The sequence below is a fragment of the Nonomuraea sp. NPDC001699 genome, from assembly GCF_053596455.1.
Window position 1 is genome coordinate 1 of the sequence record NZ_JBSFGF010000008.1, and the last position, 109,379, is coordinate 109,379.

Annotated in this window: 106 protein-coding genes and 1 pseudogene (1 of these 107 running past the window's edge); 56 read left to right on the forward strand and 51 right to left on the reverse strand. The window is 73.3% G+C overall.

From position 1 onward, the window contains the following. On the reverse strand, positions 1-2,701 hold a 2,701-nt coding region (locus ACWCSU_RS24220), incomplete at its 3' end, for a BTAD domain-containing putative transcriptional regulator (RefSeq protein WP_449937659.1). A 116-nt stretch (positions 2,702-2,817) separates the two neighbouring features. Beyond that, positions 2,818-3,630 carry an SDR family NAD(P)-dependent oxidoreductase gene (locus ACWCSU_RS24225; RefSeq protein WP_357699615.1) on the reverse strand — a complete coding sequence of 271 codons (813 nt, stop codon included), beginning with the start codon at positions 3,628-3,630 and terminating at the stop codon, positions 2,818-2,820. 121 nt (positions 3,631-3,751) lie between these two features. Between ACWCSU_RS24225 and ACWCSU_RS24230 the strand changes: the two genes are divergently transcribed. Further along, positions 3,752-4,345: a TetR/AcrR family transcriptional regulator gene (locus ACWCSU_RS24230; protein ID WP_449938356.1), complete on the forward strand. Its 594-nt coding sequence runs from the start codon at positions 3,752-3,754 to the stop codon at positions 4,343-4,345. Between the two features lie 3 nt (positions 4,346-4,348). Here the strand turns inward: ACWCSU_RS24230 and ACWCSU_RS24235 are convergent, their stop codons facing one another. After that, positions 4,349-5,242, reverse strand: a complete 894-nt coding sequence (locus ACWCSU_RS24235) for an alpha/beta fold hydrolase (protein WP_449937662.1) — start codon at positions 5,240-5,242, stop codon at positions 4,349-4,351. Positions 5,243-5,296: 54 nt separating this feature from the next. On the opposite strand from ACWCSU_RS24235, the gene ACWCSU_RS24240 reads away from it, so the two are divergent. Both ACWCSU_RS24240 and ACWCSU_RS24245 read left to right on the forward strand, forming a co-directional pair. Beyond that, complete coding sequence (locus ACWCSU_RS24240; RefSeq protein WP_449937664.1) at positions 5,297-5,833, forward strand: helix-turn-helix domain-containing protein; 537 nt, start codon at positions 5,297-5,299, stop codon at positions 5,831-5,833. A gap of 100 nt (positions 5,834-5,933) precedes the next feature. Then, a complete protein-coding gene (locus ACWCSU_RS24245; RefSeq protein ID WP_357699609.1) occupies positions 5,934-6,221 on the forward strand; it encodes a DUF1905 domain-containing protein in 288 nt (95 codons plus the stop codon). Positions 6,222-6,236: 15 nt separating this feature from the next. Here the strand turns inward: ACWCSU_RS24245 and ACWCSU_RS24250 are convergent, their stop codons facing one another. From ACWCSU_RS24250 to ACWCSU_RS24280, 7 genes are read right to left on the reverse strand one after another with little or no spacing between them, the layout of a single operon-like run. After that, on the reverse strand, positions 6,237-7,280 hold the full coding sequence (locus ACWCSU_RS24250) for an N-acetylglucosamine kinase (RefSeq protein WP_449937665.1): 1,044 nt from the start codon (positions 7,278-7,280) through the stop codon (positions 6,237-6,239). Then, positions 7,280-8,305: a hypothetical protein gene (locus tag ACWCSU_RS24255; protein WP_449937667.1), complete on the reverse strand. Its 1,026-nt coding sequence runs from the start codon at positions 8,303-8,305 to the stop codon at positions 7,280-7,282. Before ACWCSU_RS24255 ends, ACWCSU_RS24250 begins: the two co-directional genes overlap by 1 nt. After that, on the reverse strand, positions 8,302-9,048 hold the full coding sequence (locus ACWCSU_RS24260; RefSeq protein WP_357699603.1) for an SIS domain-containing protein: 747 nt from the start codon (positions 9,046-9,048) through the stop codon (positions 8,302-8,304). Before ACWCSU_RS24260 ends, ACWCSU_RS24255 begins: the two co-directional genes overlap by 4 nt. Positions 9,049-9,059: 11 nt before the next feature. After that, complete coding sequence (locus ACWCSU_RS24265) at positions 9,060-9,863, reverse strand: carbohydrate ABC transporter permease (RefSeq protein WP_364091938.1); 804 nt, start codon at positions 9,861-9,863, stop codon at positions 9,060-9,062. A 34-nt stretch (positions 9,864-9,897) separates the two neighbouring features. Beyond that, entirely contained in the window at positions 9,898-10,782 is an 885-nt protein-coding gene (locus ACWCSU_RS24270) for a carbohydrate ABC transporter permease (RefSeq protein ID WP_449937671.1), read from the reverse strand. Then, a complete protein-coding gene (locus tag ACWCSU_RS24275) occupies positions 10,773-12,008 on the reverse strand; it encodes an ABC transporter substrate-binding protein (protein ID WP_449937674.1) in 1,236 nt (411 codons plus the stop codon). Before ACWCSU_RS24275 ends, ACWCSU_RS24270 begins: the two co-directional genes overlap by 10 nt. Positions 12,009-12,017: 9 nt before the next feature. Further along, a complete protein-coding gene (locus tag ACWCSU_RS24280; protein WP_364091935.1) occupies positions 12,018-12,881 on the reverse strand; it encodes a MurR/RpiR family transcriptional regulator in 864 nt (287 codons plus the stop codon). A gap of 112 nt (positions 12,882-12,993) precedes the next feature. Here ACWCSU_RS24280 and ACWCSU_RS24285 point away from each other — a divergent pair, with 112 nt between their 5' ends. Next, complete coding sequence (locus tag ACWCSU_RS24285; protein ID WP_449937676.1) at positions 12,994-14,634, forward strand: bifunctional metallophosphatase/5'-nucleotidase; 1,641 nt, start codon at positions 12,994-12,996, stop codon at positions 14,632-14,634. On the opposite strand, the gene ACWCSU_RS24290 is transcribed toward ACWCSU_RS24285, so the two are convergent. Beyond that, positions 14,631-14,768 carry a hypothetical protein gene (locus tag ACWCSU_RS24290; RefSeq protein ID WP_449937677.1) on the reverse strand — a complete coding sequence of 46 codons (138 nt, stop codon included), beginning with the start codon at positions 14,766-14,768 and terminating at the stop codon, positions 14,631-14,633. The two genes, ACWCSU_RS24285 and ACWCSU_RS24290, sit on opposite strands and share 4 nt — an antisense overlap. A 231-nt stretch (positions 14,769-14,999) precedes the next feature. Between ACWCSU_RS24290 and ACWCSU_RS24295 the strand changes: the two genes are divergently transcribed. Genes ACWCSU_RS24295 through ACWCSU_RS24305 form a run of 3 tightly spaced genes read left to right on the forward strand, consistent with a single transcriptional unit; the run spans position 15,000 to position 17,901 of the window. After that, positions 15,000-16,163, forward strand: a complete 1,164-nt coding sequence (locus tag ACWCSU_RS24295) for a hypothetical protein (RefSeq protein ID WP_449937679.1) — start codon at positions 15,000-15,002, stop codon at positions 16,161-16,163. Further along, positions 16,160-17,299 carry a sensor histidine kinase gene (locus ACWCSU_RS24300; RefSeq protein WP_449937681.1) on the forward strand — a complete coding sequence of 380 codons (1,140 nt, stop codon included), beginning with the start codon at positions 16,160-16,162 and terminating at the stop codon, positions 17,297-17,299. Before ACWCSU_RS24295 ends, ACWCSU_RS24300 begins: the two co-directional genes overlap by 4 nt. Continuing rightward, entirely contained in the window at positions 17,296-17,901 is a 606-nt protein-coding gene (locus ACWCSU_RS24305; protein WP_357699585.1) for a response regulator transcription factor, read from the forward strand. The genes ACWCSU_RS24300 and ACWCSU_RS24305 overlap by 4 nt, the downstream gene beginning before the upstream one ends. A gap of 23 nt (positions 17,902-17,924) precedes the next feature. Here ACWCSU_RS24305 and ACWCSU_RS24310 read toward each other — a convergent pair whose 3' ends face one another. Next, complete coding sequence (locus ACWCSU_RS24310) at positions 17,925-19,028, reverse strand: FAD-dependent monooxygenase (RefSeq protein ID WP_449937683.1); 1,104 nt, start codon at positions 19,026-19,028, stop codon at positions 17,925-17,927. A 99-nt stretch (positions 19,029-19,127) separates the two neighbouring features. Here ACWCSU_RS24310 and ACWCSU_RS24315 point away from each other — a divergent pair, with 99 nt between their 5' ends. The 12 genes from ACWCSU_RS24315 (at position 19,128) to ACWCSU_RS24370 (ending at position 30,676) form a co-directional block, all read left to right on the forward strand. Then, on the forward strand, positions 19,128-19,724 hold the full coding sequence (locus ACWCSU_RS24315; RefSeq protein WP_357699581.1) for a TetR/AcrR family transcriptional regulator: 597 nt from the start codon (positions 19,128-19,130) through the stop codon (positions 19,722-19,724). Positions 19,725-19,790: 66 nt separating this feature from the next. Next, positions 19,791-20,381 carry a TetR/AcrR family transcriptional regulator gene (locus tag ACWCSU_RS24320; protein ID WP_449937684.1) on the forward strand — a complete coding sequence of 197 codons (591 nt, stop codon included), beginning with the start codon at positions 19,791-19,793 and terminating at the stop codon, positions 20,379-20,381. Next, positions 20,378-21,133, forward strand: coding sequence for an ABC transporter ATP-binding protein (locus ACWCSU_RS24325; RefSeq protein ID WP_449937686.1), 756 nt, complete (start codon positions 20,378-20,380; stop codon positions 21,131-21,133). The genes ACWCSU_RS24320 and ACWCSU_RS24325 overlap by 4 nt, the downstream gene beginning before the upstream one ends. Continuing rightward, entirely contained in the window at positions 21,118-22,854 is a 1,737-nt protein-coding gene (locus ACWCSU_RS24330; protein WP_449937688.1) for a hypothetical protein, read from the forward strand. Before ACWCSU_RS24325 ends, ACWCSU_RS24330 begins: the two co-directional genes overlap by 16 nt. A gap of 59 nt (positions 22,855-22,913) precedes the next feature. After that, positions 22,914-23,447 carry a PadR family transcriptional regulator gene (locus ACWCSU_RS24335; RefSeq protein ID WP_357699573.1) on the forward strand — a complete coding sequence of 178 codons (534 nt, stop codon included), beginning with the start codon at positions 22,914-22,916 and terminating at the stop codon, positions 23,445-23,447. Further along, entirely contained in the window at positions 23,444-24,172 is a 729-nt protein-coding gene (locus ACWCSU_RS24340; RefSeq protein WP_449937692.1) for an ABC transporter ATP-binding protein, read from the forward strand. Before ACWCSU_RS24335 ends, ACWCSU_RS24340 begins: the two co-directional genes overlap by 4 nt. Positions 24,173-24,177: 5 nt before the next feature. After that, complete coding sequence (locus ACWCSU_RS24345) at positions 24,178-25,968, forward strand: FtsX-like permease family protein (protein WP_449937694.1); 1,791 nt, start codon at positions 24,178-24,180, stop codon at positions 25,966-25,968. 306 nt (positions 25,969-26,274) lie between these two features. Further along, complete coding sequence (locus tag ACWCSU_RS24350) at positions 26,275-27,432, forward strand: Cmx/CmrA family chloramphenicol efflux MFS transporter (RefSeq protein ID WP_449937696.1); 1,158 nt, start codon at positions 26,275-26,277, stop codon at positions 27,430-27,432. Between the two features lie 149 nt (positions 27,433-27,581). Next, positions 27,582-27,995, forward strand: coding sequence for a TOBE domain-containing protein (locus tag ACWCSU_RS24355; RefSeq protein WP_357699565.1), 414 nt, complete (start codon positions 27,582-27,584; stop codon positions 27,993-27,995). 10 nt (positions 27,996-28,005) lie between these two features. Beyond that, positions 28,006-28,806: a molybdate ABC transporter substrate-binding protein gene (modA, locus tag ACWCSU_RS24360; protein ID WP_449937699.1), complete on the forward strand. Its 801-nt coding sequence runs from the start codon at positions 28,006-28,008 to the stop codon at positions 28,804-28,806. A gap of 80 nt (positions 28,807-28,886) precedes the next feature. After that, positions 28,887-29,648: an ABC transporter permease gene (locus ACWCSU_RS24365; RefSeq protein ID WP_449938358.1), complete on the forward strand. Its 762-nt coding sequence runs from the start codon at positions 28,887-28,889 to the stop codon at positions 29,646-29,648. Continuing rightward, entirely contained in the window at positions 29,645-30,676 is a 1,032-nt protein-coding gene (locus tag ACWCSU_RS24370; protein WP_364091906.1) for an ABC transporter ATP-binding protein, read from the forward strand. The genes ACWCSU_RS24365 and ACWCSU_RS24370 overlap by 4 nt, the downstream gene beginning before the upstream one ends. Here the strand turns inward: ACWCSU_RS24370 and ACWCSU_RS24375 are convergent. The 3 genes from ACWCSU_RS24375 to ACWCSU_RS24385 all read right to left on the reverse strand — a co-directional run bounded on the left by ACWCSU_RS24375 (position 30,664) and on the right by ACWCSU_RS24385 (position 35,461). Continuing rightward, positions 30,664-30,894, reverse strand: coding sequence for a hypothetical protein (locus ACWCSU_RS24375; protein WP_449937702.1), 231 nt, complete (start codon positions 30,892-30,894; stop codon positions 30,664-30,666). The genes ACWCSU_RS24370 and ACWCSU_RS24375 overlap by 13 nt on opposite strands. A gap of 71 nt (positions 30,895-30,965) precedes the next feature. After that, a complete protein-coding gene (locus ACWCSU_RS24380) occupies positions 30,966-31,292 on the reverse strand; it encodes an STAS domain-containing protein (RefSeq protein WP_449937705.1) in 327 nt (108 codons plus the stop codon). Next, positions 31,289-35,461: a SpoIIE family protein phosphatase gene (locus ACWCSU_RS24385; protein ID WP_449937707.1), complete on the reverse strand. Its 4,173-nt coding sequence runs from the start codon at positions 35,459-35,461 to the stop codon at positions 31,289-31,291. Before ACWCSU_RS24385 ends, ACWCSU_RS24380 begins: the two co-directional genes overlap by 4 nt. Before the next feature lie 148 nt (positions 35,462-35,609). Between ACWCSU_RS24385 and ACWCSU_RS24390 the strand changes: the two genes are divergently transcribed. Both ACWCSU_RS24390 and ACWCSU_RS24395 read left to right on the forward strand, forming a co-directional pair. Further along, entirely contained in the window at positions 35,610-35,732 is a 123-nt protein-coding gene (locus tag ACWCSU_RS24390) for a hypothetical protein (RefSeq protein ID WP_449937710.1), read from the forward strand. Beyond that, positions 35,711-36,067: an STAS domain-containing protein gene (locus ACWCSU_RS24395; protein WP_449937713.1), complete on the forward strand. Its 357-nt coding sequence runs from the start codon at positions 35,711-35,713 to the stop codon at positions 36,065-36,067. Before ACWCSU_RS24390 ends, ACWCSU_RS24395 begins: the two co-directional genes overlap by 22 nt. 10 nt (positions 36,068-36,077) lie before the next feature. On the opposite strand, the gene ACWCSU_RS24400 is transcribed toward ACWCSU_RS24395, so the two are convergent. The 4 genes from ACWCSU_RS24400 to ACWCSU_RS24415 all read right to left on the reverse strand — a co-directional run bounded on the left by ACWCSU_RS24400 (position 36,078) and on the right by ACWCSU_RS24415 (position 39,900). Continuing rightward, positions 36,078-36,833: a GntR family transcriptional regulator gene (locus ACWCSU_RS24400; RefSeq protein ID WP_357699549.1), complete on the reverse strand. Its 756-nt coding sequence runs from the start codon at positions 36,831-36,833 to the stop codon at positions 36,078-36,080. 9 nt (positions 36,834-36,842) lie between these two features. Continuing rightward, a complete protein-coding gene (gene trpA, locus ACWCSU_RS24405; protein WP_449937716.1) occupies positions 36,843-37,640 on the reverse strand; it encodes a tryptophan synthase subunit alpha in 798 nt (265 codons plus the stop codon). After that, entirely contained in the window at positions 37,637-38,791 is a 1,155-nt protein-coding gene (trpB, locus tag ACWCSU_RS24410; protein WP_449938360.1) for a tryptophan synthase subunit beta, read from the reverse strand. Before trpB ends, trpA begins: the two co-directional genes overlap by 4 nt. Before the next feature lie 152 nt (positions 38,792-38,943). Next, the gene (locus ACWCSU_RS24415) at positions 38,944-39,900 is read right to left on the reverse strand and encodes a helix-turn-helix transcriptional regulator (protein WP_357699543.1); all 957 of its coding nucleotides are present in this window, start codon (positions 39,898-39,900) and stop codon (positions 38,944-38,946) included. A 52-nt stretch (positions 39,901-39,952) separates the two neighbouring features. Here ACWCSU_RS24415 and ACWCSU_RS24420 point away from each other — a divergent pair, with 52 nt between their 5' ends. Next, the gene (locus tag ACWCSU_RS24420; protein ID WP_449937719.1) at positions 39,953-41,098 is read left to right on the forward strand and encodes an epoxide hydrolase family protein; all 1,146 of its coding nucleotides are present in this window, start codon (positions 39,953-39,955) and stop codon (positions 41,096-41,098) included. A gap of 15 nt (positions 41,099-41,113) precedes the next feature. On the opposite strand, the gene ACWCSU_RS24425 is transcribed toward ACWCSU_RS24420, so the two are convergent. From ACWCSU_RS24425 to ACWCSU_RS24440, 4 genes are all read right to left on the reverse strand, one after another. Further along, the gene (locus tag ACWCSU_RS24425; RefSeq protein ID WP_357699539.1) at positions 41,114-41,404 is read right to left on the reverse strand and encodes a DUF7701 domain-containing protein; all 291 of its coding nucleotides are present in this window, start codon (positions 41,402-41,404) and stop codon (positions 41,114-41,116) included. After that, the gene (locus tag ACWCSU_RS24430; protein ID WP_357699537.1) at positions 41,401-41,892 is read right to left on the reverse strand and encodes a RipA family octameric membrane protein; all 492 of its coding nucleotides are present in this window, start codon (positions 41,890-41,892) and stop codon (positions 41,401-41,403) included. Before ACWCSU_RS24430 ends, ACWCSU_RS24425 begins: the two co-directional genes overlap by 4 nt. 3 nt (positions 41,893-41,895) lie before the next feature. Further along, positions 41,896-43,293: a hypothetical protein gene (locus ACWCSU_RS24435; protein WP_449937724.1), complete on the reverse strand. Its 1,398-nt coding sequence runs from the start codon at positions 43,291-43,293 to the stop codon at positions 41,896-41,898. Between the two features lie 192 nt (positions 43,294-43,485). Continuing rightward, positions 43,486-44,256 (reverse strand): alpha/beta fold hydrolase, encoded by a 771-nt coding sequence (locus tag ACWCSU_RS24440; RefSeq protein ID WP_449937727.1) that lies wholly within the window; start codon positions 44,254-44,256, stop codon positions 43,486-43,488. A 57-nt stretch (positions 44,257-44,313) separates the two neighbouring features. Between ACWCSU_RS24440 and ACWCSU_RS24445 the strand changes: the two genes are divergently transcribed. Beyond that, positions 44,314-45,000: a TetR/AcrR family transcriptional regulator C-terminal domain-containing protein gene (locus tag ACWCSU_RS24445; RefSeq protein WP_449937729.1), complete on the forward strand. Its 687-nt coding sequence runs from the start codon at positions 44,314-44,316 to the stop codon at positions 44,998-45,000. Position 45,001: 1 nt separating this feature from the next. Here ACWCSU_RS24445 and ACWCSU_RS24450 read toward each other — a convergent pair whose 3' ends face one another. Further along, entirely contained in the window at positions 45,002-45,100 is a 99-nt protein-coding gene (locus tag ACWCSU_RS24450) for a LuxR C-terminal-related transcriptional regulator (RefSeq protein ID WP_449937731.1), read from the reverse strand. A gap of 303 nt (positions 45,101-45,403) precedes the next feature. On the opposite strand from ACWCSU_RS24450, the gene ACWCSU_RS24455 reads away from it, so the two are divergent. The 3 genes from ACWCSU_RS24455 to ACWCSU_RS24465 all read left to right on the forward strand — a co-directional run bounded on the left by ACWCSU_RS24455 (position 45,404) and on the right by ACWCSU_RS24465 (position 47,145). Beyond that, the gene (locus tag ACWCSU_RS24455; RefSeq protein ID WP_364091879.1) at positions 45,404-45,799 is read left to right on the forward strand and encodes a DUF2267 domain-containing protein; all 396 of its coding nucleotides are present in this window, start codon (positions 45,404-45,406) and stop codon (positions 45,797-45,799) included. 436 nt (positions 45,800-46,235) lie between these two features. Further along, positions 46,236-46,679 (forward strand): Hsp20/alpha crystallin family protein, encoded by a 444-nt coding sequence (locus ACWCSU_RS24460; protein ID WP_449937734.1) that lies wholly within the window; start codon positions 46,236-46,238, stop codon positions 46,677-46,679. A gap of 142 nt (positions 46,680-46,821) precedes the next feature. Then, a complete protein-coding gene (locus tag ACWCSU_RS24465) occupies positions 46,822-47,145 on the forward strand; it encodes a MerR family transcriptional regulator (protein WP_357699522.1) in 324 nt (107 codons plus the stop codon). A gap of 204 nt (positions 47,146-47,349) precedes the next feature. Here ACWCSU_RS24465 and ACWCSU_RS24470 read toward each other — a convergent pair whose 3' ends face one another. Both ACWCSU_RS24470 and ACWCSU_RS24475 read right to left on the reverse strand, forming a co-directional pair. Further along, positions 47,350-48,591, reverse strand: a complete 1,242-nt coding sequence (locus ACWCSU_RS24470) for a hypothetical protein (protein ID WP_449937736.1) — start codon at positions 48,589-48,591, stop codon at positions 47,350-47,352. 315 nt (positions 48,592-48,906) lie between these two features. Beyond that, on the reverse strand, positions 48,907-50,379 hold the full coding sequence (locus ACWCSU_RS24475) for an MFS transporter (RefSeq protein WP_449937739.1): 1,473 nt from the start codon (positions 50,377-50,379) through the stop codon (positions 48,907-48,909). 65 nt (positions 50,380-50,444) lie between these two features. Here ACWCSU_RS24475 and ACWCSU_RS24480 point away from each other — a divergent pair, with 65 nt between their 5' ends. The 4 genes from ACWCSU_RS24480 to ACWCSU_RS24495 all read left to right on the forward strand — a co-directional run bounded on the left by ACWCSU_RS24480 (position 50,445) and on the right by ACWCSU_RS24495 (position 56,897). Continuing rightward, the gene (locus tag ACWCSU_RS24480; RefSeq protein WP_449937741.1) at positions 50,445-51,425 is read left to right on the forward strand and encodes a helix-turn-helix transcriptional regulator; all 981 of its coding nucleotides are present in this window, start codon (positions 50,445-50,447) and stop codon (positions 51,423-51,425) included. A 410-nt stretch (positions 51,426-51,835) separates the two neighbouring features. After that, positions 51,836-55,063, forward strand: coding sequence for a BTAD domain-containing putative transcriptional regulator (locus ACWCSU_RS24485; protein ID WP_449937743.1), 3,228 nt, complete (start codon positions 51,836-51,838; stop codon positions 55,061-55,063). A gap of 50 nt (positions 55,064-55,113) precedes the next feature. Next, positions 55,114-55,857, forward strand: coding sequence for an SDR family NAD(P)-dependent oxidoreductase (locus ACWCSU_RS24490; protein WP_449937745.1), 744 nt, complete (start codon positions 55,114-55,116; stop codon positions 55,855-55,857). A 5-nt stretch (positions 55,858-55,862) separates the two neighbouring features. Then, a complete protein-coding gene (locus ACWCSU_RS24495) occupies positions 55,863-56,897 on the forward strand; it encodes an RNA polymerase sigma-70 factor (RefSeq protein ID WP_449937747.1) in 1,035 nt (344 codons plus the stop codon). A gap of 6 nt (positions 56,898-56,903) precedes the next feature. On the opposite strand, the gene ACWCSU_RS24500 is transcribed toward ACWCSU_RS24495, so the two are convergent. After that, complete coding sequence (locus tag ACWCSU_RS24500) at positions 56,904-57,026, reverse strand: hypothetical protein (RefSeq protein WP_449938396.1); 123 nt, start codon at positions 57,024-57,026, stop codon at positions 56,904-56,906. A gap of 262 nt (positions 57,027-57,288) precedes the next feature. Between ACWCSU_RS24500 and ACWCSU_RS24505 the strand changes: the two genes are divergently transcribed. Both ACWCSU_RS24505 and ACWCSU_RS24510 read left to right on the forward strand, forming a co-directional pair. Next, on the forward strand, positions 57,289-58,383 hold the full coding sequence (locus ACWCSU_RS24505) for a winged helix DNA-binding domain-containing protein (RefSeq protein WP_449937749.1): 1,095 nt from the start codon (positions 57,289-57,291) through the stop codon (positions 58,381-58,383). Positions 58,384-58,477: 94 nt separating this feature from the next. Continuing rightward, a complete protein-coding gene (locus tag ACWCSU_RS24510) occupies positions 58,478-60,235 on the forward strand; it encodes a SpoIIE family protein phosphatase (protein ID WP_449937751.1) in 1,758 nt (585 codons plus the stop codon). On the opposite strand, the gene ACWCSU_RS24515 is transcribed toward ACWCSU_RS24510, so the two are convergent. Further along, on the reverse strand, positions 60,180-63,719 hold the full coding sequence (locus tag ACWCSU_RS24515) for a protein kinase domain-containing protein (RefSeq protein WP_449937754.1): 3,540 nt from the start codon (positions 63,717-63,719) through the stop codon (positions 60,180-60,182). The genes ACWCSU_RS24510 and ACWCSU_RS24515 overlap by 56 nt on opposite strands. Positions 63,720-63,725: 6 nt before the next feature. Next, positions 63,726-64,430, reverse strand: a complete 705-nt coding sequence (locus tag ACWCSU_RS24520; RefSeq protein ID WP_357699505.1) for a TioE family transcriptional regulator — start codon at positions 64,428-64,430, stop codon at positions 63,726-63,728. Between the two features lie 77 nt (positions 64,431-64,507). On the opposite strand from ACWCSU_RS24520, the gene ACWCSU_RS24525 reads away from it, so the two are divergent. Then, positions 64,508-65,692 (forward strand): erythromycin esterase family protein, encoded by a 1,185-nt coding sequence (locus tag ACWCSU_RS24525; protein WP_449937756.1) that lies wholly within the window; start codon positions 64,508-64,510, stop codon positions 65,690-65,692. Between the two features lie 2 nt (positions 65,693-65,694). Here ACWCSU_RS24525 and ACWCSU_RS24530 read toward each other — a convergent pair whose 3' ends face one another. After that, on the reverse strand, positions 65,695-66,774 hold the full coding sequence (locus tag ACWCSU_RS24530) for an ABC transporter substrate-binding protein (RefSeq protein ID WP_449937758.1): 1,080 nt from the start codon (positions 66,772-66,774) through the stop codon (positions 65,695-65,697). Continuing rightward, positions 66,771-67,304 carry a SigE family RNA polymerase sigma factor gene (locus ACWCSU_RS24535; protein ID WP_449937759.1) on the reverse strand — a complete coding sequence of 178 codons (534 nt, stop codon included), beginning with the start codon at positions 67,302-67,304 and terminating at the stop codon, positions 66,771-66,773. Before ACWCSU_RS24535 ends, ACWCSU_RS24530 begins: the two co-directional genes overlap by 4 nt. A gap of 484 nt (positions 67,305-67,788) precedes the next feature. Between ACWCSU_RS24535 and ACWCSU_RS24540 the strand changes: the two genes are divergently transcribed. Next, the gene (locus tag ACWCSU_RS24540; protein WP_449937761.1) at positions 67,789-69,036 is read left to right on the forward strand and encodes a hypothetical protein; all 1,248 of its coding nucleotides are present in this window, start codon (positions 67,789-67,791) and stop codon (positions 69,034-69,036) included. A 21-nt stretch (positions 69,037-69,057) separates the two neighbouring features. Here the strand turns inward: ACWCSU_RS24540 and ACWCSU_RS24545 are convergent, their stop codons facing one another. The 6 genes from ACWCSU_RS24545 to ACWCSU_RS24570 all read right to left on the reverse strand — a co-directional run bounded on the left by ACWCSU_RS24545 (position 69,058) and on the right by ACWCSU_RS24570 (position 75,261). Further along, on the reverse strand, positions 69,058-70,062 hold the full coding sequence (locus ACWCSU_RS24545; protein ID WP_449937764.1) for a HEAT repeat domain-containing protein: 1,005 nt from the start codon (positions 70,060-70,062) through the stop codon (positions 69,058-69,060). A 6-nt stretch (positions 70,063-70,068) separates the two neighbouring features. Then, positions 70,069-70,776, reverse strand: a complete 708-nt coding sequence (locus tag ACWCSU_RS24550) for a HEAT repeat domain-containing protein (protein WP_449937766.1) — start codon at positions 70,774-70,776, stop codon at positions 70,069-70,071. A 32-nt stretch (positions 70,777-70,808) separates the two neighbouring features. Then, positions 70,809-72,203 (reverse strand): cytochrome b, encoded by a 1,395-nt coding sequence (locus ACWCSU_RS24555; protein WP_357699493.1) that lies wholly within the window; start codon positions 72,201-72,203, stop codon positions 70,809-70,811. An 87-nt stretch (positions 72,204-72,290) separates the two neighbouring features. Further along, positions 72,291-73,100 carry a carbohydrate ABC transporter permease gene (locus ACWCSU_RS24560; protein WP_449937769.1) on the reverse strand — a complete coding sequence of 270 codons (810 nt, stop codon included), beginning with the start codon at positions 73,098-73,100 and terminating at the stop codon, positions 72,291-72,293. After that, on the reverse strand, positions 73,097-73,948 hold the full coding sequence (locus ACWCSU_RS24565) for a carbohydrate ABC transporter permease (RefSeq protein ID WP_357699489.1): 852 nt from the start codon (positions 73,946-73,948) through the stop codon (positions 73,097-73,099). Before ACWCSU_RS24565 ends, ACWCSU_RS24560 begins: the two co-directional genes overlap by 4 nt. Next, the gene (locus ACWCSU_RS24570; RefSeq protein WP_357699487.1) at positions 73,945-75,261 is read right to left on the reverse strand and encodes an ABC transporter substrate-binding protein; all 1,317 of its coding nucleotides are present in this window, start codon (positions 75,259-75,261) and stop codon (positions 73,945-73,947) included. The genes ACWCSU_RS24565 and ACWCSU_RS24570 overlap by 4 nt, the downstream gene beginning before the upstream one ends. A 180-nt stretch (positions 75,262-75,441) precedes the next feature. Here ACWCSU_RS24570 and ACWCSU_RS24575 point away from each other — a divergent pair. Together ACWCSU_RS24575 and ACWCSU_RS24580 are read left to right on the forward strand one after the other, a co-directional pair. Then, positions 75,442-75,510 (forward strand): annotated as a pseudogene (locus ACWCSU_RS24575) (hypothetical protein); the annotation flags it as partial. Positions 75,511-75,656: 146 nt separating this feature from the next. Beyond that, the gene (locus ACWCSU_RS24580; protein ID WP_449938398.1) at positions 75,657-75,854 is read left to right on the forward strand and encodes a hypothetical protein; all 198 of its coding nucleotides are present in this window, start codon (positions 75,657-75,659) and stop codon (positions 75,852-75,854) included. Between the two features lie 7 nt (positions 75,855-75,861). Here ACWCSU_RS24580 and ACWCSU_RS24585 read toward each other — a convergent pair whose 3' ends face one another. Beyond that, positions 75,862-76,932, reverse strand: coding sequence for a saccharopine dehydrogenase family protein (locus ACWCSU_RS24585; RefSeq protein WP_449937771.1), 1,071 nt, complete (start codon positions 76,930-76,932; stop codon positions 75,862-75,864). Positions 76,933-77,003: 71 nt separating this feature from the next. Between ACWCSU_RS24585 and ACWCSU_RS24590 the strand changes: the two genes are divergently transcribed. Beyond that, positions 77,004-77,984 (forward strand): helix-turn-helix domain-containing protein, encoded by a 981-nt coding sequence (locus ACWCSU_RS24590; protein ID WP_449937773.1) that lies wholly within the window; start codon positions 77,004-77,006, stop codon positions 77,982-77,984. On the opposite strand, the gene ACWCSU_RS24595 is transcribed toward ACWCSU_RS24590, so the two are convergent. Continuing rightward, entirely contained in the window at positions 77,957-78,394 is a 438-nt protein-coding gene (locus tag ACWCSU_RS24595; RefSeq protein ID WP_449937775.1) for a cupin domain-containing protein, read from the reverse strand. The genes ACWCSU_RS24590 and ACWCSU_RS24595 overlap by 28 nt on opposite strands. Before the next feature lie 104 nt (positions 78,395-78,498). Between ACWCSU_RS24595 and ACWCSU_RS24600 the strand changes: the two genes are divergently transcribed. Then, on the forward strand, positions 78,499-81,798 hold the full coding sequence (locus tag ACWCSU_RS24600; protein WP_449937776.1) for an AfsR/SARP family transcriptional regulator: 3,300 nt from the start codon (positions 78,499-78,501) through the stop codon (positions 81,796-81,798). Here the strand turns inward: ACWCSU_RS24600 and ACWCSU_RS24605 are convergent. Next, positions 81,791-83,053 (reverse strand): serine hydrolase domain-containing protein, encoded by a 1,263-nt coding sequence (locus ACWCSU_RS24605; protein WP_449937778.1) that lies wholly within the window; start codon positions 83,051-83,053, stop codon positions 81,791-81,793. The genes ACWCSU_RS24600 and ACWCSU_RS24605 overlap by 8 nt on opposite strands. Positions 83,054-83,209: 156 nt before the next feature. On the opposite strand from ACWCSU_RS24605, the gene ACWCSU_RS24610 reads away from it, so the two are divergent. The 4 genes from ACWCSU_RS24610 to ACWCSU_RS24625 all read left to right on the forward strand — a co-directional run bounded on the left by ACWCSU_RS24610 (position 83,210) and on the right by ACWCSU_RS24625 (position 85,427). Beyond that, positions 83,210-83,554 carry a VOC family protein gene (locus tag ACWCSU_RS24610; protein ID WP_357708883.1) on the forward strand — a complete coding sequence of 115 codons (345 nt, stop codon included), beginning with the start codon at positions 83,210-83,212 and terminating at the stop codon, positions 83,552-83,554. Positions 83,555-83,572: 18 nt separating this feature from the next. Then, entirely contained in the window at positions 83,573-84,451 is an 879-nt protein-coding gene (locus ACWCSU_RS24615; protein WP_449937780.1) for a helix-turn-helix domain-containing protein, read from the forward strand. A 107-nt stretch (positions 84,452-84,558) separates the two neighbouring features. Next, positions 84,559-84,996, forward strand: a complete 438-nt coding sequence (locus ACWCSU_RS24620) for an SRPBCC family protein (protein ID WP_449937782.1) — start codon at positions 84,559-84,561, stop codon at positions 84,994-84,996. Positions 84,997-85,070: 74 nt separating this feature from the next. Beyond that, positions 85,071-85,427 carry a PRC-barrel domain containing protein gene (locus ACWCSU_RS24625; RefSeq protein WP_364091825.1) on the forward strand — a complete coding sequence of 119 codons (357 nt, stop codon included), beginning with the start codon at positions 85,071-85,073 and terminating at the stop codon, positions 85,425-85,427. 120 nt (positions 85,428-85,547) lie between these two features. Here the strand turns inward: ACWCSU_RS24625 and ACWCSU_RS24630 are convergent, their stop codons facing one another. After that, positions 85,548-86,390 carry a helix-turn-helix transcriptional regulator gene (locus ACWCSU_RS24630; protein WP_364091821.1) on the reverse strand — a complete coding sequence of 281 codons (843 nt, stop codon included), beginning with the start codon at positions 86,388-86,390 and terminating at the stop codon, positions 85,548-85,550. A 104-nt stretch (positions 86,391-86,494) separates the two neighbouring features. Between ACWCSU_RS24630 and ACWCSU_RS24635 the strand changes: the two genes are divergently transcribed. Beyond that, on the forward strand, positions 86,495-87,982 hold the full coding sequence (locus tag ACWCSU_RS24635; protein WP_357708893.1) for an MFS transporter: 1,488 nt from the start codon (positions 86,495-86,497) through the stop codon (positions 87,980-87,982). Positions 87,983-87,992: 10 nt separating this feature from the next. On the opposite strand, the gene ACWCSU_RS24640 is transcribed toward ACWCSU_RS24635, so the two are convergent. Further along, positions 87,993-88,754 carry an alpha/beta fold hydrolase gene (locus ACWCSU_RS24640; protein WP_449937787.1) on the reverse strand — a complete coding sequence of 254 codons (762 nt, stop codon included), beginning with the start codon at positions 88,752-88,754 and terminating at the stop codon, positions 87,993-87,995. Between the two features lie 104 nt (positions 88,755-88,858). Here ACWCSU_RS24640 and ACWCSU_RS24645 point away from each other — a divergent pair, with 104 nt between their 5' ends. Continuing rightward, positions 88,859-89,500 (forward strand): class I SAM-dependent methyltransferase, encoded by a 642-nt coding sequence (locus ACWCSU_RS24645; RefSeq protein WP_449937788.1) that lies wholly within the window; start codon positions 88,859-88,861, stop codon positions 89,498-89,500. Positions 89,501-89,599: 99 nt separating this feature from the next. Here ACWCSU_RS24645 and ACWCSU_RS24650 read toward each other — a convergent pair whose 3' ends face one another. Continuing rightward, entirely contained in the window at positions 89,600-92,305 is a 2,706-nt protein-coding gene (locus tag ACWCSU_RS24650) for an outer membrane protein assembly factor BamB family protein (RefSeq protein ID WP_449937790.1), read from the reverse strand. Then, a complete protein-coding gene (locus ACWCSU_RS24655) occupies positions 92,263-93,111 on the reverse strand; it encodes a hypothetical protein (protein ID WP_449937793.1) in 849 nt (282 codons plus the stop codon). The genes ACWCSU_RS24650 and ACWCSU_RS24655 overlap by 43 nt, the downstream gene beginning before the upstream one ends. Positions 93,112-93,341: 230 nt before the next feature. On the opposite strand from ACWCSU_RS24655, the gene ACWCSU_RS24660 reads away from it, so the two are divergent. Genes ACWCSU_RS24660 through ACWCSU_RS24675 form a run of 4 tightly spaced genes read left to right on the forward strand, consistent with a single transcriptional unit; the run spans position 93,342 to position 96,352 of the window. Beyond that, entirely contained in the window at positions 93,342-94,529 is a 1,188-nt protein-coding gene (locus ACWCSU_RS24660) for an ROK family protein (protein WP_449938363.1), read from the forward strand. A gap of 34 nt (positions 94,530-94,563) precedes the next feature. Next, positions 94,564-95,148: an NADPH-dependent FMN reductase gene (locus tag ACWCSU_RS24665; protein WP_449937795.1), complete on the forward strand. Its 585-nt coding sequence runs from the start codon at positions 94,564-94,566 to the stop codon at positions 95,146-95,148. Next, complete coding sequence (locus ACWCSU_RS24670) at positions 95,145-95,543, forward strand: MerR family transcriptional regulator (RefSeq protein WP_449937797.1); 399 nt, start codon at positions 95,145-95,147, stop codon at positions 95,541-95,543. Before ACWCSU_RS24665 ends, ACWCSU_RS24670 begins: the two co-directional genes overlap by 4 nt. A gap of 59 nt (positions 95,544-95,602) precedes the next feature. Further along, complete coding sequence (locus ACWCSU_RS24675) at positions 95,603-96,352, forward strand: SDR family oxidoreductase (protein WP_357708909.1); 750 nt, start codon at positions 95,603-95,605, stop codon at positions 96,350-96,352. 7 nt (positions 96,353-96,359) lie between these two features. On the opposite strand, the gene ACWCSU_RS24680 is transcribed toward ACWCSU_RS24675, so the two are convergent. Continuing rightward, complete coding sequence (locus tag ACWCSU_RS24680; protein WP_449937799.1) at positions 96,360-97,175, reverse strand: phosphotransferase family protein; 816 nt, start codon at positions 97,173-97,175, stop codon at positions 96,360-96,362. A 93-nt stretch (positions 97,176-97,268) separates the two neighbouring features. On the opposite strand from ACWCSU_RS24680, the gene ACWCSU_RS24685 reads away from it, so the two are divergent. Next, complete coding sequence (locus ACWCSU_RS24685; RefSeq protein ID WP_449937801.1) at positions 97,269-98,297, forward strand: P1 family peptidase; 1,029 nt, start codon at positions 97,269-97,271, stop codon at positions 98,295-98,297. An 11-nt stretch (positions 98,298-98,308) separates the two neighbouring features. Here the strand turns inward: ACWCSU_RS24685 and ACWCSU_RS24690 are convergent, their stop codons facing one another. Beyond that, positions 98,309-99,418 (reverse strand): FAD-dependent oxidoreductase, encoded by a 1,110-nt coding sequence (locus tag ACWCSU_RS24690; RefSeq protein WP_449937803.1) that lies wholly within the window; start codon positions 99,416-99,418, stop codon positions 98,309-98,311. A 53-nt stretch (positions 99,419-99,471) separates the two neighbouring features. On the opposite strand from ACWCSU_RS24690, the gene ACWCSU_RS24695 reads away from it, so the two are divergent. The 4 genes from ACWCSU_RS24695 to ACWCSU_RS24710 all read left to right on the forward strand — a co-directional run bounded on the left by ACWCSU_RS24695 (position 99,472) and on the right by ACWCSU_RS24710 (position 103,631). Beyond that, positions 99,472-100,155: a TetR/AcrR family transcriptional regulator gene (locus ACWCSU_RS24695; protein WP_357708917.1), complete on the forward strand. Its 684-nt coding sequence runs from the start codon at positions 99,472-99,474 to the stop codon at positions 100,153-100,155. 138 nt (positions 100,156-100,293) lie between these two features. After that, positions 100,294-101,466, forward strand: coding sequence for an MFS transporter (locus tag ACWCSU_RS24700; protein WP_449937805.1), 1,173 nt, complete (start codon positions 100,294-100,296; stop codon positions 101,464-101,466). 96 nt (positions 101,467-101,562) lie between these two features. Further along, positions 101,563-103,074 (forward strand): hypothetical protein, encoded by a 1,512-nt coding sequence (locus ACWCSU_RS24705; protein ID WP_449937807.1) that lies wholly within the window; start codon positions 101,563-101,565, stop codon positions 103,072-103,074. Positions 103,075-103,079: 5 nt separating this feature from the next. After that, positions 103,080-103,631 (forward strand): GNAT family N-acetyltransferase, encoded by a 552-nt coding sequence (locus ACWCSU_RS24710; protein WP_357709005.1) that lies wholly within the window; start codon positions 103,080-103,082, stop codon positions 103,629-103,631. Here the strand turns inward: ACWCSU_RS24710 and ACWCSU_RS24715 are convergent. Both ACWCSU_RS24715 and ACWCSU_RS24720 read right to left on the reverse strand, forming a co-directional pair. Beyond that, positions 103,579-104,403, reverse strand: a complete 825-nt coding sequence (locus ACWCSU_RS24715; protein WP_449937808.1) for an ABC transporter permease — start codon at positions 104,401-104,403, stop codon at positions 103,579-103,581. The two genes, ACWCSU_RS24710 and ACWCSU_RS24715, sit on opposite strands and share 53 nt — an antisense overlap. Next, positions 104,400-105,413, reverse strand: coding sequence for an ATP-binding cassette domain-containing protein (locus tag ACWCSU_RS24720; RefSeq protein WP_449937810.1), 1,014 nt, complete (start codon positions 105,411-105,413; stop codon positions 104,400-104,402). Before ACWCSU_RS24720 ends, ACWCSU_RS24715 begins: the two co-directional genes overlap by 4 nt. A 64-nt stretch (positions 105,414-105,477) precedes the next feature. On the opposite strand from ACWCSU_RS24720, the gene ACWCSU_RS24725 reads away from it, so the two are divergent. After that, positions 105,478-106,083, forward strand: a complete 606-nt coding sequence (locus ACWCSU_RS24725) for a TetR/AcrR family transcriptional regulator (protein WP_357708930.1) — start codon at positions 105,478-105,480, stop codon at positions 106,081-106,083. Between the two features lie 4 nt (positions 106,084-106,087). On the opposite strand, the gene ACWCSU_RS24730 is transcribed toward ACWCSU_RS24725, so the two are convergent. Next, positions 106,088-106,930 carry a helix-turn-helix domain-containing protein gene (locus tag ACWCSU_RS24730; RefSeq protein ID WP_449937811.1) on the reverse strand — a complete coding sequence of 281 codons (843 nt, stop codon included), beginning with the start codon at positions 106,928-106,930 and terminating at the stop codon, positions 106,088-106,090. 88 nt (positions 106,931-107,018) lie between these two features. On the opposite strand from ACWCSU_RS24730, the gene ACWCSU_RS24735 reads away from it, so the two are divergent. Further along, positions 107,019-107,927: an LLM class flavin-dependent oxidoreductase gene (locus ACWCSU_RS24735; RefSeq protein WP_449937814.1), complete on the forward strand. Its 909-nt coding sequence runs from the start codon at positions 107,019-107,021 to the stop codon at positions 107,925-107,927. Here the strand turns inward: ACWCSU_RS24735 and ACWCSU_RS24740 are convergent. Continuing rightward, on the reverse strand, positions 107,822-108,202 hold the full coding sequence (locus ACWCSU_RS24740) for a helix-turn-helix domain-containing protein (protein WP_449937816.1): 381 nt from the start codon (positions 108,200-108,202) through the stop codon (positions 107,822-107,824). The genes ACWCSU_RS24735 and ACWCSU_RS24740 overlap by 106 nt on opposite strands. A gap of 20 nt (positions 108,203-108,222) precedes the next feature. Further along, positions 108,223-109,029, reverse strand: a complete 807-nt coding sequence (locus ACWCSU_RS24745) for a GNAT family N-acetyltransferase (RefSeq protein ID WP_449937819.1) — start codon at positions 109,027-109,029, stop codon at positions 108,223-108,225. A 108-nt stretch (positions 109,030-109,137) separates the two neighbouring features. On the opposite strand from ACWCSU_RS24745, the gene ACWCSU_RS24750 reads away from it, so the two are divergent. Further along, positions 109,138-109,379, forward strand: the beginning of a protein-coding gene (locus ACWCSU_RS24750) for a hypothetical protein (protein WP_449937820.1). It continues 463 nt past the right edge of the window; only the first 242 of its 705 coding nucleotides appear in the window; its start codon is at positions 109,138-109,140; its stop codon lies beyond the right edge, outside the window.

A 109,379-nucleotide genomic window follows, 5' to 3' on the forward strand; every position in this document is an offset into this window, starting at 1 on the left:
TCCTATGTGCAGGGTGGCGCCCCCGCGGGCCCTGGTTGGCCGCCCAGCCCACCCCGGGGGGGCCCCGCGCCCCCCCGGCATGGGCGCGGGCGCAGCTCCGCTCGTCGCCGAGCAGCCAGTGGAGCTGGGCCTGCCGCGCCCGCACGCCCACGACGTCCTCGGTCGCGCCCACCTCGGTCAGCGCCACGGCGCCCTCCGCGTAGCACTCGCAGGCACGGGCGAAGTCCCCGCGCATGGCCAGCCGGTCGGCCAGGAACGTCAGCGCGAGGGAGGTGCCCATGCGGTCGCCCAGCGCGCGGAACTCGGCGAGCGCGGTCTCGGTGTCGGCGTCTACGTCGGTCTCGTCGGCGCCGAGCGTGAGCCGGAACCGCCCGCGGGCGAGCCTGGCCTGCGCCCGCACCCACGGGTCGGCGTCGGCGATCAGCGGCTCGAACGCGGGCAGGAACGCCGCCGGGCCCTGCAGCGTACGCTCCAGCACCGCGGCGAACCCGAGCAGCGGCTGACGCGACCCGCTGCTCAAGGTCAGCCGGTGGGCCTCCTGGATCCACTCCCGCGCCTGGAACTGGTCGCCGCCGACACCTGAGGTCAGGAACATGGTCACCATGAGGGACGCCATCGCCCGCACCTCGTCGGGCACCTCGCCCTCCAGCGAGGCCGCGGCGACGCTCAGCTCGGCGCCCTCGGCCCGGTGGCCGCCGAGGAACCAGTAGTAGCCGGCGGCTCCGACCAGGCGCATCGCCTCGTGCGCCCAGCCCTCGGCGATCGCCCCGCGCAGGGCCGTGATGATGTTGTCGTGCTCGGCGTCGAGCACGAGCAGCCACTCCAGCTGCTCGGCCCGGCGCAGGTGCGGGTCGGCGGTGGCGGCCAGCTCGGTGAAGTAGGCCAGGTGCGCCCGCCGGGCCCGTTCGGTCTCCCCCGCCTCGGCGAGCCGGTGGGCGGCGTACTCCCTGATGGTGTTGAGCAGCCGGTAGCGCGGGGCGCCCTCGTCGTCGGTGATCAGCAGCGACTTCTCGGTCAGCGCGGTGAGCACGTCGAAGACCTGCTCACCGGCGAAGGACTCGTCGCCGCAGACGCGTTCGGCCGCCTCCAGGCTCGCCCCGCCGGAGAACACCGACATCCGGCGCAGCACGCCGCGCTCGGCCTCGCTCAGCAGGTCCCAGCTCCAGTCGACGACCGCGCGCAGCGTCTTGTGCCGGGCGAGCGCCGTACGGCTGCCGCTGGTCAGCAGGCGGAAGCGGTCGTCGAGGCGGCGGGCGAGCTGGTCGACGGACATCGTGCGCAGCCGGGCCGCGGCCAGTTCGATGGCCAGCGGGTTGCCGTCGAGCGCCCGGCAGATGCGCGCCATGGCCGCCAGGGTGGGAGCGTCGGAGCCGATGTCCTTGCGCACCAGGTCGGCGCGGTCGCGCAGCAGCCGCACCGCGGGCGAGGCCCCGGTCTCGGCGGGCGCGGCCCCCTCGGTGGGCAGCGGGAGCGGCTCGACCTGCCACAACACCTCGCCGGTGATGCCGAGCGGCTCGCGGCTCGTGGCCAGGACGCGCAGGCCGCGGCACTCGCCCAGGAGCCGGTCGGCGAAGGCGGCGGCGGCCTCGACGACGTGCTCGCAGTTGTCCAGGATCAGCAGGATCGCGCGGTCGCGGATCGCGGTGATGAGCCGGTCCATCGGGTCGCCGCCCCGCGCGCCGCCGAGCAACCCCTGGTCACGCAGGCCGATCGTGGTGAGGGCGGCCTGCGCCAGCTCGCCGCCGGCCCGGACGGGGGCCAGCTCGACCAGCCAGGCGCCGTCGGGCAGCTCGGCGAGCATCGTACGGGCGGTCTCGGTGGCCAGCCGGGTCTTGCCGGAGCCGCCCGCCCCCGTCAGGGTGACCAGCCGGTATCTGGCGGCCAGACCGGCGACCGCGGCGACGTCGTCGTGCCGGCCGACGAAGCTCGTCAGCTCGGCGCGCAGGTTGGTCCTGCGGTTGTCGGTCCGCTCCCCGAGCTCGCCGCGGAGCAGCGCGGTGTGCAGCGCCGACAGCTCGGCCGACGGGTCGGCGCCCAGCTCCTCGGCCAGCCGCTCGCGGGTGCGCTGGTAGACGGTCAGCGCCTCGTTGCCGCGGCCCGCCTCGGCCAGCGCCCGCATCAGCGCCGCCACGAACCCCTCACGCAGCGGGTACGCGGCCACCAGCCCCGTCAGCTCGGAGACCAGCTCCGCGCCCCGGCCGAGCCGGAGGTCGGCCTCGACCCGGTCGCCGATCGCGTCGACGTGGAGGTCGTCGAGCCGCGTGACCACGGCGTCGAAGGTGTCGCTGTCCTGCATCACGATGTCGGACATGGGGGCGCCACGCCACAGCTCAAGGGCCGAGCGCAGCAGGTCGGCCCGGTCGGCGGGCTCGGCGGAGCGGGCCTGGACGATCAGCTGCTCGAACCGGCACACGTCGACCGCCTCGCGCGGCACGGCCAGCCGGTAGCCGCCGGAGTCGGCCTCGATCACGCCCTCGGGCAGCAACCTGCGCAACCTGGACACCAGCGCCTGAAGGGCGTTGACCTCGTCGGCGGGCGGCCGCGCCCCCCAGATCCAGTCGACCAGCCGCGCACGCGTCACGATCCGGCCGGGCTCCAGGGCGAGGGCGGCGAGCAACGCGCGCAGCCGGACGCCCGGAACCTCGACCGTGGTTCCTTCAGGGTTCCGGACCTCGAACGGCCCAAGCAATCCGACTCGCACACCCGCAATTGTGCCGGAACCGCGACAAGCCCCGGCCCACTTCCGCCCCGCCCCGGCCTCTCGGTCGCCATCACCGCAGGTCAGAGACGTGTCGCGGGCCGCTTCCCGGAGGCGGGTCAGCCGTCGGCCTTGCGGCTGAGGTGCTCCCAGGCGCGGTACTCCGCGCCGCGGGCCTCGTCCATCTGCTGGACGAGGTCGTAGGAGCGGCTGCCGACGATCAGCCGGCGCGGCGGCTCGGGCAGGTCCACCAGCTCCATGACGACGGGCGCGGCGTTGGCCGCCGGCGGGCCGGCGTCCTCGCCCCACATGGCGGCCAGCTCGGCCCGCAGCCCGTCGTAGACCGGGTCGGGCTCGGTGGCCGTGGTGCCCAGCGTGAACAGGCCGGTGTCGTAGCCGCCCATCTGCAGGTTGGTGACCTTGACGCCGAACGGCTCGGCCTCCATGGCCAGCGCCTGCGTGATCGAGTCGAGCGCCGACTTGCCCCCCGCGTACAGGCCGACCGCGGCGACGCCGCCGCCCGCGGCCATCGACGTCACCTGGAGGATGTGCCCGGACCCCTGGGCGCGCAGGTACGGCAGCACCGCCTGGGTGACCCAGATCGCGCCGAACAGGTTGACGTCGAAGTGGGCCCTGATCTGCTCCTCCGTGGCCTCCTCCAGCATGCCGAACAGCAGGCCGCCGGCGTTGTTGACCACGATGTCGAGCCGGCCGTACGCGGCCGCCGCCTTCTCCACGCCCGCCCGCACCGCCGCGCGGTCGGAGACGTCGAGCGGCAGGCGCACCAGAGCGCCCGGGTACCGGGTCTCCAGCTCGGCCAGCGGCCCGACGTCGCGGGCGGCGGCCACGACCCGGTCGCCCCTGTCCAGGGCGGCCTCCGTGAACGCCCGGCCCAGCCCCCGGGACGCGCCCGTGATGAACCAAACGCGCATGCGCTCTCGCCTCCTCATTCGTTCAAGACGAGACGGTTCGTCTCGCCATAGGTCCGTCAGTGTGCCATCAAGGACCACCGTCTTGTCAAGACGAACCGTATCGTCTCGTTGAGGGTGTATGATGACCGGCGTGAAGAAGCCCGATCCCGCGCGCCGCAGCGAGCGCTCCCGGCAGGCGATCCTCCAGGCCGCCAGGGAGCTGGTGTCCGAGGTGGGATACGCCAAGGTCTCCGTCGAGGCGATCGCCGCGCGGGCCGGCGTCGGCAAGCAGACGATCTACCGGTGGTGGCGTTCCAAGGGGGCCGTGGTCTTCGACTCCTTCCTCGCGCTGAGCGAGGGCGACCAGGGCGTGGTGCTGCCCGACACGGGCGACATAGAGGCCGACCTGAAGGCCGTCATGCGGGCCACCGTGGCGGAGTTCGCCGACCCAGGCTTCGAGGCGCCGATCAGGGCGCTCAACCTGGAGATCGTGGGCGACCCCGAGCTGGCCGCCCAATACCGGGAGAAACTGGCCGGCCCGGTCGACGAGGCCAAGAAGGCCCGCCTGCGCAGCGCCCAGCGGGCGGGCCAGATCGCCGCCGACGCCGACCTCGACCTGGCGCTCGAACTGCTCTACGCCCCCCTCTACCAGCGCTGGCTGCTGCGCTCCGGCCCGCTCACCCCGCAGTACGCCGACGCGCTGGTCGACCTGGCGCTCAAGGCGCTGCAGCCCTGAGCCTCACAGGGCCCGCAGCAGGTCGGCCAGGGCTTGGAGCACGGCGTCCCGCCGTTCCTCGTGCAGCCAGCCGTGCCCGGCGTCGTCCAGCACGCGGTGCTCGCCGCGCGGGAAGGAGGCCGCCAGTTCGGCGTGCAGGGCGAGCTTGCCGGCGTTGATCTCGCGCAGCACGTCCTCGGGCCAGAGCTGGGACTGGGTGGCGTCCGCCCCCATGGCCGACAGCACGATCACCGGCACGTCGGGGTCCGGCGGCGCGGTCCTGAACTCCTCGGAGACCTGGTCGTAGAGGTTGCGGCCCTCCAGCCAGCCGGTACGCCAGGTGGAGATGTGATGGTCGACGAGGGCCTCGCGCACGCCGTCCGGCCAGGCGGCCAGCAGCCGGGTGACGGCCGGTCGCGCGGCGTCGAGCTGCTCCGGCGTCGGCTCCGGGAGCGCCTGGTCCTTCATCTGGTCGAGCATCTCGCGCGCCTGCCGCGGCGCGCGGGCGGCCATGTCCTCGTGGAAGGGGTCGAGCAGCAGCAGCGCCGCGACGTCGCCGGGGAAGCGGCGGGCGTGGTGGCGCGCGTAGGCGCCGCCCATGGAGTGACCGGCCAGCACGTACGGGCCGGGCACGCCCGCCGCCGTCAGCGTCTCGCGCAGCTCGTCGGTGACCTCGGCCGCGGTGCGGGGCAGCTCGACCGGCTCGCTCCAGCCGGTGCCCGCCCGGTCGTAGAGCACGCTGGTCGTCAGCTCGGCGACGCGGTCGTGCACGTTGAGGTAGTCCAGGCCGACGGCTCCGGCACCGGGCAGGAACACCACGGGCGGCCCGCCGGCGCCCGAGCGGTGCACCATGATCCGGCGGCCGGCGACGTCGTACAGGCGGCCCAGTGGCGGGGTGTCCAGGGCGTGGTTGGTCATGGTCTCTTCCTTTCTCAGGTTTGAGAAAGGTAGCAGGTGTGAGATCGTACGTCCATGGACACGGTGGACCTGCTTCTGCACCCCGTACGGCTGCGCATCGTGCACGCCATGTCGGGCGGCCGCACGCTGACCACCTCCGACCTGTGCGACCTGCTGCCCGACGTGTCCAAGGCCACCGTCTACCGGCACGTCGGCCTGCTGGCCGAGAGCGGGCTGCTCGACGTGGAGGGCGAGCAGCGCGTACGCGGGGCCGTCGAGCGCCGGTACCGGCTGCGCCCGGCGCGGGCGGCCGTCGACGCCGAGACCGCCGCCGCGGCCTCCCCGGACGACCACCGCCGCGCCTTCGCCGTGGCCATGGCGACGCTGCTGGCCGAGTTCAACGCCTACCTCGACCGCGACCAGGCCGATCCGGCCGCCGACCTGGTCGGCTACCGCCAGCACGCGATCTGGCTCAGCCCCGACGAGCGCGCGGCCCTGATCGCCGACCTGCGCGCGGCGCTCGTGCCCAGGATCGGCAACCCGCCCGCGCCCGAGCGCACCCGCCACCTGGTCAGCCCGATCCTGTTCCCGGCCGAGGAACCGCCCGACTGAGACGGGCCCGACCAAGGGTCCGGCCGTGGAGCCGCCCGGCTGAGGCCGGTCCGGCCGCGCGGGGCTGCCGGGGCCGGAGGGGCGCTTCTATCCTGGGCCGATGCAGATGGAATTCAGCGGCGAGGTGTGGTTCTGGAGAGGGCCCGCGCCCTGGCACTTCGTCACCGTCCCCGACGAGGAATGCCAGGACCTGGCGATGACGGCCGGCTCGGTGAGCTACGGCTGGGGCATGATCCCCGTCACCGCCCAGATCCGCGCGACGCGGTGGCGCACGTCGCTGTTCCCCAAGGACGGCCGCTACCTCGTGCCGGTCAAGGCGGGCGTGCGCACGGCCGAAGGGCTCGCCGTGGGGGACGTGGTGAGCGTCCGCCTGACCGTCGAGCCCTGAGAGCGTCCTGTCAGGTCATCGTCCGCCGGAGGCGATGAACCGTTCGTGGACGGCCCGCTCGCCCAGCCGGTCGAGGGCGGCCAGCCAGCACGCCCCGGCCGTGCCGTCGCGGGCGGTCGTCACCTGCCGCCCGGCCAGCCGGGCCAGGACGGCGGCGCGGACCGGGCCGTCCGTGGTCAGGACGCCGCCCGCCAGCACCAGCGGCCCGTCGCCGGGCAGCCGGGCAGCCGTGGCGGTCAGCCGCCGGGCGGCCTCGGCGACGATGCCGGCCGCGTCCTCGTCCCCGGCGGAGGCCGCCCGCGACACCAGCGGCGCGGCGGCGGCCACGAGCATCCGGTCGGCCTGCGCCAGCCGGACGATGCGGTCGGCCCGCCGCCGCGGCTCACCCGTCACGCCGAAGTGGACGCTCACCAGCTCCACCAGCGGCCCGAACGCCGGGCTCGAGTCCAGACCGCGATCCTGAGGGCTGTCACGGAGCCTGGCCTGGACGCTGTCCCGGGCGCTGTCGCGGGTGCAGTCACGGGCGCTGTCCCGGGCGCTGTCGCGGGCGCGTTCCTGAGAGCGGTCCAGGGTGTGGACGGCCGCGCGCACCCCCGCCCGGCCGATCCAGAAGCCGCCGCCCTCGTCGCCGAGCAGCCAGCCGAGCCCGTCGGCCACCGCCGTCACCGCCCGGCCGGAGAAGCGGGCCGCCGCGGCCCCCGTCCCGGCCAGCAGCAGCGTGCCGGACGGCGCTGCGGTCCCGGCCGCGTAGGCGACCTCGACGTCGCCCACCATGCGCGGCGGCGTGCCGAGGCCGCACTCGGCCCAGGTCCGGGCCAGCGTCGCGGCGAAGGCGTCGTCCCCGCCCGCGACGCCGGCCACCGAGGCGGCCACCGACCGCGGGTCCAGGCCGTCGAGCGCGCGCCGCAGGGCCTGGCCGATCGCCACGCGGGCCGCCGTGGGCCCGTGCGCGGCGGGGTTGCCGGGGCCGGCGGTGCCGTGCCCCAGCCTGGTGCCGTCCGCCGCGTGGACGGCGGCGCGGGTCGTGGTGCCGCCCGCGTCCACGCCGGCGAAGAGCATCACCGGACCAGCCGCGCCGCGCCGGGCGCAAGCGTGAAGGTGGCGCCGCACGCCTGGTAGGAGCCGCTCGCCGGGTCGAACGCCTGCGTGATCCCGTCGAGTGTGACCTCCGTCGGCCCGTCGAAGCGGGCGTTGCAGACGAACCGCCGCCCCTCGCCGTAGTGGCCCACCAGGACGTCGCCGGCGTGCTCGACCGACGTCCACCCGGTCAGCTCGGCCGCCACCGGGCGCAACCAGCGGGTGTTGAGGTCGCGCACGATGCCGTAGCGCTCGGTCGGCACGCCGTCCCCGCCGATGAGCCCCGGCCGGAAGCCCTCGCCGCGCGCCGGGTCGGGCGTCCAGTAGGTGAAGTACTGGATGCCGGTGTACCCGTAGGCCAGGGCGGTGTTGACCTGCCAGGCCAGCTCGGCGGCCGACGGCTCGCGGTGGCCGTCGTAGGCCAGCGTCTGCACGTGCATCCAGGCGGGCAGCCCCGCCCTGCGGGCGTGCTCCCGTACGGTGGCCAGGTCGGCGAGGTAGCCCTCGTCGAACCCGTCGGCCAGGAACGGGTAACGGTCGAAGGAGAGCACGTCCGGGCGGACCAGCCGGGCGAAGTCCCCCACGTACGCGTCGTAGGGGCCGGTGGCGTGCCCCGGCAGCAGGTTGACGTAGGCGAACGCGCCGGCCGCCCGCACGGCGGCGACCCCGGCCGCCACCCGCGGGAACTGCTCGGCCACCGGCTCGTCCATGAGCCCGACGCCGCGGAAGGAGCGGAACGGACGGTACTCCTCGACGACCCGGGCGATCAGCGGCCCCGGGTCCACGTCCAGGTCGCGCATGAGGACGTCCACGCGCGGGTCCGAGGCGACCAGCACGCCCAGCCCGGCCTCCTCGGCAAGGGCCAGGGCGTGCCGCAGGATGACCCGGTCGCCGAGGTAATTGCCGGTGATGACCAGGTCGAACCCGGCCTCGGCGATCTCCCGGTAGCGGGCGGCCGTCGTCTCGTGCGGCGGAGGCGGCCAGAAGGCGGCGATCGTCAGGCTCACAGCGCGCCCGTCCTGATCCGGCCGGCGTAGCGGGCCACGAGGGCGTCGTTGTGCGCGTCCGAGCCGGGGATGTTGGCCGACAGGTAGACCGGCGGGACCAGGCCGTCCGCCTGGAGCTCGCCGATCGCCTCGGCCACCATGAGCTGCACGATCAGCGCCGAGGTGATCGAGGAGATGCCGCAGACCGGGCCGTGTTCGGTCGGCAGGACGGCGTCGCCGTACGGGGCCAGGTTGTCGATCACGATGTCGGCCAGCTCGAACAGCCGCTCCCCCGACGGATGGCGCGAGGTGATCGCGGTCGAATGGGCCAGCGAGGTGATCGCGATCAGCGGCAGCCCGCGTTCCTTGACCAGCCGGGCCATCTCCACGGTCGAGCCGTTGCCGCCGGAGTTGGACGCGATCACGAACGCGTCGGCGTCCTCCACCGTGTGCAGGGCCAGGACCTGGCGCGCGGTCAGCGGGTCGCGCTCGGCCAGCGGGTCGAACTCGCCGGGATCGGCCGAGCCCAGCACCACCGGGTCGCGCAGGGTGAGCCGGTTGGTCGGGATCAGCCCGCCCGCGCGTCCGGCCACCTCCAGCGCCACCGCCTCCGAGTGCCCGGTGCCGTAGGCGTGCAGGACGCCCCCGGCGCGCACGGTCGCGGCGATCAGCGTGCCCGCGCGCCTGATGGCGGGCAACTGCTCGGCCGTCAGGCGGTCCAATCGGGAGCGTGCCTCGTCGGCGAAGGCCATCACAAGATCCATCAAAACTGTCCTCAACGGTTCATGCCGGCGGTCAGCCCGGCGACGATCTGGCGCGTGGCCAGGATGAAGAGCACGACCAGGGGGATCGTCGTCATCACCAGGCCGGCGAAGAGCGTGCCCCAGTCGTTCTGGAACTGGCCGAAGAAGTGGGTGAGGCCGACCGGCAGGGTCAGCTTGCTCTCGTCCCGCATCAGGACCAGGGGGTAGAAGAAGTCATTCCAGATCGGCACGAACTGGAAGACCACCACGGTCGCCAGCGCGGGCCGTACCAGCGGCAGCATCACGTGCCAGAAGGTGGCGAACGGCCCCGCGCCGTCCAGGGCGGCGGCCTCGTCCAGCTCGTGCGGGAGCTGGCGGAAGAACGCGGTCAGCACGAAGACGTTGAACGGCACCGACCCGGCCGCGTAGACCAGCACCAGCCCGGCCAGCGAGTCCACCAGGCCCATGCTCTCCAGCAGGTAGAACAGCGGGAGCACGCCCAGGTGGGCGGGCAGCGTCATGCCGGAGACGAAGTAGGCGGCGAACAGCCCGCGCCCCCGGAACTCCCGGCGCCCCAGTGGGTAGGCCGCCAGCAACGAGACCACGGCCCCCAGCAGCACCGAGCAGACCACGACGATCGCCGAGTTCACCACGTACGTGGAGAAGGAGGCGTCCGTCCACGCCTTGGCGTAGTTGCCGAGCCCGCTGGGCCAGCCGAGCGGCTGGTCGAAGATCTCGCTGGTCGGCCGGAGCGAGCTGAGCAGCATGACGAGCAGCGGCGACATGGAGAAGACGGCGTAGCCCCACAGCAGGACCCGGATCGCCAGAGCCCTCATGATGTCCTCCTCGGGACCCGTCCGGGCGGGGTCCTCATCGATTCCTCCTCAGGACCCGTTCGAGCAGGAGCGTCGAGCCGAAGATGAAGGTGAACATGAAGACCGCCAGTGCCGAGGAGGTCCCCAGCGCGTTGACGTCGCCCGAGGCGAAGGCGGTCCGGTAGAACAGCAGGCCGAGCACGTCGGTCGCGCCCGCCGGGGCGCCGTTGGAGCCGCCGAGGGCGTAGACCAGGGCGAAGGTGCCCATGCTGCCGATGAAGCTCAGGATGGTGACGGTGGCCATGGCGGGCCTGAGCAGCGGCAGCGTCACGCGCCAGAACACCTGCCAGGAGCCGGCGCCGTCGGTTCTGGCGGCCTCGGCGTACTCCTGCGGGATGCCGCCGAGCGCGGCGCTGAACAGCAGCATCGGGAAGCCCACCCACTGCCAGGTGGTGATCAGGATGACGGTCGGCAGCGCGGTGCCGGGGTCGCCCAGCCACGGCATCGCCAGGCCCATCGGCTTGAGCAGCGCGTTGACCGGGCCGAAGGCGGGGCTGAGCAGCAGGGTCCACAGGTAGCCGATGACCAGCGGGTTGACCAGATACGGCAGCGCGAACATGGTCTGCAGGGCCCGCTTGCCGCGCCGTACGCGGAACAGCGCCAGCGCGAAGGCCAGGCCCAGCGTGTTCTGCACCAGCATGCTGCCGGCGAAGAGCAGGACGTTGTGCCCCAGCGCCGGCAGGAGCTGGTCCAGGAAGGCGCCTGACAGCAGGTTCGCGTAGTTGCCCAGCCCGACCGGCTGGTCGCGCAGTGTGCCCTTCCAGGAGAAGAAGCTGTAGGTCAGCCCGGTGAACAGCGGATAGACCACGAAGGCCGAGTAGAGGAGGAAGGCGGGGATCAGGAAGACGTACGACGATCCCCGCCGCGTGGCTAGAGCCATGTGGACACGCTCTTGTCGAGTTGCTCGGCGGCCTCCTTGGCGCTGATGCGGCCCAGCAGCATCTCCTGCAGCGCCTTGGAGAACACGGTGGCCGAGGTCGGGTTGCCGTAGGCGAACTCGTTCATGAAGTAGGTGCCGCCGTGCTGGGCGAAGGTGGTGGAGACCTCGCCGAGCAGGGGGTCCTTGGGGGTGACGCCGGGCACTGCGGAGAAGATGCGCAGGGTGTCGGTGAAGAGCTGCCCGTAGTCCTTGGAGGCCAGCCAGGCGGCGAACTTCAGTGCCTCGGCCTTGTGCCTGGTCTTGACGTTGATGCCGTACGAGCCGTCGGTGAAGCCGGGCATGACGCCCGCGCCGTCGGGCACGGGTGGCGTGAAGACGCCCAGGTCGACGCCCTTGGCGTTCTCGCCGAAGAAGTTCAGCTCCCACAGGCCGCCGGGGAACATGGCGGCCTTGCCGGAGGAGAACAGGATCTGCGCGTCGGTGTAGGAGACGCCGGCCATGTCGTCGGGGAAGTACGGCTTGAGCTTGTTGAGCTGGTCGATGCCCTCGACGAAGCGCGGGTCGGCGAACTTCTTGCGCTTGGCCTTGACGTCGGCGAGGAAGGTGTCGCCGCCCCAGTGGGCGGTGCCGAAGATGGCGGCCACGACCGGCAGCATCCAGTCGTCCTTGCCGCCGAAGGCGAACGGCACGATGCCCTTGGCCTTGAGCTTGTCGGCGGCCGAGATCATCTCGGCGTACGTCTTCGGCGGGGTGAGGCCGTTGTCCGCGAAGATCTTCTTGTTGTAGATCACCTGGAGGGTCTGGACGGCGAACGGCACGCCGTACACCTTGCCGTCCTTGTCGCCCTTGGCGTAGCGCAGGACCTTCTCGTCGTAGGCGGCCAGGCCGGGCACGTCCTTGGTGTCGAGTGGCAGCAGCCGGCCGGCCTCGACCAGCGGTTGCAGGTTGGCGCCCGCGCGCAGCCAGGCCAGGTCGGGGCCGCTGTCGCCGGCCAGGCCGGTGGACAGGATGGTGTCGTACTCGGTGGCCGTGGTGAAGGAGCGGGCGTCGACGTCGATGCCGGGGTTCAGCTTCTCGTACTCGGCGAACATCTTGTCGTAGTTGGCCTCGGGGCCCCAGCCCCAGACCGAGAGGGTGATCTTGCCGGGGTCGGCACTCGTCGTGGCCGAAGGGGCACAGGCGGTGACCGCCATCGCCAAGGCGACAGCGGCGGCGGCAAGGCGCATGGGTGGCTCCTAGCGTGGGGGCAGGCGGTGCTTGCTGACCGCGTGGGTGGCGGCGGTGAGCAACTGGTTGCTGGTCTCGTGGGTGCGCTGGACGACGCCGATGTAGAGGCAGTCCAGGACGAGCATCTGGGTGTGACGGGCGGCCACCCCGCCGGCCCGGAAGGGGGTGTCCTGCGCGGCGGTGGTCAGCACGATGTCGGCCGCCTCGGCCAGCGGGCTGCGGGGGAAGTTGGTGAGCGCGATGGTGGTGGCGCCGCGTTCCCTGGCGATGGCCAGCGGTTCGACGACTTCGGCCGTGGTGCCCGAGTGCGAGATGCCGAGCGCCACGTCCTCGCGGTCGCGGGCGTTGGCGCTGCAGACGGCGCTGTGCACGTCGGTCCACAGCGCGCCGGGCCGGCCGATGGCGTGCAGTCGCAGGTGCAGGTCCATGGCCACGCCCGCGCTGCCGGCGACCGCGAAGAAGTCGATGAACCGGGCCCGCACCAGGGCGTCCACCGCCCGGTCCACGGCCGCCAGGTCGAGCTGGGCCGCCGTCTCCTCCATCGCGCGCATGTCGCTGGACAGGAGGCTGCGCAGCACCAGGCTCGCCGGGTCGTCCGGGGAGAAGGCGATCAGGCCCTGCTCGCGCGGGGTGGCGTCGTTGCGGCCCAGTTCGGCGGCGAGGGCCAGCCGGAGCTCGGGGTAGCCGGCCAGGCCGAGCTGCCGGCAGAAGCGGGTGACGGTGGTGAGCGAGGTCCCGCACCGCTCCGCCAGCTCACCGATGGTCGAGGCGGCCACGGTGGCGGGCTCGGCGAGGATCGTCTCGGCGATGCGCCGGTGGGTGGCCGTGAGGGTGGGCTCGATCCCTCGGATTCTGGCCAGGATCGGTGACATGGGAGGAACCCTCCCGCTTCCCGCAAGTTATGTCAATAGTTCACATTCGACATCCAATGTTAGAAAATTTCCCTCTTGTGTGACTCGTTGGGACTATGTCACTTTCATGGCCATGCGCAACCTCCTCCTGGCGCTGGTGCTCGGGAGCACCAGCCTGCTGCCCGCCCGCGCCGACGCCGTGGACATCCAGTTACTGGCCTTCAACGACTTCCACTCCGGCTTCCCGACCAGCTTCGCCATGACGCCGTCCGGGCCAGTCGAGGCGGGCGGGGCCGAGTACCTGGCCGCCCACATGGACCGCCTCCAGCGCGACAACCCCGACGGCACGCTGCGGCTCTCGGCCGGCGACAACTACTCCTCCAGCACCATGAACGCCACCGCCCTGCACGACGAACCGGGCATGCAGGCGCTCAACCTGATGCGCCTGGACGCCTCCGCCGTCGGCAACCACGAGTTCGACGAGGGCATCGACGAGTTCCGCCGGATGGAGAACGGCGGCTGCCACCCGATCGACGGGTGCGCGCTGCCGAACTTCAAGGGCGCCGAGTTCCCCTACCTGGGCGCCAACATCGTCGACACCACCACCGGCAAGCCCGCCCTGACGCCGTACATCGTCAAGGAGGTCAAGGGCGTCAAGGTCGGCATCATCGGCGTCGACTTCAAGAACGCGCTCAACGAGGCCCCCGGCCCCACCAAGCCGCTGGAGGGCCGCGACGAGGCCGAGGCGGTCAACACCTACACGGCCGAGCTCAAGGCCAAGGGCGTGCGGACGATCGTGGTCCTGATCCACCAGGGCGGCGGGCAGACCGGCGGCGGCCTGCCCAACGAGTGCAACAACCTGGCCGGGCCGATCAAGGACATCGTGCAGAAGTTCGATCCCGAGGTCGACGCCGTGATCTCCGGGCACACGCACAACCCGTACAACTGCCTGGTCAACGGCATTCCGGTGACGCAGACGTCCGCTCACACGCGCGAGCTCACCAAGATCGTCCTGACCGTCGACCGGGCCACCGGCAACCCGACCTCCAGCAAGGCCGAGAACGTCACCGTCACCCACGACGTCAAGCCCGACGCCCGGATCGCCGCCCTGCGCCGCAAGACCGACGAGCAGGCGCAGAAGCTGCTGGACCGGCCGGTCGGCCTGCTCGCCCGCGACCTCACCGCCCAGCGCAACGCCGCCGGCGAGTCCACCGTCGGCCACGCCCTGGCCGACGCCCGCCTGTTCGCCACCTCCGCGGCCGAGAACGGCGGCGCCCAGATCGCCGTCCAGCCGCCCTACGGCGGCGGCATCGGTGGCGACCTGATCGTCAACCCCACCGGCAACGAGATGTCGAACCTGGTGACGCACGGCAAGGCCCTGCGCGTGCAGCCGTTCGGCAACATGCTCGTCACCATGACGCTCACCGGCGCCCAGCTCGAACGGCTGCTGGAGCAGCAGTGGTGCGGTCAGGGCACCGCCCGCGTGCTCGGCGTCTCACAGGGCCTCACCTACACCTACGACAACGCCAGGCCCGCCTGCGACAAGATCGACCCGGCCACCGTCAAGCTCAACGGGGCCGTCGTCGACCCGGCCGCGAAGTACCGCCTGACCGCCAACTCCTTCATCGCCTCCGGCGGCGACGGTTTCTCGGTGCTGACCGAGGGCACCGAGCGGGTGGAGAAGGTGCGCGACATCGAGGCGTTCGAGTCCTACATCCGGGCCAAGAGCCCGCTGCCCGCTCCCGCCCTGAACCGGGTCACCCGCGTGAACTAGCCGCCCACAGGCTGGGGGCAGTACAACTCCGGCCAGACGGGCACCGGCGTCCCGGTGCCGATGCCGCCGAGGCCGAACGCCTGGGGGCCGGGGGTGACGTTCATCGCCGCCGGCGGCGACCACGGCCTGGCCATCCGCAGGACGGGCTGATCCGGCGGGATTCACGGGCCAGGCGATGACATTTGCATCTGTTCGCCGCCGGCCTCCGGGTGAAGGCTGATGCCTTCGACACCCCCCGGAGGAAGGCGGCGGCCTCGCCCGGCGAGCCGGCCGACCTCGACGAGCCGATCGGAGCCCGACCATGGCCAGCCCCGTCGTGTCCGCGACCACGCGCGTCGACGGCTGAGCCGGGACGGGCTCCCCTCATGGCCCTCCCGCTCACCCCGGTCAGGCCCCGGCTGTCCGGCCGCGCCGCCGTCCGGCCCGGCCGCCTACGCTGGTCAGCCGGGGAACGTCGACGGGCGGTGGGCGAAGTGGCGGGGTTCTGGCGGTCCGACCGGGTCGTCCGGCTGGCGCCGGTCGCCGCGGTCGTGTGCAGTTCCCTGCTGCCGCTGCTGCAGGTGACGTTGTCGTTCGGCTACGAGGGCAACGGCAGCCGCACCGGGCTGTGGAGCCTGGCCGCGACCGCCGCCTACCTCCCCCCGCACCTGCGCCACGTCTGGTACGCCGCCCACGCGCGCCGTCCGCCGGCCGGCCTGTGGACGTTCGCGGCCATGGCCGTCATCGTGCTCGGCGTGACGCCGCTTGCCGGGAACATGTGGCCGCGGGCGTACGCGGGGCTCGCGGCGTCGGCGGTGCTGGTGCTGCCGGGGCCGTGGTCGTACCTGTTCTTCGTGGGCCTGGTGGCGGTGGCCGCGCCGGTGGCGTCGCTGCTGGACCTGCCGTGGCGGGCGGCGGCGTGGCCGGCGTTCTCGGTGTTGTGCGGCGGCGGGGCGCTGCTGCTGCTCGTCTGGCTCGCCGCGGCGCTGACCCGGCTCCAGGCGGCCAGGGAGGAGCTGGCCCAGCAGGCGGTCGCGCAGGAGCGGCGGCGCATCGACGACGACCTGCGCCGTACGCTCGGCGGCGCGCTGGAGTCGATCGCCGCCCGCGGCGAACGCGCGGCGGCGGCCCTGGCCCCCGACCCTCTGAGACCACCTCCGGACACCCCCAGCCCGCATGACATCGGGCCGGCTCGTGACGCAGGGCTGGCAGAGGAGTTGGGGCGGCTCGCCGACGACTCGCGGCGCACGCTGGCCGAGGCCAGGCGGCGGGTGCGCGGCTACCGGCAGCCGTCGCTGCGCGCCGAGCTGGAGACGGCCGCCACGCTGCTGTCGGCCGCGGGCGTGCCGACCCGCCTTGAGCTGCCCAGACAGGGTGTTCCCGAGACGATCCCGCCGCGCCCACGCGCCGCCCTGCGCGCCACGGTGACCCGCCTCCTGCGCGCCGACGGCGTGCGCGCCTGCACGATCGCCGCCACCGTCGAGGGCGGCCGGGTGTTGCTGGAGGTCCGCGCCGACGACGTGACCGAGACGATCGAGGTGCCGGCATGACCCCGCAGATCCCGCCGTCCTGGGTGCTGCGGCATCCGCACCGGCCGTTCATCGCGCTGCACCTCCCGCTGGCCGCCCAGGTTCCGGTCTACATCGGCATGGGGCTGGAGGGCCCGCCCGGCGACCCCGTGCTGGCGGGGGTGGGCGTCCTGGCGGCCCTGGCGCTCCAGCTCCGGCACAGCCTGGCGGCCTCCCGCGGCGCGCGCCCGGCGGGCTGGCCCTGGACACTGGCGGCGCTCCTGCTGCTGGCGAACCTGCCTCTGTGGTGGCTGGCCACGCAGTGGGAGGCCGTGGCCGTCTTCGCCCTGGCCTCGATCGTCATGCTGCTGCGCGGCCCGGCGCGGGCGGTGGCCGCCGTCGCGCAGGTCCTGCACCCCGCGGCGCTGGAGGTGACGCAGATGGTGCGGGACGGCTCCACCACCGTGCCGCACGCCCTCCTCCTGGCCGTCTACCCCGTGCTCGCCCTCACCGTGTTCGGCGGGGCGCTGGTCGCCGGCGCCCGCCTGGTCCTGCTGCTGGACGAGCTGGAGGCCACCCGGGCCGAGCTGGCCGCCGCCGCGGTCGGCGAGGAACGCGTCCGGGTCTCGCGCGACCTGCACGACCTGCTCGGCCAGAGCCTGTCGGCGATCTCCCTCAAGGGCGACCTGGCGCTGCGGCTGCTCGTCAAGGACGCCGGCGCGGCCCGTGCCGAGATCGAGAGCCTGACGGGCGTGGCCCGCGACGCCCTCAGGGACGTACGCGCGATCACCCGCGACGAGCTGGCCGTGTCGCTGCGCACCGAGATCGACGGCGCGGCGGCCCTGCTCGGCGCGGCCGGCGTCGACACCCGGCTGGACGTGGCCGCGCTGCCGCCCCTGTCCGGCCCCGCCCACGACGCGCTGGCCTGGGCCATCCGCGAGGGCACCACCAACCTGCTGCGCCACAGCGAGGCCGGCACCTGCGCCATCACCGTGTCCCGCGACGGCGGCGCGGTACGGTTGGAGATCGTCAATGACGGAGTGCGCGGCGTCGCGGGCCCGGGTTCGGGGCTCGCCGGGGTCGCCGAACGCGCCCGCGCGGCGTCCGGCTCGTCGTCCACCGCCGTCCACGACGGCCGTTTCCGGTTGTCGGTCGAGGTTCCCGAGGAAGGCCCGTGATCCGCGTACTGATCGCCGAGGACATGCACATGATCCGATCGGCCCTGGTCGCCCTGCTCTCGCTGGAGGACGACATGGAGGTCGTCGCCGAGATCGAGCGCGGCGACGAGGTGCTGGCCGCCGCCCTCCGGGTGCGCCCGGACGTTGCGGTGCTCGACATCGACATGCCGGGACTGGACGGCCTGTCGGCCGCCGAGCAGCTGTCGGAGCGGCTGCCGGGCTGCCGCACGCTCGTGCTCACCGGCCTCAGCCAGCCGGGCAACCTCTTGCGCGCGCTGAAGGTGCACGTGAAGGGGTTCATCGTCAAGGACGCCCCCGCCCAGACCCTGACCGACGGCATCCGGCGCATCGCCCGCGGCGAACGGGTGATCGACCCCGAGCTGGTCGCCGCCGCGCTGGAGACCGGCAGCAGCCCGCTCACCGCCCGGGAGACCGAGGTGCTGCGCGCCGCCGCGTCCGGCATCCGCACCGCGCAGATCGCCACCCAGCTCTCGTTGTCGCAGGCCACCGTGCGCAACTACCTGTCGAACGCGATCAGCAAGGTCGGCGGGCGCAACCGCATCGACGCCATCCGCATCTCCCGCGACGCCGGCTGGCTCTGAGCCGCCAGGGGTGCGTGCGGGGTTCAGACCGCGTAATCCTTGAGCGGGACCGCGTCGTCGGTCTCGTCCGGCATGGGCTCCTCCGACGAGCCGAAGAACCAGCGGGCCGCGGCCCGGCCGTGCCGCTGGTTGCGCTCGACGTACTCGCGCATCCGGTTCTCGTAGGCGGCCAGGCCGGTGACGTGGTCGGGGGCCTCGGCCAGCTCGCCGGCCAGCACGTACGCGCCGATCAGGGCCTGCGAGGTGCCGCGGCCGGAGGTCGGCGCCGCGCAGTAGGCCGCGTCGCCCAGCAGCGTGACCCGGCCGTTCGTCCAGGTGTCCATCACGACCTGGCCCGAGGAGTCGAAGAAGAACTCCTCCGCCTCCCGCATGGCCGCCAGCAGCCGGGGCACCTCCCAGCCCGCTCCGGCGTAGTGCTCGGCCACGAGCCGTTCCTGCTGGGCGCGGTCGCGCCGGTCGTAGGCGAGGTCCTCGGCGGTGAACGACAGGCCGACGCGCAGCTCGCTGTTGCCGTGGGCGGTGAAGGCGAGGGCGCTGCGGCCGGGCGTGTTGTGCATCAGGCCCGCGTCCCGCAGGCCCAGGAGGTTGCCGGTGGTGAACAGCGCGCCGTAGATGCCGAGGTTGCGCACGTAGCGCGACTCGGGGCCGAAGGCGAGCGCGCGCACCTTGGAGTGCAGCCCGTCGGCGCCGACGACCAGGTCGAACGTGCGCGGCGCGGCCTTCTCGAACCGCACCCGGACCTCCGTCGCGTCCTGGTCGAGCGCGGTGATCGTGTCGTCGAACAGGTACTCGGCGAGGTCCCGGGTGGCCTCGTACAGCACGCTCGTGACGTCGGACTTGAGCACCTCCAGTTCGCCGGAGATCGCGGCGGCGGGCAGTACGGCGAGCACGTCGCCGGCCTCGTCGACCATCGTCATGGCGGTCATCGTGGTCGCGTGCCGGCGCATCTCGGCCAGCAGGCCCATGCGCTCCAGCACGTCCAGGGCCGAGCCGCGGAAGTCGATCGCCGCGCCGCCGCCGCGCGGGGCCGGGGCGCGCTCGACGAGGGTGACCTCGTGGCCGTGACGGTGCAGCCAGTAGGCCAGCGCGGGCCCGGCGACGCTGCCGCCGGAGATCAGGATACGCATCGGAATGTCCTCTTTCGTCGGTGAACGCTCCACACCGTACGCAGATTTGGGCGAACGCGCAAGACGGCTGTCTAAGGCGCCCGTGCTAGGCTGCCGGCCATGGGAAATCGGGAAGACCTGCTGGCCGGGGCGCGGCGTTGCCTGGAGGAGAAGGGCTGGGGGCGCACGACCGTCCGCGACATCGCCACGGCGTCCGGCGTGAGCATGGCGGCCATCGGCTACCACTTCGGCTCCCGCGAGGCGCTGCTCAACGCGGCCCTGGTCGAGGCCATGGACGAGTGGGGCCACCAGGTCGGCGCCGCACTGTCGGCCCTGGACGGCGCGGGTGACGCCGACGAGCCGTCCGCCGAGCGCTTCGAGACGATGTGGGCGCAACTGATCGGCTCGATCAACGAGCACCGCACGCTGTGGCTGGCCAACCTGGAGGCGCTGGTCCAGGCGGAGTACTCGCCGGAGCTGCGCGAGCAGCTCGTGGCCGGTCAGCGCGAGGGGCGGCGCGGCATGGCCGCGCAGCTCACCGGCCGGCCGGAGGAGGAGCTCGCCGAGGGCGAGGTGCGCGCCGTCGGCTCGGTGCAGCTCGCGCTGCTGCTGGGCGTGATGGCTCAGTGGCTCAACGACCCGCGGGCCGCCCCCTCGGCCGCCGACGTGCTCGAAGGGCTGCGTGCCATCACCACCCGGTTCGGACTGGCCGGGTAGGGCTGCCGTACGGCGTTCCAGGGTTGGACTTTGCCAAGCATTGAATGACCGTTTAATATTTTGAACATGCCATCAGGAGGACGGACCTTCGTCGAGGAGAACCGGCGGGCGCAGATCATCGACTGCGCCGTCGAGGCTCTGGCGACGCTGGGCTACCAGCAGGCGTCGATGGCGAAGATCGCCAAGCTCGCCGGCATCACGCCGGGCCTGATCGCGTACTACTTCGGCAGCAAGGACGAGCTGATCGAGGCGGTCGTCGCGCACGCCGCCAAGCTCGCGACCGACCTGATGCTGCCGCGCATCCTGGCGCAGACCTCCGCCACCGACGCACTGCGCGTGTACTTCGAGACGAACCTCGAATTCATGCGCCTGCACCGCAAACCCCTGCTGGCGCTCGTGGAGATCGTCGTCCACGACCGTGACGGGCCCTACGCGGGCCAGCAGGGCAGCGCCATCACCGACATCGAGAAGCTGCTGGCCTGGGGTCAGCAGACCGGTGAGTTCCGGCGGTTCGAGCTGCGCCCGATGGCGATCGCGATCCGCGGCGCCATCGACGCCGTACCGAGCTACCTGCTGAAGGACCCCGACTACGACGTCAGCGCCCTCGCCGCCGAACTGGCCACCATCTTCACCCTCGCCACCAGGAGAACACCATGACACCGGCGCTGGAGATCAGTGGGCTGACCAAGAGATTCGGTGACAAGGTCGCCGTCGACGCGATCGACCTCACCGTCCCCCAGGGTTCCTTCTTCGGACTCGTCGGCCAGAACGGCGCCGGCAAGACCACCACCCTGTCCATGGCCGTCGGCCTGCTGCGTCCCGACGCGGGCGGCGCCCGGATCTTCGGCGAGGACGTCTGGTCGGCTCCGGAGCAGGCCAAGGCCCTGGTCGGCGTGCTGCCCGACGGCATGGCCATGCCCGAACGGCTGACCGGGCGCGAAGTGCTCACCTACCTCGGCCTGCTGCGCGGCCTGCCCAAGGACGAGGTGGCCCGGCGCGCCGACGAGCTGCTGACCGTCCTGGAGCTGGACGGCGCCGAGACGACACTGGTCATCGAGTACTCCACCGGCATGCGCAAGAAGATCGGCCTGGCCACCGCGCTGCTGCACGCCCCCCGGCTGCTCGTGCTGGACGAGCCGTTCGAGGCGGTCGACCCGGTCTCGGCCGCCACGATCAAGCGCATCCTGCGCGGGTTCGTCGCGGGCGGCGGCTCGATCGTGCTGTCCAGCCACGTCATGGCGCTGGTGGAGCAGCTCTGCGACCGGGTCGCGGTGATCGACAAGGGCACGGTGGCGGCGTCCGGCCCCCTGGACGAGGTCCGCGGCGGCCGCTCGCTGGAGGACACCTTCGTCGCCCTCGTCGGCAACCACGACAACGGCGTGAAGGAGCTGTCGTGGCTGTCGCGCTGACCACTCTCACCATGGCCCGGATGAAGGTCGCCATCCTGCGGCACGCCTTCCGGGGCACCCGGGCCCAGACCGCGAGCACGGGCGCCACCCTGGGCTCGCTGCTCGCGGCCGGGACGATCTACCTGGCCTTCACCGACCCCGACCTGCTGGCCGCCGCCTACGCCATCTGGCTGCTGGGCTGGATACTCGGCCCGGTCTTCATGGGCGGCGGCGACGAGACGTTGCGGCCCGAGTACTTCACCATGCTCGGCCTGCCGCCGCGCCGCCTGGCGACCGGGCTGCTGGTGGCGGCCTTCGTCGGCGTCGCGCCGCTGGTCAGCCTGGTCGCGCTGGCCGGCCTGCCGGTCGCGGGCGCGCTGATCGGGCTGCCGAACGCCCTGATGGCCGTGCCCGCGATGGTGTTGCAACTGGCCGTGTTCGTCCTGCTGTCGAAGCTCGCCGTGGCGGTGGTCGGGCAGGCGCTGCGCACCCGGTCGGGCGCGATCGCCTCGGGCATGCTCAACGGCGCGATCCTGGCGGCGCTCGGGCAGATCTGGATCTTCTTCGTCGCCTTCGGCGAGACCGGCGTGCCCTCCGTCGTCCGGTATCTGCCCTCCGGGTGGGGGCTGCTGGCCGTCCAGGGCGAGTGGTGGGCGCTGGGCGCGCTGGCGCTCCTGACTCTCCTGCTTCTGGGCGCGTGGGCCGTGCTGCTGGGCCGGCGCGCGGGGGCGCGGCAACCCTCCGGGCGGAGCCGGCGCCCGATGACGGCCGCCACCGCCAACGGCGCGATCATCGCCAAGGAGCTGCGCACCTGGTCGCGTGACCTGGTGCGCACCCACCAGCTCACCTTCGCGCTGTCGTACGCCGTCTGCTTCGCCGCCGTCCCGCTGATCGTCGGCTGGAACGGCATGCTGCCGTACGCCGGCCCGATCTTCGTCGTGATGGCCGCCGCCATGGCCGCCAACCAGTACGGCGCCGACGGCACCGCGCTGTGGCTGACCGTGATGACCCCCGGCGCGAGCGACGTGCGCGGCCGGCAGCTCGCCTGGCTCGCGGCGCAGGCGCCGGTGGGGGTCGTGCTGACCGTCGCGTTCACCTCGATCACCGGCGGTCCCTGGCCGCTGGTCCTGGCGCTGCTGGCGGCCCTGCTGGGCGGCGCGGCCGGGCTGGTGCCGCTGATCTCGGTCTACGGGCTCGTCCCCGGCACCGACCCCCACCGTCGCGCGGGCAACCCGCTGCGCACCAGCGAGGACGACAGCGGCCTGACCGGGCTGGCCTACCTGACGCTCGCCCTGGTGCTCGTCACCGGACTGCCCGCGGCGCTGGTCGCGCTGCGGTACGGGTGGGCGGGCGTGGCCGTCGGCGTCCTGACCGGGGCGCTGTGCGCCTGGGGCTTCGGCCTGCTCGCCGAACGCCGCCTGCGCGCCCAGGGCCCCGAGCTGCTGGACCTGATGCGCACCGGCCGCAGGCAGCGGGCCTCCGTGGCGTCCCGCTTCGACCAGCTGTCCACGACGCAGCGCACGCTCGTCTGGTGGTGCTTCGGCTTCGGCGCCATCCCGCTGGTTCCGCAGGGCATCCTCGCGGCCTTCTTCGTGTCCAGTGACATGCTGCGTCACTCCTGGTTCCTGGCCACCTACATGCCGTCCGGGCTGCGCTACCCGGTCGCCGCCGGGTTCGTCCTGCTCGGCCTGGCGATGTACGGCCTGGGCCTGTGGATCATCAAGCCGCGACCGGCCACCTAGGCTTTGACACCTCCTACGGCTAACCGCTATCTATTGGCTAACCGTTAGGGGGTGAGGCCGTGCAGGACGCGGTGCTGGCGATGCTCGCCAAGGAGCCGTCGCACGGCTACGCCCTGCGCGACCGCCTGCGGCGCAGCCTCGGCCCGCTGGGCGGGTCGATGAACCCCGGCCAGATCTACGTGACCCTGGCCAGGCTGGAGAAGGCCGGGCTCGTCGTCTGTGAACGGGCCGACGGCCTGCCCGAGCGGCCCGACCGCAAGGTCTACGCGCTGACCCCCGACGGCCAGCGGCGGGTGGCCGCCTGGCTGGCCGAGGTGGGCTGGCCGAAACCCGACCTGGCGGAGTTCCATCTCAAGCTCGCCGCCGCCGCGGCGGCCCGGCTCGCCGACCCGGTCGAGCTGGTGGCGGCCCAGCGCCGTGAGCTGCTGCGCCGCCTGCGCGAGGTCCAGCGGGCGGCGCTGGCCGAGCCGCCCGGATCGCCCGCCGGCCTGCTGCTGGAAGGGGTCGTGCTGCGGTTGCAGGCCGACCTGCGCTGGCTCGACGCCTGCGAACGGTCCTGGTCCGGGCGCGACGACGAATTCGAGGGCGCATGAACGCGATACGGGCCCGCGGCCTGGTGAGAACCCACGGTCAAGGGCAGAGCCGGGTCCGCGCGGTGGACGAGGTCGACCTTGAGGTGCCCCAAGGGCAGACGCTGGCGGTGATGGGCCCCAGCGGCTGCGGGAAGTCGACCCTGCTGCACCTGCTGGGCGGCCTGGAACGGCCCACCGGCGGCGAGGTGTGGCTGGCCGGGCGGCGCATCGACACGCTGAGCGAGCGGGCCCTGGCCCGCCTGCGGCGCCGGTCCGTCGGGTTCGTCTTCCAGGCGTTCCACCTGGTGGAGGAGCTGTCGGCGGCCGAGAACGTCGAGCTGCCCGCGTTGCTGGCCGGCCGCTCGCGCCGCCAGGCCAGGCGGCGCGCGGCCCTGCTGCTGGAACGGGTCGGGCTGGCCGCGCGCGCCCGGCACCTGCCCTCGCAGCTGTCCGGCGGCCAGCGGCAGCGGATCGCCGTCGCCCGCGCGCTGGTCAACGAGCCGCTGGTCGTGCTGGCCGACGAGCCCACCGGCAACCTCGACACCGCCGCCACCCTCGACGTGCTGAGGATCTTCGAGGAGCTGCGTGCCGGTGGCCAGACCCTCGTGATCGTCACGCACGACGAGCGGGTGGCGGCCACCGCCGACCGGCTGGTCTCGATGCGCGACGGCATGTTCGTCGACGACACCCACCTGGCCGCCGCCCACCCGCACGGGCTCGGCGGGCTGATCGGGCTGGAGGGCTGAACGTCATGGGCGCCGTCGTCCTGGTCGCCCGTCTGGTGCTGACCGACCTGCGCCGGCACCGGGCCCAGGCCCTGATGCTGCTGCTCGCGGTGACCGTGGCCACCGCCACGATGGCCCTGGGCCTGTCCCTGGGCGACGCGAGCCGGTCGATGTACGAGCAGACCCGCGCGGCCACCGCCGGACCGGACGTGGTCGCGCTGTCCGGCGACACGGGCCGCGCGGCGACCTCGGCCCTGGCCGCGCTGGCCGACGACCCCGCCGTGGTCGCCGCCCACGGCCCCTACCGCATCGTCTACGCCAATCTCACCACGCGCGGTGCGACGTCGTCCGGGGTGGTGGTGCACGGCTTCGCCGAGCGGCCCGGCGCGGTCGACCGGCCGCTGGTGACCTCGGGCCGCTGGGTGAGCCCCGGCGGCGCCGTCCTGGAACGCGGCTTCGCCACCGCCCTGGGCGCCGGCGTCGGCGACCGCGTCACCATCGCCGGCCGGTCGTACCCGGTCGTCGGGATCGCCGTCACCGCGGCCACCTCGATCTACCCGTGGGCGGCGCAGATCGGCCCCGGCGGCGGCCCCAGCGACTCCGGCGGCCTGGCCTGGATGACCCGGTCGGACGCCCGCACGCTGGCCTCCTCCCGGCGGCTCCCGGTGACCACGGCCATCGACCTCAAGCTGCGCGACCCCGCCGCGACCGAGGCGTTCCGCGAGGCCCACCGCGACCCCGACGTCCGGGTCGACTTCCACTCCTGGCAGTTCACGGCCACGCAGGACACCGTCATCCTCAAGGACAGCCGGCCGATCCTGGTGGTCGGAAGCTGGCTGCTCAGCTTCCTGGCCGTCACCGGCGTGGCGGCGCTGGCCGCGGGACGCGCCGCCGAGCGGACGCGCCGGGCCGGGCTGCTCAAGGCCGTCGGCGCCGGGCCGGGGCTGATCGCCACCGTCCTGCTCACCGAATACCTGGCGCTGGCGCTGGCCGGCGACGCGCTGGGGCTGATGATCGCCCGCCTGGCCGCGCCCGGCCTGGCCAGCCCCACGGCCAGCCGGATCGGCGACGCGGCCGAGCTCGGCGGCGCTCCCGTCGTCACCGCGACCGTCCTCGCCGTGGCGGTGGCGGTGCTGTCCACGCTGCGTCCCACGTTGCGAGCCATGCGGACGGCGACCGTCACGGCGCTGTCCGCGACCGCGCGCCCGCCGCGTCACCGGCCCTGGCTCACCGCGCTGTCGGCGCTGCTGCCCACGCCGCTCCTGCTCGGCCTGCGGCTGACCGCCCGCAGGCCCGGCCGGGCCGTGCTCCAGGCGTGCTCCACCGCCACCACGGTGATCGCGGTCGTCGCCCTGCTGACCCTGCACGTCCAGCCCGAGCGGGGCTACGGCCTGGACGGCTCCTCCGTCCTGCCCAACCTGCGCGGCGAGCAGGACCGCCGGCTGATGCTCGCCGTCACCGTCCTGCTGATCGCCCTCGCCGTCGTCAACACCATCACGCTCACCTGGACCACGGCCATGGAGGCCCGCGCCAACCTGGCCGTCGCGCGCACGCTCGGCGCCACCCCCGGGCAGGTCGCCGCGGGGCTGTCCGCGGCCCAGCTCCTGCCCAGCCTGCCCGGCGCCGTCGCCGGCATCCCCCTGGGGCTGGGCCTGCTCTCGCTCTTCGCCGCCGGGAACTCGGTGCCGGCCCCCTCCTCCTGGCTGGTCGGCGCCGCGCTCGCCACCCTCCTGGCGACCATGGCGTGCACCGCCCTGCCCGCGCGGCTGGCCGCCCGCCGGCCCGTGGCCCAGGCACTCAGCGCCGAGACGGCGTGAGGCCGCGGGAATCCCGGTGGACGGGTTCCGTGATCTTGGATTAGGGTAGGGCGCATGTCCGGTCCCGAGGCGTCAAGACTCTAGCCACCGATCGTCGGTGGCTTCTCGTGATGTCAAACGGCAGCGCCGTCGCTGAGACCGCGCGCCCTCCCGTCACCGGATCACCTTCGCACGGACCGATTCCTCCCGGGCGTTCCGCCACCGTCGTGGCGTCGAACCCGGGCCTCTCCCCTTCGCGGTAGCGCCCGCGCCCTGCTGTGCCGCCGGCGCGCCGCGTTCCTTCGTGCAGCTCTTGGAGTTCCGCTCGTGCCTTTCGCCATCTACGTTCTCGGGCTGGCCGTGTTCGCCCAGGGAACGTCGGAGTTCATGCTGTCCGGGCTGGTCCCGGCCATCGCCGCAGACCTGGGCGTGTCCGTCCCGGCCGCCGGCGCGCTGACGTCCGCGTTCGCCGCGGGCATGGTCGTCGGGGCGCCGCTCATGGCGCTGCTCAGCCTGCGCCGGCCGCGCCGGCAGTCCCTGCTCGTCTTCCTCGTCGCGTTCGTGCTCGTGCACGTCGTGGGCGCGCTCACCGATGACTTCGCCGTGCTGCTGGTCACCCGGATCCTCGGGGCGCTGGCCAACGCCGGTTTCCTCGCCGTGGGCCTGGCCACGGCGGCCGGCATGGTCGCGCCGGACGCCAAGGGGCGGGCCACGTCCGTCCTGGTCGGCGGGATCACGCTGGCGTGCGTCGCCGGGGTGCCCGCCGGGGCCGTGCTCGGCCAGGCGTTCGGCTGGCGGTCGGCGTTCTGGGCGGTGGCCCTGATCTCGCTGCCGGCCGTCCTCGCCGTCGTGCGGTCGGTGCCGGGCGGCGGGCAGGAGACGGCCCGCCCCCGCGCCCGGCAGGAGCTGCGCGCGCTGCGCGAGCCGCGCCTGGCGGTCGCGCTGACGCTCGGCGCGCTGGTCAACGCCGCCACCTTCTGCACCTTCACCTTCCTGTCGCCGCTGGTCACCGAGGTGAGCGGGTTCTCGGAGGGGTGGGTTCCGGTGCTGCTGGCGCTGTTCGGGCTGGGGTCGTTCGCCGGGGTGACCGCCGCCGGCCGCTTGTCCGACACTCGCCCGGCGCTGGTCCTCGTCGCGGGCGGGCTCGCCCTTCCGGTCGGTTGGGCGCTCTTCGCGTACGCGGCGGGTCATCCGGTCGCGGTGTTCGTACTCGTCTTCGTCCAGGGGGCGCTGTCCTTCGCGGTCGGCTCGACCCTGATCGCCCGCGTCCTGTACGCGGCGGCCGCAGCGCCCTCGCTCGGCGGTTCCTTCGCCACCGCCGCGCTCAACGTCGGGGCCACCGCCGGCCCGGCCCTCGGCGGCGCGGCCATCGCCGCCGGGCTCGGCTACCGGTCCGCGCTGTGGGTCAGCGCGCTGCTGGTGGTCGCGGCCCTGCCCGTGGCGGCCCTGGCCCACAGGTCGTCCGCGAGCGTCACGCCCCGCTGAGCGAGAGGGGAAGATGGTCCGGCGGCAGTGACGGACGCGGTCGCCGGGTGTGCTCTCGTGGATGCCAGGGCACACCCGGCGATCAGGTCGCTGTTGCATGGCCTGACCGGTCTTCAGGGTGGAATATGCGGAAGGTAGGGTGTGGGCTTGTGACGACGTTTCGGATCAGCGAGGCCGCGGCGCTGCTCGGGGTCAGCTCCGACACCGTCCGCCGGTGGGTCGACGCGGGCCGGCTGGCGGCCGGGCGCGACGAGCACGGCCACCGGCGGGTCGACGGCGCCGATCTGGCGGCCTTCGCCCGTTCGCAGATCGAGGCCGACGGCGAGGGCGGGCGCTCCTCGGCGCGCAACCGCTTCCGCGGGATCGTGACCGAGGTGATCCGCGACGCGGTGATGGCCCAGGTGGAGATCGCCGCCGGGCCGTTCCGGGTGGTGTCGCTGATGAGCCGCCAGGCGGCCGACGAGCTGGGCCTGGAGGTGGGGGTGGTGGCGGTCGCCGTGATCAAGTCCACCAACGTCGTCGTGGAGATCCCCGGCCACGAACGCGTGGCCACTCAGGTGTGAGGAGCCCCCCTTGAAGTTCAGGCGTCTTTCCCGATGGGCGATCGTCCTGCCCGTCGCGGTCACGCTGGCGGGCCTGGCCGGCTGCGGCTCCGGCACGCCGGCCACGTCCGCCTCCTCGGCCCCCGCGTCGTCGGCGGGCGGCGGAGAGCTGACGGTGTTCGCGGCGGCGTCGCTGACCGGCACGTTCACCGAGCTCGGCAAGAGCTTCGAGAGCGCCCACCCGGGCACGACGGTGAAGTTCAACTTCGGCTCCAGCGCCACCCTGGCCCAGCAGATCGTCCAGGGCGCCCCGGCCGACGTGTTCGCCGCGGCCAGCCCCGCCACCATGAAGACGGTCACCGACGCCTCCCTGGCGGGCGCGCCGACCACCTTCGTCCGCAACAAGTTGCAGATCGCGGTGCCGGCCGACAACCCGGCCAAGGTCGACGAGCTGAAGGACCTGGCCGACCCGAAGGTGAAGGTGGCGCTCTGCGCCGAGCAGGTGCCGTGCGGCGCCGCCGCCGTCAAGGCGCTCGGCGCGGCCGGCCTCACGGTCAAGCCGGTGACCCTGGAGCAGGACGTCAAGGCCACGCTCACCAAGGTGCAGCTGGGCGAGGTGGACGCCGCCCTGGTCTACCGGACCGACGTGATCGCCTCCGGCGGCAAGGTGACCGGCATCGACTTCCCCGAGGCCGGCCAGGCGATCAACGACTACCCGATCGCCGTCCTGACCAAGGCGCCGGCCGCCGGCCTGGCCAAGCAGTTCGTCGACCTGGTGCTGTCCCCGCAGGGCAAGGACGTGCTGACCAAGGCCGGTTTCGAGGCCCCGTGACCTCTTCGTCCGGACGGCCCGTGGCGGAACCGCATGGCAAGCCCGCCACCGGCCGCGAGATCGCCGGGCGGGCGCCGTGGATGCTGGTCCTGCCAGCGCTGGCGGGGCTGGCGTTCCTGGTGCTGCCGCTGGCCGGGCTGCTGATCCGGGCCCCCTGGTCCACGCTGCTCCAGCGGCTGGCCGAGCCGCAGGTGCTGGAGGCGCTGCGGCTCTCGCTGGGCTGCGCCACCGTCGCCACGGCCTTCTGCCTGCTGCTCGGCGTGCCGCTGGCCTGGTTGCTGGCCCGGGTGACGTTCCCGGGGCGGCGGCTGGTGCGCGCGCTGGTCACCGTGCCGCTGGTGCTGCCGCCGGTGGTCGGCGGGGTGGCGCTGCTGCTGGTGCTGGGCCGGCGCGGCCTGGCCGGGCAGTGGCTGGAGTCCGCCTTCGGCATCTCGCTGCCGTTCACGACGGCGGGGGTGATCGTCGCCGAGGCGTTCGTCGCGATGCCCTTCCTGGTGATCAGCGTGGAGGGCGCCCTGCGCGGCGCCGACCAGCGTTTCGAGGAGGCCGCCGCGACGCTCGGCGCCTCCCGCTGGACGGTGTTCCGGCGGGTGACGCTGCCCATGGTCATGCCGGGCGTGGTGGCCGGGGCCGTGTTGTGCTGGGCGCGGGCGCTGGGCGAGTTCGGGGCGACGATCACGTTCGCCGGGAACTTCCCCGGCACGACCCGGACGATGCCGCTGGCCGTCTACCTGGCGCTGGAGACCGAGCCGGAGGCGGCGATCGTGCTCAGCCTGGTGCTGCTGGCCGTCTCGGTGGTCATCCTGGCGAGCCTGCGCGACCGGTGGGTGAGCACGCCATGACCCTCGACGCCCACCTGGTCGTCACCCGGCCCGCCTTCACCCTCGACGTCGCGTTGCGGGTCGCCGCCGGGGAGGTGGTGGCGCTGCTCGGCCCTAATGGCGCGGGCAAGACCACCGCCCTGCGCGCCCTGGCCGGGCTCACCCCGATGACCGCCGGGCACATCGGCCTGCGCGGCGCGCCGCTGCACACGCTGCCCGCCGAGGACCGTCCGATCGGCATGGTCTTCCAGGACTACCTGCTCTTCCCGCACCTGTCGGCGCTCGACAACGTCGCCTTCGGGCCGCGCTGCCAGGGCGTGCCCAAGGCCGAGGCCCGCCGGATCGCCGCCGCCTTGCTGGAGCGCGTCGGCCTGGCCGCCCACGCCGCCGCCAGGCCCCGGCGGCTGTCGGGCGGCCAGGCGCAGCGGGTCGCGCTCGCCCGCGCGCTGGCCGTGCGGCCCGAGCTGTTGCTGCTGGACGAGCCCCTGGCCGCGCTCGACGCCCACACCCGGCTGGAGATCCGCTCCCAGCTCCGTCGCCACCTGGCCGACTTCGACGGCGCGACCGTGCTGGTCACCCACGACCCCCTCGACGCGATGGTGCTGGCCGACCGGCTGATCGTCATCGAGGGCGGCGCGGTCGTCCAGGAGGGCTCGCCGGCCGAGGTCGCCCGCCATCCGCGCACCGACTACGTGGCCCGCCTGGTCGGGCTCAACCTCTATCGCGGCGTGGCCGACGGCGCCGGGGTCAAGGTCGGCGAGGTGCTGCTGCACGCGTCCGAGGAGCTGGACGGGCCCGCGTTCGTGGCGTTCCCGCCCGCCGCCGTGGCGCTGTACCGCAGCCGTCCCGACGGCAGCCCGCGCAACCTCTGGCAGGCCCGGATCGAGGGCCTCGAACGGCACGGCGACAACGTGCGCGTGCACCTCGACGGCCCCCTCACCGCCTTCGCCGACATCACCCCCGCCGCCGTCGCCGACCTCGACCTGACCCCCGGCCAGCGGATCTGGGCCTCGGTCAAGGCCACCGAGACGCACGCCTACCCCGCATGAGCGAGCTCCCGCCGTACGTCGGGCCACGCACGGTGCTCCCATAGTCGGTCGTCCACGCAGACCCTGATGCCGGTGACGCCGCTGACGTGCCGGCCGCCGCACCGGTCGCCCGGCATCACCAGGTGCGGCCCTTGGTCGTCGAGGGGCCGGCAGTCCATGCCGACGGCCGGCATCGCCGGCGTGTTGCCGAACTCGGGGTCGAGTTCACTCCATGACACACTTACCTGCGAGGCCAAAACAGTGCAGCCCTCGCAGATGCCATGCCAGATGACCGAAAGCCCTTGGTTTCTCAGGCGTCGTGCCCGTCCGGTGACGGCTCGGCGTAGGTGATCTCCTCGACGGCGGCCACGTCGGCGAAGCCCGCGATCGTCAGGACGGGTTCGAGCAACGGGTTGGCGACCAGCCGGATCCGCGGGGCGTGCGTGAACAGGACGCTCAGGCCCGCGCTGTCCAGATACTCCACCCCGCGCAGGTCGACGAGCACCATGCTCTCGCCGGTCCTGATCAGCGCCTCCTCCAGGGCCCCGGCGTTGCTCATGTCGATCTCACCGGTGGCGGCGACGACCAGCGTGCCGTCGGGACGCGTCGAGGCCGTCAGGGTCAGAGGGGTGGTCATGAGCTGATCCTCGCATGCATGTCGACGGTGGTGCCGGCCGCGCCGGAGTTGATGGTGACCTCGTTCATCAGGGCGCGCATGAGCGCCACCCCACGGCCCCGATGCAGGCTCGCCTCGGGCTCCGGAGGCTTCCAGCGGCCGGAGTCGGCGACGATGAGGCGCAGGTCGCCCGGGGTCGCGACGGCCCGCAGGCGGATCGTCGCGCCGGGGGCGTCGCGGTGGCCGTGCTCGATCGCGTTGGCGCACGCCTCCCCCGCCGCCACCAGCACGTTCTGCACCTGCGAAGGGGCGAGCTGGCAGCGGGCCAGCCACTCCCGCAGGGCCGAGCGGACGGGGGCGAGCTGACTGGACTCGGCGGGGAAGTCCACCTCCAGCGGGCCGGGCTGGCGGTAGAGCAGCAGCGCGACGTCGTCGTTGAACCCGCCGTCGGGGGCGAGGGAGGACATGACGGCGCCGGCCAGCTCCTCCAGCGGGGTGGACCGCCCGACCTGGACGGCGGTGCTGGCCTCGCCGATGCCGTCGGTCAGCGGACGCCGCCGCCGCTCGACCAGCCCGTCGGTGTAGAGCAGGAGCGTGGACCGGGGCGGCATGGTGCAGCCGGCCTCCGTGCGCCCGCGCGTGGACCGTACGGCCAGCGGGGTCGAACGGCCGCCCTCCAGCAGCGCGGTCGTGCCGTCGGCGTGGGCCAGGATACCGGGGGGATGCCCGGCGCTGGCGTAGACGAGGTCGCCGGCGACGGTGTCCAGGACGCCGCAGAAGACGGTGGTGCACCTGGCGCCCGGGATGAGGGCGGCGAACCGGTCGAGCGCGGTGAGCACCTGGGCGGGCCCGGCGTCCTGGAGCAGCAGGGCCCGGCAGGCGCTGCGCAGCTGTCCCATGACGGCCGCGGCCCCCAGCCCGCGCCCCACGCAGTCGCCGACGACGATCCCGATGCGCTCCCCGGACAGCGGCACGATGTCGTACCAGTCGCCGCCGACCTCCAGCGGGCGGGTGGCCGGCTCGTAGCGCACGGCGAAGCCGCTGGGCAGCCGGGACGGCCCGAGGATGGCGCGCTGGAGCGCCACGGCCGCCTCCCGCTGCTGGTCGAGGTGGTGCACCCGGTGCAGGCCCTGGCCCAGGTGTCCGGCCAGCAGCGCCAGCAGGGTCTGGTCCTCGTGGGTGAACGGCCGGTTCTGGCCCAGGTCGATCCAGACGGCCAGCAGGCCCTCGGGATGTTCCAGGGTGATGCCGGCGCCGTCGGCCTCGGAGGCGACCGCCCGCAGGGGCGGCTGCCCGCGCAGGCCCGCGAGCCGGGCGCGCACCTGCTCCGGCAGGTCCCGCCAGCCGGGCCCGGACGGCGCGCCGACCGGGTCGCGGGCGCCGTCCTCGTCCCAGACGACGGCCGCGACCTGGCGGGCGTGCCAGACCTCCTGGAGCGCGTCCAGCCCGCCGGCCAGGGCGTCGTTCAGGTTGTCGGCCTGCGAGACCCGCAGGCTGAGCGCGGCCAGCGCGCTCTCGCGCTGCACGAGGTAGTGCTCGGCGGTCACGTCGCGCATGGTGCCCACGACGCGGCGGCGGCGGGTGTCGGGGTCGGTGACCGCGTTGAACGTGACCGCGACCCACACCTGGTGCCCGTCACGGTGGGTGAGGGGGATGATCGCGCTGCCCCTGCCGTCGCCGACGAGCCGGTCGAACACCGCGGCGACCTGGGCGTGGGCCTGCGGGGTGCTCTCCTCCTCCGGCCACCACGGGTGCCGGGGGGTGTAGGGCAGACCCTCGGGGCCGTAGCCGAGGATGTCGGTGAACGCGGAGTTGATCTCGATCACCGCGCCGTCCGCGTCGGTGACGAAGAACGCCTCCTGCAAGGAGTCGATCATGGCGTTGCGCCAGCGGGTGTGGTGGTTGCGCAACCGCGCCAGCTCCACGTTGGCCCGCGCCCGCGCCAGCAGCTCGGCGGCCGAGAACGGCTTGACCAGGTAGTCGTCCGCGCCCGCCTCCAGGCCCTCGATCGAGGCCTCCTGCCCGGCACGGGCCGACAGCAGCAGCACGGGCACCCCCGCGGTACGCGGATCGGCCCGCAGCGCCGCGACCAGGGCCAGGCCGTCCAGGCGCGGCATCATCACGTCGCTGACCACGAGGTCGGGCTCGTCGGCGTGCACGGCGTCCAGCGCCTGGAGTCCGTCGCCGACGGCGGTGACCTGGTAACCGGCGCCCTTGAGCAGCCGGACGAGGTACTCGCGCATGTCCCTGTTGTCGTCGGCGATCAGCACCCGGGCCGGCGTGCCGTCGCTCAGCCCCGGCGGGCCGTCGCCGTCCGCCGAGACGTCGGAGGAGGACGTCCCGGCGGCGCTGTCGTCCTCGGGCAGCCAGCGCAGCGCCTCCTGCACGAACGGCTCGGCGCCGGCCGAGACCGCGTCCGCCGGGCGGGCCGGGATCAGGCTGCCGGGCGGAAGATGGCCGGCGCCGAACGGCAGCCGGATGGTGAAGGTCGTGCCCTCGTTCTCGGCGCTCTCGGCGGTGATGGTGCCGCCGTGCAGGCCGACCAGCTCCTGGACGAGGGCCAGCCCGATGCCGCTGCCCTCGTTGGAGCGCGAGCGGGCGCTCTCGATCCGGTGGAACCGTTCGAACAGGCGCGGCAGCTCCTCGGCCGGGACGCCGATGCCCGTGTCGGAGACGGTCACCACGGCCCCGCCGTCCCGTACGCCCACCCGGACGGCGATCGAGCCCTCGAAGGTGAACTTCAGCGCGTTGCTGAGCAGGTTGAGCACGACCTTCTCCCACATGGTCCGGTCGACGTAGACCGGCTCGTCCAGCGGCGGGCAGTCCACCTCGAACGACAGGCCGGCCTTGTCGACCGCCGAGCGGAAGACGCTGGCCAGGTCGGCGGTCACCACCGCCAGGTCGACCGGCTCGTAGCGGGCCTGCATGCGGCCGGCCTCGATGCGGGAGAAGTCGAGCAGCGTGTTGACCAGCCGGCCCAGCCGCAGGGCGTTGCGGTGGACGACCTCCAGGTCCTGGCGCACCTCGGGGGCCGCGCCGGTCAGGGTGTTCCGCAACTCCTGCACCGGGCCCATGATCAGGGTGAGCGGCGTGCGGAACTCGTGGCTGATGTTGGAGAAGAAGACGGTCTTGGCCCGGTCGAGCGCGGCCAGCTCCTCGGCCCGCCGCTGCTGGGCCTGGTAGCTGCGGGCCGAGGAGATGCCGGTGGCGACGTGCCCGGCGGCCAGCTCGATGAACCCGCGGTAGGCGTCGTCCAGGGAGCGGTAGCGGTTGAGCGCGGCCACCAGGAACCCGTACGGCATGCCGCCCTGTTGCAGCAGCGGCACCACCAGCGCCCGCGTGGGCGGCTCCGGCCAGTTCCCCGGCGGCAGCGCGGTGTACGGGGCCGCGTCGAGCGCCACGAGCGCCGCCTCGCCGCGGGCCGGGGCCTGCGCCGGCCACACCGCTTCAGGGTCGCCGGGCGTGACGGTGTCCGGGGCGGCCGGATGCCCGGCGGGCAGCCCCGTCGCCCCGGCCAGCCGCGCCCGGCCGTCGCCGTCGAACAGGTAGGTCAGGGTGAAGGGGAGGTCCTGGAGGTTGCGGCCGAGCTGGCGGCAGGCGAAGGTGAGCATCTCCTGCTCGGTGCGCACCACGCTGGGGTCGGAGCCGAGGTCGCGCAGGGTGGCCATGCGGCGTTCGCCGATGACCCGCTCGGTCTCCTCGCTGACCACGCAGAGCATGCCGACCACCGAGCCGTTGTCGTCGCGCAGCGGGCTGTAGGAGAAGGTGTGGTACGTCTCCTCCGGGTAGCCGGCCCGCTCCAGGAACAGCAGCAGCGCCTCGTCCCAGGTGGCCTTCCCGGTGGACAGGACGGCGTCGATCCGCGGGCCGATGTCCTCCCAGATCTCCGCCCACACCTCGCCGGCCGGCCGGCCCAGCGCCCACGGGTACTTCTGGCCCAGCGTGTCGCGGCGGTAGGCGGCGTTGCAGAAGAACGTCAGCTCCGGCCCCCACGCCATCCACATGGAGAACCGGGACGACAGCAGGATGCTCACCGCGGTCTTGAGGCTCTGCGGCCACTGCTCCGGGCGGCCCAGCGGGGTCGCCTCCCAGTCGACCTCGGCCAGGTCGCGGCCGACCTCGTCGTCCACGGTGAAGATCCCGGCCCCGGCCGCCGCCGGTCCCGGCTCACCGTGGTGGTCGCCTGTCATCCGGGTCCCCCTTCGGTTCGAGTGCGCCACGTGCTCTGCCCGCGATGGCGCCTTCAATGCGGTGGACCGGCAGGTCAGGCGTCACCTCGACCGTAGGTAGAATAGGCCAGACCACTCCGGGGGTCGGGCCTCCGCCCCTGCTCGGCGCATGCGCCGGCGGAGCGAGCGGAAGGAGCCGGACGTCAGCGCCGCCGTGCTCGCCCTGTCCGTCCCCGCCCGCTCGACGGGCGTCTCTCCCGAGGAGCCCCAGTGCAGCACGACCACGGCCTGAACATCGCCACCCGGCCGCCCTCCGGCCGCATCCGCATCCTGGAGGTGGCCGGCGACCTCGACCACCACACCTCCCCCCGCCTGCGCGAGGCCCTCGACGAGCTCGGCCTCGCGCCGGGCGACGGCCTGGTGATCGAGATGTCGGGGCTGCGGTTCTGCGACTCCACCGGCATCTCCGTGCTGGTCGGCGCGCACCAGCGGGCCCAGGAGGCGGACGCCGGCCTGGCGCTGGCCGGGCTCAGCTCCGACATCGAGCACGCGTTCAAGATCATGGGGTTGACCCGCCTGCTCTCCTTCCACGAGAACACCGACCAGGCCATCGCCGCCCTGCGGTGAGGCGAAGGCGTCAGCTGGTCGCCCGCCAGGTGAGCGAGAGCCCGGTGGCGGCGCGTTCGGTCCGGATCTCCATCATGGTGCCCAGGATGGTGGCATGGTCGGACACGACGGGAACGCCGTCCGGCAGGTAGGTGATCCGGGTGCTGACCAGCACGGCACTGCCTTCGGGCTCGTGCAGGCGGCGCGCGGCGGCCGGGTCGAGCAGTCCGGGCCGGACCACCTCCGACGCCCGCGCGACCGCCACCCCGGCGTCGGCGAGCGCGGTGTAGAGGGAGACGGCGGTGAAGTCGCGGTCGCGGATCTGGTCGGCCATCGGCCTGCGCACCCAGGACACCTGGTGGACGGCGGGACGCCCGGCGAACTCCCGGACCCGCTCCAGCCGCAGGGCCGTCTCGCCGGGTGGCAGCCGCAGCTCGGCGGCGATCCGGTCGGGAGCCCGGCGCATCGCCCGCCCGGCCACCACGGTACGCACGTCATGACCCTGTTCCCGCAGGTCGTCGGCCAGGCTGCGGAGCGAGCCGAGCTGGTAGGCCAGGTGCGGCGGAGCCACGTACGTGCCCTTGCCGGGCCGCTGCACGATCAGCCGCTCGTCGCTGAGCTCGCGCAACGCCTGGCGCAGCGTCATGAGAGTGACCCCGTAGGAGGCGCTCAGCTCCCGTTGCGGAGGAAGCGCCTGGCCGGGGGCGTAATGGCCCGACCGGATCTTCGCGGCGAGGTCGGCGGCGATGGCGCGGTATCTCGCCTCATGCCCGGCATCGGGGGTCATCGTGGTGCGTCACTCCTGGTCGAGGGCCCTCCGCAGGGTCGCAAGGAAGGCCCGCAGGTCGTCCGGCCCCGCTCCGTCGAGCACCCGCCGCATGACCGCGGCGCCGACCACCACTCCGTCGGCGTGCCGGCCGGCCTCCCGCGCCTGGTCAGGCGTGGAAATGCCAAATCCTAGCAAGATCGGCCGGTCGGTGTGGCGTCTGAGCCGCGCGGTGAGCTCGGCCGCCGAGCCGGCCAGGGTGGCCCGCTCGCCGGTGGTGCCCATCACCGACACCGCGTAGACGAATCCGCGGCTGCGGCGCGCGATCTCGGCCAGCCTCGGCTCCGGCGTCGCCGGGGAGGCCAGCAGGACCAGGTCGACCCCGGCGGCGGCGGCCACGCCGGCCAGCTCGTCGGCCTCGTGCACCGGCAGGTCGGGCACGATCAGGCCGTCGACGCCGGCCCGGCGCAGCGCCGCGCAGAACGCCTCGGGACCGTCGTGCAGCACCAGGTTGTAGTAGGTGCTGGCGACCAGCGGCACGCCCAGGTCCCGGACCTCGGCCAGGTCGGCGAGGATCCGGCGGGTGCTCGCCCCCCGGGCCAGCGCCGTCTCGCTCGCCTGCTGGACGGTGACGCCGTCGAGCGTGGGGTCGGAGAAGGGCAGGCCGACCTCGACGGCGTCCGCGCCGGCTGCGGCGAACGCCCGCAGGTACTGCGTCCAGCCGGGCGTGACGCCTCCGGTGACGTACGGCATGAGCAGGGCGCGGCCGGTGTCGCGGCGGGCACGCAGGTGGCGTTCGACCGTGCCGGGGGTCAGGGTGTGCGTCACAGCAGCTCCTTCAGGGTGGAGATGTCCTTGTCGCCCCGGCCGGACAGCGTCATCAGCACGGTCGACCCCGCGGGCAGTTCGCCGCCGGCCTCGCGGATCACCCAGGCCAGGGCGTGCGCCGATTCCAGCGCCGGGACGATCCCCTCGGTGCGCGCCAGCCGCAGCGCCGCGGCGACGGCCTCCTCGTCGGTCACCGTCACGTACCGGGCCCGGCCCAGCTCGCGCAGGTGGGCGTGCTCCGGGCCGACGCCCGGGTAGTCGAGCCCGGCGGCGATGGAGTGCGCCTCGACGATCTGCCCGTCGTCGTCCTGGAGGAACAGCGAGCGGCAGCCGTGCAGGACGCCGAGCCTGCCGAGGGTGGCCCCGGCGCCGCCCTCCGCCTCGACGCCGACGAAGCGGGCCGGGGTGTCGGCGAATCCGGCGAACGTGCCGGCCGCGTTGGAGCCGCCGCCGACGCACGCGACGACGTGGTCCGGCACGCCGGTCCGCAGCTCGGCGGCGAACTGCGCGCGGGCCTCGTCGCCGATGACCCGCTGGAACTCCCTGACCATCCACGGGTAGGGGTCGGGCCCGATGACCGAGCCGACGCAGTAGTGGGAGTCGCCGGTGGCGCCGACCCAGTGGCGCATGGCCTCGCTGGTGGCGTCCTTGAGCGTGCGGCTGCCGGTGCTGACGGGGACCACCTCGGCGCCCAGCATGCGCATGCGGAAGACGTTCAGGCTCTGCCGTTCGATGTCGCGTTCGCCCATGAAGACGGTGGCCTCCAGGCCGAGCAGCGCGGCGGCGGTCGCGGTGGCCACCCCGTGCTGGCCCGCCCCCGTCTCGGCGATGAGCCTGCGCCGTCCCATCCGCTGGGCGAGCAGCGCCTGGCCCAGCACGTTGTTGATCTTGTGGGAGCCGGTGTGGGTGAGGTCCTCGCGCTTGAGGAGGAGTCGCACGCCCAGCTCCTGCGACAGCCGGCGGGCCGGGGTCAGAGGGGTCGGCCGTCCGGCGTGCAGGGCGAGCAGTTCGGTCAGGGCGCCTCGGAAGCCGGGATCGGCCCACGCCTCCCGGAACGCCTCGTCCACCTCGCGGCACGCCTCCACCAGGGACTCCGGGGCGTACCGGCCGCCGTACTCGCCGAACCGGCCACGGGCGCCGGGCTCGCCCATGAGGCCGTCCGCCGGGACGGGCGCACGCCATGGCGACAGATTGGGCAGCACATTCACCTCGTTCTATAACTCTTGGAAGAGTTCTATAACAGTGAGTGTGACATGGGTGGGGTGCGCCGCGCCACCCCGGCCCCGCCCGCCAAGGCGTCGGGTCACGCCGGGCGGGCGGCGTCGAGGAGGCGGGCGCCGAGGTCGCGGACGTGCGCGACGAGCTCCGGCGGTTCGTGCACCTCGAACGGGACGCCGAGCTGCCCCACCCACATCACCAGCTCGTCCAGGGAGTTCGAGCCGGCGGACAGCACGCAGGAGCCGTCGTCGGCCGGCTCGATCACCGCCATGGTCGGCGGCATCCGGGCGGCGACGACGTCGGCCGGAGCCCGCACCGTGAACCGCCCCCGGTAACGGTAGGGATCGACGGAGATCCGCTCGGAGACGTAACGGGCGAGGTCGGGGCCGGGCGGCTCGCGGGGCGTGAAGCGCGGCCCGTTCGGGGTGCGCAGCCGCATCCGGTCGACGCGGAAGGTGCGCCAGTCGCCCCGGCCGGTGTCCCAGGCCACCAGGTACCAGCGGCGACCGGAGTTGACCAGCCGGTACGGCTCCGCGCCACGGCGATCCCGCGCGCCGTCGTGGGAGCGGTAGTCGAACCGCAGGCTCTCCCGGTGGCGGACCGCCGCGGCGATCGCCGTGAGCACGCCCGGGTCCACGGCCTCCGCCGCCCCCGTCAGCGGGACCGTGACCGAGCGCAGGTCGCCGACGCGGCTCCGGAGCCGGGACGGAAGCACCTGTTCGAGCTTGGCCAGAGCGCGCACCGACGTCTCCTGGATCCCCGTCACGCCGGAGACCGCCGCCGTGCCGAGCCCGATGGCGACCGCCACCGCCTCGTCGTCGTCGAGCAGCAGCGGCGGGAGCCCCGCCCCGGCGCCGAGCCGGTAGCCGGCCGTGCCCGGGGTGGCCTCCACGACGTAGCCGAGCTCGCGCAGCCGGTCGACGTCGCGGCGGATCGTACGGTGCGAGACGCCGAGCCGTTCGGCCAGCTCACCGCCCGACCACTCCCTGGGGGTCTGCAACAGCGACAACAAGCGCAACAGTCGTGCCGACGTCTCCAGCATGCCGTCCATGCTAGGACCGGAACTGTCCTAACCGGCCCCTAACGTGCTGGACATGAACGACGACCCGCGCATTCACCCGTTCCGCATCGACGTCCCGCAGGCCGAGCTCGACGACCTGCGCGCCCGCCTGGCGGCGACCCGCTGGCCGGACGAGCTGCCCGGCGTGGGCTGGTCCTACGGCGTCCCGGTCGGGCATGCCAGGAAGCTGGCCGAGCACTGGCGCACCACGTACGACTGGCGGGCCGCCGAGGAGCGGCTGAACGCCTTCGACCAGTTCACCACCCACATCGACGGCCAGAACGTGCACTTCCTGCACGTCCGCTCGCCCGAGCCCGGCGCGCTGCCGTTGATCGTCACGCACGGCTGGCCGGGCTCGGTCGCCGAGTTCATGGACGTCATCGGCCCGCTCGCCGACCCGGCGGTGCATGGCGGCGACCCGTCCGACGCCTTCCACGTCGTCGTCCCGTCGATCCCCGGGTTCGGCTTCTCCGGCCCCACCACCGAGACCGGCTGGGACCTGGAACGGGTCGCGCGGGCCTGGGCGGTGCTGATGGACCGGCTCGGCTACCACCGCTACGGCGCGCAGGGCGGCGACAGCGGCTCGGTGATCTCGCCGATGCTCGGCCGCGCCGCGCCCGCGAACGTCGTCGGCGTGCACGTCAACGGCGCGCTCGGATTCCCTTCCGGCGACCCGGCCGAGTTCCAGGGGCTCACCCCTGACGAGCTCGCCCGTCTGGGCCAGTACCAGGACCAGGACCGGGCCGGTTACGCCATCCTCCAGGCGACCCGGCCGCAGACCCTCGCGTTCGGCCTGCACGACTCCCCCGCCGCCCAGCTGGCGTGGATCGTGGAGAAGTTCAAGGAATGGACCGACCCCGCCCGCGAGCTGCCCGAGGACGCGGTCGACCTCGACCAGATGCTCACCGACGTGAGCATCTACTGGTTCACCCGAACCGCCGCCTCCGCCGCCCGCCTGTACAAGGAGGGGCAGAAGGGCTGGGGCGCGGTGGCCGAGTACTCCGGGCTGCCGCACGGCGTCGCCGTCTTCCCCGGGGACGCCGGAGTGCGGCGGATCGCCGAGCGCGAGCACAACGTGGTGCACTGGTCGCAGTTCGACCGGGGCGGCCACTTCGCCGCGATGGAGGCCCCCGACCTGCTCGTCGAGGACGTCAGGACCTTCTTCCGCCCCCTCCGCTGACCTCGGCGGACGGCGTCACCGCAGGCGCTGGGCGGCGGCCGCGCGGATGGCCACGGCGTACGGCTCGTCGGCCGCCCGGGTCGAGAGCGGCAGGTCCGAGAAGGGGACGAGCGCCGGATGGCCGGGATCGCGGGTGCTCATCCACGCCGACCAGGCATCGTGGACGTCCTCGGCGCTCACCTGCTCGCCCTTGGCCCGCAGCAGCACCGCGTACAGGACGAACAGCTCGGCGGCGTCGTCCGGCGGCGCGGCCTCGGCGGGCAGCAGGCTGCGGATCAGGCGCGCGTCGGCGTCCAGATAGTTCATGCCAAGAGTCTGCCTGCCAGCAGGAGCAGATGCAGCATCACGAACAGGCCGGGCACGATCCGCTCGGTGCTGCCCAGGTCGGCGTAGCGTCCGCGCCACGGCCCCGTACGGCTGGCCAGCAGCGCCTGCCACTCCTTCCCGAACGGCTGCACGGGAAGCTGCAGCTCGATCTCGTTGATGACGGCGAACTTGGCCCGGTTGAGATCGCGGTAGCTGCGCAACTGCACCCACCACGTGCCCGACAGCACCACCCCGACCAGCGCGAACACCATCGAGACCGGCAACGATCGCGCGCCGGTGAACAGCGACAACGCCGAGACCGACAGCAACGCGCTCTGGATGGACAGGAAGAAGGCGTTGGCCAGGGTGCGCCGGGCCGAGACCCGGTCGGCCATCTCCACCGCGAGCTTGTAGAGCTCGATCACCGGAGCCAGGTCGTCGCCGGGAGCGGACGGCGTGGACAGCTCGGCACGCGGGGCGGTCACCATCGATCACCTCAGTCGTTTCTGCGCATGGGACAGGATGTGGTACGTGGCTCTGTGGCCGCCGACCGGGACCTGGCCGACCAGCAGGGTCCTGGTGCCGTGGCCGGCGTTGGGCGAGCCGGGCGCCATCCTCGACCACGCGTGCCTGACGTGCGTGGTCAGGTAGCCGGTGTCGCTGCCGGTGTCGGCCAGGACGACGACGCGGTGGACGGGGTAACGGTCGATGACGCGCTGCAGCTCGTAGCCGGTGCCGATGTTCTCCTTCTGGAAGCCCGACAGGTCGATGACGACGAGGTCGGCCAGATCCAGGAGGGTGTCGACGGCGCGTTTCCAGTAGGCGCCGTGGCACAGGAAGGCGGACATGGGATAGCCGCCCTTGAAGTCCCAGACGGGCAGGGCTCTGCCGCCGACGTCCCTGATGAGGTGGAACCCGCGCGGCAGCGGCTCGAAGGAGCGCGCGTCGAGTTCGCGCCGCATGCGCTGGTCGGAGGCGACGAACAGGTTCCCGAGCGTCCCGGCGCGGCGCATCCGCACCAGGTCGGACCGGCGCACGGAGGCGGCGCTGCGCAGCAGGTGCACATACCCCCAGCGGCGGAAGGCCCCCTTGACGAAGTCGCGCATCCGCAGCTCGTTCTCGAACAGCCGGAAGTAGGCGATGTTCAGCGGCGGCAGGCCGAAGACGTTGCGGGTGGCGCTGACCTTGGGCAGGCCGAAGATGACGTCGCCGGGCGGCGCGTAGTTGGTGATCCTCAGCTCGGGGACGACCGGCGCGCGGTAGCGGGACAGGGCGGCGGTGGCGGGCGGCATCAGCTCGGCGAACGCCGGGTCCTGCGAGAGCTGGCGCACCTGCCAGGCCAGCAGCCGCCGCCGCGTGACGTCGACGCCCACCACGATCAGCACGACCAGCCCCACCCCGGTGGCCACGGAGGCGAACAGGATCGCGTCCTCCTCGCGCTGTCCCATCCGCTCGGGCGTGAGCAGGATGCCCAGTCCCACCATCGCCAGCGGGATGGCCACCCACGCCAGGACCAGCCCCAGGACGTTGCCCAGCGTGGCCCGGCCCGGTCTCGACCTCCGCAGGGCGGCGCCGTGCTCGGCCGAGGGCGGCAGCAGCAGCGCCTTGACCGGATCGCGCGCCTGCCGTCGCTGCGACAGCGCGATCCGCAGGCGGGCCACCCGCACGACCAGCGTGACGGTGAACAGCGCGCAGGCCAGGCCGGCGCCGGTGGACAGCAGGGGGAACAGGGCGGAGTCGCGGGGAATCTCCACGTAGACGTTCAGCTCGGGGCCCCAGCCGCTCCTGTAGGCGTGGGCCAGCGAGGCCACGCCTCCGGTGCAGAGGCCGCCGAGCAGGTTGCCGCGCGCTGCTTCGGCCTCGGCCGCGGGGTCGAGCCGGTACCGCATGATCCACCTCCGTTCCCACAGAGTGTGACCACCCAGGAGCCCCTGCGCCTGAGTAGCCCCTACTCAGGCGCCGCGGTGAATCGGAGTCCCTGCGGTACGGCCGCCTTGGTCTCCGGCCGCATGGCCCAAGTGTCGTGCGGCTGAGATCCGTCGGCAACATCGAATTCGGCGCCCCGCCCCTCGGGGGCGGGCTCAGTCGACGATCACCTTCTCGGCCAGCTCCCGGATGACGCGGGCCACCTCGGCCGGCTTCTTCAGGTCGGCTCCGTGATCACATCCGGACAGCACCACCCGCTCGGCGCGCGGCATCACGCGCTGGATGGCGTCCAGCCGCTCGGCCAGGTGCGCCGGGCTGAGCTCGCCGCCGAGCAGGACCGTGGGGACCTCGATCGCGGCGTAGGCGTCGAGGCGCACGCCCAGCCGGTCCATCGCCTCCAGGTCGTCGAGCTGCCTGGGGATCAGACGGCGGTAGTACGGGATGAGGGCCGTGATCGCGCCGCCGAGCCACGCCTGCCAGCCCGGCAGGCCGATGGTGCCCCGCAGGAAGACCGTCAACGCCTTGCCCGGCCTGCCCGACGCCATCGCCGCGCGAGCCCGCCGGAGCACCACGCCGCCCTCCCCCGACAGCGGCGGCCCGATCACCGCGGGCGGCTCGAAGATCACAGCGCCGGCGAACGAGGACGGCGAGGCCACCAGGGCCTCCAGCGCGACCACCGCGCCGGAGGAGTGGCCGTAGAGAACCACCGGCCCCCCGGCGGACCGTACGAGCGCCAGCAGGTCCTCGACCTCCTGCTCCACCTGGACGGGCGCGCCGCGCTCCGGCCGGTACTGCAGGCGGTCCGGTCGCAGCACCCGGTAGCGGCCGGACAGGAGCGCGGCCACCTTCCCGCATCGCCTCCCGTCGGACAGCCCCGGATGGACCATCACGATCGGCGGCCCCTGCCCCTCGTCGTGAACACCCACCGCGCCTCCTCACTTAGCATTGCTAAGGACGTCACTTAGCAACGCTAAGCTACGCGTATGCCCGACGACAAGAGGCCCGGCCTTACCAAGCAGACACTGATCGACACCGCACTTCGTCTGCTGGACGAGGTGGGGCTGGAAGGGCTCACGGTTCGGCGGCTCGCCGCGGAGCTCGGCGTCCGGTCCCCCGCGCTGTACTGGCACATCCGCACCAAGCAGGAACTGCTCGACGGGATGGCCGACGCGATCTGCCGGGCTCCGGGCATGGGGCCGCCCCGTGACGACGAGTCCTGGCAGGACTGGCTCCTGCGCCGCGCGCGGGCGTACCGTGCCACGCTGCTGGCCCGGCGTGACGGCGCACGCGTGGTCGCCCACGCCCGCTCACTGGGCCCCGAGACCGTGGCCCTGTTCGATCAGGAGCTGACGGCCATGGTCGAACGCGGCTTCACACCGGCCCTGGCGCTGCACACGATCGCCTCCCTGACCTACTACGTGAACGGATTCGTCCTCCAGGAGCAGGCTGCGGCGCCGACGCCGGGGTCCCTGGAGCAGGCGCCGGCCATGCTGCTGGCCGCCCTGCGCGAGGGCGGTGGGCCGGTCGGCGAGAAGGCGTTCGAACACGGCCTGCGCGTGTTCATCGACGGGACGTCCGCCGCGCTGTCCCCCGCCCCCGGCACCGGCCGGCAAGGCAACCGCACGCCCGGAAGCGCTGGCGGGGCGTCGCCACCTCCCCGCACTCCGTAGCTCAGAGGCTCTGACGGACGTGGTTCGCCGCCTCGGTTCGGTGGCGGACGCCGATCTTGGCGAAGGCGTTGTCGAGGTGCGTCCTCACCGTCGTCTCCACGATGACGGGGGTGGCCCTCGCATATGAGCTGCCCGTCGACCACCACCACCCTCATCCGGGCACCTCCGCTCTCACCAGCGCGGGCCCGGCGGAGGACGTCGCCGGCCGCGGTGGGCAGGGTGATGTGGTCGGTAGCGGTTAGCGGTCACCGGTGACGGGGACGTATCGGACTTGGGTGATGGCTTGGCGGTTACTGTGCGGGCTTGTGCCGGTCAGCCGTGACGGGCCGGAACCGGGGATTGGGGCTCCCATCCCGTGTGACAGGCCCGCCGCTGCGGCGGCTGTCGGACAGGAAGGGGCATCATGCGGATGCGGTGGGACGCGTTCTTGGCCGCGACCCAGGAGCGCGGCGAATACCCCTCGCGGGAGGAGGCCGAGCAGGCATCCCGCGTCGTCCTGGCCCTGCTGGGCGCGCACCTGGTGGGCGAGGTGCGCAATGAGCTGGCCGCCTGGCTCCCCGAGACGCTGGCGCAGGTCCTGCTCAACCCTCTGCCGGCCTACGAACCGCTGACGCCCGAGCGGTTCGTCCGGGCGACCGCGGCCTGGATCGAGGGTTCCACGGAGAAGACCGCGACGTGGGACGTCAGCGCCGTGCTCAGCGTCGTGGCCGACACCGCGGGCGAGGACCTGATGAAGCGGATCCTGCTGCAGCTCCCGCCCGGCTACGACCTGCTGTTCGGCCGCCCACAGCCAATCTGACGACCAGCCCCTCCGCGGAGGGGGGCCGGCGCAGCAGGCGGCGCCGGGCGGAGCTTGGGCCCCGCTGCCAGGTGCCCGCGCCTCGAGGCTGATCTTCCGCACCCCGTGTAGACGCACCGGTGATGCGCCCTTTCTGCGGGCACGCCCAGGGAGCGAGCCCGCAGCATCCAGCCTGATCAACAAACGGAGCGGCTCCCATGCTGCCCGCTTCCTCCGCCTTCCTGCCGGACGGACCCGCCGTCGGACGGACTGCCTTCATCCCTGACTCCACGAGACCGTTGGTGATGCTGCCGTTTGCCTGCTTCGAGCTGGGGTTATCTGCATTCTTGACAACCCGGGCCTGCAGATTCTTATAATCCGAACGAGAGGTTCCCTCATAGGGAAGGGACAGGAAGCCCGGGCCGGGAAGGCGGCTCGGGGGTCTTCGGAGGTGACGATGATGCTGCTGACGTCGATCGACCCGTTCGTGCAGGAGTTCGAGCGTCAGTTCGACCGGCTGGCCCGCGAGACCGCCGCACAGAGCGGCGGCGCGGTCATGCCGATGGACGGGATCCGCCGCGCCGACGATGTGGTGCTGCGCTTCGATCTGCCCGGCATCGACCCCGATTCCATCGAAGTGACCGTCGACCGCGGGGTGCTGTCGGTGTCGGCGCGCCGCGAGGAGGAATACGGCGAGGACGAGCGAGTGTTCGTCCGCGAACGGGTGATGGGTACGTTCACCCGCCGCGTCTACCTGTCCGAGCACCTGGACGCCGACGCGATCGACGCCGCCTACTCCAACGGCGTGCTGGTCGTGCGCATCCCGGTGCTCGAGCGCGCCAAGCCGCGCAAGGTGGCCATCCACCATGGCGGCGACATTCACAAGGCGATCAAGCGCTGACCACCCAGGGGGACCACACTCCGCAGGAGCGTCCGAACGCTACGGCGGGCGCGCACCCGCCCCCGGCGGCGCAGAGCACAAGCGCCGGGGCGGGTGTGCGCCCGCCGGCATCACCACTCCCGGGAGAAGGGAGCCCCCCTGGATGAGCTTTTCCCTCGATGACGAGTACGCGCCCCTGTTCACCGTCGGCCAGGTCGCGGCGATGCTTCAGGTGCAGCAGGCCTTCCTGCGCCGTATCGACGACCAGCAGCTGGTGTCCCCGCAGCGCTCCACCGGCGGGCAACGCCGCTACAGCCGCCGCGAGATCAACCGCATCCAGCAAGTGGTCGTCATGAAGGACCAGGGCATGACCCTGCCCGCCATCCGCCTCATCCTGGAGTTGCAGCATGAGCTCGCCCAGGTCACCCGCGAGCGGGACGAGCTGGCCCGCCGCCTGGCCAACCTGCAGCCGGACCCGAACACCTGACGCGCCCCACGCCACCTGCCGCACCCGCCGGCAAGCCCGTCGCGATCCCCACGGTCGAGGCTGACCCGGCCGAACCTCTCTCCGCGGCCCGTCTCTGCCGTGTTCCGGTGGCACCCGCACGCAGTCTCCACCGGCACCGACGAGGAGCCCTGGATCTGCCCCGAGCGAGGGCATCCGGGTGCCGTGTCACCTGGGCTCCCCGGTTCACGGCGCATGGTCGGACACGGGCTCGGGGGGCCGGGCCGGTCCCTGCGCCCGCAGTTCGGCGGCGACCGCTCGTTCCCGGAGGCGGGCGGCCTCCGCGCGTGCCGCCTCCAGCTCGGCCCGCACGTCCGCCAGCCGTACACGTTCCAGCCGCAACTCCGCCAGCAGCTGATCGCGTTCCTTGACCGCCGCCGTGGCCCGCGCCTTCTCCCGCGCGTGCTGCTTGCGCTCCTTGGCCAGCGCCGTGGCGGCGTCCTGCTCGGCCGCCGCCAGCTTCAGGGCCAGCTCGCCCGCCTCGGTCGCGGCCTGGGCGGCCTCCCGCAGCGCGACCGCCCCGTCCCGCTCGGCCTCGGCGGCGGCGCGTTCGGCGCGCTCGGCCCGCGCCACGGCCCGCTCCCGCTCCTGCGCGGCCGCCTCCTCCCGGGCCCGGGCCGCGATCACCGCACGCTCGGCCAGCTCGCGCGCCCGCCCGGCGGCCGCCGTCTCCTCGCGGGCGTGATCTCTCTCCTCCCGCGCCCGGTCGGCCTCCGCCCCCGCCTGTACGGCCTGCGCCCGCGCCTCCCCGGCCCGCTCCTCGGCCGCCTCTACCTGCTCGGCCAGCTCCTGAACGACCTGATCCCTGGTCTGCTCGGTCAGCTCCGCCTGGCGCGAGGTCTCCTTCACCCGCCGTTCGGCCTGCTCGGCCCGCCGGATCGCCTTCTCGGCGGTCTGCAACGCCTGGCGTTCGGTGCTGGCCGCCTCGCGCAACGCGGCCAGGGCCTGCTCGCGGGCACGTTCGGCGTCCTGGAGGGCCGTCTCACGCTCGTTCTCGGCCTCCTCCAGCCGCTCTCGCATCTCGGCGGTCTGGCGGCGGGCGTGCTCGGTGGCCTCGCGGGCGAGGCGTACCTGCTCGAAGGCCTGTTCGCGTTCGGTGCGGGCGATCGCCACACGTGTGTGGGCCTCGGCCTGGACGGCGCTGAGCTTGGCCTCGACCCCGGCCGGGCTCAGCTCGTCGGCCAGGGCCTTGGCCAGCGGCTCGATGGCCGCGACGAGGCCGCTCTCCATCCTGTCGTACAACTGCTCGGCCCTGGCCAGCGCGCCTTCCAGCCCCGGGGTCGCCCGCCGCAGCTCGCGCTCCCGCTTGGCCGCCGCCTGGCATCCCTTCTCCGGACAGTACGACTTGGGCCGCCCTCTGCCCGGCCGCTGCTCGACGGGAGCTCCACAATGCTTGCAAGGCGTCACCACGCCGACCTCCGCAGTCACGGCGACACCCTAACAGTTTCTAATTTCTGGAAATTCAAATACGGAAATTGACCGTGAGCGTGCACTGGCAAGGTGAAGGGGTGTCCGTACGGCGTCCCGCGACGTCCAGAACCTCGGCGCCGCAGGTCAACGCCGTGGCTCTGGACGCCTGCCGGGCATGCGCCCCACATCCGGCCGACCAGTCAGACGTACGGTGCCTCCGGCGTGTCGTCGTCGCCGCGCCAGGAGTTGATGACCAGCGGACAGGAACAGCGGACCCTGCGTGCCGCCGTCCGGCAGTCGGAGCAGACGAGGCAGCAGGTGGACGGTGCCGCCCTACTCGGCGTGCTCGATCGCGGCTTTCGGGAGGGCGAGCATCACGAGCGCCGTGATCAGGTACAGCGCGGCGGAGACGACCAGGACGATGCCCAACGCGTGACTGTAGTCGGGCAGCGCCGGTGCTCCGGTGGCCGAACCGGTGACGGAGGCGAAGAAGATCGTGCCGAGCACGGCGATGCCGACGGCGCCGCCTACCTGGTTGACGGTGGAGAGCACCCCGCCCGCGGCGCCCGCGTCGCGTCCGGGGACGCCGGCGAGGACGACGTTGACGAGAATGGGTGCGGCGAGCCCGAGCCCGAGGCCGCCGACGAAGAGTGCGAGGGCGAGGAGCCAGTATCCGGGATCGTCGCCGTCCTTGACGATGAACCACAGGACGAGCTGAGACGCCGCGATGGTGAGCGAGCCGACGATCAGGAGCGTTCTGCCCGCCCTGGCGGCGAGAGCGACGCCGAGCCCGGACGTGATGATGGAGCCGAGCGCGTACGGGAGGATCACCAGGCCGGTCTCCCATGCGGTTCGGCCGGTTCCCTCCTGGAGGTAGACCGAGAGGGTGAGAAAGTACGAGCCGATGCCGCCGAAGAAGAGCACCGAAGCGCCCAGGCCCACTGCGAAGGCGCGGATTCTCAGCAGAGCCGGGTCAAAGACAGGTGTCTTTCCGACGAGTCGGCGCTCGTGGACGAGGAAGATCGCTAGCAGGCTGGTTCCAGCCGCGAGGAGCACGTAGCCGGCCCAGGTCCGTCCCCATGTCTCGGTCTGGATGATCGGCAGCAGCAGGAGAAGGATGCCCGCGGCCGCGAGCAGCGCGCCCAGGAGATCCAGGCGCGCGGTCGAGGCGGAGCGGGACTCCGGCAGGACCTTCGCGCCGATGACGAGCGCCAGGACCGAGACGGGCACGTTGATCCAGAAGATCGTGCGCCAGCCCAGGCCGAACAGGTTGATGTCGACGAGCAGCCCGCCCAGGAGCGGGCCGGCCACCGAGGCGAGACCCTGGACCGCTCCGTAGGCGCCGAACGCCTTGGCACGCTCGGCCGGCGCGAACGATGCCCGGATGATCCCGAACACCTGCGGGACGAGGATCCCGGCGGTCAGTCCCTGCCCGGCCCGCATGCCGATGAGCATGCCCGGATCGACGGCCAGCGCGCACAGCGCCGAGGTGACCATGAACCCGGCCAGCCCGATCATGAACAGCCGTTTGCGTCCGTACTGATCGCCGAGCCGTCCGCCGGTGATCAGGCCCGCGCCCAGGGTGAGGGTGTAGGCGGCGATCGTCCACTGGATCTGAGCGTCGCCGGCGCCCAGATCTTGCGCTAACGCCGGTGCAGCGACGGTGACGATCGTGGCGTCGAGAAGGTCCACGAAGGAGCCGAAGAGCACCACCAGCAGCGCCGCGGTCGCGCCGGCGCCGACGATGGGGGTCGGAGAAGCCTCCGTGACGGGGGTGCCCTTTCGAGGGCTCGGTGAAGCGGTCATGGCGGCCACCATCGTCGGCATAGTTGCCATCGAGTGACCGCTACCGGTGAGAGAATCGGCGAATCATGGCTGCTACCTCCGCGCGGGCGCTCAAGCTGCTGTCGATCTTCGGGATCGGCGCGACCCTGACCGCCGAGGAGCTCGCCACCCGGCTCGGAGCGTCGGTACGAACCGTACGTCGCGACATCGATACGCTCCGGGAACTCGGGTACGAGATCGAGGCCGTCCGCGGCGCGGGGGGAGGGTATCGGCTCGGTCGCGCCACCCGCTTGCCGCCGGTCGTCTTCGATGAGGATCAGGCCGTCGCCGCGGCCGTCGCGCTCCAGACCGTGCCGGCGGTCCTGTCCGGCATCCGCGAGAACGCGGCGCGTGCTCTGGCCACGCTGCGCCAGGCGATGCCCGCGCGTAGCCGCCTGCACGCCGAGGCCTTCACCATCTCCTCGGCCCGCAACTACTGGGAGTTCCCCGCGCCGCCGATCGACGCCGAGATCGTCCGTGCCGTCGGCGGCGCGATCAACCGGCGGCACCTTGTTCGCGTGGACTACACCGGTGACGGCGAACCCGTCACGCTGAGGCTGGAGCCGCACGATCTCGTGGTGTGGGCCGGACGCTGGTATCTGGTCGCCTTCGACCCCGATGCGGGCCGATGGCGCGCGATGCGCGTCGATCGCATCACGGCACACATGCCCACGCACACGCCCTTCGGCCGACGTGACATCCCGCACGGCGATCCCGTCACCTTCGTCATGACCGCACACGACCGCGGAGACGCCGCCGCCGAATGGCCGTGCCGCGGCTCAGCCGTCCTCGCCCTGCCCGCCTCCACCGTCGCCCGGTTCGCCCCCGGCGGATCAACCGTCGAGTACGCCACCGAAGCCACATGCCGGCTCACACTCGGCGCATGGTCATGGCCAGGACTGGCAGGACTGCTCCTCACCTTCGACGCCGACCTCACCGACATCGAACCTGCCGAACTCAGGCAGGCCCTGCACTCCCTGCGCACCCGGATCAGCAAGGGACTCCGGCCCGGCCGACCTCACCGGTGACCTGACGCCGACCCTCTCTCTGACAGGGCCGGCGGAGGGACCGGCGGGCGTACGGGTGACGACAGGTGGGCGTAGATGGTGTAGTCCGCGCCGGAGCAGGTGCCGCGGAAGGTCAGCTCCTGGTAGGGGCCGGCATCGACCGCATCGTCGCTTCGTCGGCTTCTACGAACTGCATGTTTTCCTCCTCATGTGGTTGCACTCATCCGTATGAGCCGGGACGACGAGCCGACGTGACAGGGGTGCAACGCCATTCGGAAAGTCGACCTCCCATGCCCACGACGTCGCAGCTCACCTGCCCCCTTGAGGACGGGTGAGCCGGTCTATCGGTTCGACGGGTCAAGCCTGCTCCCGGCGTTGGGCGGGGACTTGGAACCGCTTGGGAACGCCCCGCGCGTAGGATGTTGCACGTCATGGTCTTGATCCGGGTTTTGGGCTCTTTCGGCGCCGAGGTCAACGGCGAGCCCGTCCCCCTGGGAGGCCCGCGGCAGCGCGGCGTCCTGGCCCTCCTGGTCGCGGCGCGCGGACAGGTCGTGTCGGTCGACCGGATGATCGAGGACCTCTGGCGCGGTGAGCCGCCGTCCCGTGCGCTGCTCTCCCTCCAGGCGTACGTCTCCAACCTGCGCCGGCTGCTGGAACCCGGCCGCCCGCCCCGAACCCCGGCCCGCCTCCTGGTGAGCGCCGCCCCCGGCTACGCGCTGCGGCTGCCGCCGGAGTCGGTGGACGCCTGGCGTTTCGAGGACCTGCTCGACGAGGCCCGCACGCTCACCGAGCCTCGGGCCGCCCGCGCCCGGCTGGCCGAGGCGTTGGGCCTGTGGCAGGGGCCCGCGTTCGCCGAGGTCGCCGACGAGCCGTGGGCCGCCGCCGAGACCGCCCGCCTGCACGAGCTGCTCCTGGTCGCCCGCGAGCTCCACGTCGCGGCGGGCCTGCGGGCGGGCGACCCCGTCTCGGTGGTCCCCGAGGCCGAGCGGCTCACCCGCGACGAACCCCTGCGTGAAGAGGGCTGGCGGCTGCACGCCCTGGCGCTGTGGAGCAGTGGCCGCCAGGCCGACGCCCTGGCGACGCTCCGCCGGGCGCGCGCCACCTTCGCCGACGAACTCGGTCTCGACCCCGGCCCCGACCTGGTCGCCCTGGAAGAGGCGATCCTCGCCCAGCGCATCGACATCCTCCGCACGGCCGTCCCCCCACTCCCGGCCCCCAAGCCTCCGCACGCCGAGCCCCCGCACCGCGCCGCCTCTTTCGTGGGGCGGGAGGGCGAGCTCGCCGCGCTGGTCTCGGCCGCCGGGGAGGCCGCCGCCGACGGGGCGCGCGTCGCTCTTGTCACCGGGGAGGCGGGGCTGGGCAAGTCGACGCTCCTGGAGCACCTCGGCGCGCGGTTGGAGCGCGACGGCTGGCTCGTCGCCGCCGGGCGCTGTCCGGAGGTCGACGGCGCGCCGCCCGCGTGGGCGTGGGTCGAGGCGCTGCGGGCCGTCGCCGCGACCGTTCCTCCGGGAGAGTTCACGGAAGACCTGGCGCCGCTGCTGTCCGACTCCATGCCGGTGGGCGGCGACGCCGCCGCCGGGCGCTTCCGGCTGCGGCGGGCCGTGTGGGGCTGGCTCGCGGCGGCCGCCGCGCAACGGCCGGTCGCCGTCGTGCTGGACGACCTGCATTGGGCGGACACGACCACGCTGGGGCTGCTCGGCGGTGGCGTCGGCGTGCGGGCCCCGATCCTGGTCGTCGCCGCGTACCGCCAGGACGAGAGCGAGCACCTCACCGAGACGCTGGGTGCGCTCGCCCGCACCGCGCCGCTGCGCCTCGCGCTGCCCGGGCTCGACGGCGCAGCGGTGGCCGAGCTCGTACGGGCCGAGAGCGAGGCCGACGACGCGACGGTGGCGGGGATCGCCGAGCGCACCGGCGGCAACCCGTTCTACGTGCGGGAGAGTGCGCGGCTGCTGAACGGCGAGGGTGCGCTGGTCGCGCTCTCCGAGGTCCCCGAGGGCGTACGGGACGTGCTGCGGCGCCGGCTGGCCAGGCTCCCCGAGAGCGGCGTGTCCGTCCTGCGGCTGGCGGCGGTCGCCGGCCGGGAAAGCTCGGTGGACGTGCTCGTGCGGGCCGCCGACACCGACGCGGACGGCGTGCTGGACGCGCTGGACGCGGGCGTCATCGCCGGGTTGCTCGACGAGCCGGGGCCGGGGCGCGTCCGGTTCGTTCACGCGCTGGTCAGGGACACACTGGTCGCCGACGTCAGCCGGTTGCGGGCCGCCAGGATGCACGCCAGGATCGCCGCCGCGCTGGAGGGCACCGGCGACGTCGCGGCGCTCGCCCATCACTATGCGCGAGCGGGATCACCGAAGGCCGTCGGCTACTGCGTGCGGGCCGCCGAGCTGGCCGAGGCGCGCTACGCCCACGACGTGGCCGCCGCCCTCCTCACCGACGCGGTCGCCAACTCCAGCGATCCGGACGAGCGCGTCGGCCTGCTCGGCAGGCTGCTGCGCGCGCAGATCAGGGCCGGGGCCGTCGCCGCGGCCAGGGACACGCGCGAGCAGGCCGTGGAGTACGCCGAGTCGATCGGCCGCGACGACCTCATGATCGCCGCGTTCACCGCCTGGACCGAGCCCACCCCCTGGCAGGCCCGCACGTACGGCACGGTCGACCGTCCCGTCGTCGGCCGCCTCAGCCGCCTGCTCAAGCGGACCGACCTCGCCCCCGACGTGCGGTCCCGGCTGCTCGTCGCGTACGCCAACGAGCTGGTGGGCGAGGACGGTCCGACCGTCATGGCGGCGGCACGGGAGGTACTCGACCTCACCGCCGATCCCCGCCTCCGGGCCGCAGCGCTTCTCGTCCTGTCCGGTGAGACCAGGCGGGAGGAGTACGCCCGCGAGCTGGTGGAGATCGGCGTCGAGCACGACCTGCCCGTCTACCGGGTGACCGGGCTGTTCGACCAGGCCGCGAACGCCGCCGCGGCCAACGACCCCGCGACCATGCGCCGCGTGACCGGGGAGGCGCTCGACCTCGCCCGCGCCTACCGGATGCCGGAGGCGATCAGCGCCGCCGAGATCGCGCTGGCGACCCTGGACCTCGTCGAGGGCCGGTTCACCGACGCCGAGCGCCTCTACACCGAGGCCACCGCACACATGGAACGCGCCGGATCGGTGCACGCCGGTTTCCGCGGCCTCGCACTGGCGGTGATCTGGCTGAACGACGGCACGCTCGGCGACCACCTGGACGACGTGCGCGCTCTGCACGAGGCGCTCGGCCCGATGGTCACCGACCTGCTCGCGCTCGCCCTCCTCGCCGCCGGCCGCGGCGACGAGGCACGCACGTCACCGGGCCCGATCCGGCCCGACTTCTTCTTCACGTTCCTGACGAGCCTGCGCGCGATGGCGACCGTCGCACTGGACGACCGCGACGCCGCCGCGGAGATCTACGCGGACCTGCTCCCCCACCGCGACGGCCCCCCGGCCGGTGTGGAGAGCCTGTCGCTGGCCCTGCGCCCGGTCGCCCACACCCTCGGCGAGCTCGCCCTCCTCCTCGGCCGGGCCGATGAGGCCGCCGCCCACTTCGCCCGGGCCGCCGCCATCGCGGATCAGTGGAACGCCCCCCACTGGTCCGCCGACGCCCGTAAGCGCGCCGATCTTGCCCTCGGCCTCCATGTCATGTGAGGTCGATCACAAAGTGTCACAGGCATAGGGGGTGTTCCGTCTTAGAGCGCATGACGAACACGGAACGCACCACCGCCCTGATCACCGGCGCCAACAAGGGCCTCGGCCTGGAAGCCGCTCGCCGCCTCGGCGCGCTCGGCTGGACGATCTTCCTCGGCTCCCGCGACGAAGGCCGCGGAAAGGCCGCCGCCGCCCGGCTGGCCGACGCCGGCATCGACGTGATCATGGTCCCCCTGGACGTGACCTCCGACGCGTCGGTGACCGAGGCCGCCCGGCTCGTCGGCGAGCACACCGGCCACCTGGACGTGCTGATCAACAACGCCGGCGCGCCGGGCAACGCCGTCCCGCCCGCGGACGCCACGGCCGACGAGATCCACGCCGTCTACGACACCAACGTCTACGGCCCGATCAGGGTCACCCACGCCTTCCTGCCCCTGCTCCAGGCCGCCGAGCACCCGCGGGTGGTGATGGTGTCCAGCGCCGCCGGCTCCTTCGCCGTCGTCACGGACCCGGACCAGCCCGTCTCGAAGATGCACGAGCTCGCCTACAGCTCCTCGAAGGCGGCCCTGAACATGATCACCGTCCGGTACGCCCAGGCGCTCCCCCGCATCCGGTTCAACGCCGTCACCCCCGGCGAGACCGCCAACCACACGTTCGCCGCCACCGACATGAACCACCACACCGGCCGGCTCACGGTCACCGAGGGCACCGACTCGATCGTCGGGCTCGCGACCGCCGGCTCCGACGGCCCGACCGGCGTCTTCGTCGATCGTCTCGGCCCGATCGCGTGGTGACCGGCGTGCGCCGGCGCACCCGCCCTCCGCACGAGGAGGTTCCGGCGTGCGACTACCGTATGGAGGCGTCCCCGAACGAGAAGGCCGAGAAGATGAGCCGCGGCACACCGGCAGGCGAGGCGCGGGAACCGGACGTGACCGGCTACCGTCCGCTGCTGTTCTCCATCGCCTACGGGATGACCGGGTCCGTGGGCGACGCCGAGGACATCGTGCAGGACGCGTTCCTCGGCCTGACCAGGGCGCGCAACGTGGGCACCGAGGTCACCGAACCGAAGGCGTACCTGACGACCGCGGTGACGCGGCTGGGCATCGACCATCTGCGCTCGGCGCGGGTGCGACGGGAGACGTACGTAGGCGAATGGTTGCCCGAGCCGGTCGTCGCGCACACCGGCGAGCCCGGCCCGGCCGAGCACGCCGAGCTGGCCGACTCGTTGTCGATGGCGTTCCTCGTGCTGCTGGAGTCCCTCTCGCCGGTGGAGCGGGCGGTGCTCATGCTGCGCGAGGTGTTCGGGTACGGCTACCAGGACGTCGCCAGGATCACCGGCAAGACCGAGGTGAACTGCCGGCAGATCCTCACCCGCGCCAGGCAGCGCATCGCCACCGGCAGGCAGGCGCGCGACGGCGCCCGCCCCCTGGCGCGCCGGGCGGAGGGCGAGGAACTCGCCCGCAGGTTCTTCGCCGCGGCCGACGGCGGCGACCTGGACGCGCTGCTCGGCCTGCTCGCGCCCGACGTGGTCCTGCACGGGGACGGCGGCGGCAAGGCGCAGGCGATGGCCAGACCGGCGGCCGGGGCGTCGCGCGTCGTGAAGATGCTGGTCGCGGGGCTGCGCCGGGTCCGCGCGCTCGGCGTCTCGGCGCGGATCGCCTGGATCAACGGCCGCCCGGGCGCGGTCATGTACGACGCCGAGGGACGGGTGGCGGGCGTGGTCGAGCTGGACGTCGCCGACGGAGTCGTCCAGGCGATCCACTCGGTGGTCAACCCCGACAAGCTCGCCCACCTCGGCCCGGTCTCCGACGTCGCCCGCCTGCCGAAGAAGTGAACCGAGTCAGGAGACGGCGGCGGTGTAGCGCAGCCGCTCGGCGAGCAGCGCCCCCGGCCAGTCGCGGCGCATCTGCAGCAGCGAGAGCAGGGCCGGCAGGCGTGCCGAGGTCTTCCGCAGTTTCTCCATGGTGCCGCAAATAGAGGCCACAACCTGACCGCTTCCTTGGCCAGCATGGGCGGCGCAACCGGGAGCCGGACGGCCCCCGGCGACCACGAGCCGAACCGGCCAGGAGCCTGCCATGTCCGTCACTGTTGTGATCCACGGGCGCGAGCGTCGTGCGGCCGCTCGGGCCCGCGCAGTGGGTGCCGCTGCACGGCATGGTGAAGGACCGGTTCGGGGTGACCCGGATCGTCGAGCACGGCGCGTCCTGAACCAGAGGGAAGAAGAGATGACCGTTCTGAGCACCAGGGCGCTCAACCGCGCCACGCTCGCCCGGCAGCTGCTGCTCGACCGCGCCGCCCTGCCGGTCGCCGACGCCGTCGCGCACCTGTGCGGCCTGCAGGCGCAGGAGCCGCAGGAGCCCTTCACCGGGCTCTGGTCGCGGCTGCGCGCCTTCGATCCGGCGGCGTTGGCGGACCTGCTGACCGGCCGGGGCGTGGTGCGCACCCACCTGATGCGCCGCACGGTCCACCTGGTCACCACCGCCGACGTCCTGGCCTGGCGGGGCCGCCACGACGCGATGTTGCGCCAGCGGGTGCTCGGCGTCTACCGCCGCGAGCTCGCCGGGGTCGACCTCGACGAGCTCGCGGCGGCGGGACGGGCGGTGCTGGCCGACGGCGAGCCGCGCTCGATGTCGCAGCTGGCGCGGGCGGTGGCCGGCCGCTGGCCAGCGCCGGGGCCGCGGGCGCTGGGCGAGATGCTGGTCGCCGCGCTGGTCCCGATGGCACAGCTCCCGCCGCGCGGGCTGTGGCGGACGAGGGCGGCCGTGCGCAACCTCCCGCTGTCGTCCTGGCTGGGCCGCGAGGTCGACCCGCCGTCCGCCGACGGCTCCGACCCCGTGGGCCAGGCGCTCGTACGGCGTTACCTGGCGGCGTACGGCCCCGCGGCCACGGCCGACCTGCGCGCCTGGTCCGGCCTGGCGGGCCTGCCGGCGGCCGTGGCCGCGGTACGCGAGGAACTGGTCGCCTTCCGGGACGAGCGCGGCCGGGAACTGCTGGACCTGCCCGGCGCGCCGCGCCCCGACCCCGGCGCGCCCGCCCCGGTGCGGTTCCTGCCGGCCTTCGACAACGCGATCCTCGGCTACGACGACCGCGGCCGGATCATCGACGACGTCCACCGCGGCCTGTCGGTCGCCGGCGCCCGGGTGGTGCTGGTCGACGGCCGGGTCTCGGCTACCTGGACCGTCGAGGACGACACCGTGCTCGTCACCCCGCTGCGCGGCCTCTCCACCGCCGAGCGGGCCGCAGTGGCCGAGGAGGGAGGGGCGCTGGCGTCGTTCCTGTCCGACGGCGGCAGCGACCGCATGCGGCTCGTCCCGTCCTGAGGCGGCCGGGTGGATTACGCGCCTGCCGACAAGGCTGATTAGATCCTCATAGGGTCAGCCATATCGACACCGCGTAATGGGAGGAGCCGACACCGTGAACGTGCCCGAACCCGATGCCGGGCCGCGCCCGCCGCAGGACGAGCGTCCCCGCCGGCTGGGCGACCTGACCCACGCGGGCGCGTACGTCGTGGACGACGGAGGCCGGATCGTCGAGGTCTCCCCGCGCACGGAGGAGCTGCTGCGCCGGCCCGCCGCCGAACTGCTCGGCGGCGACGCCCACGACCTGCTCCACCGCGGCCCGCGCGGCGAGACGCTGCCGCGCAGCCGGTGCGCGATGCGGCGTCCCCTCATCGCCGGCGGCACCTCCCAGGGCGAGCGGGAATGGCTGGAACGCGGCGACGGCTCCCTGCTGCCGGCGTCCTGGCTGGTCACCCCGTGCGAGCTCGGCGGTGGCAGGATCGGGGCGCTGGTGCTCTTCCACGACGCCGAGGAGCCCGGCGCGAACGCGCGGGAGCCGGGCCACGAGACGTCGATGTCCGAGCTCGACCGGCTGGCGCTGCTGGCGGAGACCACCACGACGCTCGCCGCCAGCCTCGACGTGGACGAGACGCTGCGCCAGCTCGTCCGCCTGGTGGTGCCGCTGCTCGCGGACTGGGTGGTGGTGGACCTGCTCACCGAGCACGGCGGCGTGACGCGCGCCGCCGTCGTCCACCATGAGGACGGCGCCCTGGTGCACCACGAGGATCTGGAGGGGCCGATGCCCGCCGTGCCCGAGGAGTCGCCGATGCCGCTGTCGCGGGCGTTGCGCGGGGTCACGGCGACGCTGGCCGGGCCGGAGACGTACCAGGGCGCGCCCGACTCCGGCATCGCCGTCTTCCAGCAGGAGCTGTTCCGCAGGACCGGCATGCACTCGGCGGGCATCGCGCCCATCCGCGGCGTGCGCGACGTGGTCGGGGCGCTGACCCTGGGCCGTGCCGAGCGGGCCGGCGCGTACACCACCGCCGACCTGCTGCTGGTCGAGGACATCGCCCGCCGCGCCGGCCTCGCCCTGGACAACGCCCGCCTGTACGAGCGGCAGCGCCGGGTCGCCGAGACCATGCAGCGCCACCTGCTGCCCCGGCTGCCGTCGGTGCCCGGCCTGGAGATGAGCGCCCTGTACGTGCCCGCCCCCCGCGCCTCGCAGGTCGGCGGCGACTGGTACGACGCCTTCACCATGCCCGACGGCGCCACCGCCCTGGTGATCGGCGACGTGGTGGGCCACGACCTGGAGGCCGCCGCCGGGATGGCCCAGGTCTGCAACATGCTGCGCGCCTACGCCGGCGCCGAGCGCGACCTGCCCAGCGCGATCCTCGACCGCCTCGACCGCGCGGTGGTGCGCATGGCGCAGGCCACCATGGCCACCGTCGTCCTGGCCCGGCTGGAGCACGCCGAGGACGGCCGCTGGCTGCTGAGCTGGAGCAACGCGGGCCATCCGCCGCCGCTGCTGGTCGAGCGCGACGGCCGGACCCGCTTCCTGGAGGACGCCCAGGGCCTGCTGCTGGGCACCGGCCTCCGCGGCGATCGCACCGACGCGGTCGTCGAGCTGCCGCCGGAGTCCACCCTCGTGCTCTACACCGACGGGCTGATCGAGTCGCCCAGGCATTCCCTGGACGAGGGGCTGGCCCGCCTGAGCCGGTACGCCGCCGCCCACACCCACCGGCCGCTGAACGCGCTCGGCGACCTGCTGCTGAAGCGCGTACGGCCCGACGACAACGACGACGACGTCGCCATGCTGACCCTGCGCGTGCCGCCCAGGGTCACGACCGTCGGCGCCGCGCGCCAGGGCACACGTCGCGGTAGGGCACGTCCTTGAGGTACTGCCGCCACTCCTCCTCGCCCATCGTGCGGCCCGCGCGCTCGCACACCAGGCGGGCCACGGACTCGGCACCGACGGGGATCCGGATGATCGTCCCCGAGGTGTTGCCCGAGACGTACAGGGTCCGGTCGTCGGCGCTGAAGGCGAGCCGGTCGAGGATGCCGATGGGGAAGGAGCCGATGCGCTCGCGCGAGCCGACGTCCCAGACCTGGACGGTGTACACGTCGTCGAACGTCTCCCCGATGGACCTGCTGATCAGCGCGAGCAGCGAGCCGTCGTGGCTGAACAGCACGGTCTCGACCTGCGCACGGGCGGCCACGCGCAGCGCGGGCGGCAGTTCGGCCCCCTTGGCGACGTCCCACAGCTCGACCGTGGCCGAGCCGAGGGCGAGCACCTGGGCGGTGGGGCTGAGCGCGATCGCCGGGCCCGACCGGTTGAAGCCGGGGCCGACGGCCTTGCCGGTGCGCAGGTCGTAGGTCTTGCCGCTGCTGGTCACGACCGCTGTGCCGGCGCGCGTGGACATGATGGTGCCCGTGCCGGTGCCCAGCGGGTGCCGGGCGAGCACCCGGCCGGTGCCGGTGTCGAGGACGACCAGCTCGTTGAGCGCGTCCCGCTCGCTCAGCTCCTTCAGCGACAGCACCAGCCGGCCGCCGTCGGGGGTGAACGCCTTCGACACCACGCTCTGCGTGCGCGGCACGGGGTGCCGCCACAGGCGGCGGGCGGTGGCGACGTCCCAGAGGCCGGTCGAGGAGTCCTGGCCGTCGGCGGCCAGCCGCGCGCCCGCCGGGTCGAACAACTGCCCGGCGACGCCCGCGCTGCCGGCCATCGGGACGCCGAGCCGGCGGCCGTCCCACACGCGCACCGGTCCGGCGTCCTTGGTGGCGGCGGCCAGGCGGCCGTCCTGGCTGAAGGCGTCCAGCTCGTAGCCCTGCGGCAGCCGGGACGAGGGCAGGCGGGAGGTCAGGTCGGCGGTGATGGTCGAGTTGTCGAGGAGATAGCGGACGGTGTGACCGTCGGCCTCCAGCCAGACGTCCTCCGGCTCACCCTCCGCCCGGTAGAGGGCCAGCTCGTCGCCGTCGTCGGCGTCGAGCAGGTGCAGGGTGCGGCCCTCGACGGCGATCATCCGGCGCCCGTCGGGGCTGAGCCGCAGCCGCCCGTTCAGCGTGTCGTCCAGGGCCGACTCTTGCCAGAAGGGCCGGTCGGTGTCGGGCACCTTCCTGCCGGTGGCCAGGTCGAAGGCCGAGACGTCGCCGTTCGCGCACAGCAGCCGCCTGCTGTCCGGCGTGAACGCCACCACCGGCCCGCACGCCTTGGGCAGGCGGGTGTCCACGGTGAGGCCGGGCAGGCGGATCACCTTCAGCCCGCCCTGGTTGGGCCCGACGCCCGCGATGTACGCCCCCGAGCGCGCGATCACCGGGGCCACGTCCGCCTCCAGCTCGGGGGTGTAGGACGCGCCGGTCCTGGTGTTCCACAGGAACTCCAGGGTGCTCTCGCGCATCACCGCGGCCAGGTTCTCGTTCCCGTCGAAGGTGACGTGCACGCTCGGGCCGCCCTCGCCGACGCGGTGCTCGCGCAGCTTGGCGCCGGTCATGGTGTCCCAGGCGTAGGCCGTGTCCCTGCTGACGACCACCAGCGTGCGCCCGCTCGGGCTGAGTGCCGCCGCCGACGGCAGCGCGTCGAGGCCGTCCGGCCACCGCCAGAACGCGGTCTGCCGCTCGGAGTGCACGTCGTAGACCCGCACGCCGTCCTCGCCGGCGATGGCCCGGACCCGCCCGCCGGCCGCCGACGCGGCGGCGGGGCGGCCCTTGGCGCCGGGGTCGCGGAAGACCGCGCTCTCCGGCATCGTCAGCGAGGACGTCAGGCTGCGCCGCGTGCCGGGGCCGGGGGCCAGCCGCCAGCCGGCCACGCTGAGCAGCATCGCCCTGGCCGGGTCGGTCGTGCGCAGCCGGTCGGCCTCGGCGGCGGCCTGCCGTCCGACCGCCTGGTCGCGCTGCGTCTCCGCCAGGCGGCTCTGCTCGCTCACCTGCCTGCCGCGCAGCACGGCGAGGCCGCCCGCCGCCAGCGCCACCACCAGCAGCCCGGCCAGCGCCGCCGTGGTCAGCCGCCGGCGGCGCACCCGCCGCCTGGTCAGGCCGGTGCCCGCGGCCAGGAAGTCACGTTCGAGCGGGGTCAGCGTGATGTGCCTGCGGCCGGTGGCGGCCCAGGTCAGCGCCTGGTCGAGGCGGCTGCCCTGGAGCAGGTCGCCGTCCTTGCGGCCGTTGTCGGCCCACTGGCGGGCGGCGCCGCTGAGCTGGCCGAGCACGGCGAGGCCGTCGCGGTCGCCGTCCACCCACACGCGCAGCCGCGGCCAGGCGCGCAGCAGCGCGGGACGCGACAGCGCCACCGCCTCGTCCTTCTGCGTCACCAGGTAGGAGAACACCTGGAGGATGTGCTCGATCGCCCGGGTCTCCCGTTCGGAGCGGCCGGCGAGCAGGTCCTCCTTCATCGCCCAGCGCACGGCCTCGTGCCCGTCGTCGGTGACCGTCACCAGGCGCAGGAACACCTCGGCGGCCAGCTCGCGCTCCTCGGGGGCGAGCGCGCCGTAGGCGTCCTCGGCGATCGTGCCGAGCGCCGGGTCGGCCTGCTCGGGCACGTGCACGCCCCTGGCGGCGCGGCTGCCCGCCGTCAGCAGCCCGCGGGTGTCGGCGTCGTTGCCGCTGACCAGGGCGAGCAGCAGGTCGCGGGCGGTGGGGCGGGCCGCCGGGTCCTTCTCCAGCGCGGCCGACACCAGCGAGGCCAGCCGGGGCGGCAGCCCGCTCAGGTCGGGCTGCGCCGACAGCACCCGGTGCATGACGCCGCCGAGGTTGTCGGCGCGGAACGGGTCCGCGCCGGTGGCGGCGAACACGATGATGGCGCCCCAGGCGAACACGTCGGCGGGCGCGCCCGCCCGCTGCCCGGTGAACACCTCCGGCGCCATGTACGTGGGCGTGCCGGCCACCTCGCCGGTCCTGGTCAGCGACATGTCCATGGTGCGCGCGATGCCGAAGTCGATCACTCGGGGGCCGTCGGTGCCCAGCAGCACGTTGTCCGGCTTGAGGTCCCGGTGGATCACGCCCGCGTCGTGCACGGCGGTCAGGGCGGTGGCGATCGCCGTGGCCAGCCGGTGCAGGTCGTCCCCGGCGAACCGGCGTCCCTGCTCGACCGCGCGGCGCAGGCTGGGGCCCGGCACGTACTCGCTGACAATGTACGGCCTGCTGCCCGACAGGTCGCAGTCGAGCACCCGCGCCGTGCAGAACGACGCCACCCGGCTCGCCGCCGCCGCCTCCTTGGCGAACCGCTCGCGGCTGACCGGGCTGTCGGCCATGTGCAGGACCTTGAGCGCGACCCGGCGGCCTTCGGGGTCGTAGGCGTCGTACACCACGCCCTGGCCGCCGGAGCCGAGCCGTCCGGCCAGCCAGTATTGCCCGATACGCTGCGGTTCCCCGCCGTTCGACGCTTCCACGGCGTGTTAGATGCCCCTTCCGGTGTCAAAGTTCCGCTCATGCAGGTAGGCGTCCAGCGCGGCGGCGCCGGTGAGCATGGCCAGGCCCCTGGACGTGAGCCGGTCGCGCCAGTCGCGGAGCGTCGCCTGAAGGGGCTCGGGGCCGCCCGCCGCGCGCACCTGGTCCAGCACCTGGCGGATCTGCTCCAGCCCGTAGCCGCCGCGCCGGAGCTGGTGGGCCAGCAGCACGTCGCGGACGTCGGCGGAGGTGTAGACGCGGTAGCCGGTGCGCGGGTCGCGCCGGGGCACGGTCAGCCCCGCGCGCTCCCACTTGCGCAACGTCGCCGGCTTGATGCGCAGGCGGCGGGCCAGCGGGCCGATGAACGTGACGCCCGGTTCCAGCTCGCGCGGCGGCGCCAGGTCGCGCAGCGCGCGTTCGACGGCCTCCAGCGTGCGCCGGTCCTCGGCGAGCTGGGCGTGGCCGTCGTCGATCAGGCGCAGCGCCTCCTCGACGCCGCCGCCGTTGACGGCCCGCATGATCGCCGTCGCGGTCGCGTGCCCGTGGGCGGGGATCAACTCCAGGAACGTCCGCAGCGCCGCCGCGTGGCGCGGGGTGTAGACGCGGTAGCCGTGCGGGGAGCGCTTGGACGGCGGCAGGATCTCCGCGTCCTCGTAGTTGCGCACGGCCTGCGTGGACAGCCCGTGCCCCCGCGCCAGATCGATGGGCCGCATCTTGAAGGTAAGCCTTCCCGAACGCCTGCAGTTCGGCCGAAAGCTTACATGACGAGTTCAACGATACGGTTGAAGCCATGACGACCCCGATCCGGGACGCCGCCCAGCCGTTCTCCGGCGGCGCCCTGACCGCGCTGTTGCCCCCCGGCGTCCGCGTCCTCGGTCTCGGCGAGCCCACCCATGGCGTGGAGGCCTTCCTTGAGCTGCGCAACGAGCTCTTCCGTCATCTCGTCGAGCACGAGGGTTACCGGTCGATCGCCATCGAGAGCGACTGCCTGGCCGGCCTGGCCGCCGACGCGTACGTCACCGGCGGCGCGGGCACCCTCGACGAGGCGATGAGCCGCGGTTTCAGCCACGGGTTCGGCGCCTCGGCCGCCAACCGCGAGCTCCTGCGCTGGATGCGCGCCCGCAACGAGCGGCGTCCGCCGCGGGAACCCCTGCGCTTCGACGGCTTCGACGCCCCCGTGGAGATCACCGGCCCGGCCGCCCCACGCCCGGCCCTGACCGCCCTGTACGACCACCTCGCCCCCCACCTCGACCTGCCCCTGACCCGCGACGCCCTCGACGCGCTGCTCGGCCCCGACGAACGCTGGACCGACCCGGCCGCCCTCACCGACCCCTCCCGGTCGATCGGCGGCACGCCGGAGGTCAAGGAACTGCGCCTGATCGCCGACGACCTGGGCGTGCTGCTGACCGCGCACGCCCCCCGTCTGGCGGCCGTCACGTCCGAGGGCGACCGTTGGCGGGCCGGCCTGTACGCCCGCACCGCCTCCGGGCTGCTGCGCTACCACGCCGCCATGGCCGACCCCTCGCCCGCCCGCCTCGGCACGCTCATGAGCCTGCGCGACACGATGATGGCCGGCAACCTCGACGCGATCGTCCGGCGCGAGGACCGCCGGGGCCCGACCCTCGTCTTCGCCCACAACCGCCACCTGCAGCGCGACGAGAGCCGGCTGTGGTTCGCGGGCGAGCCGCTGCGATGGTGGAGCGCGGGCGCCGTCCTCGCCGCCGATCTCGGCGACCGGTACGCCTTCGCCGCCGCCGGGTTCGGCTCCCGGGGCGCCGACGTGCCAGCGCCCGGCACCCTCGAAGGCATCCTGTCGGCCCTGCCCGAGGACCGCGTCGTCGTGGACCCCCGCCGCCTGGCCGGGGCGCTCGACGGCACGCCGGCGCCCCGCGTCCCGGCGGACCACACCTACCTGTCCCTCGACCCCGCCACCGTCCACCAGGCGGACGCGATCGTCTTCCTCAAGGAGATCTGAGCTCAGCCGCCCTTCGCGACGGCCGTCCCTAGGTCCGCCGGGCGGGCGATGAGCCGGTGGGAGCGGGCCAGGTCGGCGATCCGCTGGAGCTCCGCGAGGTCCAGCTCGGCGGGGAAGGAGCCGATCTCGGCTTGTGCCGCCGCCGCCGCGGTGATCTTCGTGTAGCTGGGCAGCGCGTCGCGTACCTGCCGGGGGTCGGTCGCGATCAGGTGTTGCGCCTTGGTCAGCGCGCGCCGGAAGGCCGCCAGCGTGCGGGGGTTCTCCCTGATCCACCGGTCGGTGGCCGACATGCCGGCGGTGTACAGGTTCGCGAACCCGCGGGTCATCGGGTCCTCCACGATCCGCGCGCGCCCGGTCTCACGGCCGACAGTGACGTACGGCTCCACCAGCAGCGCGGCGTCGACCTGCCCCTTGTCCATGGCGAGGAGCATCTCGGGGTAGGGCTTCTCGACCAGCAGGACGTCCCGGGACGTGAGCCCGGCCCGCTTCAGCGCGGCCTCCAGCGCCAATGGCCCGAGCCCCGCGAGGTTCGGGATCGCGATCTTCTTCCTCCTGAGGTCGGCCACGGTCCGGGTCCTCGACCTGGGGTGCACGGCGATCGCGAAGCTCCCGGGCGCGGCCCGGTGCAGGCCGGAGACGATCCGGAAGGACTTGCCGCCCTCGTTCATCTTGAAGAGCGAGGCGTAGTCGGTCTGCGCCAGGTCCAGCCTGCCCAGGTCGAGCTCCGGAGCCGCCGCGGCGGCCCCGGAGACGATCTGCGGGACGACCGTCAGCCCCTCCTCCCTGAAGTAGCCCTGCCCCAGCGCGACGAACACCGGCGCCGACTCCACACTCGCCACCACGCCGACCTTGACGACGGACCGCTCGGGCGGCTGGGCCGGGCGCACGGCGGCGCGCGGCCCGCCGGGCAGCGCCCGCACGCCGACGGTGGCGGCGAGCACGACGACGACCACCACCACGGCGGCGGCCAGGGCCATGACGTTGCGCCGCCTGCGGTGATGAGCCTCGAACGCCCTGGCCGCCAGGTCGCGCTCCGGCATGTCCTCCGCGATGCGGCCGAGCTGATCTCCGAGCCAGGTCATCGGCGTGCCCCCTCACTGTGGGCCGGGTCGTCCAGGACGGGCAGTCTGGGCCCCAGCTCGGGGGCCAGCGTCCGCAGGCGGGCCAGCGCGTGGTGCGCCTGGCTCTTGACGGTGCCGACCGAGCAACCCAGCAGGTCGGCGACCTCACGCTCGGTCCGGTCCTCGTAGAAGCGCAGGACGAGCACGGCGCGCTGCTTGGGCGTCAGCCGCATGAGCGCCTGGCGCAGCACGATCCGCAGCACGGTGGAGTCATCGCTCACGTACGCGCGGTCGGGCGGCTCGGCGCTCGGCACCTCGTCCGAGCTGCGGCGACGTCGCCACGAGATGTACTGGTTCACCATCATCTTGCGCGCGTAGGCGTCAAGGTCGCCGACGTGGCGTAACCTCGACCACCGCCCGATCATCTTGACGAACACGCTCTGGAGGAGGTCCTCCGCGAGGTGGACCTCTCCGGTGAGCAGGTAGGCCAGGCGCGTCAACGGGCGTTGGTGAGCATCAACGAACGCCCGGAAGGCGGTGTCGCGATCCAACGTCTCTCCTTAGTCTCGATGCCCTCCAGACGCTGTGGGCGTGGCGAAAGGTTGGCACCCGTGAGAAGCGTGTGACGGGCCTCTGCCGCCGCGGTTCATTTATCGGCATTTAATAAATGATGTCGTCAAGGCGCATTCTTCTCGCATGGCGGCGCGCGATACACGCTCGTTAAAGTCGGGGTAACGTCAGGCTCCACGGATTCCCCGACAAGAGGACGAGCCGATGAACTGCGGTCACTGCGACAGCCCCAACCTCGCCGATTCCCAGGTCTGCGCGAATTGTGGCCGCCATTTCCAGCGCGATCGCCCGGCCGCGACAGAGGTGACGCGATATCTCTGCATCGCCATGCTGCTCGATGCGAAAGTGCGTAATTCCACCATTCGTTCCATTCTTCATGACCGGTTCCGGGCCGTCGCCCAGTCCCCCGGCGTCGACCTGGCCACGATGCTCAAATACGGCCTGATGGCCCAAAGACGCCAACGCGTGCGCGATACCGTGCTGGCCGTGCTCGCCCTGGCCACGCTGGCCCTGCTGTCCAGCTCGCTCGTCCTGCTCCCGCTCTTCCTGGCCTGGCTCGTCGTCTTCGTGGAGCTCTACGACGCCTACGAGTCGGTCATCCTGACCAAGCTGACCCGCGACTCCTTCGACCCGGCCGAGGCGCCGCTGCCCAGCTCGCCCGCGCTGCGCGACCACCTGGTCGACATCGCCGACCGTGGCGCAGGGAACGTCACGGTGTTCGCCGACTACTCCCCCTTCGTCGGCTACGGCAGCAGGATCAACAACTGGTCGTTCACCATGAACGTCGCCAAGGCCAGGCCCGGCGAGACCGTCGTGCCCTTCGCCGTCGGCGAGCTCTACGACCGGGTGGCGGCCGAGATCGCCGCCCTCGGCCTGCCCGGTCTCACCGTCGGCGACAAGCTCTTCGTCAACGGCCTCGACCTGCGCTACGAGACCGACCCCGAGCTCCAGGCGGCCGTGCTTCCCGACGCCCTGCTGCCGCCCGTGCCCACGGTGAGCGAGCGGTTCATCCACGAGCTGCGCGACAACCCCCGCACGAGGGCCCGCCCCTACCTCACGGTCAGCGTGACCGGCTGGGAGGGCGAGGTGGTCATCTCGATCTTCCTCCGGTTCGTGCTGCTCGCCGAGAAGGGGATGATGTTCACCGAGGCCGGCTACTCGCTGCTGCCGCCGCTGCGGGAGTCGTACCGCGAGGTCGACCGGCTGGTCAACTGCGCGCCGTCGGAGCGGATGGCCCGGATGGCGCTCTCGGCGCTGGGGCGCACCTTCGCGGGGCTGGTGCTGGCCCTGCCCAACACCCTCGCCGCGGTGTCGGAGCCCAGGAGGCGCAGGCGGCAGCAGAAGGCGAGCATCAAGGCCATCCGCGGCCACACCTTCAACTACGGGGCGGCCTACAACCCGCGCGAGCACGCCACCGACCACCTCTACCACCGCTACTTCCAGCAGCTCGACAAGGAGATGTACGTCAAGGCCGCCGAGCAGCGGATCATGGACGCCGTCGCCGACTTCCTGGAGGAGCACAACGTCGACGTGAGCGACCTGCGCGACCGCCAGACGACCATCCTGAACAACGGCATCTTCGTCACCGGTCAGGCCCAGGTCACCGGCAACAGCATGGCGGTCGGCACGGGCGCGGTCGCGCGCGTCGAGAGCCGCATCCGGCAGGGCCTCGGCCAGGCCGCCGCGGCGGCGGCACAGCGGAACGCGGGATGAACGTCCACGGCGTCCGCGCGTTCAGCGTGTGTCGCGGATGCCCAGGATGTAGGTGGCGGTGAGCGCCACGGCGCGGTCGTCGTCGTGTGACAGGTCCGCGAGGGCACGTGAGGCGGTCGCTCCCGGGATGTCGGCGAGCGCCTGCGTCAGCCGCAGGCGCGCGGACGGGTCGGCGGAGCTGCGGGCGAGGCGGTCCACCAGCCCGGCGGCGATCGGGTCCGCCGCGCCCGGACGGCCCGCCAGCGTGCTCAGGGCGTCGGCCGCCTCGACGTCGTTCGTGCCCTCGACGACCATGTCGATGAGCGCCGGGATCGCGTCGGGCACCCCGCGTGCCCCGAGCGCCAGGGCCGCGGGCCGGCGGACCACGACGTCGGGGTCGGTCAGGGCGTCCCGCAGCAGCTCGGTCGCCCGGTCGTCCGGGAGCTCGGCGATCGACCGGACGGCGCGGGCGCGCACCTCGGCCGCCGGTGCGCGCAGGCCCTCCGCCAGCAGCGCCGAGGCGTCGTCGCCCGATCGCGCCAGGGCCCATCGCAGGGCTCCGGCGACGTGCGGGTCGCTCTCGCTCAGCGCCGCCTCCACCAGCGCCTCCACCGGCACCGGAACCTCGTCGGCCGAGGCCAGGGCCGCGCTCTGGCGGCTGCCGGCGTTCTTCGACCCCAGCGCGTGCAGGAGGGCGACGATCTGGAGCACGTCCTCCCAGCCGGCGGGTTCGGCGGCGTCGATCCGGCGCAGCCGGGTGAGCAGCTCCGTCTCGGCCGCGATGCGTTCCCGCGTCCGGCGGATGAGGTCGTCCACGAGGGCCGAAGGCGTGAAGCCGGGATCGTCGAGCGCCCGCCCGACGTCGCGCAGCGACAGCCCCAGCGAGCGCAGGCTCTCGATGTGGAAGATCCGCCGGATGTCCTCGCCGGAGTACTCGCGGTAGCCGGCGCCGCTACGGCCCGTCGGGCGCACCAGGCCGAGGGCGTCGTAGTGCCGGAGCATGCGGGCGCTCACCCCGGACCGCCTGGCCACGTCGCCGATCAGCACAGCCCATCATCCCTCCTGGCCGCCGGCGCCGAGTGCCACGACGCGCTTCGCCTCCTCGATCGCGAACTCGAATCCGGCCTCCGGGTCACGCAGCAGCCGTTCCGTGGCTCCGGCGTGCGTGCGCACGCCGGGGTCGGGGGCGGTCATCGCGGCGCGCAACGCCGGCTCGATCACCTCGCCGAGCGCGACCAGCGCCCGGCTCAGGCTCAGCTGCGTCTCACGCCGGCCGCGCCCGAGCTGTGTCGACAATACTGCGGCCAGCGCCGGCTTCTCCTCCTCGGGGACGAGCACGACCGCGGTCCGCCAGGCGCTGCGCGCCACCTCGTCGTCGGCGTCGGTCAGCAGCTCCCGGGTGATCGACGGCCACGCACCCCGGTCGCCGATCTTGGACAGCGTGTGCAACGCCTGACTCCGTGCCTGCGCGCGCCCCGACCCCAGTTCGCCGAGCAGCCTCGGGACCGTCAGCGCCGCCGGATGGCGGGTGAGCGCCCAGGTGAGCATGTCGCGCACGTGGAACTCCGGCTCGACGGCGCAGCGCTCGACGAGCTTGCCGACGTAGCGCGGGTCGGGCGTCGTGCCGACCCCCAGGGCGGCCCGCAGCCGTACCGACGGGTCCTCGTCGGCCAGCCCCTCGAAGGCGCGGGACACGTCCGCATCCTGTTCCTGCCTGGTCATCGCGACCACCTCCTCGGCGACCAGTGAAGACCTTGTCACAGTGTCAAGGTCAAGCGGGCTCACCTGTCCGGTCAGTCGCGCGGCGCGGTGACGGCCGGCTGCCGCTCGGGCTCCACGCGCATCGGGCGTTCGTGGAACCCGCCCCCCGCGCTCCGGACGATCACGCCGCTCTCCGGCCCGTGCTCCAGGACGTGCCGGTCCTGGAGGCCCAGGCCCAGGCAGAGCCGGTGGGTCAGCCAGAAGGCGACGACCGGGCCGACGATGACGGCGTATCTGAAGAAGACGGTCACGGCCTCCACCGAGAGCTGGAACTGGTGGGCGAGCTGGTCGTTGGCCGCGGCGGCCCACAGCAGCCCGTAGAAGGCGACCCCGGCGGCGGCGACGGCGGTCTTCACGGGCGCCTCGCGCGGCCGGTCCAGCACGGCCGGGCCGGTCCGTTCGGCGGCCAGGCGGCTCGTGCTCTTGGGCCGGCCGAGCGCGTCCCTCCGGTGGAGACGCCGCAGGACGACCTGCTCGCCCAGCGGGTAGCCGGCCAGGACGGTGAAGAACACCCCGGGCACCACCAGCGTGGGCACCAGGACGGCGAGGCTGAGCGTGTACCCCCCGATCGTCAGCTCCCAGCCCGGCATGATCCGCAGGGCGCCGTCGAGGAAGCCCATGTACCAGTCGGGCACCGATCCGGCCGAGATCTGGCCGGGGCCGGCGGGGCCGTACAGCCATATGGGGGCGATCTGGAAGGTCAGGCCGAGGATGACGAGCACCCCGATGGTCGCGCCCGCCATCAGCGGGCGGACGCCCGCGCGGGCCGGCGCGGGCGCGGCGAACCGCGAGTGCCCGTGCCGCCGCACCAGCCATTCGCGGGCGGCCAGCAAGGCGACCATGACCAGCGGGATCACCAGCACGTGCGCCCAGTACAGGGTGGGGATGATGGCGTTGCCGGGGAAGTCGGCGCCGAAGAGCAGTTGCGTGGCGTACGACCCCACGAAGGGGACGGCCAGCAGGACCGACCGGATCAGCCACACGCTGCCGCCGGAGAGCATGTCGTCGGGCAGGATGTTGCCGGTCTCCCCCGCGGCCATCCCCAGCGCCAGCAGCGTCACCCAGATCAGCCACTGCCGCACGCGCGGCCGGCGGAAGGCGCCGGTCACGAACATCCGCAGCAGCTGCAGCGCGACCGCCGCCACGAACACCAGCGCCGACCAGTGGTGCACCTGCCGGACGAAGAGCCCGCCGCGCACCTCCAGGCTCAGCCGCATGGCCGAGTCGAACGCCCTGCTGACCGGGACGCCGCTGAGCGGCGTGTAGACGCCCTGGTAGAGCACCGGGGACATGTCCGGGTCGAAGAACACCATGAGGAACAGCCCGGTCACCACCAGGACGGCGAAGGACCAGATCGCCACCTCGGCGAACATGAACGACCAATGACCGAGCCCCGACGACAGACGTTTCCGTACCGGTGAGCGCATCGGACCCTCCTCGTTTTCGTCTCGCCTTCAAGACGGGATACGCGGGCGAGACGTGACGCCGGGGAGGGGTGAGTTACGTCATAGACCTCATCCCTTCACCGCTCCGCCGAGCAGCCCGGAGACGAACTGCTTCTGGAAGACGAAGAAGATGAGCATGAGCGGCAGCGTGGCCAGCAGCGCGCCCAGCATCAGGCCCGAGTAGTCGACGCGGGTCAGCCCGGTGAGGTGGCTGAGCGCGACCGGCAGGACGTACTTCTCCTCGCTGGTGAGCATGAGCAACGGCCAGATGAAGGAGTTCCACTGGCTCATGAAGGTGAAGATGACCAGCGCGCCGAGCTGCGGCCGGACCACGGGCAGCACGATCCCGTAGAAGATGCGCAGGTCTCCCGCCCCGTCCAGGCGGCCGCTCTCGATGAGCTGGTCGGGGAAGTCGAGGAAGGCCTGGCGCATAAGGAAGATGCCGAACGAGTTCGCCAGGAACGGGACGACGATCGACTCGTAGGAGTCGACCCAGCCGATGCTGGCCATCATCTGGAACAGCGGCACCAGCAGCACCTGGAACGGGATCATCATCGTCGCCAGGATCACCGCGAGCAGCAGGCCGCGCCCGCGGAAGCGGTACTTGGCCAGGCCGTACCCGCCCATCGCGCTGACCAGGACGGACAGCGCGGTGTAGACGACGGCCGTGCCGAGGCTGTTGAGCACCACGCGGGAGAAGCCGATGGTCTCCTCCAGCGACCTCAGGTTGTCCAGCAGGGCGTCGCCGGGCAGGAACGGGGGCGGGCTGTGGAACAGCTCCCTCGTGTCGTGCGTGGAGGCGACGAACATCCAGTAGAACGGCGCGATGCTGATCACCGCGCCGGCGGCCATGAACAGCCAGAGCAGCAGGCGTTTCATGACTTCTCCTTCCCGAACCACCTGAACTGGGCGTAGGAGAGCACCCCGATGAGCAGCACCACCACCCACGCCATCGCCGCCGCGTATCCGAAGTCGAACTGCTTGAAGCCGACCTGGTAGAGCAGCAGGATCGGCGACGTGGTCGCGTCGTCGGGGCCGCCGTCGGTGAGCAGCTTGTTCTCGTCGAACAGTTGGAGCGTGCCGATCGTGGAGGTGATCGAGCAGAACAGGATCACCGGCTTGAGCTGCGGCACGATCACGCTGACGAAGGACCGGAACGGCCCGGCCCCGTCGATCGAGGCGGCCTCGTACTGCTCCTTGCCGATGGCCTGGAGCCCCGCCAGCAGGATGATCATGTTGTAGCCCGTCCACCGCCAGGTGATGGACGCGATCAGTGCCACCCGGGCCCAGGCCGGGTCGTCCAGCCAGGCGATCTCGGCGCCGAGCAACTGGTTGACCATGCCTCCGTCGGTGCGCAGCAGCACCCGGAAGACCACCGCGTAGGCGACCAGTGTCGTCACGGCGGGCAGGAAGTACGCGATCCGCAGCGTGGCACGGAACCGCAGCCACGACTGGTTGAGCACGTACGCCAGCGCCAGGGCCAGCCCGATCATGATCGGCACCTGGACGACCAGGATCAGCCCGACGTTGACCAGGGACTGCAGGAACCTGTCGTCGTGCAGGAGGCGCTGGTAGTTCTCCAGGCCCGCCCATTCCGTCAGGCCGTCCTCGGTGCGCTGGAGGCTCTGCAGCAGGCTGGCCCCGAGCGGGTAGGCGAAGAAGAGCGCCAGCAGCGCGGCGGCGGGTCCCGCGAAGATCCAGGGGACCAGACGGCGCCGAAGGATCATGCGATCTCCCGCTTCGTGGCGGACGCGATCTGCTCGGCCGCCTCGTCGAGCACGGCCTTGGGGTCCTTGCCGCCCACCACCGCACGCTGCAGCAGCTTCTTCAGCAGCTCGCTGGCCTCGGCGTCGTCGTCGCTGGACTCCACGGCCGGGATGTTCCGCACCTGGTCGGCGAAGATCTTGTTGACCGGCTGCCCGTCGAAGTACTCGACCGGCTCGGAGAAGTACGGGTCGGCCAGCGCGGGCAGGTAGGCCGGGAAGAGCGACTCCTGCTTCATCATCGACAGCTGGCTGTCCTTGTTCGCCGTGACGAACTCGACGAACGCCCACGCCGCCTGCTGGTTCTTCGTCTGGCCCGTGACCGCCAGCATGGAACCGCCGTTGGCCGAGGTGCGCACCCCGCCCGGCTCGAACGCGGGCAGCGGGATCACGCCGAACTTGCCCTTGAGCTCCGGCATCTCCGACACCAGCGTGCCGGTCCACCAGACGGCGGTGGGCGCGACGGCCGCCTTGCCCTCCTTGGTGGCGGTGACCCGGCCGTCCCAGCCCTGCTCGTTCTGGAGCAGGCCCTTCTCGTTCAACGTCTTGATCACCGTCAGCGCCTTGACGGCGGCGGGCGTGTTGACCGCGACCTTGCCGTCCACGAACCTGCCCTGCTTCTGCTGCTGCAACAAGGTGGTGAACAACGGCTCGCTGTTGCCCAGGTCGGAGACCATGAGCTTCTTGCCGGTCTTGGCCTTCAGCGTCTCGCCGGCCTTGATCAGGTCGTCCCAGGTCTGGATGTCGTCGGCCTTGATCCCGGCCTGCTCGAAGTAGTCACGCCGGTAGAACAGGCCGACGGGCGCGGAGTCCCACGGCAGCGCGAACAGCTTGCCGCCCTCGCCGGAGGCCGTCTGCCACTTGGCCGGGTCGAAGTCGGCCTTGAGCTTGCCGGCGACCGGGCCGAGGTCGGCCAGCCCGTTGGGGAAGTTCTTGGCGTAGCCGGCGACCCGCTCGTCCTCCAGGTGCACGACGTCGGGCAGGCCCGTGCCCGACTGCATGCCGACCGTGACCTTCTCGTAGATGTTGTCGTAGCCGACGTCGATCACGTCGACCTTCACCTTCGGGTGCAGCTTGGTGAACTCGGGCGCCAGGCGCTTGAGCGCGGTCGCTCCGACGTCGAACGACCACACCTTTACCTCGCCGGACAACTCGGCGGAGGTGGAGGCGGCAATCGTGGGGGCCGGCTTCTTGGCCGTGCCGGTGCCGCCGGTGGCGCATCCGGCGGCGAGAAGACCGGTGGCCAGCAGCCCGGCCGCGATTGTGTGGATCTTCACGGTGACCTCTTGCATCTGTAACATGTCACACTCTGAATACTGAGTGCTGAGTAACGTACGCTGAATACGCTTGATGCACCAGAGGTGAAATCGAACCGTTCCCGATGGATGTGGCCCGGCGTCCGCGATGGCGGGAATCCGGTTGCCTTCCGCACCCGAGGTTCGCGATGATCGGCCGGCATGGGGAACGTGCTGCTGACCGGGGCCACCGGAGGCATCGGGCAGGCCCTGGTCGCCGCCCTCGGCGAGGCCGGGCACCGGGTGATCGCCGTCGGGCGCGACCCCGACACCTGGCGGCGCACGATGGCGGTGAACGTGGCCTCCCCCGCCGAGCTCGTCCGGCTCACGCTGCCCGCGCTGCGGCGCTGGCCGACTCGCTGCGGGAGGAGGAGGCCGTGCACGGGGTCCGGGTCACGACGGTCTTTCCGGCGGCGACGGCGACCGACCTGCTGGGCGAGGTCAGGGCCGCCTTCGGCCGCCCGTACGACCCGGAAGTGTGCATCCGGCCGGGGTCGCTGGCCGCGATGGTCGTCTGGGCGCTGAACGCGCCGCCCGACTCCTACGCGTGCGAGCTGTCGGTGGTGCCGGGCTGAAGCCCGTTCAGCCGGTCTGGCCCCGCTCGTGGGCCGGGACGTCCAGCTCGACCACAATTTGGGGTGACAGCGCCCGCAGGAAGTCGGCCGCGTCGAAGATCTTCCCCGCCGAGGCGACCCCGGCGGCCCTGGTCCGGCCGGTGAGGACGCGCTGGACGGCCTCCACCGCGAGCGGCGCGGTGACGGCGTAGATGTCCTGGCCCCGGGCCACCGCCCGCCGTTCCTCGGCTCCCGAGCGCACGACCACGTCCACCACGAACGGCTGCGCCGACCGTCCGGACTCGTCGGCCGCGACCGGGGCCGGGGTGTCGGGGCTCGCCACGTCCGCGGCCGCCTCGACGGTCATGTACGTGCGCACCTCGGGAACGTCCAGGTGGCTCGGGACGGTCACGATGTCGGCCATCGAGAACTCCGCGACGACGTCGCGCGTCCCGGTCGGCTCGGGGAAGGACCACTTCTCGGCCGGCGCCCGGTCGTCGCGGTACTCCAGCCGGCCGCCGGCGTGGCGGACGCGCCGCCCGCCGCGCCGCTCCCGGGAGACCCGGCCCGCGACGCGGGTGCCGGTCGTGGGGTGCCAGCTGTCCAGGCCGTAGGCCACGTGCACCTGGTCCGCGCCGGTCCAGTCGCCCATCGCCGCCGTGACCAGCAGGTCGCCCAGACCGCCGTAGAAGGCCATCGCGGGGACGATCACCTCTCCCGAAGCCCCGGCGCGTTCGGCGAACAGCTTGAAGGTGTCGACGTTGGCCTCGATCTCGGCGGCGACGTCCACGTACGGGATGCCGGCGCGCAGGGCCGCCTCGATCACGGGGGCGGCCGTGACGGCGAAGGGCCCGGCGCAGTTGATCACCGCTGCCACGCCGTCCAGCGCGCGGTCCAGCGACGCGGGATCGTCCGCCGACGCCTGCCTGGCCTCCGTCCCCGGGGTCGACTCCGCCAGTGCCCTGAGCGCGTCCCCGTTCCGGCCCGCCAGGACGGGGACCAGCCCGCGCCGCAGCAACTCCGCCACCACGAAGCGGCCCGTGTGCCCGTACGCGCCATAAACCGCCACCGTGATCTGGCTCATGTCCGCATCAGTCATGTGGACATCCTGGCGATCCCCGGCGGTTCCGCACGAGCGTCCGGAACGACATGATGCGTACAATTCCGGACGTGAGTACGGTCGCGATAGCCGTCGCCGACGGGATCCTGCATTTCGAGCTGGCCCTGGCCTACGAGCTGTTCAGCTCGCCCCCGCCCGTCCCCGTCGATCGGTGGTACGAGCCGGTGATCTGCGGGGTGGGCCCCGTACGGGCCGACGGGCGGTTCCTGCTCGAACCCGACGCCGGGCTCGACCTGCTCGTACGGGCCGACACCGTGATCGTCCCCGGCTGGGCCGAGGTGGACGTCGAGCCGCCGGCCGACCTCGTCGCGGCCGTACGCGCGGCGCACGGGGCGGGCGCGCGGGTCGCCTCGCTCTGCACGGGCGCCTTCGTCCTGGCCGCGGCCGGCCTGCTGGACGGGCGGCGGGCCACCACCCACTGGGCCCACACCGACACGCTGGCCGCCCGCCACCCCCTGATCGAGGTCGATCCGGACGTGCTCTACGTGGACGAGGGCAGCGTGCTCACCGCCGCGGGCAAGGCCGCCGCCCTGGACCTGTGCCTGCACCTGGTCCGCCGCGACCACGGCTCGGCGGTCGCCAACACGATCGCCCGCCGCCTGGTCGTGGCGCCGCACCGGCCCGGCGGCCAGGCCCAGTTCGTCGCCACGCCCGTACCCGAGCCGCACGGCCACCCCCTCAGCGACCTGCTCGCCTGGACGGACCGGCACCTGGACCGGCCCCTGACGGTGGAGGACCTGGCCCGCCGGGCGAACATGAGCTCGCGCCACCTCGGCCGCCACTTCAGGTCGATGACCGGCACCACCCCGCTGCAGTGGCTGCTGACCCAGCGGATCCGCCGCGCCCAGGAGCTCCTGGAGACCACCGACGACAGCGTGGACGCCATCGCCGAGGCCACCGGCATGGGCACCGCGGCCACGCTGCGCCGGCACTTCAACCGCACGGTCGGCGTGCCTCCGGACGCCTACCGCCGCACCTTCCGCGCCCGCCGGACGACGCCGGGTCAGCGGTCGGCGGGGTGGAAGTCGTAGGGCTTGGAGTCGTACACGTAGTAGACGCAGTCGGCGCCCGGGGCGCACTTGCCCCAGTGCTCCGCCTTCGACGGGTAGTACAGGTAGTCGCCGGCGCCGATCCGGTAGGTCTTGTGGCCCTTCACGTTCCAGAGCATGACGCCCGAGACGCCGACGACGTGCTCGGGGCTGGTGTGCCAGTGCGGGTCGAAGGGGGTGCCGGCCTTGAGGGTGAACATGGCCTCCGAAGGGCCGGTCTTCGGGTCGCCCTTCAGCTGGACGTACGTGCAGCCCTTGAGCCCCTCGCAGGGCGTGCCCGTCTCCTTGTGGGAGTGGTGGACGACCTTGCCGGGGGCCGAGTCGGCGTACGAGCTGGGGGCGCCGAGCACCATGAGGGCCAGCGCGCCGGCGGTGATCATTTTTTTGAGCATGTCGATCTCCCGTTAAGTGGACCGTGGTCCGAATGTGTCCGCAAGCTATCGGACTGCGGTCCGCTTCGTCAAGCGATCCTCCGGCGCGTGCCAGACTCCTGGTCATGGCGGATGCGACCGGGCCGGGCGGCGGCGACGACGGGCCGGTGCGCGTGGGCGTCCTCGGTCCCCTCACGCTGGTCACCGCCGACGGCCCGGCGCCGGTCGGCGGCGCGCGGCTGCGGGTGCTGCTGGTCAGGCTGGCTCTTGACGCCGGGCGTGCCGTCCGGCCGGAGGCCCTGGCCGAGGCGCTGTGGGACGAGGCGCCGCCGGAGGCTCCCTCGCACGCGCTGCAGTCGCTGGTGTCCCGGCTCCGGCGCGTCCTGGGGCACCCGGGGCTGGTCACCTCAGGTCCGGCCGGGTACCGGCTGGCCGTCGAGCCGGACGCCGTCGACGCCGTGCGGTTCGAGCGGCTGGCCCGGGCGGGGCGGCGTTCGTCCGCGCGGTCCCGGCCCGCCGAGGCGGCCGCCACCCTGCGGGAGGCCCTGAGCCTTTGGCGCGGTCCGGCGCTGGCCGACGTGCGGGCGGCGCCGTTCGCCGCCGCCGAGGCCGAACGGCTCGAACGTGCCCGGCTGGCCGCCCTGGAGGACCGCGTCGAGGCCGACCTGACGCTGGGCGCCGACCTCGACCTGGTCGCCGAGCTGGAGTCGCTGGCCGCCGCGCACCCGTTGCGCGAGCGCCTGCACGCCCAGCTCATCCGGGCCCTCGCCCTCAACGGCCGGGGCGCCGAGGCGCTGGCCGCCTACCAGCGCATCCGCGGCCTGCTCGCCGACGACTTCGGCGGCGACCCCGGACCGCACCTCCAGGCGGCCCACCTGGCGGTCCTACGCGGCGACCTCCCCGGCCCCCACCGGCCGCCGGGGCCGTTCGGGGCATCCGCGGCGTCCGGGCCCTCCGGGACGTCGGGGCACTCCGGGGCGTCGGGGGTGTCGCTTGCTCGGCCGTCGCGTGGGAACCTCGATGTTCCGCTCACCAGCTTCGTGGGCCGTGACCAGGACGTGCGCCGCGTGATCGGCCTGCTCGGCCGCGCCCGGCTGGTCACGCTGGTCGGCCCTGGAGGCGCGGGCAAGACCCGGCTGGCCAGCACGGTCGGCCGGCGGCTCACGCCGTCCGGTGGGGTGTGGTTCGTCCCGCTGGCCGCGATCGGCCCGGACGACGTCCCCCGCGTGCTGCTCGACCTGCTCCGGGCGCGCGAGGAGGGCGCGCCCCCGCGCGGGGCGCCGCTGGACCACCTGGCCGAGATCCTCGCGGACGACGACCTGGTCCTGGTGCTGGACAACTGCGAGCACGTGGTCGAGGCCGTCGCCACGCTGTGCGAGTCCCTGCTCGGCCGCTGCCCCCGGCTGCGGGTGCTGGTCACCAGCCGCGAACCCCTGCGCATCGGCGGCGAGACCCTGCACCAGGTGCTCCCGCTGGACCTGCCCGAACCGGGCGCGACGCCGGACCAGGCCCGGTCCAGCGCGGCCGTCCGGCTCTTCCACGACCGCGCCGCCGCCGTACGGCCCGGCTTCGCCCTGGACGGCGGGGCGCTGGCGGCGACCGTCGAGATCTGCCGCCGCCTCGACGGCCTGCCGCTGGCGATCGAGCTGGCCGCCGCCCGGCTGCGCGCCCTGCCGGTCGAGGCGGTCGCGGCCCGGCTGGACGACCGGTTCCGGCTGCTCACCGGCGGCAGCCGTACGGCGCTGCCGCGCCACCGCACCCTGGCCGCCGCCGTCGCCTGGAGCTGGGACCTGCTCGACCCCGGCGAACGGGCCCTGCTGGAACGCCTGTCGGTCGTCCGCGGCAGCTTCACCGAGGACACGGCGGAGGCGATCGGCACCGCCGGCACGATCGGCGACGCTGGGGCGGTCGGCGGTGCGGGTGATGTGCCGGAGCTGTTGGCGGCGTTGGTCGACAAGTCGCTGCTGCACCCGGCCGACTCCGCCGACCCGGCCGAGCCGCGTTACCGCCTGCTGGAGACCATCCGCGAGTACGGCCTCGACCGGCTGGCCCGGCGCGCCGAGGTCGCCGCCGCGCGAGACCGGCACGCCCGGTTCTTCCTGCGGCTGGCCGAGACCGCCGACCCCCTCCTGCGCACGTCGGACCAGCTTCGCCTTCTCGCCCGCCTGTCCGCCGAACGGGACGACCTGGCGGCCGCCATCCGCTGGACGGCCGAATCCGGCGACGCCGAGCGGGCCGTCCGGTTCGGCGTCGCGCTGAGCTGGTTCTGGCTCCTGCGGGACTTCCCGCCGGAGTCGCTCGACCTGCTCGGCCGGGTGCTCCAGGTCACCGGGCCGGTCGATCCGCAGTCCCGCGCGCTGGTCGCCGCCGCCCACGCGATGGCCACCACCGAGGCCGCCGTCCCGGAGGAGGCGGACGCGGCCTTCGACCGGATCAGGACGGCCCTGGCCCAGGTCGTCCCCGGCGCCCATCCCATCGTCGAGATGGCCCGTCTGGCGCTCGGCATAGCCGCCAAAGGCGACCACGTCGTACCGGAAGACGGAACGGATCGGTGGAGCCGGTCGCTGGCGCTGCTGGTCGGGGGCGTGCTGGCCATGAACACCGGCCACCTCGACGAGGCGAGGGGCGCACTGGCCCGCGCGCTCGACGGCTTCGAGGAACTCGGCGAGCGGTGGGGCCTGGCGATGACGCTGAGCGCCCTCGGCTCGGCACTGATCCGGTCCGGCGAACCCGCCACCGCCCCCGCCCTGGCCGAACGCGCCACCCGGTACTTCCGCGAGCTCGGCATGCCCGAGCACACCATGGAGAACGAGGTGGCCGCCGCGCTGCACCGGGCCGAGTCCGGCGACGTGGACGGCGGCCGGCGGCGCCTGACCGGCCTCCTGGACCAGGCCGGGCGGAGCGGGTCGGCGGAGTCGCACACCCAGGTGCGCCTGGGCCTGGCCCGGCTGGAGCTGGCCGCCGGACGACCGGCCACGGCCCGCGTACACGCCCTGGCCGGGCTGGCCGCCGCCCCGCCCGGCCGTTCCACCACGCCACCTCTGACCGCGCTGCTGCTGGGCGTACTGGCTCAGGTGGACCTCGCGGAGGGATCGCCCGACCGCGCGGCCCGCCGGCTCGACCATCCGGCGGTGCGCCTGACGCTGACCTGGCACACGCCGGTCGCGGCCGCGACCGCGGTCGTGGCCGCCGGGATCGAGCTGTGCCGCGATCGCCCGGAACGGGCGGGACGGCTGCTCGGGGCCGCCACCGTGCTGGGCGGCTGGACCGGCACCGGCGCCGCCGACGCTCGGCGGCTCGCCCGGCAGGCGGAAGCAGCGCTGGGCGCCGCCGGGTTCGCCGCCGCGCACGCGGAGGGTGCGGCGGCGTCGCGGTCCGGGGCCGAGGGGCTGGTGACGGCGGTCTTCGCCGCGCCGCTCAGCTAGCGCCGGGCACGGGCTTGCCGAACATCGTGCAGGTCACGGCCATCTGGAGCGCCTGGGCGGCCTTGGCCAGCTTCGGGTCGCCCCCGAACTCGGCCCAGTACTCCGCGCTGATGAGGACGGTCGCCGTGCGCTTGCCGGTTCGGTCGGTGAGGTTGGTGGTCAGGTAGCCGGGCATGCCGCCGTCGTGGCCCCAGAACGTGCCGCACGGATGGGCGCCGGTCTGGATGCCCAGCCCGTATCCGGGACCGTCCGGTTCGCGCGGGTCCATCGGCACGGTGGTGCGGAGCTGGGCGAGCTGGGCGGCGGGCAGCAGTTCGCCGGACATGAGCGCGGCGTGGAAGCGGGACCAGTCGCGCGTGGTGGACACCACCGCCCCCGCCGGGCCGCCCCACCCGGGGTCGTGGCCGGAGACGTCCACGTGGCCGTCGTGGCGCGGCCCGGCGAGCCGCCGGAACGCGGCGGGCACCGCGGACGGCAGGTGGGCGGCGTCCGGCTCGTAACCGCGGGCGTGGGGGCCGCGCCAGGCGGGGCCGGTGGCGTAATAGGTGTGATCGAGGCCGAGCGGCCGGGCGATCCGGTCTCTGAGCAGGTCGGCCAGGCTCGTCCCGGTGACCTTCTCCAGGACGGCGCCGAGCGCGGCGTAGCCGGTGTTGCTGTAGGACCACTTCGCGCCGGGCGCGAACAGCGGAGCGTGTCGCACCCCCACGGCCAGCAGCTTCTCCGGGGTCCACCGCCGCCGGTCCCTGCCGAGCATCGAGGCCCGGAGCGCCGGGTCGTCGGTGTAGTCGTACAGGCCGCTGGTGTGGTTCAGCAGCATGCGCAGCGTGATCGTCCCGCCACCGGGCACCTTGCCGGGCAGCCACTTGTCCACCGGGTCGGTCAGGGCGAGCCGGCCCTCGGCGACGAGTCGCAGCACGAGCACGGCGACCATGGTCTTGGTGTTGGACCCCATGCGGAACTCGTCCCCGGCCCTGAGCACGTGGTCGCGTGCGGTCCAGGCGGCCTGCTCGGCGATCTCGACGGGCCGGCCGCGGCCGTCGTCGACCCGTACGATCACGCCGGGCGCCCCGGCCGCCACCACGTCCCGCGCCAGGCGCGACAGCAGGGCCCGCGGGTCGTCCCCGGCCGGCCGGGCCGTCGCGGCGGCCGGGAAGAGCGCGGCGACGGCCAGGCTCCCGACCGGCACCGCGGCCGTGAACGCGCGCAGCCACCGTGGCCGCGCCGCACGACGGGACGGGACATCACATGGGTACATGAACCGGTTCCTCCTGAGCTGAGTGACGCGAACGCCTCCACCCTCCGGCCCCTCGCTCACAAACCGCACACATCCCGCTGTCAGCCGCCGCCCGCCGATGAGTTCCGGCCGCGGGCGAGGTCTTTCCTCACGGAACGACAGCAAGGAGTGGTCCGTGTGGATCTGTACAGCGTGGTGTGCGTACGCGACCGGGTGGCGGCGCAGAAGTGGTACGAGGCGTTCTTCGGCCGTCCGGCGGACGAGATCGTCGGCGAGGAGCACCTGTGGCAGGTCGGCGAGAACGCGTGGGTGGTCGTCGACGACCGGCACATGCGGGCCGCGCGCGTGGGCGGCACCATGATCACGTTCGGTGTGACCGGCCTCGACGACATCCTGGCCCGGCTGGCCGAGCACGGCATCGAGCACGGGCCCGTGGAGACGTACGGCAACGGCGTGCGCCACGTGGACGTCCTCGACCCGGACGGCAACAGCCTCTCGCTCGCCGAGGCCCCGCCACGATGATCCCGTTAGGCTCGGGACGTGTTCGACTCCGCCGACTTCGATCTGGCGCCCTACGCCGGCCTCGACACCTCGGCGTACGTGCGGCACACGTACAACAGCTGGGACGACGCCGGCTGGCGGTCACTGCTGGTGCAGACGTTCCGGCACGCGCCCGAGGTCGACCACCTCCCCCTGCCCGCCGTGTCCGACCTGCATCTCGTGCTCTGCGTGGCGGGGAGCGCCGACCTGCGGATACGGTCCGGCGGCCGGCCGGTCCGGCGGCGCTGGGTCCCGGGGCGGCTGGAGCTCATGGTCCCCGGCCGCGCCGAGGCGATCGGCTACCGGGCCGAGGCCGGGCTGAGCACCGTCCAGGTGCACGTCCCCGCGGGCGCCGTTCGGCGGGCCGCCGACGCGCTGGGCGGTCGCGAACCCGACTTCGAGGCGTCGGCCGCCGCGCTGGCGGCCGGTGACCCGGTCGTCGAGCAGCTGCTGCGCGCGCTGCCGGGCCGCGCCGGAGCGGGCGACCTGTACGCGGAGTCCGCCGCCGCCTTCCTCGTGACGCACCTGCTGACCCAGGGCCGGGCCGAACGTCTGCCCGGCCCCGAGCACGCGGCCGTCCGGGCGGGCGTCGCCATCATGACCGAGCGGCTGGCCGAGCCGTTGACGCTGGCCGTCATCGCGGCCGAGGTGCATCTCAGCGTGTACCACTTCGTCCGGGTCTTTCGGGAGGGGACCGGCCTGACGCCCCACCGGTACCTGACCCGGCTGCGCATCGAGGAGGCGCGGCGGCTGCTGGCGTCCACGTCCCTCAGCGTCGAGCAGATCGCCGGGCGGTGCGGGTTCGCCAGTCCGGGCGCATTGTCGGCGGCCTTCCTGCGGCAGACCGGCGTACGGCCGTCGGCGTACCGCAAGCACTGATCGCCCGCCGGCGTGCCGCGCGCCTGCCCCCGGACCGCAAGAACCGATCGATCGTCGGCAATCGTGCGCATGGCCCCCGGACGCGGCCGGTCCCTACGTTGGGGCTCATGCCGTACTCCTTCGCCGTGACCGCGCGCTCGCAGGCCGCCCCCGACGCCGTCTTCGCGGCGCTCACCCACGCCGCCACCTGGCCGTCATGGTCGCCGATCGACTCCGCCGACGTCGAGGGCGGCGATCCGGCGGCACGGCAGCGGGCCGGGGACACCCGGGTCTTCCGCACCGGGCGCAACGTCTCCCGGGAGCGGATCGTCGAGCTCGTCCCCGACCGGCGGTTCGTCTACGACAACCTGGGCGGCCCGTTCCGCTCCTACCGCGGGACGATCGAGCTCGTCCCGACCTCCGGCGGCGGCACCGACATCACCTGGTCCGCCGTCTTCGAGCCGAAGCTGCCGCTGTCGGGGGGGTTCTGGCGCTGGTACCTGACCCGCTTCCTGCGGGGCATGGCCGACGGCCTCGCCACGTACGCCGCCCGCACGACGAGCTGAGATTCCATGTTTGCCGAGGCTGATCCGGGAAGAGTGGGTGGGCAACGTACTCTAGATCATCAGGAGGAAACGCCTTGTCTCAGGACATGTGGAGCTACGGTTCCGACGTCTACGGCGACAAGACACTGGACGTGGTCGGCTTCGACGTCGAGGCCACCGACGGCTCGATCGGGTCGGTGGACGAGACGAGCCACACCGTCGGCGACAGCTACCTGGTGGTCGACACCGGCCCGTGGATCTTCGGCAAGAAGGTCGTGCTGCCGGCCGGCACCGTCACGCGGATCGACCCGCAGGAACGCAAGGTCCACCTCGCGCGGACCAAGCAGGAGATCAAGGACTCGCCGAAGTTCGACGAGGACGCCACATACAACGACGACGCCCACCGCGACGAGGTGGGCGCGTACTACAACCGCTTCAACGGCACCATCTGACCCCCGGCGACCCGGGTGACCCGTTCGGGGCCGCCCGCCGGACGCGACACGCACCGCGGAGGCTGCCAAGGCCCCACAACCTCCGCACCCGGCGGGCCCCCGAAGGGCATCCCAACAGGGTCACGGGGTGGTCTGGTGGGTCAGGATGTGGAGGGCGTCGGCGGAGGGTGGGTCGGACGGGGTGTAGATCTCGACCCGGTGGTCCGGGCTGTCGGGCTGGAGCCAGACCTGGTAGTCCACGCTGACGGCGCCGACCGTGGGATGCCGCAGGCGCATCGTGCCCACCGTGCAGTCGGCGACCTCGCCCACCGCCCACAACGTCGCGAACTCGTCGCTGCGCATCGTGAGCTCCCCGATCAGCTCGGCCAGGCGGGCGTCCGTGGGGAAGCGGCCCGCGGTGAGCCTGAGGTAGGCGACGTGGATGCGGGCGAGTTCGTCCCAGTTGCGGTGCAGGTCGCGGAAGAGCGGGTCCAGGAAGAACATCCTCGGCATGGACGGGCGGTTCTCCGGATCCCAAGGCGCCTCGAACGGCAAATGCTCGCCCATCAGCGCGTGACCCGTACGGTTCCACGCCAGGACGTCCCCACGCCGGCCGAGCACGACCGCCGGCGTCGTCTCCTTCAACGACTCCAGAAGCGCGAGCACCCGCGGATGAGGCTCCTCGCGGGGCGGCCGGGACAGCCGGGCGCGGGAGGGCTGCCGGGCGAGGTTGTGCAGGTGGACGGTCTCGATCCGGTCGAGCCGCAACACCCGCGCGAGGGCGTCGAGCACCTGCTCGGAGGCGGTCTCCGCGAGCCCCTGCTCCAGACGCGTGTAGTACCCGGCGCTCACCCCGGCGAGCTGCGCCAGCTCCTCACGCCGCAACCCGGGAACCCGGCGGGCCGTCCCGAAGGTACGCAGCCCGATCGCGGCGGGCGTGACCCGGTCACGACGGCTCTTCAGAAACGTTCCGAGACTCTCCACACCGTCGAGCCTAGGCCGACCGGTCGGGTCCGTGGGTACACCTGCTGGGTGCACCCACGCCAGGGGGATGGTTGCCGGGCGCGTCCTGCCCGAGTGTCGGCCCCATGTCTCGACAGCACACGCACACTCCTCCGGGCCTGCGGGCCTGGCTCGGCCTCCTGGTGATCCTCGGGCCCGTCCTGCTGGTCTCCATGGACGGCTCGATCCTGTTCCTGGCGATGCCCCGGATCAGCCAGGCCCTCACGCCGACCGCCGACCAGGCCCTGTGGACCCTCGACATCTACGGCTTCGCGGTCGGTTCCCTGCTCATCACGTTCGGCAACCTCGGCGACCGGTACGGGCGGCTGCGGCTGCTCCTGATCGGCGCCGCCGTGTTCGGCGTCGGCTCCACGGCGGCGGCGTTCGCGCCCAGCGCCGAGCTCCTGATCGCGGCCCGCGCGCTGATGGGGGTGGCGGGCGCGACCCTGCTGCCGTCGGCGCTGGCCGTGCTGAGCGAGCTGTTCGCCGACCCGCGGCGACGGGCGCAGGCCATCGGCGTCTTCGCCGCGGCGTTCGCGGCCGGGTTCGCCGTCGGGCCGATCGCGGGCGGCGTCCTGCTGGAACGGTTCTGGTGGGGGGCGGTCTTCCTGATCAACCTGCCCGTCATCGCGCTGTTCCTGATCTTCGCGCCGGTCCTGCTCCGCGAGGTGCGCACGACGCGTGCCGGCCGCGTGGACGTGCCCAGCGTCGTGACCTCGGCGGCCGGTCTCCTGCTCACGATCTACGCACTCAAGAACGCCGCCGCGGAAGGTCCGTCGATCGTCCCGGTGGTCGCGGGAGCGGCCGGGGTGGGGCTGCTGGTGTGGTTCGGCCGCAGGCAGCGGAGCCTTCCGCACCCGTTGATCGAGTTCTCGCTGTTCCGCGACCGGGTGTTCACGGTGGCCATCATCACGGGGCTGCTGCCGCTGGCGGCGTGGTCGGCGACGGCGTACCTGTCGGGTGTCTACCTGCAGTCGGTGCTCGGCCTGCCGGTGCTGCACGCGGCGCTGCTCGCGCTGCCCGGCGCGGTGGTGCTCACCGTCACCTGCGTCGTCACCCCCTTCGTGGTGGAACGCGTCGGCAAGCGGGCCGCGCTCGCCGTCTGCCACTTCTCCATCGCCGCGGGGCTGCTGGTCCTGCTCCCCACGGCCGTCACGGGCGGGGTCGGCTGGTACGTCGCCTCGACCGTCGTCGCGGGCGTCGGCTACGGGATCTCGTTCAGTGTCGTGGCCGACACCGCCGTCGGGGCCGTGCCGCCGGAACGGGCCGGGGCGGCGGGGGCGCTGGCCGAGACCAGCAACGAGATCGGCAACGCGCTCGGCATCGCGCTCCTCGGCTCGCTCGCGGCCTTGGTCTTCCGCCTCCAGGGGCCGGACCTGGCCCCCACGCTGGACGGGACCCTCCAGCTCCCCGCCCTCGTGCCGGCGGCGGTCACGCAGGCCAAGACGGCCTTCGTCACCGGGTTGCACGTCGCGGCGGCGGTGGCCGGCGTCCTGCACGTGGTGCTCGGCGTCGTCGCCCTCCGGCCGGCGCCGGTGCGGAACGGCCTGCGTCCGGTCAGTCCGGGGCTGTGAGGAGGCTCGTTCACCTGTCCGTCAGGAAGGCGAGGGCGTCGGGGGCGAAGCGCTTGTCAGTGAAGGTGCCGCTGTGGGTCCGTCCGGGGTAGACGGTCAGCCGGGCGCCTGGGATGCCGTCGACCGTCTCCCGGGCCAGGTCGAGCGGGTAGACGAGGTCGTCGGCGCCCTGGATCAGCAGGGTGGCCGCCTTGATGTCGTGCAGGCGTCCGCGCAGGTCGAAGCCGTCCTCGGCGTTGAGCACGGTGACGGCGTCGGTGCGGTCGGCGCGGCCGCCGTCCGAGAGCCAGAGCAGGCCCTTGAGCAGGACGCGGCCGAGCGCCGATTCGGTGACGATCTCGGCCAGCGCCGGGCTCGGCCGCCTGCCCTGGCGGGCGCGTTCGATGTAGCCGCGCTGGGCCCGCCTGCCGGCCGGGCCGAGGGTGCACGCCGTGCCCGCCAGGACGAGGCGGTCGACCAGGCCGGGATGGTCGGCGGCGAGTTGCAGGGCGATGGATCCGCCGGTGGACAGGGCCAGCACGTCCACCGGGCCCTCGAACGTGGTCCTGATCGCCTGGGCGAAGATCGCGGCGAGGTCGGCCATGGTCGTGGTCGGCGGCAGACCCGGCGGGCGGTTGACGACGTACACGGTGAAGTGAGAGGTGAACGGCCGCACCATGCGCATCGTGGACCAGCGCGTCAGGCCCGTCGGGTTGGCCGCTTCGGGGGTGTAGATCAGGACGATCAGGGGTGGTCCTTCGCCGGCCGACAGATACGGCAGGTCGTTCAGCATGGGGAGATCCATATCCGTGTGAACTATTTGGATTTTTGTTCACAGGATACGGCAACGCATCGACGGCCGTTGATCGGCCGGCCGATGGGCTACAGTCGTCCGCCATGGCCGAATCCTCCTACCTCACCACGACCGCCGACGCCTACGACGCCGTCGCCGAGCTGTACGCCGATCTCGCCCGGGACTCGCTCGCCCGCCTGCCGCTGGATCGCGCGATGATCTCCGTGTTCGCCGAGCTCGTACGGGCCACAGGACCCCGGCCCGTCGTCGAGGCCGGCTGCGGCCCCGGCTACATGACGGCCCACCTGCGTGACCTCGGCCTCGACGCCTTCGGCATCGACCTGTCCCCCGCGCTGCTCGACCTCGCCCGAAGGGACTTCCCCGGCCTGCGTTTCGAGCTCGGCTCGATGGACGCCCTCGACGTGGCCGACGGCGAGCTGGGCGGCCTGGTGTCCTGGTACTCCATGATCCACGTCCCGCCGGCGGAGCTGCCGGCGTACTTCGCCGAGTTCCGCCGGGTGCTGGCCCCCGGCGGTCACCTCCTGCTCGGCTTCTTCGAGGCCGAGGGCGATCCGGTGACGGAGTTCGACCACAAGGTCACACCGGCCTACCGGTGGCCGATCGACGACCTGGCCGATCTGGCCCGCAAGGAGGAGTTCGTCGAGGTGGGACGGATGCTGCGCGAGCCCCTGGAGGACGAACGCTTCCGTCGTGGCCATCTCCTGATGCGCGCCGCCGCAGACTAGACGCACGGGCCCGCGGGCGCCCCCGCGTCCCGGCGGGCCGGTCAGGGCCACGGTCGCCCCCGGCCGGCGACTGTTCGGCCCACCGGCGGCGGACGCCCGTCAGGGGGCCGATGTGGGGTGGGCGTAGAGGTTTCCGTTGGAGGCGCCGAGGTAGACGAAGCCGTCGGCCACGACAGGGACGGTCTCGACGGCGCCGCCGGTCCGGAACCTCGACCGCACGGCGCCGGTGGCGGGGTCGAGCGTGTACACGGTTCCGTCGCCGCCGGAGACGTGGACGGCGCCGCCCGCCGCCACGGGGCCGGTCCCGCAGCCGCCGGGCAGCGGGAGCCGCCGGCGTGGCCGGCCCCTGTCGAGCGCGTACAGCGTGCAGTCGCGGCCGACGGTGTGGACGAGGCCGTCCGACACGGCGACGCTCCAGTGGTACATGGGCTGGTCGCCCCTGGCCTCGAAGCTCCACAGGCGCTCGCCGGTGGCGGCGTCCAGCGCGTGCGTGGTGCCCCGGTCGTCGCCCAGGTAGACGGTCCCGCCGGTCACCACCGGAGGGGCGGAGACGGGGCCGGGGATCCGGGACCTCCATCGGACCTCGCCCGAGGCGACGTCCACGGCGTTCACGTCGCCGCTGCCGCTCACCACGTAGACGGTCGCGCCCGACCGTCGCAGCAGGACGCGGTCGTGTCGCCCGCCGAGCCGCCACCGCCGTTCCACGGTTCCGGTGGCGGGGGTCAGGGCGTACATCACGCCGTGGTCGTCGCCGGTGAGGACGACGTCCCCGGCCGACACGGGCTTGGGGGCCAGCAGGTCGCCCGCCGGTTCGAAGCTCCACAGCCGCCTGCCCGAGGCGGCGTCGAGCGCCACGAGTTCGGCCTTCGAGGACCAGGCGGGATGCCGGGTCCACAGGTAGAGGCGGCCCGCCGCGACCACGAGACCGACGGGATCGCCGATCCTGCGGCTCCAGCGGGGGCGGCCGGTCGCCGCGTCCAACGCCACCAGTCTGCCCGTGCGGGAGGCCGCGTAGACGGTGCCGTGCGCGACCACGTGGTCCTCCCCCACGGGCCCGCCCGTCTGACGGCGCCAGCGCACCGCGCCGGTGGCGGCGTCCAGCGCGGACACCGTGCCGTCGGCGCTGGACGCGTAGACGACGCCGCCCGTCACCACCGGTTCGGTACGGATGGCCGCGTCCGTCGGAAAGCTCCACCCGCGCTCGCCCACCGGGACGGGGGCACGGACGCCCGGCCGGTACCGGGCCAGCAGACGGTCGCGCAGCACCGACGACAACAACCGCACCGCCTGCCGGGACGACGAGGTCAGCCGGACGACGGCCGGCCCCACGTTGACGAGCGTCGCGCCGTAGAAGCCGTCCGTCGCGTCCACCGTGTAGGACAGGAATCCCGGGGCCTCGGTGGTGGGGTCGACAGGGTTGGCCGCTCTGACGGTGGCGGAGTCGGCGGCGTACAGCCTGCGCGCGCTCTCCTCCGACGGCGCCACCCATTCCACTGACAGCGAGACGACGGCGCCGTCGTCGGCCCGGGGTATCCAGTCGCAGCGCGCCGTGCCGTCCGTCGCCGGGGCCGGGCGGTAGCCGTCCGCGTACGCCGCCAGGTCGCGCCCGGTCAGCAGGCCGCAGGCGTCCGGCCAGGCGGTCTGCGGGCGTACCGTCCCGTGGACCGGCCGGTACGCCGTCAGCCGCCCGTCTCCCGGGACGTCGCTGAACACGAAGGCCAGGCCCTGGCTCGTCCCGGCGAAGGAGACCAGGCCGGCGGGCAGGTCGATCGGCAGGCCGCCGGGCTCTCCGGTGACGGGGTCCACGGAGATCAGGTAGGCGGGCAGCGGCCAGGATCGCGGGGCGGGCCGCATGGTGGCGGGGCCGGCGTACAGGGGCGCGGCCCGGCGGCCGGGCGGGCTGACCCTGACGGCCTGGGAGCGGCTGGACAGCAGGCGGCCGTCGGGGCCGAGGAAGAAGTCGTCGTCGGCCGCCCTGGCCCGCACGTACCCTTCGGCGTTGGCCGTGAGCTCGATCGACGGGCCGCCGCCCTTTGTCGTCGCGGACGACGACGGCAGCGGGCGCGTCCGTCCCTGCCGCAGGGTGCGCGGATCCATCGAGGACAGCCGCAGTTCGCCGTCCCGGCAGTGGCTGAGCAGCCACACCGAGCGGGCCGTCGCGGCGCCGGTCAGCCGGCAGCCCGGCGGGTAGGCGGAACGGGCCGTGGCCGTGCCGGTCCGCGCGTCGAGGGCCAGGATCTGGAGGGGGTCGTCCGGCTGCTCGAACACCACGATGCCGTGTTCGGTCGCCAGGATCCGCGGGCCGTGGTAGTGGCCGGCCTCGTCCAGCCGGGGCTGACGCAGGGCGACGATGATCGGGCGCCGCCACAGGGGCGCGCCCGTGGCCAGGTCGTGGCCGTACAGGGTCTGCTCGGGGGCGTCCGGTTCGCCTCTGGCGACGACGAGCGTGCCGCCCGCGAGCCAGACGCCGGTGACGGACGAGGGCCGGGCCGGACCGGCGGGGACGGTGAGCCGGAGCGCTCCCGTTCGCGGGTCGTGGATCCGTACGTCGCCCTGCCGCGTGGCCACGGCGACCGCCCGATCTGACACGGCGTGACCGCGGGCCTCCTGGGCCATGACGCCGTGCCCGGCCTCGACGGGCACCGACCACACCGCCCGCCACTCGACGGGGACGCGACCGGCCCCGGTCACGTCGGCCCCGGCCGAGCAGGTGGCCAGGATGACCACCAGCAGCGTCGCCGCCGACCGGTACCCGCCCGCGGTCAGCACTGCCCGGCCTTGGCGAGCTTCCGCTCGATCGCGCACGCCTCGCTCCTGGAGATCGGCCGCCAGCCGCCGAGCGGGGAGGTGGTGTAGTAGGCGCGGTAGGTGTCGGAGGTGCCGGTCACCCGGAACGGCGTACGGTCCGGCCCCTGGATCGTGAGCTGCTCGGTCCGGTCCCCCGCGAGCACGGTGACCAGCAGGTCGAAGGCGTAGTAGGCGGCAGTGCCGGTGACCGTCATCGAGAGCGTGACTCGTTCGTCCTGCTTGAGGTCGATCTGCTTCTTCCTGAAGTAGGAGGTGTCCGGGTCTTCGGGGGTGGTGAAGCGGGGGGCGGGCTGGTCGAGGTCGGCGGCGAGCTCGACGGCCGGGGACTCTCCGGCGGGGGTGTACACGAACAGCGCGCCGTCCGAGATCGGCCTGCGGTCGAGGACGCGCGGCCGGACGTCGACGATGCGCAGGCTGCTGCGGTTGCCGACGAGGACGACGGTGACCTCCGCGCTCTCCAGCGGGGCCCAGTCGTGGCTCGCCATGACGGTGTCGCGCCGCGAGCCGGACGCGCCGCCCAGCAGGACGGCCCGGTCGGCGGGATCGGTCACCGGCTCCCGCAGGGTGGTGTCCTGGGCGGCGTACTCGACGGCCACGTAGCCGACCTTGACGGGGGGCTCGCCGCTGATGCTGTCGACGGTGTCGGAGCCGCGCGCGTTGAACCAGGCGGTGAACACGACCCCGATCGCCGCGACGATCACGGCGCTGAGGATGCCCGCCAGCCACGTCCGCACGGCCTTCCACTTTCCGGCCTCCTCCGTACGGACGGGGGTGGCACGCTTTTTCTGGCGCGCTCTGGCCATGGGCGTCCCCTTCATCGGCGGAGTGCGGCAGCTGATGTATAGCTGATGGGACGGCTGCTCAACCGCCCTGTCGGCGAATTCCGCATCGAATTTCCAAGCGCGTGGTACGCGACTAACAGCCGTATATTTCGCGAAAAGTCGATCTTTTTTCAGGCTGTGATCGCGTGAGAACAGGTCCTAGGCTGGCCGGGGTGACGGGAGCGGCGGCGGGCGCGCGGACGCAGGAGCAGATGCGGCAGCGGAACCTGAGCGAGGTGCTGCGACGCGTCCACAAGGACGGCGCGGTGTCGCGGGCCGCGCTCGGCCGCGAGATGGGCCTCAACCGCAGCACCATCATGGACCTGACCGCAGAGCTCACCGCCGCCGGGCTCGTCCGCGAAGGGGTTCCCGCCGGGCGGGGCCGCGCGGGGCGGCCGTCCATCGTCGTCATGCCCGAGCGGGGGACGGTGTACGGGCTGGCCTTCGACGTGGCCGTGGACCGGCTGCTCGCCGCCCGTGTCGGGCTCGGCGGCCAGGTCCTCGACCGCCGCGAGGCCGTCCGCGCCCGTGCCGGGGCCGACCTGGAGGACGTCGTCCGAGTCCTCGCCGCCTTCGGCCGCGAACTGGTCGTCGGGGCCGATCCCGGCGCGTCGTGCGTGGGGGTCGGCGCTTCGTACTGCGGGTTGATCAGGCGTGCCGACGGCACCGTCCGGTACGGGCCGCACCTCGGCTGGGTGGACCAGGCGTTCGGCCCGGAACTCGCCGCCGGGCTCGGCCTCGGGCTTCCCGTCGAGGTGGGCAACGAGGCGCACCTGGGCGCGGTCGCCGAGCACGTACGCGGCGCGGGACGCGACGTCGACAACCTCATCTACCTGCACGGGGACGTCGGTGTCGGCGGCGGGATCATCGTCGGCGGCGAACTCCTGGACGGCGACTCGGGCTACGGCTGCGAACTCGGGCACATGCTGGTCAACCCGTTCGACGGGCGGCCCTGTCTGTGCGGGTCGCGCGGCTGCCTGGAGGCCGAGGTGGGGGAAGAGGCGCTGCTGGACTACGCGCGTCGCTCCGACGGCCTCATCGGACGCGACGGCATCCGGGCCGTCGTCACCCTGGCCGGGACCGGTGACGCCCGGGCGCGGGACGCCCTGGACCGCGTCGGCGACTGGCTCGGCGTCGGCGTCGTCAACCTCATCAACCTGTTCAACCCGGCGCTCGTGGTCTTCGGCGGCATGCTCCGCGACGTCTACCCGGGCGCCGCGCCACGCGTCCGCGCCCGGATCGACGCGCATGTCCTGCCGGTGTCGCGTGAACGCGTCCGCCTGGCCGTGACGGCCCTGGGTGACGACACCACGCTCGCCGGCGCCGCCGAACTCGCCTTCGCCGGCCTCCTGGACGACCCCCTCAACACCCTGGCCACCCGACGTGGGCCGGCGATTTGAGTTCACCCATAGGCGAACCTCTAGCGTCGTCGCCATGACGGAGAACATCACCGACGCCCGCCTCCGGATCGCCGTGGTGATCGGCAGCGTGCGCACGCCCAGAATGGCCGACCCGCTCGCCGCGTGGCTGGAGCGCGAGCTCACCACGATCGACTGGCTCGACCTCGACCTGATCGACCTGGCCGCGGTCTCGCTGCCGATGCACGAGCTGCAGCCCGGCGGAGCGGCCGCGTCCCCGATCGGCGGCATCCTCGCGAACGCCGACGGATTCGTCTTCCTCGTCCCGGAGTACAACCACAGCTTCCCCGCACCGGTGAAGAACGCGATCGACTGGCACTTCACCGAGTGGGCCTACAAGCCGGTCGCGTTCGTCGGGTACGGCGCCTCCGGCGGCATCAGGGCCGTGGAGCAGTTGCGCGCGGTCTTCCCCGAACTGCGGGCCACCACGGTCCGCGAGTCGGTGCTGCTCCCGATGCCATGGGAGAACCTGGACGCCGACGGCCGTTTCGTCCCTCCGCCGGGCTCGGCGCAGGCGCTGCACCTGATGATGGGCGAGCTGCGTACGTGGGCGCGGGCGCTGCGTCCCATCAGGGTCCCCGACCTGGCCGGCCGACGGTGAACCAGCCGACCGGCGCCGACCACGCCGGCTTGGAGGCGGGCGCGGCCTCGCTCACGGTCGGGCAGGTGGCCGAGGCCGCCGGGGTGACGCCCAACGCCGTCCGCTTCTACGAGCGCTACGGCGTGATCAGCGGCCACCGCACCAGCGGCAACGCCCGCCGGTTCACCGTCGACGCGGTCTGCCGGATCAGGCTCGCCCTCGCCGCCCAGCGCGTCGGCATCACCCTCAAGGAGAGCGCCGACATCCTCGCCGGCATCCCGCCGCTCTCCCGCGATCTCGACCAGTGGGTCGCCGCGGGCGAGGAACTCGTCCGGATCGGCCGCGCCCGCATCGACGCGCTGCAGACGACCGTGAACGACCTGGCCACCCTGGGCTTCCTCCAGAACACCCCTTGATCCACCGGCCCCCGTGGCCGAGTTCACCGCCTCGCACGCTGCAGGCAGAAGGACACATCATGCGCAACCTCCATGGCAAGACCGCGCTCGTCACCGGCGCGAGCAGGGGAATCGGCCGGGCCATCGCCCGGCGTCTGGCCGGTGACGGCGCGCGCGTCGCCGTCCACTACGGCGGCAACGAGCAGGCCGCCGCGGAAACCGTCGCCGCGATCGAGGCGGCCGGCGGGCAGGCGTTCGCCCTGCGGGCCGAACTGGGCACGCCCGGCGACGCCGAACGTCTGTGGGGCGCCTTCGACGCCCGCGCCGACCGGCTGGACATCCTGGTCAACAACGCCGGCGTGCTCAACGACGAGCCGGGCATCGAGCACGTCACCAGGCAGCAGTTCGAGCGGATCTTCGCGATCAACGCCACCGCCCCCTTCTTCGTCACCCAGCACGCCCTGCCCCGGCTGCGCGACGGCGGCCGGATCATCAACATCTCCACGATGCTGACCCGCGGCTCGGCGATGCCGCAGTCCATCAGCTACGCCATGTCCAAGGGCGCGCTCGACGTGCTCACCTCGACGCTGGCCAAGCAGCTCGGCCCACGCGCGATCACCGTCAACACCGTGGCTCCCGGCGTCATCGACACCGACATGCATCAGGGCAGGCTCGTCGGGGAGGCGCTGGCCTGGCTGTCGTCGCTGTCCCCCATGGGCCGCGTGGGCACCCCCGCGGACGTGGCCGACGCGGTCGCGTTCCTGGCCGGCGACGACAGCCGCTGGGTGACCGGCCACTGGCTGGACGCCTCGGGCGGCACCCTGCTCTGACGGCACCCTAGCCGAGCAGCCGGAGAACCCTCTCGGCCTGGGTCTCCAGGGCACCCGCCGGGTTGTGCGGCGTCGCCGGGCCACCGGGACCGAGCTGGAGGAACCAGCCCAGCGCGATCAGGCGGCGGAAGTCCCTGACCCGCTCGGCCTCCCGCGGGGCGAGGCCGACCCGGGACAGCAGCCGCCGTGCGTCCAAGGCGCCGTCGAGGTGGGAGATGTGCTCGCACAGCTCGCCGAGCTCGAAGGCACGGTCGTTGCGGCCGGAGTCCTCCCAGTCGACGATCCGGACGCGACGCTCGTGCTCGTCCCACAGGTAGTTCGCGAGGTTGCCGTCAGCCGGCCCCAGAACGGGCGCCGGAGACCCGGCCAGGAGCCTGTCGGGGGCCGTGGAGGCCAGCCAGGCGACACCCGCACGGTACGCCTCCCGCACCACGGGCTCTTCGCCCAGGTCACGCCGCCTGCCGGCCCAGGCGCGAGCCTTGGTGACGGCCGCGGCGGGTCCCCAGGGGGCGGGCTCGACCGCGTCCACCACCCGGCGCGGGACCCGGTGCAGCCGGTCGAGGGCGGTCGCCATCGCCTGGAGCTGCTCGTCGGTGATGTCCTCGCCGCGCAGGACGCGGCCGGGCAGCCGGGTCATCACGATCACCGGCGGATCGGCGTCGAGCGCGGCCTCCACAGGGGTGGGCGCGAGGCCGGGGGCGTGCTCGGCGAGCAGGGTGAGGGCTGTCCACTCCCGGTGCGGTTCTCCTCGTCCCCACGAGGCGTACCGCTTGATCACGACGTCGTCGTGGAACTCCAGGTCGTGGGTGCATCGGCCCGTCATACGCCCGCGTCGCCCCTTACGGTGGCACCTCGCGCGGCGGCCGGGCGCAGCCGCGACAATGGGAACATTATGGACAATTTCCTCTCCTCATCCATGAGCGGTCGCGCGCGGGCGCGCGAGCTGGGCGTCGTCGTCGGCGACATGCCGACCGGGCCGTTGAACGCGATCACCGACGTCGAAGGTGTCCTGGTGGGTCACACCACCCTCGACGACGGCGCCGAGCTGCACACCGGGGTCACCGCCATCGTTCCCCGGCAGCTGGCCGCCGAACGGCGCGGGCTGCCCGCCGCCGTGTACGCCGGCAACGGGTACGGCAAGCTGGTCGGCTCGACCCAGATCGACGAACTGGGCGTGCTGGAGTCGCCGGTCGTCCTGACCGCCACGCTGTCGGCGTTCCGGGCGGCGGACGCGCTGGTCACCTATCTGATGGACGGCAACCCGGAGGGGATCTCCTTCAACCCGGTCGTGGGCGAGACCAACGACGGCTTCCTGTCCGACATCCGGCGCCGCCCGATCACCGAACGGCACGTGCTCGACGCGCTGGAAGGGGCGTCCGGCGGGCTGCCGGCGGAGGGCTGCGTGGGGGCGGGCACCGGGACGACGGCGCTGGGCTTCAAGGCGGGCATCGGCACCTCGTCCCGGCGGCCGGTGGTGGACGGCGTTCCGGTCACGGTCGGAGCGCTCGTCCAGTCCAACTTCGGTGGCGTGCTGACCGTGCGGGGCGTCCCGATGCCGGTCGAGGAACTCGTCCCGGGGGTGGCGAACGAGGGGCCGGTCGGCAACTCCTGCATGATCGTGGTGGCCACCGACGCGCCGCTCGACGCCCGTCAGCTCGCCCGCCTGGCCCGGCGGGCGATCTTCGCGATGGGCCGCGTGGGGGCGTCGTACTCCCACGGGAGCGGCGACTACGCCATCGCCTTCAGCACCGCGTCACCGCAGGTCCCGGCCCTGCCCGACGCCAGGCTGAACCCGGTGTTCGCCGCGGTCATGGACTCGGTCGAGGAGGCGCTGCTCAACTCCCTGTTCGCCGCGACGACCACGACCGGCGTGCGCGGCCGCACCAGCCATGCCGTCCCGTACGACCGGCTGCTGGAGCCGGTGCCCGGAGAGCCGGTCGGGTAGCCGTTCGGCGGTCAGGACGGCTGGAGCTCGTCGAAGAGGGCGAGGGCTTCGGCGGGGTCCGGGCTCACCAGGCGTTCCAGACCGGCCGCGGTGATCTTCGCGTATTTGGCGGCCCGTGCCCACATCTGCTGCTCGAAGGCGCGGACGGCCTCGTCCGGGTCGCCGGCGTTTGCGGCGACGGCCTCGGCGAGCTCGGCGCCTTCCAGCATCGCGAGGTTCGCGCCCAGGCCCAGCGGGGGCATCAGGTGGGCGGCGTCGCCCAGCAGCGTCACCCCGGGTACGTGGTCCCAGGTGTGGGCCACGGGCATGACGTAGAGGGGGCGGCGGGTGAACGTGGTGCCGTGGCGGAGGAGATCGAGAACGGGAGCGGCCCACCCGTCGAACAGGGCCAGCAGGCTCGACCGCACGGCCTCGGCATCGGCCGGGTCCGCCGCGTCCAGTGGTGCGCGGAACTGGGCGTAGACCTTGACGTGGCCGCCGCTGTTGCGCTGGGCGACGACGGCGCGGTTCACGCCGTACACGGCCAGGGAACCGTCGCCGATCAGGCGGGCGAGGTCGGGGTGGCGGGCGTCGACGTCGTCCAGGGAGGTCTCGACGGAGGTGACGCCGGTGTAGCGCGGCGTCGCGGACGAGAGCGCCGCGCGGACCCGGGACCAGGCGCCGTCCGCGCCCACCACGAGGTCGAACGCCTCCTGCCGCCCGTCCGCGGAGCGGACCAGCACGCCGTCCCGGGTGCCGGGCACCACCTCGGTGACACCCCGCCCCCATTGGACGTCCAGAGGGCCGAGCAGCAGGTCACGGAGTTGCCCGCGGTCGATCTCGGGATTGGCCCGCTCATCCGGACGGGGTCGCCAGTCACGCAGGACGGTCCCGTCCGTGTCCAGGATGCGCATGGCCTGTCCCTCCGGACGGGACAGCGTCCGGAACCCCGCCAGCAGCCCCGCCTTGTCCAGCGCGCGCTGGCCCATCCCTTCGTGCAGGTCCAGCGTGCCGCCCGGAGAACGGGCGCCAGGGGACGAATCGCGTTCGAGGACGGTGACGGGATGGCCATGTCGGTGCAGGACGCGGGCGAAGGTGAGGCCGGCGGGGCCGCCTCCCACGACAGCGATACGATGTCTCATGTCGATACACTGTATTTCTTCGATACACCGTATCGCAACACTACGATGTATCCATGACTGTGTGGGACCGTCCGGAGCCGCCGACCCGCCCCGCGCCGCTCGACCGGGAGCGCATCGTCGCCGCCGCCGTCGCGCTGGCCGACGAGGGCGGGCTGGAGGCGGTGTCGTTGCGCAAGGTCGCCGCCCGGCTCGACGTCGGCCCGATGCGCCTGTACGGCTACCTGTCCACCAAGGAGGAGCTGTTCGACCTCATGGTGGACGAGGTCTACGCCGAGATCCTCCCCGAGGAGCCGCCCGGCGACTGGCGGGAGGCGCTGCGCGGCCACGCCGACCGCATCAGACGGGCCGCCCTCCGGCACGAATGGCTGGCCGACCTGCTCGGCGGACGTCCGAGCCTGGGCCCCAACGCCCTCGCCGCGACAGAGGGCATGCTGTCCGCCCTCGACGGCGTCGCCGACCTCGACACCGTCATGCGGGCCGTGGAGACGGTCAGCGCGTACACCACCGGCGCGATCAGGCGCGAGGTCGCGGGCCTGCGGGCCGAGCGCGCCACGGGCCTGTCCGAGCTCGACTGGCAGCGCGCCCGCGGCCCGCACGTGAGCAGGATGCTGGCCACGGGCCGCTTCCCCTCGCTGGCCAGGCTCGTGCACGACGGCACGGAGGTGGACGCCGATGAGTCCTTCGCGACCGGCCTGGCCTGGGTCCTCGACGCCGTGGCCGCCAAGTTCGGCCTCTAGGATGGTCGCCGCCGGACGCGCACGGCAGGACGACGATCGCCTGCGGGCGCTGTTCGACGCGGCCCGGGACGTCTTCGGCGCCCCGGAGGCGCCCGAGACGTCCCGGGCTACCCCGCGTGAGGCACTGGGGGGCGGGCGATGACGCCTTCGGTGTCGGCCGTGTCGGGGCGGCGGATGTGGCCGTTGTACGCCGCCGGGTTCACCACCGCGTTCGGCGCGCACGGCATCGCCGCCAACCTCGGCGGGTTCTCCGGCGACGCGGTAACCTCGCTGCTCGTCCTCGGCGCGCTGCTGGCCCTGTACGACGGCGCCGAGGTGCTGCTCAAGCCGCTGCTCGGCAGCCTCGCCGACCGGATCGGCGCCCGTCCGGTGCTGCTGGGCGGCCTGGTGGCCTTCGCGATCGCCTCCGCCCTGTACGTCGTCGCCGACAGCCCCGGCTGGTTGTGGGCCGCCCGCCTGGGCCAGGGCGCGGCGGCCTCGGCGTTCTCACCGTCGGCCTCGGCGCTGGTGGCCAGGCTCAACCCCGCCGCCAAGCTCGGCCGGGCCTTCGGCGGCTACGGCTTCTGGAAGTCGATCGGCTACACCCTGGGCCCGCTGCTGGGCGGCGTGCTGGTGTGGGCCGGCGGGCTGCGGCTGCTGTTCGCCGTCCTGACGGTGCTGGGCGTGGCCGTCGCCGTGTGGGCCGCGCTGGCCGTGCCCGCCGTGCCGCCGCTGCCCAAGGCCCGCCAGACGGTGCTGGACCTGGCGCGGCGCCTGGCCGACCCGGCGTTCCTCGTCCCGACCGCGGCCCTGGCCGGGGCCACCGCCGCGCTGTCGGTCGGCGTGGGGTTCCTGCCCGTGTCCGGCAGGGTCGCCGGTCTCGGCACGGTCGCGACCGGCGCCGCGGTGTCCGTCCTGGCGGCGTGCGCGGCGGTCGTGCAGCCCAGGGCCGGGCGGGCCCTCGACGCGGGGCGGCTGGGGACCCGTACCGGCCTGCTGGCAGGGCTGCTGGTCACCGCGGCCGGGCTGGCCTGCGCGATGCTGCCCGGTCTGACCGGGATCCTGTCGGCGGCCGTACTGATCGGGGCCGGGACCGGGCTCATCACCCCGCTCGGGTTCGCCGCCCTCGCCGCCCGCACCCCCGCCGAACGCATGGGCCAGACGATGGGCGCCGCCGAACTCGGCCGGGAACTGGGCGACGCGGGCGGCCCGCTGCTCGTGGCCGGCGTCGCCACCCTCGCCTCGCTGACCTACGGCTACGCCGCCCTCGCGATCCTGCTCGCCGTCGGCCCGCTCATCGCCCTCACCCTCCGCCGCTCCCCCACCACCTGACCGCCCCCAAGCCCGGCCGGCCACAAGGGCCATGTGACAGCGGCGTGACAGGCGTCGTTCCGGGCGTGTTAGGCGCCGGTCCCTATAACCGTTGGCATGTCGATCACCGACCTCCTCCGGGGGGAATGGGCCGCGTTCCGCCGCCCCGGCCGCCTGACAGCCCTGACCGTCGCCGCCCTGGCCGTCATCGGGCTGGGCCTGATGTCCGCGTTCGCCGGACGTCCCTCCTGTGAGGGCCCGTGCCCCGCCGTCCCCGTCGCCGCCGACGGCTCCACCGTCAGCGACACGTTCTGGTTCCTGCACCGCGGCCTGGGCCGCGAGGGCAGCATCACGGTCCGGATGACGTCCATGACCGGGACGATCACCTATCCCCCGCCGAACCACGACCAGCTCGTGGCCCGGCTGGTGCCCTGGGCGAAGGCCGGGATCATCGTCAAGGACGGCCTGCGTCAGGGCTCCCGATACGCGGCCCTCGCCATGACCGGCGCCCACGGCGTGCGCTTCCAGTACGACTACAAGCACGACCTGGCGGGAAGCCCCGACCGGCTCCCGCGCTGGCTGCGCCTGACCCGCTCGGGCGACACCGTCACCGGCGCCGAGTCCGCCGACGGCCGGCAATGGCACACCGTGGGCACGGCGACGCTGGCCGGACTGCCGGAAACCGTGCAGGTCGGCCTCTTCGCCACCTCGCCCGGAGACCTCACGCTCCGCGAGACCGGCCTCGGCGGCGCGATCGAGGAGTCCCGGTTCACCCAGGCCGTCGGCGTCTTCGACCAGGTCGCCGTCGAGGGCGGTCACGACGGCGCCTGGGCCAGTGATCCTGTGGGCGAGATGAACCACACCGACTGGGAGAAGTACCACAATCCCTCCGGAGCCGTGCAGAAGGGCGGGATCATCACGGTCAGCGGCACCGGCGACATCGGCCCGCTCAACGAGGAGGCGCCGCGCGTCGCCGAGAACCTGCTGGCCGGGCTGGTGATCGCGCTCGTCGTCGTGCTCGTGGCGGCCGCCCGCCACGGCTCCCGTACGGCCGGTGGGGCGGGTGCGCGGCGGACGGTCGCCGCCCGCGCGGCCGTCGTCGGGGCGGCGGCCTTCGTGACCGGCCTGGTGGCCGCCGGAGTCGTCCTGCCGGTGGGCGTCGCGATCCTGAGCGGGAACGGCACGCCGGCACAGCCACTGCCCGGACTCACCGGCGCGCGGGTGATCGTCGGCGTCGCGCTGGTGCTCGCGCTCTGCTCCGTCCTCGCGTACGGGCTCGGCGTGCGGCTGCGGCGGGGCTGGGCGGCGATCGTCGTCGCGCTCGCGCTGGTCGCGCTGCCGTACGGCGTGACGGCGGTTCCGCTGCTGCCCGACGCCGTCTCCGGCTGGCTGCTCCGGCTGACCCCGGCGGCGGGCTTCGCCGTGCTCCAGACGCGGGCGGAGTATCCGCAGGTGACCGCCCACTACGCGCCCTCGGCGGGGTACTTCCCGCTGCCCGGATGGGCCGGGCTCGCCGTCCTGGCCGCGTACGCGGCGTTCGCGGCGTGGCAGGCGCTGCGAGGCACGGCGACCGGTGAGGCCGCGCCGGGACGGACCACCCGGCCCGGCTCTGGCATCATCGCCGGGTGATCCCCATGACGACCGACCGGCTTCTCCTGCGTCTGCCGGACGACGACGACCTCGCCCCCTTCGCCGCCATGAACGCCGACCCCGAGGTCATGCGGTACATCGGCGACGGTTCCGTCCAGCCCCCGGACTCAGCCGCGGCGGGGATCGCGCGCGCCCACCGCGAATGGCACGAACGCGGCTACGGCCTGCTCGCGGTCGTCGTGCGCGAGACCGGACGGACGGCCGGCTGGGTCACGCTGACCGTGCCCGCGTTCCTCCCCGAGGTCCTGCCCGCCGTGGAGATCGGCTGGCGGCTCGGCCGGCAGCACTGGGGGAACGGCTACGCCACCGAGGCGGCCGGGCGGCTGCTGGGGTTCGGGTTCGCCGAATGCGGCCTCGACCGGATCGTCAGCATCCGTCATGTGGACAACCAGCGGTCCCGCCGGGTGATGGACAAGCTGGGCCTGCGGTTCGCGTTCGAGACGGTCGTCCCCGCGCACGGCCGGCCGGTCGCCGTGCACGAGATCACCCACGCCTGCCGTACAGATGGAGGACCAGGGGCGCGCACACCGCGGTGACGACGGCGGTCGCGACGAGCGACCAGCTGACCGCCCCCGCGGCGCCCGCGGTGTGGTTCATCAGCCCCCTGGCCGCGGCCGCGATGTGGCTGAGCGGGTTGACCTCGACGAAGGCCCGCAGCCAGCCGGGCATGGTGGCGGGCTGGACGAAGATGTTGCTGGCGAACGAGAGCGGCATCAGCACGACGTTCGCGATGCTGATGACCACCGCCTGGTCGGGCACGAGCAGGGCGACCGCCGCCCACAGCAGTGACAGGGACAGCCCGAACGCCACGACCAGCGCCACCGCCGCCGCCACCCCCGTCACGCCGCCTTCGGGCCGGTAGCCCATGACCAGCCCGAGCACCACCACCACGCCGGACGCGAACACGTACCGGACGGCGTCGCAGACCAGCCCGCCGAGCACGAACGCGCCCCGCCACACCGACAGCGAACGGAACCGGTCGAAGGCCCCGGTCGTCACGTCCTTGGCCAGGCGAGCGCCGCCGTACATGGTGACGATGGCGATGCTCATGGCGAGCGTGCCCGGCAGGAGGAGCGTGAGGTAGTCGCCGGGCGAGCCGCTGACCGCGCCGCCGAACAGGTACGTGAACAGCACGGTGAACAGGACCGGGATCGCGATCGAGTCCACGAGCTGCTTGGGGTCGTGCCGGATCTTGAGCAGGGCCCGCCGGGCGAAGGTCGCGGTGGCGGTGAGCGCCCCGGCGCGACGGCGTGACCCGGCCGCGGCGAGCAGGACGTCGATCGGGTAGGGCTCGGCCGTGGTGCTCACGCGTTCACGTCCTCAGGGTCCGAGGTGAAGTCGGGGGTGGAGAGATCGCCGGTCAGGGCGAGGAAGGCCTCGTCCAGGCTGGGCCGGCCCAGGGTGATCTCCGCGATGCCCACCCGCGCGTCGGCGAGCCGGGTCATGGCGTGCCCGACCAGCCGCCCGGCGTCCGCGGCGTCGGCGGGGGCGCTGAGCAGCACCGACAGGGCGAGCGGGTCGTCGTCGGCCAGGTGGACCGTCCCCTCCAGCGCGTCGGCCAGGACCTGCCGGGCCTGCGGGCGCTGCCCGCCGTCGAGGAGCCGCAGGCGCAGGGTGCCGGCGCCGACGCGGGACTTGAGCTGGGCGCTGGTGCCCTCGGCGACGATCCGACCGTGGTCGATGACCGCGATCCGCTCGGCGAGCCGGTCGGCCTCCTCCAGGTACTGGGTGGTGAGCAGCACCGTCGTGCCGGCCGAGGCGATCCGGCGGATCAGGTCCCACACGTGGCCGCGGCTGCGCGGGTCGAGCCCGGTGCTCGGCTCGTCGAGGAACAGCAGGTCGGGCGGGACGATCAGGCCGGCCGCGATGTCCAGCCTGCGTCGCATCCCGCCCGAGTAGCCGGCCACCGGGCGGCCGGCCGCGCCGGTCAGGTCGAAGGCGTCGAGCAGCTCGCCGGCGCGTCGCCGGACGGCTGTGCGGGACAGGCCGTGGAGGCGGCCGAGGATGTTCAGGTTCTCGTGGCCGGTCAGGTCCTCGTCCAGGGCGGCGTACTGGCCGGTGACGGACACGCGGGCGCGGATGGCGTCCCGTTCGCCGAGCAGGTCGTGGCCGAGGACGCGGGCGGTGCCGCCGTCGGGGCGGGTCAGGGTGGCCAGGACGCGGATCGTGGTGGTCTTCCCCGCGCCGTTGGGCCCGAGGAAGCCGAACACCTGGCCGCGCCCGACCGTGAGGTCGATCCCGTCCAGCGCCCGGTTCCGGCCGTAGCTCTTGACCAGTCCGTACGCCTCGATCGCCGGATCGCCGCTTTTCTTTGACATGCCGTAAGACTTGATTATCTCTTACGCGCTGTCAAGATTACGGCGGCGGGATATCATCGCTGCGATGGTCGACGCACTCAACACCGCCACCCGCAGCCGTCGCCGGCGATCCGACGCCCGGCGCAGCATCGACGCGATCCTCGAAGCGGCCCGCGTCGTCCTCGGCGAGCGGCCCGACGCCAGCATGGAAGAGATCGCCACCACGGCGAACGTCACCCGCCAGACCGTCTACGCCCACTTCCCCTCGCGTGACGCCCTGCTGGCCGCCCTCATCGAGACCGCGGCCGCCGAGTACGCGGCCCTGCTCGACGCCGCCGCCCTCGACACCGCCCCGCCCGCCGACGCGCTGGCCGGGTTCCTCGACGCCGGCTGGCAGTTCCTGCGCCGCCATCCCCTGCTGCTCGACCTCACCGTGTCCCGCGTCCACCGTCCCGCGAACGACGACCCCCACGACGTCGTGCCGCCGCGCCTCGAACGGCTCATCCGGCGGGGCCAGCACACCGGCGACTTCGACGGGTCGCCTCCCGCCGCCTGGCTGGCCGCCGCCGTCATCGGGCTCCAGCACGCCGCCGCCGAGGAGATCGCCGACGGCCGCCTCACCGCCCCGGAGGCGGCGGCCCTGTGCCTGGCCAGCGCCCTGCGCCTGTGCGGCGGCGGCGACCGGCCGTGATCCGCTAGGGCCCAGGCGGCCAGGCGACGTCGTCCACCGCGAGGAACGGCGAGAGCGCGACCGAGGCCGGCGTCACCCCCGCGAAGGTCATCACGTCCCTGTGCAGGTGCGACTGGTCGGCGTAGCCGCTCTCGGCCGCCACGTCGGCGGCGCGTTCACCGGCGGCGAGCCGGTGGGCCGCCCGGTCGAAGCGGATCAGGCGGGCCACCCGCTTCGGGGTGAGGCCGACCTGGGCGCGGAACCGGGACCAGAGGCGCTTGCGGCTCCAGCCGGCCTCGACGGCGAGCCGTTCGACGGGCACCCGGCCCCCGCTCGCCGCCATCCGCCGCCAGGAGAAGGCGACCTCCGGATCGGCGGCGCGGCCCGCGTCGGCGCGCCTGGCCAGCGCGTCCTCCGCGATCGCGAACCGGTCCTCCCACGACCCGGCGGCCCGCAACCGCTCCTGGAGGCGTACGGACTCCCGCCCCCAGAGGTCGTCCAGCGAGACCACCGTGCCGCCCAGCTCCGCGGACGCGCCCAGGACGGCGTGCGCGACCATCGGCGACAACCGGATCTGGAGGCATTCCATCCGGCTGGTCAGGCCGCATCCCCGTACCTGATGAGGCGCGAGACCGGCGACGACGCGTCCGAGCTGCCGCGAGCCGCGGTCGTCCTCGATGACGAACGGCTCGTCGCCGAGGTCGAGGAGCAGAGTGACCGCGGGGTGCGGGACGAGGGCGAGGTCGCGGAACTCGTTGTCCCGGTCGCTGAACCCCGCCATCATGACCCCGGGCAGGCGGCCGGGCCGCGACGGGACGGTGATCTCCCATTGAGGCACATGGGCGCGAACCCGCTCGGCTGACCGCACACCGACATGCTACGAGCCTCCGACACCGGACGGCGTGCTCGCGAGCGGGATTGACCTCAAGCGTGCCTGAGGTTGCATAGTCGGCCGCATGGAGAGCTTTGAGATCGGTGTGATCCTGCCCGGCGTCGGCGAGCAGCGCAGAAGGGGCCTCGACCTACGGGAGGCCGCCCGGCACGCGGAGGACGCCGGGTTGGACGGCGTCTGGCACGGCGATCACCTGGCCATCGGCGGGCCGACCCTGGACGCGTCGATCGCGCTGGCCACCGCCGCCGCCGTCACGTCGAGGATCAGGATCGGCGCAAGCGTGTTCGTCCCGGGGATCCGGCCGCTGGCCTGGGCGGCCAAGCAGGTCGCGAGCCTGCAGCACGTGTCCGGCGGCAGGCTGGTGCTGGGCGTCGGCTCGGGCGGCGGGCCGGGGCAGTGGGCTGCCGCCGGGGTGGCGTACGGGCGGCGCGGGCGCCGTACGGACACCGCGCTGGAACTGCTCCCCGACCTGCTGGCCGGGAAGGAGACCCGGCTGCCGGACGAGCCGGGACAACCGCCGGTCACGCTGACCCCGGCCGTGGCCATGCCGCCCGTGTGGGTCGGCAACGCGTCGGAGGCGGCGATCCGGCGGGCTGCGCGGCTGGGCGACGGCTGGTTCCCCTCGCTGATCTCCCCGCGGGAGGTCGCCGAGGGAAGGGCACGGCTGGCCGGGCTGGCCGGGCAGGCAGGCCGTCCCGTTCCGGTCGTCGTCATCGGTTGCGCCGCCGCGCTGGGAGCCGGGCCCGACGTCCCGTCCCGGGCGCAGGTGGCGTCCGGGATCAGCGCCGGCTACGGCCGTCCGCTTGAGGACGTCCTGCCGATCCCCCTCATCGGCCACCCCGAGGAGGCCGCCGGACGACTGAACGACTACCGCGAGGCCGGGGCGAGCCACGCGGTCGTCGGGATCTCGGGCGGCGACTGGCGCAGACAGGTGGACCTCCTGGCGCAGGTGCGAACCCTCCTGCACGGGTGACGTCCGGACGAACCGCGCCGTGGCGTCATGGGCCGGCCCGCGCGCAGGGCCTCGACCAGCTCGGCGGGCACGCGGGCGCGCAGGGCGAGGGCGTCGGCGGCCAGGGCGTCGAACACCGGCCGCGACTGCCGCTCCAGGTAGCGGCCCAGCGCGGCGGCTCGCAGCTGGGCCTTGCCGCCGAAGGTCGCGTACAGGCTGGAGCGGCTGAGTCGGGTCGCCTGGACGACCTCGGCGATGCCGGTGACCCCGGCCCCGCGCTGCCAGAACAGGGCCATCACAAGGCTCCGGCACAACCTCACCCGATGGCGTACTCGGTGAAGTGGCCGCAGGCGGTGAAGCCGAGGCGGCGGTAGACGGGCTCGCCGTCGGCGGAGGCCTGCAGCACCGCGGTCTCGTAGCCCGCGTCGCGGGCGGTGTGCAGGGCGGCCAGGGTGATGGCGCCGCCGTAGCCTCGGCGACGTGCGGTGGCGAGAGTGGCGATGTTGTAGATCCCGGCGACGCCCGCGTACAGGAAGACCTCGGCCGAGCAGACGGGACGCCCGTCGACGTATCCGACCAGGTACCGGGCGGGACAGTCGGCGGTCAGCGACCATGGCGCGGCGTCGGCGAAGAACCGGCGCACGGTGGCGGCGGGCGGGTCCCAGTTCGCAGCCAGAACCGTGGCGTGGTCGGCGAGCTGGGCGGGGGTGGTCGCCAGGCGGATGTCCAGGCCGTCGGCGTGCGCTTCAGGGAGCAGCGCGCGCAGGTCCTTCCACATGCCCGTCTCGGTCTCCGAGGCTTCGAGCCCGGCTGCCCTGAGGCGCTCGGCGAGGCCGGCCGGTGTGGAGGCCGGGCCCACCCACCAGGAGAACGGGCGGCCGGTGGCGGCCAGGGCGCGGACGGTTTCCGCGATGCGGGCCTGGACGGTGTCCGGGGTGAAGCGGGCCGCCGCGACGATGTTGAAGGTGTCGTCGCCCAGGCCGCTGTCGGCGATCAGCAGGTCGCCGGTCTCGGTGACGGACGCGCCTTCCAGGTTCCGGTGCAGGTGGCAGGCGTGCTCGGCGAGATTCTGCTCCATCGCGAGCATGAGCCCGGATTCATCGATCGACGGATTCGTGTCCACGACGATCATTGCAGCATGCCCGGCCCGCGGCGTGGAACTCGACGTCCTGCCGACAGTAGGTCTGCGTTACGGCCGGTATTGGGGTGTTTCGTTGCTATGGTCGCGCGCATGCGATCGAGCTACCTCTCCTGGGACGATGCCGTTGACCTGTTCGAGCGGCGCGGCCTGCCGAAGGAGACGTACCAGAACCTGTACGAGGAGGAGTACATCCTCGTGCCCGGCCCCGCCGCGGTGACCGGCGAACTCCCCCTCGACGAGCACGGGCGCACGCCGTGGCGGGAGGACACCCCCGAGGCGGCGACCGGCTACATCATCGACGGCGACCTGGTCGTCGACGGGAACGTCACCGA

Excerpts from the sequence above, each read along its gene's own strand:
- ACWCSU_RS24225 (WP_357699615.1), bottom strand. The coding sequence starts at position 3,630 with ATGCGCGTTTGGTTCATCACGGGCGCGTCCCGGGGGCTGGGCCGGGCG.
- ACWCSU_RS24230 (WP_449938356.1), top strand. The coding sequence starts at position 3,752 with ATGACCGGCGTGAAGAAGCCCGATCCCGCGCGCCGCAGCGAGCGCTCC.
- ACWCSU_RS24235 (WP_449937662.1), bottom strand. The coding sequence starts at position 5,242 with ATGACCAACCACGCCCTGGACACCCCGCCACTGGGCCGCCTGTACGAC.
- ACWCSU_RS24240 (WP_449937664.1), top strand. The coding sequence starts at position 5,297 with ATGGACACGGTGGACCTGCTTCTGCACCCCGTACGGCTGCGCATCGTG.
- ACWCSU_RS24245 (WP_357699609.1), top strand. The coding sequence starts at position 5,934 with ATGCAGATGGAATTCAGCGGCGAGGTGTGGTTCTGGAGAGGGCCCGCG.
- ACWCSU_RS24250 (WP_449937665.1), bottom strand. The coding sequence starts at position 7,280 with ATGCTCTTCGCCGGCGTGGACGCGGGCGGCACCACGACCCGCGCCGCC.
- ACWCSU_RS24260 (WP_357699603.1), bottom strand. The coding sequence starts at position 9,048 with ATGGATCTTGTGATGGCCTTCGCCGACGAGGCACGCTCCCGATTGGAC.
- ACWCSU_RS24265 (WP_364091938.1), bottom strand. The coding sequence starts at position 9,863 with ATGAGGGCTCTGGCGATCCGGGTCCTGCTGTGGGGCTACGCCGTCTTC.
- ACWCSU_RS24270 (WP_449937671.1), bottom strand. The coding sequence starts at position 10,782 with ATGGCTCTAGCCACGCGGCGGGGATCGTCGTACGTCTTCCTGATCCCC.
- ACWCSU_RS24275 (WP_449937674.1), bottom strand. The coding sequence starts at position 12,008 with ATGCGCCTTGCCGCCGCCGCTGTCGCCTTGGCGATGGCGGTCACCGCC.
- ACWCSU_RS24280 (WP_364091935.1), bottom strand. The coding sequence starts at position 12,881 with ATGTCACCGATCCTGGCCAGAATCCGAGGGATCGAGCCCACCCTCACG.
- ACWCSU_RS24285 (WP_449937676.1), top strand. The coding sequence starts at position 12,994 with ATGCGCAACCTCCTCCTGGCGCTGGTGCTCGGGAGCACCAGCCTGCTG.
- ACWCSU_RS24290 (WP_449937677.1), bottom strand. The coding sequence starts at position 14,768 with ATGGCCAGGCCGTGGTCGCCGCCGGCGGCGATGAACGTCACCCCCGGC.
- ACWCSU_RS24295 (WP_449937679.1), top strand. The coding sequence starts at position 15,000 with ATGGCCCTCCCGCTCACCCCGGTCAGGCCCCGGCTGTCCGGCCGCGCC.
- ACWCSU_RS24300 (WP_449937681.1), top strand. The coding sequence starts at position 16,160 with ATGACCCCGCAGATCCCGCCGTCCTGGGTGCTGCGGCATCCGCACCGG.
- ACWCSU_RS24310 (WP_449937683.1), bottom strand. The coding sequence starts at position 19,028 with ATGCGTATCCTGATCTCCGGCGGCAGCGTCGCCGGGCCCGCGCTGGCC.
- ACWCSU_RS24315 (WP_357699581.1), top strand. The coding sequence starts at position 19,128 with ATGGGAAATCGGGAAGACCTGCTGGCCGGGGCGCGGCGTTGCCTGGAG.
- ACWCSU_RS24320 (WP_449937684.1), top strand. The coding sequence starts at position 19,791 with ATGCCATCAGGAGGACGGACCTTCGTCGAGGAGAACCGGCGGGCGCAG.
- ACWCSU_RS24325 (WP_449937686.1), top strand. The coding sequence starts at position 20,378 with ATGACACCGGCGCTGGAGATCAGTGGGCTGACCAAGAGATTCGGTGAC.
- ACWCSU_RS24340 (WP_449937692.1), top strand. The coding sequence starts at position 23,444 with ATGAACGCGATACGGGCCCGCGGCCTGGTGAGAACCCACGGTCAAGGG.
- ACWCSU_RS24345 (WP_449937694.1), top strand. The coding sequence starts at position 24,178 with ATGGGCGCCGTCGTCCTGGTCGCCCGTCTGGTGCTGACCGACCTGCGC.
- ACWCSU_RS24365 (WP_449938358.1), top strand. The coding sequence starts at position 28,887 with ATGCTGGTCCTGCCAGCGCTGGCGGGGCTGGCGTTCCTGGTGCTGCCG.
- ACWCSU_RS24370 (WP_364091906.1), top strand. The coding sequence starts at position 29,645 with ATGACCCTCGACGCCCACCTGGTCGTCACCCGGCCCGCCTTCACCCTC.
- ACWCSU_RS24380 (WP_449937705.1), bottom strand. The coding sequence starts at position 31,292 with ATGACCACCCCTCTGACCCTGACGGCCTCGACGCGTCCCGACGGCACG.
- ACWCSU_RS24385 (WP_449937707.1), bottom strand. The coding sequence starts at position 35,461 with ATGACAGGCGACCACCACGGTGAGCCGGGACCGGCGGCGGCCGGGGCC.
- ACWCSU_RS24390 (WP_449937710.1), top strand. The coding sequence starts at position 35,610 with ATGCGCCGGCGGAGCGAGCGGAAGGAGCCGGACGTCAGCGCCGCCGTG.
- ACWCSU_RS24400 (WP_357699549.1), bottom strand. The coding sequence starts at position 36,833 with ATGACCCCCGATGCCGGGCATGAGGCGAGATACCGCGCCATCGCCGCC.
- trpB (WP_449938360.1), bottom strand. The coding sequence starts at position 38,791 with ATGGGCGAGCCCGGCGCCCGTGGCCGGTTCGGCGAGTACGGCGGCCGG.
- ACWCSU_RS24415 (WP_357699543.1), bottom strand. The coding sequence starts at position 39,900 with ATGCTGGAGACGTCGGCACGACTGTTGCGCTTGTTGTCGCTGTTGCAG.
- ACWCSU_RS24420 (WP_449937719.1), top strand. The coding sequence starts at position 39,953 with ATGAACGACGACCCGCGCATTCACCCGTTCCGCATCGACGTCCCGCAG.
- ACWCSU_RS24425 (WP_357699539.1), bottom strand. The coding sequence starts at position 41,404 with ATGAACTATCTGGACGCCGACGCGCGCCTGATCCGCAGCCTGCTGCCC.
- ACWCSU_RS24430 (WP_357699537.1), bottom strand. The coding sequence starts at position 41,892 with ATGGTGACCGCCCCGCGTGCCGAGCTGTCCACGCCGTCCGCTCCCGGC.
- ACWCSU_RS24435 (WP_449937724.1), bottom strand. The coding sequence starts at position 43,293 with ATGCGGTACCGGCTCGACCCCGCGGCCGAGGCCGAAGCAGCGCGCGGC.
- ACWCSU_RS24445 (WP_449937729.1), top strand. The coding sequence starts at position 44,314 with ATGCCCGACGACAAGAGGCCCGGCCTTACCAAGCAGACACTGATCGAC.
- ACWCSU_RS24455 (WP_364091879.1), top strand. The coding sequence starts at position 45,404 with ATGCGGATGCGGTGGGACGCGTTCTTGGCCGCGACCCAGGAGCGCGGC.
- ACWCSU_RS24460 (WP_449937734.1), top strand. The coding sequence starts at position 46,236 with ATGATGCTGCTGACGTCGATCGACCCGTTCGTGCAGGAGTTCGAGCGT.
- ACWCSU_RS24465 (WP_357699522.1), top strand. The coding sequence starts at position 46,822 with ATGAGCTTTTCCCTCGATGACGAGTACGCGCCCCTGTTCACCGTCGGC.
- ACWCSU_RS24475 (WP_449937739.1), bottom strand. The coding sequence starts at position 50,379 with ATGACCGCTTCACCGAGCCCTCGAAAGGGCACCCCCGTCACGGAGGCT.
- ACWCSU_RS24480 (WP_449937741.1), top strand. The coding sequence starts at position 50,445 with ATGGCTGCTACCTCCGCGCGGGCGCTCAAGCTGCTGTCGATCTTCGGG.
- ACWCSU_RS24485 (WP_449937743.1), top strand. The coding sequence starts at position 51,836 with ATGGTCTTGATCCGGGTTTTGGGCTCTTTCGGCGCCGAGGTCAACGGC.
- ACWCSU_RS24490 (WP_449937745.1), top strand. The coding sequence starts at position 55,114 with ATGACGAACACGGAACGCACCACCGCCCTGATCACCGGCGCCAACAAG.
- ACWCSU_RS24500 (WP_449938396.1), bottom strand. The coding sequence starts at position 57,026 with ATGGAGAAACTGCGGAAGACCTCGGCACGCCTGCCGGCCCTGCTCTCG.
- ACWCSU_RS24505 (WP_449937749.1), top strand. The coding sequence starts at position 57,289 with ATGACCGTTCTGAGCACCAGGGCGCTCAACCGCGCCACGCTCGCCCGG.
- ACWCSU_RS24520 (WP_357699505.1), bottom strand. The coding sequence starts at position 64,430 with ATGCGGCCCATCGATCTGGCGCGGGGGCACGGGCTGTCCACGCAGGCC.
- ACWCSU_RS24525 (WP_449937756.1), top strand. The coding sequence starts at position 64,508 with ATGACGACCCCGATCCGGGACGCCGCCCAGCCGTTCTCCGGCGGCGCC.
- ACWCSU_RS24530 (WP_449937758.1), bottom strand. The coding sequence starts at position 66,774 with ATGACCTGGCTCGGAGATCAGCTCGGCCGCATCGCGGAGGACATGCCG.
- ACWCSU_RS24555 (WP_357699493.1), bottom strand. The coding sequence starts at position 72,203 with ATGCGCTCACCGGTACGGAAACGTCTGTCGTCGGGGCTCGGTCATTGG.
- ACWCSU_RS24560 (WP_449937769.1), bottom strand. The coding sequence starts at position 73,100 with ATGAAACGCCTGCTGCTCTGGCTGTTCATGGCCGCCGGCGCGGTGATC.
- ACWCSU_RS24565 (WP_357699489.1), bottom strand. The coding sequence starts at position 73,948 with ATGATCCTTCGGCGCCGTCTGGTCCCCTGGATCTTCGCGGGACCCGCC.
- ACWCSU_RS24585 (WP_449937771.1), bottom strand. The coding sequence starts at position 76,932 with ATGACTGATGCGGACATGAGCCAGATCACGGTGGCGGTTTATGGCGCG.
- ACWCSU_RS24595 (WP_449937775.1), bottom strand. The coding sequence starts at position 78,394 with ATGCTCAAAAAAATGATCACCGCCGGCGCGCTGGCCCTCATGGTGCTC.
- ACWCSU_RS24600 (WP_449937776.1), top strand. The coding sequence starts at position 78,499 with ATGGCGGATGCGACCGGGCCGGGCGGCGGCGACGACGGGCCGGTGCGC.
- ACWCSU_RS24605 (WP_449937778.1), bottom strand. The coding sequence starts at position 83,053 with ATGTACCCATGTGATGTCCCGTCCCGTCGTGCGGCGCGGCCACGGTGG.
- ACWCSU_RS24620 (WP_449937782.1), top strand. The coding sequence starts at position 84,559 with ATGCCGTACTCCTTCGCCGTGACCGCGCGCTCGCAGGCCGCCCCCGAC.
- ACWCSU_RS24635 (WP_357708893.1), top strand. The coding sequence starts at position 86,495 with ATGTCTCGACAGCACACGCACACTCCTCCGGGCCTGCGGGCCTGGCTC.
- ACWCSU_RS24640 (WP_449937787.1), bottom strand. The coding sequence starts at position 88,754 with ATGCTGAACGACCTGCCGTATCTGTCGGCCGGCGAAGGACCACCCCTG.
- ACWCSU_RS24645 (WP_449937788.1), top strand. The coding sequence starts at position 88,859 with ATGGCCGAATCCTCCTACCTCACCACGACCGCCGACGCCTACGACGCC.
- ACWCSU_RS24655 (WP_449937793.1), bottom strand. The coding sequence starts at position 93,111 with ATGGCCAGAGCGCGCCAGAAAAAGCGTGCCACCCCCGTCCGTACGGAG.
- ACWCSU_RS24660 (WP_449938363.1), top strand. The coding sequence starts at position 93,342 with ATGCGGCAGCGGAACCTGAGCGAGGTGCTGCGACGCGTCCACAAGGAC.
- ACWCSU_RS24665 (WP_449937795.1), top strand. The coding sequence starts at position 94,564 with ATGACGGAGAACATCACCGACGCCCGCCTCCGGATCGCCGTGGTGATC.
- ACWCSU_RS24675 (WP_357708909.1), top strand. The coding sequence starts at position 95,603 with ATGCGCAACCTCCATGGCAAGACCGCGCTCGTCACCGGCGCGAGCAGG.
- ACWCSU_RS24680 (WP_449937799.1), bottom strand. The coding sequence starts at position 97,175 with ATGACGGGCCGATGCACCCACGACCTGGAGTTCCACGACGACGTCGTG.
- ACWCSU_RS24685 (WP_449937801.1), top strand. The coding sequence starts at position 97,269 with ATGAGCGGTCGCGCGCGGGCGCGCGAGCTGGGCGTCGTCGTCGGCGAC.
- ACWCSU_RS24690 (WP_449937803.1), bottom strand. The coding sequence starts at position 99,418 with ATGAGACATCGTATCGCTGTCGTGGGAGGCGGCCCCGCCGGCCTCACC.
- ACWCSU_RS24695 (WP_357708917.1), top strand. The coding sequence starts at position 99,472 with ATGACTGTGTGGGACCGTCCGGAGCCGCCGACCCGCCCCGCGCCGCTC.
- ACWCSU_RS24700 (WP_449937805.1), top strand. The coding sequence starts at position 100,294 with ATGACGCCTTCGGTGTCGGCCGTGTCGGGGCGGCGGATGTGGCCGTTG.
- ACWCSU_RS24705 (WP_449937807.1), top strand. The coding sequence starts at position 101,563 with ATGTCGATCACCGACCTCCTCCGGGGGGAATGGGCCGCGTTCCGCCGC.
- ACWCSU_RS24710 (WP_357709005.1), top strand. The coding sequence starts at position 103,080 with ATGACGACCGACCGGCTTCTCCTGCGTCTGCCGGACGACGACGACCTC.
- ACWCSU_RS24720 (WP_449937810.1), bottom strand. The coding sequence starts at position 105,413 with ATGTCAAAGAAAAGCGGCGATCCGGCGATCGAGGCGTACGGACTGGTC.
- ACWCSU_RS24725 (WP_357708930.1), top strand. The coding sequence starts at position 105,478 with ATGGTCGACGCACTCAACACCGCCACCCGCAGCCGTCGCCGGCGATCC.
- ACWCSU_RS24735 (WP_449937814.1), top strand. The coding sequence starts at position 107,019 with ATGGAGAGCTTTGAGATCGGTGTGATCCTGCCCGGCGTCGGCGAGCAG.
- ACWCSU_RS24740 (WP_449937816.1), bottom strand. The coding sequence starts at position 108,202 with ATGGCCCTGTTCTGGCAGCGCGGGGCCGGGGTCACCGGCATCGCCGAG.